The 115,343-nt window shown below is 61.5% G+C and carries 96 protein-coding genes and 1 riboswitch (2 of these 97 cut by a window edge); of the genes, 49 read left to right on the top strand and 47 right to left on the bottom strand.

Translation table 11 applies throughout. The annotated features are described in order from the left end of the window. Both CUR33_RS04650 and CUR33_RS04645 read left to right on the top strand, forming a co-directional pair. Nucleotides 1-810, top strand: the final stretch of a protein-coding gene (locus CUR33_RS04650) for a molecular chaperone (RefSeq protein WP_289238842.1). Its footprint begins 996 nt before the window's first position; only the last 810 of its 1,806 coding nucleotides appear in the window; its start codon lies off the left edge, out of view; it ends in the stop codon at nucleotides 808-810. Nucleotides 811-874: 64 nt separating this feature from the next. Next, on the top strand, nucleotides 875-2,944 hold the full coding sequence (locus CUR33_RS04645; protein WP_160085671.1) for an EAL domain-containing response regulator: 2,070 nt from the start codon (nucleotides 875-877) through the stop codon (nucleotides 2,942-2,944). A gap of 84 nt (nucleotides 2,945-3,028) precedes the next feature. On the opposite strand, the gene serB is transcribed toward CUR33_RS04645, so the two are convergent. After that, the gene (serB, locus tag CUR33_RS04640) at nucleotides 3,029-4,243 is read right to left on the bottom strand and encodes a phosphoserine phosphatase SerB (protein WP_160013015.1); all 1,215 of its coding nucleotides are present in this window, start codon (nucleotides 4,241-4,243) and stop codon (nucleotides 3,029-3,031) included. Nucleotides 4,244-4,417: 174 nt separating this feature from the next. Here serB and CUR33_RS04635 point away from each other — a divergent pair, with 174 nt between their 5' ends. Further along, nucleotides 4,418-5,953, top strand: a complete 1,536-nt coding sequence (locus tag CUR33_RS04635) for an AhpA/YtjB family protein (RefSeq protein ID WP_167143027.1) — start codon at nucleotides 4,418-4,420, stop codon at nucleotides 5,951-5,953. Between the two features lie 53 nt (nucleotides 5,954-6,006). Here CUR33_RS04635 and CUR33_RS04630 read toward each other — a convergent pair whose 3' ends face one another. The 11 genes from CUR33_RS04630 to thiC form a co-directional block, all read right to left on the bottom strand. Next, nucleotides 6,007-6,714 (bottom strand): PqiC family protein, encoded by a 708-nt coding sequence (locus tag CUR33_RS04630; RefSeq protein ID WP_167143030.1) that lies wholly within the window; start codon nucleotides 6,712-6,714, stop codon nucleotides 6,007-6,009. A 155-nt stretch (nucleotides 6,715-6,869) separates the two neighbouring features. Continuing rightward, nucleotides 6,870-9,128 carry a DNA topoisomerase IV subunit A gene (gene parC, locus CUR33_RS04625; RefSeq protein WP_167143034.1) on the bottom strand — a complete coding sequence of 753 codons (2,259 nt, stop codon included), beginning with the start codon at nucleotides 9,126-9,128 and terminating at the stop codon, nucleotides 6,870-6,872. Nucleotides 9,129-9,135: 7 nt separating this feature from the next. Beyond that, nucleotides 9,136-9,660, bottom strand: coding sequence for a retropepsin-like aspartic protease family protein (locus tag CUR33_RS04620; RefSeq protein ID WP_167143038.1), 525 nt, complete (start codon nucleotides 9,658-9,660; stop codon nucleotides 9,136-9,138). Then, a complete protein-coding gene (locus CUR33_RS04615) occupies nucleotides 9,657-10,640 on the bottom strand; it encodes an esterase-like activity of phytase family protein (protein WP_167143041.1) in 984 nt (327 codons plus the stop codon). The genes CUR33_RS04620 and CUR33_RS04615 overlap by 4 nt, the downstream gene beginning before the upstream one ends. Beyond that, entirely contained in the window at nucleotides 10,640-12,544 is a 1,905-nt protein-coding gene (gene parE / locus CUR33_RS04610) for a DNA topoisomerase IV subunit B (protein ID WP_160085676.1), read from the bottom strand. The genes CUR33_RS04615 and parE overlap by 1 nt, the downstream gene beginning before the upstream one ends. A gap of 15 nt (nucleotides 12,545-12,559) precedes the next feature. Then, complete coding sequence (locus CUR33_RS04605; RefSeq protein WP_167143044.1) at nucleotides 12,560-13,171, bottom strand: YqiA/YcfP family alpha/beta fold hydrolase; 612 nt, start codon at nucleotides 13,169-13,171, stop codon at nucleotides 12,560-12,562. Between the two features lie 55 nt (nucleotides 13,172-13,226). After that, complete coding sequence (gene cpdA / locus CUR33_RS04600; protein WP_289238841.1) at nucleotides 13,227-14,048, bottom strand: 3',5'-cyclic-AMP phosphodiesterase; 822 nt, start codon at nucleotides 14,046-14,048, stop codon at nucleotides 13,227-13,229. A gap of 173 nt (nucleotides 14,049-14,221) precedes the next feature. Then, nucleotides 14,222-14,686, bottom strand: a complete 465-nt coding sequence (locus tag CUR33_RS04595; RefSeq protein ID WP_090249747.1) for a DUF1249 domain-containing protein — start codon at nucleotides 14,684-14,686, stop codon at nucleotides 14,222-14,224. Next, nucleotides 14,677-15,279, bottom strand: a complete 603-nt coding sequence (locus CUR33_RS04590) for an NUDIX domain-containing protein (protein WP_289238840.1) — start codon at nucleotides 15,277-15,279, stop codon at nucleotides 14,677-14,679. The genes CUR33_RS04595 and CUR33_RS04590 overlap by 10 nt, the downstream gene beginning before the upstream one ends. Before the next feature lie 165 nt (nucleotides 15,280-15,444). Further along, nucleotides 15,445-16,734, bottom strand: a complete 1,290-nt coding sequence (gene cytX / locus CUR33_RS04585) for a putative hydroxymethylpyrimidine transporter CytX (protein ID WP_448703112.1) — start codon at nucleotides 16,732-16,734, stop codon at nucleotides 15,445-15,447. An 81-nt stretch (nucleotides 16,735-16,815) separates the two neighbouring features. Then, on the bottom strand, nucleotides 16,816-18,711 hold the full coding sequence (thiC, locus tag CUR33_RS04580) for a phosphomethylpyrimidine synthase ThiC (protein ID WP_090249753.1): 1,896 nt from the start codon (nucleotides 18,709-18,711) through the stop codon (nucleotides 16,816-16,818). Between the two features lie 94 nt (nucleotides 18,712-18,805). Next, nucleotides 18,806-18,912: riboswitch (TPP riboswitch) on the bottom strand. Between the two features lie 218 nt (nucleotides 18,913-19,130). Here thiC and CUR33_RS04575 point away from each other — a divergent pair. Then, nucleotides 19,131-20,570, top strand: a complete 1,440-nt coding sequence (locus CUR33_RS04575; RefSeq protein WP_160085681.1) for a TolC family outer membrane protein — start codon at nucleotides 19,131-19,133, stop codon at nucleotides 20,568-20,570. A gap of 84 nt (nucleotides 20,571-20,654) precedes the next feature. On the opposite strand, the gene waaA is transcribed toward CUR33_RS04575, so the two are convergent. Beyond that, entirely contained in the window at nucleotides 20,655-21,950 is a 1,296-nt protein-coding gene (gene waaA, locus CUR33_RS04570) for a lipid IV(A) 3-deoxy-D-manno-octulosonic acid transferase (protein WP_289238839.1), read from the bottom strand. A gap of 54 nt (nucleotides 21,951-22,004) precedes the next feature. Further along, a complete protein-coding gene (locus tag CUR33_RS04565; protein WP_167143060.1) occupies nucleotides 22,005-22,889 on the bottom strand; it encodes a LysR family transcriptional regulator in 885 nt (294 codons plus the stop codon). 87 nt (nucleotides 22,890-22,976) lie between these two features. Between CUR33_RS04565 and CUR33_RS04560 the strand changes: the two genes are divergently transcribed. From CUR33_RS04560 to CUR33_RS04545, 4 genes are all read left to right on the top strand, one after another. Continuing rightward, entirely contained in the window at nucleotides 22,977-23,309 is a 333-nt protein-coding gene (locus CUR33_RS04560) for a DMT family transporter (RefSeq protein WP_289238838.1), read from the top strand. Between the two features lie 72 nt (nucleotides 23,310-23,381). Further along, nucleotides 23,382-24,554, top strand: a complete 1,173-nt coding sequence (locus CUR33_RS04555) for an NAD(P)/FAD-dependent oxidoreductase (RefSeq protein ID WP_289238837.1) — start codon at nucleotides 23,382-23,384, stop codon at nucleotides 24,552-24,554. Next, a complete protein-coding gene (locus CUR33_RS04550) occupies nucleotides 24,554-25,372 on the top strand; it encodes an aldo/keto reductase (RefSeq protein ID WP_289238836.1) in 819 nt (272 codons plus the stop codon). Before CUR33_RS04555 ends, CUR33_RS04550 begins: the two co-directional genes overlap by 1 nt. A 69-nt stretch (nucleotides 25,373-25,441) precedes the next feature. Beyond that, on the top strand, nucleotides 25,442-26,326 hold the full coding sequence (locus CUR33_RS04545) for a metal ABC transporter ATPase (protein WP_289238835.1): 885 nt from the start codon (nucleotides 25,442-25,444) through the stop codon (nucleotides 26,324-26,326). A gap of 58 nt (nucleotides 26,327-26,384) precedes the next feature. Here CUR33_RS04545 and CUR33_RS04540 read toward each other — a convergent pair whose 3' ends face one another. The 7 genes from CUR33_RS04540 to CUR33_RS04510 all read right to left on the bottom strand — a co-directional run bounded on the left by CUR33_RS04540 (nucleotide 26,385) and on the right by CUR33_RS04510 (nucleotide 35,817). After that, on the bottom strand, nucleotides 26,385-27,593 hold the full coding sequence (locus CUR33_RS04540; RefSeq protein ID WP_170049468.1) for an acyl-CoA dehydrogenase family protein: 1,209 nt from the start codon (nucleotides 27,591-27,593) through the stop codon (nucleotides 26,385-26,387). A 12-nt stretch (nucleotides 27,594-27,605) separates the two neighbouring features. Beyond that, nucleotides 27,606-28,889: an acyl-CoA dehydrogenase family protein gene (locus tag CUR33_RS04535; RefSeq protein ID WP_289238834.1), complete on the bottom strand. Its 1,284-nt coding sequence runs from the start codon at nucleotides 28,887-28,889 to the stop codon at nucleotides 27,606-27,608. Nucleotides 28,890-28,999: 110 nt separating this feature from the next. After that, nucleotides 29,000-30,421, bottom strand: a complete 1,422-nt coding sequence (hldE, locus tag CUR33_RS04530) for a bifunctional D-glycero-beta-D-manno-heptose-7-phosphate kinase/D-glycero-beta-D-manno-heptose 1-phosphate adenylyltransferase HldE (protein ID WP_167143083.1) — start codon at nucleotides 30,419-30,421, stop codon at nucleotides 29,000-29,002. Between the two features lie 64 nt (nucleotides 30,422-30,485). Then, nucleotides 30,486-31,886 carry a PIG-L deacetylase family protein gene (locus tag CUR33_RS04525; RefSeq protein WP_289238833.1) on the bottom strand — a complete coding sequence of 467 codons (1,401 nt, stop codon included), beginning with the start codon at nucleotides 31,884-31,886 and terminating at the stop codon, nucleotides 30,486-30,488. A 2-nt stretch (nucleotides 31,887-31,888) separates the two neighbouring features. Further along, nucleotides 31,889-32,785, bottom strand: a complete 897-nt coding sequence (locus tag CUR33_RS04520) for a GNAT family N-acetyltransferase (RefSeq protein ID WP_289238832.1) — start codon at nucleotides 32,783-32,785, stop codon at nucleotides 31,889-31,891. Beyond that, nucleotides 32,785-34,629: a lipid A export permease/ATP-binding protein MsbA gene (gene msbA, locus CUR33_RS04515; RefSeq protein WP_289238831.1), complete on the bottom strand. Its 1,845-nt coding sequence runs from the start codon at nucleotides 34,627-34,629 to the stop codon at nucleotides 32,785-32,787. The genes CUR33_RS04520 and msbA overlap by 1 nt, the downstream gene beginning before the upstream one ends. Nucleotides 34,630-34,632: 3 nt before the next feature. After that, nucleotides 34,633-35,817, bottom strand: a complete 1,185-nt coding sequence (locus CUR33_RS04510) for an O-antigen ligase family protein (RefSeq protein WP_289238830.1) — start codon at nucleotides 35,815-35,817, stop codon at nucleotides 34,633-34,635. Nucleotides 35,818-35,905: 88 nt separating this feature from the next. On the opposite strand from CUR33_RS04510, the gene CUR33_RS04505 reads away from it, so the two are divergent. Further along, nucleotides 35,906-36,970 (top strand): hypothetical protein, encoded by a 1,065-nt coding sequence (locus CUR33_RS04505; protein ID WP_289238829.1) that lies wholly within the window; start codon nucleotides 35,906-35,908, stop codon nucleotides 36,968-36,970. An 18-nt stretch (nucleotides 36,971-36,988) separates the two neighbouring features. Beyond that, a complete protein-coding gene (locus tag CUR33_RS04500) occupies nucleotides 36,989-37,594 on the top strand; it encodes a toluene tolerance protein (RefSeq protein ID WP_448703153.1) in 606 nt (201 codons plus the stop codon). Here CUR33_RS04500 and CUR33_RS04495 read toward each other — a convergent pair. From CUR33_RS04495 to glnE, 15 genes are all read right to left on the bottom strand, one after another. After that, the gene (locus CUR33_RS04495; RefSeq protein ID WP_289238827.1) at nucleotides 37,591-38,688 is read right to left on the bottom strand and encodes a glycosyltransferase; all 1,098 of its coding nucleotides are present in this window, start codon (nucleotides 38,686-38,688) and stop codon (nucleotides 37,591-37,593) included. The genes CUR33_RS04500 and CUR33_RS04495 overlap by 4 nt on opposite strands. Before the next feature lie 29 nt (nucleotides 38,689-38,717). Next, nucleotides 38,718-39,680, bottom strand: coding sequence for a glycosyltransferase family protein (locus CUR33_RS04490; RefSeq protein WP_289238826.1), 963 nt, complete (start codon nucleotides 39,678-39,680; stop codon nucleotides 38,718-38,720). 120 nt (nucleotides 39,681-39,800) lie between these two features. Continuing rightward, nucleotides 39,801-40,841 carry a hypothetical protein gene (locus CUR33_RS04485; RefSeq protein ID WP_289238825.1) on the bottom strand — a complete coding sequence of 347 codons (1,041 nt, stop codon included), beginning with the start codon at nucleotides 40,839-40,841 and terminating at the stop codon, nucleotides 39,801-39,803. Next, a complete protein-coding gene (locus CUR33_RS04480; RefSeq protein ID WP_289238824.1) occupies nucleotides 40,828-41,970 on the bottom strand; it encodes a glycosyltransferase in 1,143 nt (380 codons plus the stop codon). The genes CUR33_RS04485 and CUR33_RS04480 overlap by 14 nt, the downstream gene beginning before the upstream one ends. After that, nucleotides 41,957-43,711 carry a carbamoyltransferase family protein gene (locus CUR33_RS04475; protein WP_167143119.1) on the bottom strand — a complete coding sequence of 585 codons (1,755 nt, stop codon included), beginning with the start codon at nucleotides 43,709-43,711 and terminating at the stop codon, nucleotides 41,957-41,959. Before CUR33_RS04475 ends, CUR33_RS04480 begins: the two co-directional genes overlap by 14 nt. A gap of 14 nt (nucleotides 43,712-43,725) precedes the next feature. Next, nucleotides 43,726-45,186: a lipopolysaccharide kinase InaA family protein gene (locus tag CUR33_RS04470; protein ID WP_282874861.1), complete on the bottom strand. Its 1,461-nt coding sequence runs from the start codon at nucleotides 45,184-45,186 to the stop codon at nucleotides 43,726-43,728. Beyond that, nucleotides 45,186-45,929 (bottom strand): lipopolysaccharide kinase InaA family protein, encoded by a 744-nt coding sequence (locus CUR33_RS04465; protein WP_282874860.1) that lies wholly within the window; start codon nucleotides 45,927-45,929, stop codon nucleotides 45,186-45,188. Before CUR33_RS04465 ends, CUR33_RS04470 begins: the two co-directional genes overlap by 1 nt. After that, a complete protein-coding gene (locus tag CUR33_RS04460; protein ID WP_282874859.1) occupies nucleotides 45,926-46,660 on the bottom strand; it encodes a lipopolysaccharide kinase InaA family protein in 735 nt (244 codons plus the stop codon). Before CUR33_RS04460 ends, CUR33_RS04465 begins: the two co-directional genes overlap by 4 nt. Then, nucleotides 46,657-47,622, bottom strand: a complete 966-nt coding sequence (locus CUR33_RS04455) for a glycosyltransferase family 9 protein (RefSeq protein WP_289238823.1) — start codon at nucleotides 47,620-47,622, stop codon at nucleotides 46,657-46,659. The genes CUR33_RS04460 and CUR33_RS04455 overlap by 4 nt, the downstream gene beginning before the upstream one ends. Further along, nucleotides 47,623-48,429, bottom strand: a complete 807-nt coding sequence (gene rfaP / locus CUR33_RS04450) for a lipopolysaccharide core heptose(I) kinase RfaP (protein WP_289238822.1) — start codon at nucleotides 48,427-48,429, stop codon at nucleotides 47,623-47,625. After that, nucleotides 48,426-49,547: a glycosyltransferase family 4 protein gene (locus tag CUR33_RS04445; protein ID WP_289238821.1), complete on the bottom strand. Its 1,122-nt coding sequence runs from the start codon at nucleotides 49,545-49,547 to the stop codon at nucleotides 48,426-48,428. Before CUR33_RS04445 ends, rfaP begins: the two co-directional genes overlap by 4 nt. Next, nucleotides 49,547-50,548: a lipopolysaccharide heptosyltransferase I gene (gene waaC / locus CUR33_RS04440; protein ID WP_289238820.1), complete on the bottom strand. Its 1,002-nt coding sequence runs from the start codon at nucleotides 50,546-50,548 to the stop codon at nucleotides 49,547-49,549. The genes CUR33_RS04445 and waaC overlap by 1 nt, the downstream gene beginning before the upstream one ends. Nucleotide 50,549: 1 nt before the next feature. Next, complete coding sequence (waaF, locus tag CUR33_RS04435; RefSeq protein ID WP_289238819.1) at nucleotides 50,550-51,584, bottom strand: lipopolysaccharide heptosyltransferase II; 1,035 nt, start codon at nucleotides 51,582-51,584, stop codon at nucleotides 50,550-50,552. A gap of 111 nt (nucleotides 51,585-51,695) precedes the next feature. Next, nucleotides 51,696-52,619: a branched-chain-amino-acid transaminase gene (gene ilvE, locus CUR33_RS04430; protein WP_233683502.1), complete on the bottom strand. Its 924-nt coding sequence runs from the start codon at nucleotides 52,617-52,619 to the stop codon at nucleotides 51,696-51,698. 71 nt (nucleotides 52,620-52,690) lie between these two features. Further along, a complete protein-coding gene (gene glnE, locus CUR33_RS04425; RefSeq protein ID WP_289238818.1) occupies nucleotides 52,691-55,639 on the bottom strand; it encodes a bifunctional [glutamate--ammonia ligase]-adenylyl-L-tyrosine phosphorylase/[glutamate--ammonia-ligase] adenylyltransferase in 2,949 nt (982 codons plus the stop codon). A 265-nt stretch (nucleotides 55,640-55,904) separates the two neighbouring features. Here glnE and aceE point away from each other — a divergent pair, with 265 nt between their 5' ends. Together aceE and aceF are read left to right on the top strand one after the other, a co-directional pair. Further along, nucleotides 55,905-58,550, top strand: coding sequence for a pyruvate dehydrogenase (acetyl-transferring), homodimeric type (aceE, locus tag CUR33_RS04420; RefSeq protein ID WP_289238817.1), 2,646 nt, complete (start codon nucleotides 55,905-55,907; stop codon nucleotides 58,548-58,550). A gap of 11 nt (nucleotides 58,551-58,561) precedes the next feature. Continuing rightward, the gene (aceF, locus tag CUR33_RS04415; protein ID WP_289238816.1) at nucleotides 58,562-60,217 is read left to right on the top strand and encodes a dihydrolipoyllysine-residue acetyltransferase; all 1,656 of its coding nucleotides are present in this window, start codon (nucleotides 58,562-58,564) and stop codon (nucleotides 60,215-60,217) included. Between the two features lie 100 nt (nucleotides 60,218-60,317). Here the strand turns inward: aceF and CUR33_RS04410 are convergent, their stop codons facing one another. Continuing rightward, entirely contained in the window at nucleotides 60,318-60,794 is a 477-nt protein-coding gene (locus CUR33_RS04410; protein WP_244152843.1) for a hypothetical protein, read from the bottom strand. A 131-nt stretch (nucleotides 60,795-60,925) separates the two neighbouring features. On the opposite strand from CUR33_RS04410, the gene CUR33_RS04405 reads away from it, so the two are divergent. From CUR33_RS04405 to CUR33_RS04395, 3 genes are all read left to right on the top strand, one after another. Further along, nucleotides 60,926-63,568, top strand: coding sequence for a putative bifunctional diguanylate cyclase/phosphodiesterase (locus tag CUR33_RS04405; RefSeq protein ID WP_289238815.1), 2,643 nt, complete (start codon nucleotides 60,926-60,928; stop codon nucleotides 63,566-63,568). Nucleotides 63,569-63,633: 65 nt separating this feature from the next. Next, nucleotides 63,634-64,281 carry a peptide-methionine (S)-S-oxide reductase MsrA gene (gene msrA / locus CUR33_RS04400; protein WP_289238814.1) on the top strand — a complete coding sequence of 216 codons (648 nt, stop codon included), beginning with the start codon at nucleotides 63,634-63,636 and terminating at the stop codon, nucleotides 64,279-64,281. Between the two features lie 26 nt (nucleotides 64,282-64,307). Continuing rightward, nucleotides 64,308-64,505 carry a putative motility protein gene (locus tag CUR33_RS04395; protein ID WP_289238813.1) on the top strand — a complete coding sequence of 66 codons (198 nt, stop codon included), beginning with the start codon at nucleotides 64,308-64,310 and terminating at the stop codon, nucleotides 64,503-64,505. On the opposite strand, the gene CUR33_RS04390 is transcribed toward CUR33_RS04395, so the two are convergent. Then, nucleotides 64,502-66,154 (bottom strand): phytoene desaturase family protein, encoded by a 1,653-nt coding sequence (locus CUR33_RS04390; RefSeq protein ID WP_289238812.1) that lies wholly within the window; start codon nucleotides 66,152-66,154, stop codon nucleotides 64,502-64,504. The two genes, CUR33_RS04395 and CUR33_RS04390, sit on opposite strands and share 4 nt — an antisense overlap. 128 nt (nucleotides 66,155-66,282) lie before the next feature. Here CUR33_RS04390 and CUR33_RS04385 point away from each other — a divergent pair, with 128 nt between their 5' ends. After that, the gene (locus CUR33_RS04385; RefSeq protein ID WP_167143171.1) at nucleotides 66,283-66,846 is read left to right on the top strand and encodes a PadR family transcriptional regulator; all 564 of its coding nucleotides are present in this window, start codon (nucleotides 66,283-66,285) and stop codon (nucleotides 66,844-66,846) included. A gap of 82 nt (nucleotides 66,847-66,928) precedes the next feature. Then, the gene (locus CUR33_RS04380; RefSeq protein ID WP_289238811.1) at nucleotides 66,929-68,185 is read left to right on the top strand and encodes an HD-GYP domain-containing protein; all 1,257 of its coding nucleotides are present in this window, start codon (nucleotides 66,929-66,931) and stop codon (nucleotides 68,183-68,185) included. On the opposite strand, the gene CUR33_RS04375 is transcribed toward CUR33_RS04380, so the two are convergent. Next, the gene (locus CUR33_RS04375) at nucleotides 68,182-69,030 is read right to left on the bottom strand and encodes a 23S rRNA (adenine(2030)-N(6))-methyltransferase RlmJ (protein ID WP_090249862.1); all 849 of its coding nucleotides are present in this window, start codon (nucleotides 69,028-69,030) and stop codon (nucleotides 68,182-68,184) included. The genes CUR33_RS04380 and CUR33_RS04375 overlap by 4 nt on opposite strands. Nucleotides 69,031-69,126: 96 nt before the next feature. Between CUR33_RS04375 and CUR33_RS04370 the strand changes: the two genes are divergently transcribed. The 5 genes from CUR33_RS04370 (at nucleotide 69,127) to selO (ending at nucleotide 79,096) form a co-directional block, all read left to right on the top strand. Then, entirely contained in the window at nucleotides 69,127-70,170 is a 1,044-nt protein-coding gene (locus tag CUR33_RS04370) for an NAD(P)H-dependent flavin oxidoreductase (RefSeq protein ID WP_289238810.1), read from the top strand. Between the two features lie 197 nt (nucleotides 70,171-70,367). Next, on the top strand, nucleotides 70,368-72,170 hold the full coding sequence (locus CUR33_RS04365; RefSeq protein ID WP_167143180.1) for an acyl-CoA dehydrogenase: 1,803 nt from the start codon (nucleotides 70,368-70,370) through the stop codon (nucleotides 72,168-72,170). Between the two features lie 140 nt (nucleotides 72,171-72,310). Beyond that, nucleotides 72,311-74,056 (top strand): potassium/proton antiporter, encoded by a 1,746-nt coding sequence (locus CUR33_RS04360; protein ID WP_282876838.1) that lies wholly within the window; start codon nucleotides 72,311-72,313, stop codon nucleotides 74,054-74,056. A gap of 144 nt (nucleotides 74,057-74,200) precedes the next feature. Then, nucleotides 74,201-77,560 carry a mechanosensitive channel MscK gene (mscK, locus tag CUR33_RS04355; RefSeq protein ID WP_090249872.1) on the top strand — a complete coding sequence of 1,120 codons (3,360 nt, stop codon included), beginning with the start codon at nucleotides 74,201-74,203 and terminating at the stop codon, nucleotides 77,558-77,560. Nucleotides 77,561-77,635: 75 nt separating this feature from the next. Then, nucleotides 77,636-79,096, top strand: a complete 1,461-nt coding sequence (selO, locus tag CUR33_RS04350) for a protein adenylyltransferase SelO (protein ID WP_289238809.1) — start codon at nucleotides 77,636-77,638, stop codon at nucleotides 79,094-79,096. 7 nt (nucleotides 79,097-79,103) lie between these two features. Here selO and CUR33_RS04345 read toward each other — a convergent pair whose 3' ends face one another. Further along, the gene (locus tag CUR33_RS04345; protein ID WP_289238808.1) at nucleotides 79,104-79,799 is read right to left on the bottom strand and encodes an aspartate/glutamate racemase family protein; all 696 of its coding nucleotides are present in this window, start codon (nucleotides 79,797-79,799) and stop codon (nucleotides 79,104-79,106) included. Nucleotides 79,800-80,036: 237 nt separating this feature from the next. Between CUR33_RS04345 and CUR33_RS04340 the strand changes: the two genes are divergently transcribed. The 5 genes from CUR33_RS04340 (at nucleotide 80,037) to CUR33_RS04320 (ending at nucleotide 85,155) form a co-directional block, all read left to right on the top strand. Further along, the gene (locus tag CUR33_RS04340; protein ID WP_090249880.1) at nucleotides 80,037-81,833 is read left to right on the top strand and encodes an SLC13 family permease; all 1,797 of its coding nucleotides are present in this window, start codon (nucleotides 80,037-80,039) and stop codon (nucleotides 81,831-81,833) included. Nucleotides 81,834-81,955: 122 nt separating this feature from the next. Next, entirely contained in the window at nucleotides 81,956-83,233 is a 1,278-nt protein-coding gene (locus CUR33_RS04335; protein ID WP_090249883.1) for a bifunctional O-acetylhomoserine aminocarboxypropyltransferase/cysteine synthase, read from the top strand. 60 nt (nucleotides 83,234-83,293) lie between these two features. Beyond that, nucleotides 83,294-83,728, top strand: coding sequence for a thioredoxin TrxC (gene trxC / locus CUR33_RS04330; RefSeq protein WP_090249885.1), 435 nt, complete (start codon nucleotides 83,294-83,296; stop codon nucleotides 83,726-83,728). 94 nt (nucleotides 83,729-83,822) lie between these two features. Beyond that, entirely contained in the window at nucleotides 83,823-84,266 is a 444-nt protein-coding gene (locus CUR33_RS04325; RefSeq protein WP_090249887.1) for a YiiD C-terminal domain-containing protein, read from the top strand. 88 nt (nucleotides 84,267-84,354) lie between these two features. After that, the gene (locus CUR33_RS04320) at nucleotides 84,355-85,155 is read left to right on the top strand and encodes a universal stress protein (protein WP_090249890.1); all 801 of its coding nucleotides are present in this window, start codon (nucleotides 84,355-84,357) and stop codon (nucleotides 85,153-85,155) included. Between the two features lie 58 nt (nucleotides 85,156-85,213). Here CUR33_RS04320 and CUR33_RS04315 read toward each other — a convergent pair whose 3' ends face one another. Beyond that, the gene (locus CUR33_RS04315) at nucleotides 85,214-85,987 is read right to left on the bottom strand and encodes a ParA family protein (RefSeq protein ID WP_090249893.1); all 774 of its coding nucleotides are present in this window, start codon (nucleotides 85,985-85,987) and stop codon (nucleotides 85,214-85,216) included. Between the two features lie 212 nt (nucleotides 85,988-86,199). Between CUR33_RS04315 and CUR33_RS04310 the strand changes: the two genes are divergently transcribed. The 22 genes from CUR33_RS04310 (at nucleotide 86,200) to CUR33_RS04205 (ending at nucleotide 105,105) form a co-directional block, all read left to right on the top strand. Next, complete coding sequence (locus CUR33_RS04310) at nucleotides 86,200-86,931, top strand: beta-ketoacyl synthase chain length factor (RefSeq protein ID WP_448703105.1); 732 nt, start codon at nucleotides 86,200-86,202, stop codon at nucleotides 86,929-86,931. Continuing rightward, nucleotides 86,904-87,719 (top strand): lysophospholipid acyltransferase family protein, encoded by an 816-nt coding sequence (locus CUR33_RS04305; RefSeq protein WP_289238806.1) that lies wholly within the window; start codon nucleotides 86,904-86,906, stop codon nucleotides 87,717-87,719. Before CUR33_RS04310 ends, CUR33_RS04305 begins: the two co-directional genes overlap by 28 nt. Next, nucleotides 87,694-87,954 (top strand): phosphopantetheine-binding protein, encoded by a 261-nt coding sequence (locus tag CUR33_RS04300; protein WP_090249897.1) that lies wholly within the window; start codon nucleotides 87,694-87,696, stop codon nucleotides 87,952-87,954. The genes CUR33_RS04305 and CUR33_RS04300 overlap by 26 nt, the downstream gene beginning before the upstream one ends. An 11-nt stretch (nucleotides 87,955-87,965) precedes the next feature. Then, the gene (locus tag CUR33_RS04295; protein WP_289238805.1) at nucleotides 87,966-88,226 is read left to right on the top strand and encodes an acyl carrier protein; all 261 of its coding nucleotides are present in this window, start codon (nucleotides 87,966-87,968) and stop codon (nucleotides 88,224-88,226) included. Continuing rightward, entirely contained in the window at nucleotides 88,226-88,771 is a 546-nt protein-coding gene (locus tag CUR33_RS04290) for a COG4648 family protein (protein ID WP_160085730.1), read from the top strand. Before CUR33_RS04295 ends, CUR33_RS04290 begins: the two co-directional genes overlap by 1 nt. After that, nucleotides 88,768-90,438, top strand: coding sequence for an acyl-CoA synthetase family protein (locus tag CUR33_RS04285; protein ID WP_289238804.1), 1,671 nt, complete (start codon nucleotides 88,768-88,770; stop codon nucleotides 90,436-90,438). Before CUR33_RS04290 ends, CUR33_RS04285 begins: the two co-directional genes overlap by 4 nt. After that, complete coding sequence (locus CUR33_RS04280) at nucleotides 90,431-91,165, top strand: glycosyltransferase family 2 protein (RefSeq protein WP_289238803.1); 735 nt, start codon at nucleotides 90,431-90,433, stop codon at nucleotides 91,163-91,165. Before CUR33_RS04285 ends, CUR33_RS04280 begins: the two co-directional genes overlap by 8 nt. Next, nucleotides 91,162-92,097, top strand: coding sequence for an LpxL/LpxP family acyltransferase (locus CUR33_RS04275; RefSeq protein WP_289238802.1), 936 nt, complete (start codon nucleotides 91,162-91,164; stop codon nucleotides 92,095-92,097). Before CUR33_RS04280 ends, CUR33_RS04275 begins: the two co-directional genes overlap by 4 nt. Next, the gene (locus CUR33_RS04270; protein WP_289238801.1) at nucleotides 92,078-93,619 is read left to right on the top strand and encodes an HAL/PAL/TAL family ammonia-lyase; all 1,542 of its coding nucleotides are present in this window, start codon (nucleotides 92,078-92,080) and stop codon (nucleotides 93,617-93,619) included. The genes CUR33_RS04275 and CUR33_RS04270 overlap by 20 nt, the downstream gene beginning before the upstream one ends. Then, entirely contained in the window at nucleotides 93,612-94,037 is a 426-nt protein-coding gene (locus CUR33_RS04265; RefSeq protein ID WP_289238800.1) for an acyl-CoA thioesterase, read from the top strand. The genes CUR33_RS04270 and CUR33_RS04265 overlap by 8 nt, the downstream gene beginning before the upstream one ends. Next, nucleotides 94,034-94,627, top strand: coding sequence for an outer membrane lipoprotein carrier protein LolA (locus CUR33_RS04260; protein ID WP_289238799.1), 594 nt, complete (start codon nucleotides 94,034-94,036; stop codon nucleotides 94,625-94,627). The genes CUR33_RS04265 and CUR33_RS04260 overlap by 4 nt, the downstream gene beginning before the upstream one ends. Beyond that, the gene (locus CUR33_RS04255; RefSeq protein ID WP_289238798.1) at nucleotides 94,617-96,959 is read left to right on the top strand and encodes an MMPL family transporter; all 2,343 of its coding nucleotides are present in this window, start codon (nucleotides 94,617-94,619) and stop codon (nucleotides 96,957-96,959) included. Before CUR33_RS04260 ends, CUR33_RS04255 begins: the two co-directional genes overlap by 11 nt. Further along, the gene (locus CUR33_RS04250) at nucleotides 96,956-98,107 is read left to right on the top strand and encodes a sodium:proton antiporter (RefSeq protein ID WP_289238797.1); all 1,152 of its coding nucleotides are present in this window, start codon (nucleotides 96,956-96,958) and stop codon (nucleotides 98,105-98,107) included. The genes CUR33_RS04255 and CUR33_RS04250 overlap by 4 nt, the downstream gene beginning before the upstream one ends. Next, nucleotides 98,094-99,338, top strand: coding sequence for an NAD(P)/FAD-dependent oxidoreductase (locus tag CUR33_RS04245; protein ID WP_289238796.1), 1,245 nt, complete (start codon nucleotides 98,094-98,096; stop codon nucleotides 99,336-99,338). Before CUR33_RS04250 ends, CUR33_RS04245 begins: the two co-directional genes overlap by 14 nt. A 12-nt stretch (nucleotides 99,339-99,350) precedes the next feature. Further along, nucleotides 99,351-100,079: a class I SAM-dependent methyltransferase gene (locus CUR33_RS04240; RefSeq protein ID WP_282874826.1), complete on the top strand. Its 729-nt coding sequence runs from the start codon at nucleotides 99,351-99,353 to the stop codon at nucleotides 100,077-100,079. Continuing rightward, nucleotides 100,076-100,576, top strand: coding sequence for a hypothetical protein (locus CUR33_RS04235; RefSeq protein WP_282874825.1), 501 nt, complete (start codon nucleotides 100,076-100,078; stop codon nucleotides 100,574-100,576). Before CUR33_RS04240 ends, CUR33_RS04235 begins: the two co-directional genes overlap by 4 nt. Next, nucleotides 100,576-101,811 carry a beta-ketoacyl-[acyl-carrier-protein] synthase family protein gene (locus tag CUR33_RS04230; protein ID WP_289238795.1) on the top strand — a complete coding sequence of 412 codons (1,236 nt, stop codon included), beginning with the start codon at nucleotides 100,576-100,578 and terminating at the stop codon, nucleotides 101,809-101,811. Before CUR33_RS04235 ends, CUR33_RS04230 begins: the two co-directional genes overlap by 1 nt. Next, nucleotides 101,808-102,272, top strand: coding sequence for a hotdog family protein (locus CUR33_RS04225; protein ID WP_289238794.1), 465 nt, complete (start codon nucleotides 101,808-101,810; stop codon nucleotides 102,270-102,272). The genes CUR33_RS04230 and CUR33_RS04225 overlap by 4 nt, the downstream gene beginning before the upstream one ends. Before the next feature lie 14 nt (nucleotides 102,273-102,286). Continuing rightward, nucleotides 102,287-103,015: a 3-oxoacyl-ACP reductase FabG gene (fabG, locus tag CUR33_RS04220; protein ID WP_289239501.1), complete on the top strand. Its 729-nt coding sequence runs from the start codon at nucleotides 102,287-102,289 to the stop codon at nucleotides 103,013-103,015. After that, complete coding sequence (locus CUR33_RS04215) at nucleotides 103,015-104,250, top strand: beta-ketoacyl-ACP synthase (protein WP_090249939.1); 1,236 nt, start codon at nucleotides 103,015-103,017, stop codon at nucleotides 104,248-104,250. Before fabG ends, CUR33_RS04215 begins: the two co-directional genes overlap by 1 nt. Before the next feature lie 92 nt (nucleotides 104,251-104,342). Next, nucleotides 104,343-104,786 (top strand): excinuclease, encoded by a 444-nt coding sequence (locus CUR33_RS04210; RefSeq protein WP_090249943.1) that lies wholly within the window; start codon nucleotides 104,343-104,345, stop codon nucleotides 104,784-104,786. Further along, nucleotides 104,776-105,105: a c-type cytochrome gene (locus CUR33_RS04205; RefSeq protein WP_289238793.1), complete on the top strand. Its 330-nt coding sequence runs from the start codon at nucleotides 104,776-104,778 to the stop codon at nucleotides 105,103-105,105. The genes CUR33_RS04210 and CUR33_RS04205 overlap by 11 nt, the downstream gene beginning before the upstream one ends. A 54-nt stretch (nucleotides 105,106-105,159) precedes the next feature. Here CUR33_RS04205 and hemE read toward each other — a convergent pair whose 3' ends face one another. From hemE to aroK, 6 genes are all read right to left on the bottom strand, one after another. Beyond that, nucleotides 105,160-106,227, bottom strand: a complete 1,068-nt coding sequence (gene hemE, locus CUR33_RS04200) for a uroporphyrinogen decarboxylase (RefSeq protein ID WP_090249948.1) — start codon at nucleotides 106,225-106,227, stop codon at nucleotides 105,160-105,162. 142 nt (nucleotides 106,228-106,369) lie between these two features. Beyond that, nucleotides 106,370-107,788 carry an FAD-dependent oxidoreductase gene (locus tag CUR33_RS04195; protein WP_160085748.1) on the bottom strand — a complete coding sequence of 473 codons (1,419 nt, stop codon included), beginning with the start codon at nucleotides 107,786-107,788 and terminating at the stop codon, nucleotides 106,370-106,372. 34 nt (nucleotides 107,789-107,822) lie between these two features. Next, complete coding sequence (gltB, locus tag CUR33_RS04190; RefSeq protein ID WP_289238792.1) at nucleotides 107,823-112,271, bottom strand: glutamate synthase large subunit; 4,449 nt, start codon at nucleotides 112,269-112,271, stop codon at nucleotides 107,823-107,825. Between the two features lie 240 nt (nucleotides 112,272-112,511). After that, entirely contained in the window at nucleotides 112,512-114,092 is a 1,581-nt protein-coding gene (locus CUR33_RS04185) for an AAA family ATPase (protein ID WP_289238791.1), read from the bottom strand. Between the two features lie 10 nt (nucleotides 114,093-114,102). Then, entirely contained in the window at nucleotides 114,103-115,206 is a 1,104-nt protein-coding gene (gene aroB / locus CUR33_RS04180) for a 3-dehydroquinate synthase (RefSeq protein ID WP_289238790.1), read from the bottom strand. A 51-nt stretch (nucleotides 115,207-115,257) separates the two neighbouring features. Further along, nucleotides 115,258-115,343, bottom strand: partial view of a shikimate kinase AroK gene (aroK, locus tag CUR33_RS04175; RefSeq protein ID WP_289238789.1) — the final stretch only. It continues 433 nt past the right edge of the window; 86 of the gene's 519 nt are visible here — the last part of the coding sequence; its start codon lies off the right edge, out of view — the gene reads right to left on this strand; the stop codon is at nucleotides 115,258-115,260.

Below are 115,343 nucleotides of genomic sequence, written 5' to 3'. Positions count from 1 at the left end.
GGCGCACTGACGCTGTGTATCGGAATGAGTGCGCTGCACTTCTACTTGGCGGGCAAGCGTCCGTTCAACGAGGTGCTGCAAGTTCCGGTGACAACCAATGCAGCGGTCTTCAAGGCTGACACCGGCGCACCGGATATCTGGTCAAACGCTTTCGACGCCCAGAAGAGCAACCAGTGGGAAAACGGCCTGCCCTTCGAAGAGATTCAGTACAACAAGCCACATCAGTCCAATCAGCCCGACGAAGCCAATAGCCAGGAAAGCTACCCTACCTACGAAGTGGCTATCGTCAATATCAGCCCTGGCGGCTATTGCCTGTCATGGCCGAAAGACGTGCCGAACCAGCTCCAAGCCGGCGAGCTGCTTGGCGTACAAGGTCTGCCGCGGCAGGGCTGGAGCATTGCTGTAGTGCGCTGGATTCGCCAGGTTCGCGGCGGTGGCACGCAGATGGGAATTGAACTGATTGCCCCTCATGCGCAAGCCTGCGGCCTGCAACTGGTGCGCAAAGCGGAGCAAAACAGCCAGTACCTGCGCGCCCTGCTACTGCCGGAAATCAGCGCCATCTCCCGCCCCGCCAGCCTGATTACCGCACGCCTGCCATTTCAGGAAGGCAATAAAGTCAGTATCAACCTGAATGGCAATGAACACCGCGCAGTATTGAGTCGCCGACAGACCAGCACTGGCAGTTTCAACCAGTTCGAATACCGGGGTGTCGAGCAGATCGGCAGTGAGCAAGGGAAGCCCGTCACAGCGCCGAAAAGCCGCACGCCAGGCGGGGAGGAAGACTTTGACTCACTCTGGAAGTCGCTGTAGATTGCCGACGCACTCCCTTTTGTCGCCTTTTCGCGCCCGTTCGGCGCAGATTTGATACCACACCATGGCCATTGATAAAAAAACCATTCGGCTACTGATCCTCGAAGATTCGCAGAACGAGGCTGAACGCCTGGTCAGCCTGTTCCGCAACGCCGGACGGGCAACCCGCGTGCATCGTTTGACCTCCAGCGACGACCTCGCCGAGGCCCTGCAACAGAGCTGGGACTTGTTGATCTGTGCCCCAAGCAGTGAACAACTCCCCCCAGGTGAGGCGATCGGCGCGATCCGCCGCCAGGCAAAAGACATTCCGGTCATTCAACTGCTTGCTGATAATGACTCCGACAGCGTCACCGAAGCCTTGATGCTCGGCGCCCAGGACGCATTGCCGCAGGGTGAAGACGAACGCCTGATACTGGTTGCCAAGCGCGAGCTGGCCAACTTGGAAGAACGCCGGGCTCGCCGCGCCTCGGAAGTCGCCCTGCGCGAGGCGGAAAAACGTTGCCAGCTGCTACTCGACAGCTCCGTGGATGCCATCACTTACGTGCACGATGGCATGCATATTTATGCCAACCGCGCCTACCTGGAACTGTTCGCCTACGAAGATGCCGATGAGCTGGAAGGCATGCCGATGATCGATTTGATCGGCAGCAGCGACCAATCCAGCTTTAAGGACTTCCTGAAGAATTATCAAAGCGTCGAAGGCAATGCGGAGCTCCACTGCGCTGGGATCAAAGCCAATGGCCAGAGTTTCCCGGCACAGATGAGCTTCTCCCCGGCAACCTACGATGGCGAACCGTGCATTCAGGTGGTGATTCGCGCCGAGACGGGTAACGCCGAACTGGAAGAGAAACTCCGCGAGATCAGCACGCAGGACCTGGTCACGGGTTTGTTCAACCGCACCCATTTCCTTGAGCTGATGGACAGTGCAGCAGAGCGTGCAGTAAATGCGGGCCAGCCATCCTGCCTGGCCTACATCAGGGTCGACCGCTACGCCAGCCTGCTGGCCGACATCGGCCTGGCGGGCATCGACATCCTGCTCACCGACCTGGCTAATCTGCTGCGCGCGCACTTTGGTGCCGACGCACAACTCGCTCGCTTTGGTGATGATGTATTTACGGTGCTGCAGCCCGGCATCAACCCGGAAAGCACCCGCGAGCTTCTCAACGGCCTGCTGAAAAAAGTTGAAGGCCACTTGTTCGATGTCAGTGGTCGTACGGTTCAAAGCACCCTGTCGATTGGTGTGGCCGGGCTCAACGAGAAGACCGCCAAGGCTCAGGAAGTGGTCGACCGCGCTCACCGTTGCGCCGACGACTTGAGCGATGGCAACGCGATCAAACTGTTCAACCCAGCTGATGAGCTGGCCGCAGCGGCAAGCCGCGGCAATATCGTCGCCATGATTCAACAAGCGCTGGAGAAGAACAGCTTCCGCCTGCTGTTCCAGCCGATCATCAGTTTGCGCGGCGACAGCTTTGAGCACTATGAAGCGCTGCTGCGCTTGGTCGGCCCGCAGGGCGAAGAGATTCCGCCGACAGAACTGTTCAATGCCGCGAAAGACGCGGGGCTTGCTGAAAAGATTGATCGCTGGGTCATCCTTAACTCGATCAAACTGCTGGCGGACCACCGCAGCAAAGGCCACAACACCCGCCTGTTTGTGCACCTTTCAAGCGCCAGCTTGCAGGACCCAACCCTGCTGCCTTGGCTAAGCGTAGCCCTGAAAGCGGCGCGTTTGCCCTCAGACTCGCTGGTATTCCAGTTCAGCGAGCCGGATGCAATTGCTTACCTCAAGCAGGCCAAAGCCATCACCCAAGGCCTCAACGAGCTGCACTGCAAATCGGCGATTACCCAGTTCGGCTGCTCACTGAACCCGTTCAACACCCTCAAGCACCTGCACATCGACTTCGTAAAGGTCGACAGTTCCTTCTCTCAGGACCTGAGCAGTGCAGAAAACCAGGAAGCCCTGAAAACCCTGCTGGCCAGCCTGCACTCTCAGGCCAAGCTGACCATCGTGCCCTTTGTCGAGAGCGCCAGCGTGCTGGCTACGCTCTGGCAGGCCGGGGTCAACTATATCCAGGGGCATTACCTGCAGGGCCCAAGCCAGTCGATGGATTACGACTTCTCGGCCGGCGATGAGTAAGGCTGCGCACTGACGCACCTGACTGATGGCCATAAATAATCAGCACTAAAAAGCCGCCCTAGGGCGGCTTTTGTTTGCCGGTGTTTACTCCAGGCCGTCGCGGTCGCGAAAACCCAGCAAGTAGAGAATGCCATCCAGCCCCAGAGTCGAAATCGCCTGCTTGGCCGATTGTTTGACCAGCGGCTTAGCGCGGAACGCCACGCCCAACCCGGCAATGGCCAGCATCGGCAGGTCATTGGCGCCGTCGCCCACGGCAATGGTCTGTTCCAGACGCAAGCCTTCTTTGGCAGCTAGCTCGCGCAGCAAATCGGCTTTGCGCTGAGCATCGACAATTGGCTCGACTGCGACACCCGTGACCAAACCATCAACGATCTGCAGTTCGTTGGCGAACACATAGTCGATGCCCAGTTTCGCCTGCAGCTGCTTGGCAAAGTATGTGAAGCCACCAGAAAGAATCGCCGTCTTGTAACCCAGGCGACGAAGCTCGCTGAACAAGGTTTCTGCGCCTTCGGTAAGGCGCAACGAAGCGCCGATATCGGCCAACACGGTTTCCGGCAGGCCCTTGAGCAGCGCCAGACGCTCGCGGAAGCTCGCGGCAAAATCTAGCTCGCCGCGCATCGCGCGCTCGGTAATCTCAGACACTTGCTCACCGACGCCAGCAGCCTTGGCCAGCTCGTCGATCACTTCGGCCTCGATCAGTGTCGAATCCATGTCGAACACCGCCAGGCGGCGATTACGGCGGAACAGCGAATCGCGCTGGAAGGCGATATCGACATTCAACTCCTGCGCCACGCTAAGGAACTCGGCACGCAGAGCAGCCGGATCGGCCGGCTCGCCCCGCACGGAGAACTCGATGCAGCCCTTGCCCTGCTCAGCCGGCATATCTAACGGCATACGCCCGGACAGACGGTCTATATGGTCGATATTCAGGTCATACCGCGCGGTAATTGCGCTGACGCGCTGCAGCTGCTCGGCGGTGACCTTGCGCGTCAGCAGGGTGACGATATGCCGAGCCTTGCCCTGGCCACTGACCCACTGCTGATAATCAGCCTCGGATACCGGAGTAAAGCGCACCTGCTGATCGAGCTTGTAGGCTGTAAAGAGGATGTCCTTGAGCACCGAAGAGGCGCGCTCGTTATCCGGGATCTCGACCAGAATGCCGAACGACAGGGTGTCATGGATCACCGCCTGGCCAATATCGAGGATATTCACCCCGCCCTGGGCCAGCACGCCGGTGATGGCGGCAGTCAAACCGGGACGATCTTCGCCGGTGATATTGATCAGGACGATTTCGCGCAAGGCTCGGTCTCCAGTACAGCGTCAGGGGCAGCAGCTTGCTGAACAGGTCACAAGCCGTGGAAAAGGCGCACATTCTACCCATTTTCAGCGGCAAACAGCCACGCACGGCGCTTTGCCCACCGCAGGGGCGCCGCTATACTGCGCGCCAACTACAGTCGACATGAGCCGAGCTCTGTGAACCGGCCCACCCCCGTAAAACCCGATAATTTCTTCCTGCTGCTGTTCCAGGCCCTGCGCCAACGGCGCATTCCCCTGGCGCTGCGCATTGTCAGCCATAGCCTGTTACTGGTGGCCCTGGCCCTGGTGATCTACGGCTGGGTGATCGGCATGCAGTTCAAGCATGCCATGCAGCAACAGGCTGAAGCCTTGGGCACCAGCCTGATTACCCAGACCGCGGCCTCGGCCACCGAGTTGCTGGTGTCGAACGACATCCTCAGCCTCAACGTGCTGCTCAATAATCTGGTGAAAAACCCGCTGGTGGCCCATGCCGCGATCTACAGCGTGGACAACCGCATCCTCGCCGAAGCGGGTTCGCGCCCCAGTCAGAGCATGCTGGGAGAGACCGAAGGGCTGTACTCGACCCCCATCACCTTTCAGGAGGTGATCGCCGGGCAGCTGCGCATCAGCCTGGACATGCAGCAGTTCCAGCAACCGATGACTATCAGCCTGCAGAGCATGGGCATCCTCAGCCTGATTCTGCTGGCCCTGACCCTGTCCCTGAGCATGCGCCTGGGCCGACATATCTCCACGCCACTGCTGCAGCTGCGCGTCTGGCTGCGCGACCCGGACGATCCTGCCCCTGGCGCTGGCCGCCAGGATGAAATCGGCGATCTGGCGCGCCAGCTGCAAGCGCGCCTGGTACCGGAAAAGCCTGCACAGCCAGAAGCTGAAGAAGAGCCGTTCTACGACGACGAGCCGGCCGCCCAGCACGATGATGACTACCTGCCCGAGTCGTTCGATGATGAGCCGGACTTCGAAGTCCGCGACCTGCGCGATGATCGCTTCGATGCGCAAGGCGAGTTAACCGAACCGCTGCATCGCGATGACCAGCCCTACGCCGAGAGCGCAGTGGACGATCCGTTTTCCGAGCTACGCGATCAAACCGAGCGTGAAGCCGCGCCAGCTCCCGCGATTCGGCAGCCACTACCCAGCGCCGTACTGGCGATCCAGCTGGGCGCACAGGAACAGCTGCGCCGCTTGCCGCGCACCCGTTTGATGGAGCTGCTGCAGCGTTACCGTGATTGCCTGGACCAGGCGGCCAGCCTGTATCAGGGCGAACTGCACACCTTGAGCGACGGCAGTAGCCTGATGTTGTTCCATCAACTGGATATTGGTGAGGACTACCTGACCCACGCCATCTGCTGCGGCGAACTGATGCGCGCCCTCGGCCATGCCTTGCAGATCGAGGTTGCTGACAGCGGCATTACCCTGCAATTGCAGCTGGGCCTGACCCTGGGTGAAAACCTCAGCGACCTCAGCCAAGGCGATCTGCTGCTCAGTGAAACAGCACAAAATGCCTTGGCGCTGTCCCAGCACAGCCGCAACTTGCTGCTGGTTGAACGCAGCATTGCCGATGACGCCCTGGTCAGCCAGCGTGCGCGTATTCGCGCCATTGCCAGCCCGCAAGGTGCATGCTGCGTAGAGCGCTTGCTGGAACCCTACCCGTCGCTGCTTGAGCGCCAACTCGCACGCATGCACGAGAGTCACTGATCACTCAGCATAAAAAAGCCCGCCAAATAGCGGGCTTTTTTGTGGCGAATGACCTAGAAGCGGAACACTTCCCCTTCACTGCGAATCGGCTCAGCTACGGGAATACGCGGCACATCAGGTACCGTGGGCTTGGCCGGCGCCGGACGGCGAACCGGTGCGGGGGCGACTTGCGGGGCGGGCTTGCCATGGGTTTCCACTGCAGCGGCTAATTGCGCCACCAGTTGCTGCACCACCAGGCTTTGCGCACGCACCTGATCGACGATGCTGCCACTGTGGGCCTCCTCCAGGCGCACTAAACGCCCGTCGAGCAGCTTGCCGTCGGCACCGGCCAAACGCCACTGCGCCTCCAGTACAGCCGGGCGCTGCGGACCGGAATCCAAGCGGGTGATCGACACGCCCAGACGCACCTGCGGTACAAAGCCTGCAGTCGCCGGTGCCAGTACCAGGCGCTGGCTGTTCAAACGCGAGGCCAGCTGGCGCAGCAACTGCTGATCGATATCCGCCGCTAAACTGCCGGCCCAACGCGCATCTTCGGCGGCGGTTAAGCTGCCATCGGCCTGGCGTTGCAACAGGGCCTCGCGTTGCAGGTAATCGGCAACCGCCACCGGCCCGAGCAGCACAGCAATGCCTTGCTCGGCAGCAGGTACACGAATTTCGCCGCTGTCGAGTTGATACAACGGCGCTTGCTGATAACGCATACAACCCGTCAGGCCAAGCGCACCGGCCAATAGCAAAATTCCGGGGAAACGCAGTGCAGTCATCTCACTCATCCAACCGGCCAGTCTGCCGGCGTGCATACACATTAGGTGCAGGCGGCTCACTTACGTGACCCGCCTTACGGCCGCGTATCATCCTTGAAAGCCGCTCACGACTCCAGCACAGCACTGTGCCGATATGCGTCTGGCGCCGCCGCAGCCTACCCCTGGACTTCGACCAGTAGGCTGTCGACCCGCTGGAAGCCGCGCGGAAGCTTGTTGCCGCGCCGTCCGCGTTCGCCTTTGTAGTGTTCCAGATCATCGGCTTTCAGTGACAGCGTACGCTTACCGGCCTGCAACACCAGCGTCGCACCAGCCGGCAGCACGGCCAGATCGGTGAGGTATTCCTCACGCGAGGCAACCCGCTCACCCGGAATGCCGATGATCTTGTTGCCTTTGCCTTTACCCAGTTGCGGCAGATCGCGCACGGGGAACAGCAGCAGGCGACCTTCGGTGGTCACCGCGGCCAGCCAGTCTTCTTCGCGATTGGCCAACGGCTTCGGCGGCACCACCAGCGCGCCGGCAGGCAGGCTGAGCAAGGCTTTGCCGGCCTTGTTCTTGGCTTGCAGGTCTTCACCCTTGACCACAAAGCCGTAGCCGGCGTCGGAAGCGATCACATACAGCGCATTGTCATCGGGCAGCAGCACGCATTCGAAGGTCGCACCCGGCGGTGGCGTCAAGCGGCCAGTCAGCGGCTCGCCCTGGCCACGGGCAGATGGCAGCGAATGCGCGGCCAGCGAGTAGCTGCGCCCGGTGGAGTCGATAAACACTGCGTACTGGTTGGAGCGTCCTGGCGCGGACGTCTTGAAGCCATCGCCGGCCTTGTACGACAGGCCAGTGGCGTCGATATCGTGGCCCTTGGCGCAGCGCACCCAGCCCTTCTCGGAAATTACTACTGTGACCGGCTCGGTCGGCATCAGCTCGGTTTCGCTCAGCGCCTTGGCTTCGGCGCGGGCAACGATAGGTGAGCGACGGTCATCGCCGTATTTCTCGGCGTCGGCCAAAATTTCCTGGCGCACCAGCTTCTTCAGCTTGGTTTCACTACCCAGCAGGGCCAGCAGTTTGTCGCGCTCCTTGGCCAGCTCGTCCTGCTCGCCACGGATCTGCATTTCCTCAAGCCGCGCGAGCTGACGCAGGCGGGTCTCAAGTATGTACTCGGCCTGAATCTCGGTCAGGCCGAAGCGTTCCATCAACACCGGCTTGGGCGAATCCTCGGTGCGGATGATGCGAATCACTTCGTCGAGGTTGAGGAAGGCAATCAAGCGGCCTTCCAACAGGTGCAGGCGATGCTCAACCTTGTCCAGACGGAACTGCAGACGGCGGCGTACGGTACCGACGCGGTACTGCAACCACTCGGTGAGCAGGGTACGCAGGTCCTTGACCGACGGTTTGCCGTCCAGGCCAATCACGTTGGTGTTGACCCGGTAGCTGGACTCCAGCTCGGTGGTGGCGAACAGGTGCTGCATCAGCTCGTCGGCATCCACGCGGTTGGAGCGCGGGATAATGACGATACGGCAAGGGTGCTCGTGGTCCGATTCGTCGCGCAGATCGGCGACCATCGGCAGCTTCTTCGCCTGCATCTGCGCGGCGATCTGCTCCAGCACCTTGGCCCCGGAGACCTGATGCGGCAGCGACGTGACCACCACATCGCCGTCCTCGACGCGGTACACGGCGCGCATACGCACCGAGCCTTTGCCGGTTTCGTAGATCTTCAGCAGGTCGCTGCGCGGGGTGATGATTTCCGCTTCGGTCGGATAATCCGGGCCAAGGATGTGTTCACAGAGCTGCTCGACCGTGGCATTCGGCTCGTCCAGCAAACGAATACAGGCCGTCGCGACCTCACGCAGGTTATGCGGCGGCACGTCGGTGGCCATGCCCACGGCGATACCGGTGGTGCCGTTGAGCAGAATATTCGGCAGGCGCGCCGGTAGGGTCGCTGGCTCGTTCATGGTGCCGTCGAAGTTCGGCACCCAGTCCACGGTGCCCTGGCCCAGCTCGGTCAGCAGCACTTCCGAGTAACGCGACAGGCGCGCCTCGGTGTAACGCATGGCGGCGAATGACTTGGGATCATCTGGCGCACCCCAGTTGCCCTGGCCGTCGACCAGGGTGTAGCGGTAGCTGAACGGCTGCGCCATCAGCACCATGGCTTCGTAACAGGCGCTGTCGCCGTGCGGGTGGAACTTGCCGAGCACGTCACCGACAGTACGCGCCGACTTCTTGTGCTTGGAGTCGGCATCCAGGCCCAGCTCGCTCATGGCGTAGACAATACGCCGCTGCACGGGCTTGAGGCCGTCACCGATATGCGGCAGTGCGCGATCCATGATCACGTACATGGAGTAATTGAGGTAAGCCTGCTCGGTAAAATCGGCAAGGGAACGGCGTTCAACGCCGTCCAGGCTCAAATCGAGGGATTCGCTCATGCGTGCCTCATTGCAAGGTGGATTGGCGCAGCATCAAGGTGCCGCCGCGCTGGGTAAATTCGAGTTGTTTCAGGGCACTCATGCCCAGCAATACGTCATCGCCGCCCATGCCGGGGGCGATCAAAGCCTCTACGTCGGTCAGCACGATATCGCCCAGCTGCAAGCGTTCCAGCCGCGTGCGATGGGCCGTAGCGCGGCCATTGGCGGTGCTGATGGTGATCGCCGCGCCCGCCTGCAAACCCAGGCGCTGCGCCACCTCGGTCGGCACCGCGACCTGCGTCGCACCGGTATCGAGCAGGAAGGTCACCTCCTCGCCATTGATCTTGCCACCGGCCATGTAGTGGCCCTGGCGGCTGCTGGCCAGGTGCACTTCGACATAGCCGCTGCCATGCAGCGACTCAGGCGCGCGATTGGGGTTGCGCTGAGCGTCCTCCCAGTCACCAAAAAACTTGGTCGCCAGCAACAGCGCTGCGCCCCAGGCCAGCACCAGCATCACGCGCCCGGCACGCTTGCCCGCAGGCTGCTCGCTCACAGCTTGCTGCCCCAGCCGCCTTTAGGTGCGGCAAAGCGCCAGATAATCGGCCGCGACTCACCGTCGGCACGGCTGAAGCTGCCGTTATCGACACCGATCCAGGCACCGTCCTGATCCACCCACAGCGCTTCCGCCAGGCCGTAGGACGGCGCATAGAGGCGTTCTGGAGTCAGCGCCTCGGCGGCAAACGACCAGCACTTCTCGACCTGACCAGTGCTCAGGTCGCGCCGACAGATACGGTGCGCCTGACGCTCAAGGGTGAAGAGCTTTTCGTTATGGAAGGCCAGACCCGAGAAATCCCGAGGCTGCGGCTTGCCGCCCAGCTGCTCGGGCCCCGTTTCCGTGCCCGCCTCGCTGAATAACACGCAGCCACCGGTGCAACGCCAGATCGCGCGCTGTTTGTGCGCCACCAATAAACCGCGACGCATACGCTCAGCCGCCAGGTACAGGCGCTCACCAGCAGGGTCAACGGCAATGCCTTCAAACAGCGAGTTGTAATGCAGCGCCATGCCACTGGCGCGCGCCTGGCGCAGCAGGCCCTGAGGCAGCTTCAACCAGTTGGGTTCGCCGACCACAGGCAACTGCAGCACAGCCGCCTTGGCCTCACTGACCAGGTAACGGTTACCGGCGGCGTCACAGCTCAGCCCTTCGAAATCCAGCTCACCACCGCGTACCAGGCCGGCGACCCAGCTGCGCATGCGCAGCCCCCAGGGCAAGCGCACATCCGGCGCAGGCGGCGCAACAAAGGTCTCGGCCGTGGCCTGCCACTGCGACTCATCCGATTCCAAACGATACAGCTGCTGATCATCCCGATCGGAAACCGCCCACAGCGCGTTGTCGCACCAGGCCAGCCCAGACAGGTTGCCGCCACTGACGCCACTGACCGCTTGCTCATTGAGCAGTTTCAGCTCCTCCAATGCCGCCGCACTCGCCAGCAAGGGTGAGCAGAGCAGCAGGCAGACAGCCAACAGCCGCTGCATCAGAGCAGCACCTCGGCCAGGTTGCCCTTGGACTCCAACCAGGATTTACGGTCGCCGGCGCGCTTCTTCGCCAGCAGCATGTCCATCATTTCCTGGGTGCCGGGGTAATCGTCCAGGGTCAGTTGCACCAGACGCCGGGTGTTGGGGTCCATGGTGGTTTCGCGCAGCTGCGGCGGGTTCATCTCACCCAGGCCTTTAAAGCGGGTGACCTGCGGCTTGCCACGACGCTTCTCGGCCACCAGGCGGTCGAGAATGCCGTCACGCTCGGCCTCATCCAGGGCGTAGAAAATCTCCTTGCCCAGGTCGATGCGGTACAGCGGCGGCATGGCGACATAGACGTGACCCGCATCCACCAGCGGGCGGAAGTGCTGGACGAACAGCGCGCAGAGCAAAGTCGCGATATGCAGACCGTCGGAGTCGGCGTCGGCGAGGATGCAGATCTTGCCGTAGCGCAGCTGGCTGAGGTCGCTTGAGCCCGGATCGAGCCCTACGGCCACGGCGATGTTGTGCACTTCCTGGCTGGCCAGCACTTCGCTGCCATCGACTTCCCAGGTATTCAGAATCTTCCCGCGCAGCGGCAGGATCGCCTGGAACTCTTTGTCGCGCGCCTGCTTGGCCGAACCACCGGCGGAATCACCTTCCACCAGAAAAAGCTCGGAGCGCATCGGGTCCTGGCCGGCGCAATCAGCCAGCTTGCCAGGCAGCGCCGGGCCTTGGGTGATGCGCTTGCGTTCAACCTTCTTGCCGGCCTTGAGGCGGCGATTGGCGTTGCTGATCGCCAGTTCGGCGAGCTGCTGGCCGAGTTCCGGATGGCCGTTAAGCCACAGGCTAAAGGCGTCTTTCACCACACCGGAAACGAAGGCAGCCGCCTCACGGGAAGACAGGCGTTCCTTGGTCTGCCCGGAGAACTGCGCGTCCTGCATCTTCATCGAGAGGACGAAGGCGATGCGCTCCCAGATATCTTCCGGGGCCAGCTTGACCCCGCGCGGCAGCAGGCTGCGGAACTCGCAGAACTCGCGCATGGCATCCAGCAGGCCTTGGCGCAGGCCGTTGACGTGTGTACCGCCCTGAGCAGTGGGAATCAGGTTGACGTAGCTTTCCTGCACCGCGTCGCCGCCTTCCGGCAACCACAGCAGCGCCCAATCTACGGCTTCTTTATTGCCCGCCAAGCTACCGCAAAACGGTTCATTGGGTAGCCGTTCAAATTCGCTAACCGCATCCACCAGATAGGAGCGCAGGCCATCTTCATACATCCACTCGACTTTCTCGCCGCTGGCTTTGTCCTCGAAGCTGACCGCGAGCCCCGGGCACAACACCGCCTTGGCTTTCAGTACGTGCTTGAGACGGCTGACCGAGAATTTAAAGGAATCGAAATACTTGGCATCCGGCCAGAAATGCACGCTGGTGCCAGTGTTGCGCTTGCCCACCGTGCCGACCACGGCCAGGTCGCTGGCCTTGTAGCCGTCGGCGAAACTCATCTGGTATTCGTTACCGTCGCGCTTGACCGTAACGATCACGCGGGTCGACAGCGCGTTGACCACCGAGATGCCCACGCCATGCAGGCCGCCTGAGAACTGGTAGTTCTTGTTGCTGAATTTGCCGCCAGCATGCAGTTTGGTGAGGATCAGCTCGACCCCTGGCACGCCCTCTTCCGGGTGAATGTCCACTGGCATGCCGCGACCGTCGTCGAGCACTTCCAGGGAGTTGTCCTCATGCAGGATCACCTGAATCGATTTGGCATGCCCGGCGAGTGCTTCGTCGACGCTGTTGTCGATGACTTCCTGGGCCAAGTGGTTGGGCCGGCTGGTATCGGTGTACATGCCCGGGCGTTTGCGCACCGGGTCGAGGCCGGAAAGGACTTCGATGGCATCGGCGTTGTAAGAGCTAGAACCTTGCTGGGCCATGGGGTCTCTTGTTCGTCAATTGAGAGCGGAAAAGTCGATATCCTGCCACAGATGGCGAGGAATACCGGCGAAAGCGAAAAGCATCGGCAGGCGCTCGGCAAAACCCTGAAAACCGTGATCGCCACCGGCCTGGATACGCAGCGCGCAGGCGCGGTAATAGTTCTGGGCATCGCGGTAATCGAGGGTTTCGTCGGCGGTCTGCAGCCACACCTGATAACGCGCCGGATCCTGCAGCGCCAGCACATCCAGTTCGGCCAGGGCTGTTACGTGATCGGTCGTCAGCTCCCAGGTCTCGTCGCTGTAATAATTTTTTTGCGGGCCCAGGTAGCCATCGAAACGCATATGCGGGCGTACGGCGGGATTGATCAACAGCGCCGGCAACCCATGGCGCTCGGCCAAGTGGGTCGCATAGTAGCCGCCCAGCGAGCTGCCAACCAGCACGGGCCGACCAAGCTCGGCAATCAGCGCTTCGAGCTGGGCAATTGCCTGACGTGGATGGTGATGCAGGGCTGGCACACGCAGTTGCGCGGCCAGGCCAAGCTGCGTCATAGAGCGCTGCAACTGGCTGGCCTTGAGCGATGCCGGCGAGCTGTTAAGCCCGTGAATATAGAGAATGGATGTGGTCATGGGGCGGGAGGCTAACCGGTTGCGGCGACCGGCTGCAACCGGTTAGCCGAGCGGCTCAATAGCCCTTGATGGTGTAATCGATTTCGAACTTGATCCCGGTAACCCGCGACACCCCGGTTTCCAGGCGGCCGTCATCGAACAGGCGCAGCCAGCGATAGCCCGGCGCGGTTTTATCCACCTGAAACTCCTCGCTACCTGGGGCGAACTGCACGCAGGTCGAGGGCGATGCCAGCAGTCGGATCGGGCCGCGCTGCTGATCGAGCTCCTGGTGGATATGCCCCCAGAGCACTGCACGCACCTGGCTGAAACGCTCCAGCACGGCAAACAGGGCATCCGGGTTGCGCAAACCGATGGGCTCCATCCATTTACAGCCGATGGACACCGGGTGGTGGTGCAGGCAGATCAGGTGATGACGATCCGGCGCTTCGCTGAGTGCGCGTTCCAGCAAAGCCAACTGCTGATCACTGAGGTAACCAGGTACGGCACCTGGGATCGAGGAGTCGAGCAGGGTCACGCGCCAGTTGCCCAGGTCGATCACCGGTTCCAGCAGATCACTGCCGACGCAGGCGGCCTGCATAGCGGGCACTTCATCATGGTTACCGGGGAACCAGCGCGCGGGCGCGGGGATGGCGGCGGTCATCTCGCGAAAACGCTGGTAGGACTCAGCGCTGCCGTCCTGCGAGAGGTCGCCACTGGCCAGGACCAGGTCAATCTGCGGCTGTTCCTGCAGCACACGCTCGATCACCCGCTGCAAGCTGTCCTGGGTATCCATGCCCAATAGCTTGCCTGCCCCGTCGGCAAACAGGTGGCTATCGGAGAGCTGCACCAGCAGTACCGAGCGATCAACAGCAGTGGTTTGAATCGGCGCGCCCGGCAAGACCTTCTCCTTGAGCGGAATGCATGAATTATGCTGGCTAGTCCTGCGGGCGGTAAACCCGCGAAAGGGGAATAGATCACAGAACGTCCGCTGTAAATCCAACACCCACCCTTAGGCTAGCGCGTATCGGAATAATGCGCCTGCGACTGATTATCGGCTGAGCGTGGAAAAACCTAACGCACGGGTGCCAGCTCGTGACCGCAGGCCAGGCAATGGCTCAGCCACTCACCGAGAAACAGGTTGAGCTGAGTCTTCTCATCCGGTTGGTGCATGGCTGCATTGGGATAGGGATAGATACCGTGGAAGCGTCGGGCACTTTGCGTACCTACCACCTCGGCCATGCGTGCATCGTGGTAGACCCGCACTTCCAGTCGCGGCACCGGCAGCCAGGACAGGCTGTGTTCCTGACGCACCTCGATGGTTGAGGTGTACGGGCAGGTTTCCAGTACCTCCAGGGCCAACACGCCGAGCAGGTGCTCGCCTTGGCTGAGGGCCACACGGCGAACGTGCTGACGCCCGCGCGCATCGTTGCGCATGTCCGGCAGCAACTGCAGCAGGCGCACATAGTTGAGTTCGCAAGCAGTCTGCAGCTCGACCAGGTCGACCCGATAGCGCTCGCGCAGCAGGTTCATGACCACAGCCCTCGCACTTCCGCGCGGTTCAGCGCCAGCCATTGCAGGGCGATGATGCTGGCGGCGTTGTCGATGCGACCGTCTTTCAGCGCATCCAAGGCATCCTCCAACGGCCAGACGTGCACGCGAATGTCTTCGCCCTCTTCCGCCAGACCATGTACGCCGCCCGCGCCTTCACTGTCGCAACGGCCGACGAACAAATGCACACGCTCATCCGAACCGCCGGGTGACGGGTAGTACTGGGTAATCGGCCACAGCGAACTAAGCGGCAGATTGGCTTCCTCCAGCGCTTCGCGGCGTGCCACTTCCTCGGGCTGTTCATCCTTGTCGATCAAGCCGGCGACCAGTTCCAGCAGCCAGGGATTGGCACTTTTATCCAGCGCCCCCACGCGAAATTGCTCAATCAACACCACACAATCACGCTGCGGGTCATAGGGCAGCACACACACGGCATCGTGGCGCACGAACAATTCACGACTCAGCTCCGGACCCATATCACCGGCAAACTGGCGATGGCGCAAACGCAGCCGATCGAGCTTGTAGAAGCCGCTAAAGCAGGCCTCACGCTCCAGCACTTGCACATCCTCTTGAGCATTCATTGCGGACTCCAACACTCCGTACAACGGTTCGCAGCGGCTGACCTGAACGGTCAGCGTGTTCGCCACAGCTTACACGTTGACCACTGAGCACTGACAAGCTGTCACCACGACCGTTCGGCTAACAGGCTTGGTTTTATACCCTGAGCATGACGACCGCCCACTGCATCAACGGATCGCCGCCCCGCGCTTACGGCTCAGCTGCCCCAGCAGTAACTGTAGCCCCGCGGCCAGCAAGAACGCTGGCAGGGTGGCACCTATTTGCGGCCAATAATGACTGAGCAGGTGATAGACCACCGCACCACAGCCCCACGCCAGCAAGGTATCAACGCGCAAGTTGCAAACGGGGGCCAGCTCGGCACGCCGACGGCGCAGGATAAAGTGGTCAACCAATACCACGCCAAACAGCGGCGCAAAAACTGAACCGATCAGCAGCAGGAAATTCTGATACTCGGCCAGCGGTGCCAGCCAGGCGATCAGGGTGCACAGCACGCCAATCGCCAGGGCCAACTGCCCAACCCGAAGCGGCAAGGCAATGCCGGCCGACACCGCCGCCGAGTGGATGTCCGCGAAAGCGTTTTCCGATTCATCCAGCAAAATCAGCAGCAGCGGAATACCCAGACCGGCACCCGCCAGCGCCAACAGCAGCGCATTGGCCTCAGCCCCAGTAGCAAAGGCCAAGGTGTAAGCCACGCCCAGGCTCATCAGCCAGACATTGCCGAGGAAGAACCCCAGCGCGGTACCGCCAAATACCCGCGCAGCGCTGCGGCCGAAGCGCGAGTAGTCGGCAATCAGCGGCAACCACGACAGCGGCATGGCGATGGCGATGTCAAAACCCAGGGCAAATGGCATCGAACCGTCCCCGGCACGTGCCCAGAGGCTTGCCAGATCCGCCTTGTCGAGCAGGTTCCAGGTGAGCCACACGCAGGCACCCAGCAGCAGCCAGATGCCCCATTTACGCAACACTTTGCGCACGAAGGTCAGCGGCCCGGCGACCGCCAACAGGGTCGCCAGCGCGCCAAAGAACAGTGTCCAGATCAGCGGGTTACTCCACGCGGAGCCAGCACCGAATGCACGCTCGGCCAGCACGCCCGCGGCGTCACGCATCACAATGATCTCGAAGGCGCCCCAGCCAATCAATTGCAGCACATTCAGCAAGGCCGGCAGCAAGGCGCCTTTGCTGCCCAGGCTAAGCTTCAGGGCGGCCATACTCGAACGACCGGTATCGCTACCGATCACCGCCACCGCCCCGAGCAACAGCACCCCCACGGCCGTGCCGCAGGCAATTGCCAACAGTGCGCCACTCATGCCCAGCCCGGGCGCCAGTAGAGCCCCCAGCTGCAAGACCATCAGGCCAATGCCGAGGGAAAACCACAGGGAGAACATGTCCCGCGCACCCAGCACGCGCTGGTCGCTGGCCACACTCTGGTGTGGGGAATAGGTGTGGGTTGTGCTCACGGTAATAGCCACCTCAGAAAATTAAAAACCACCCAGGGCACGCATGCCGTGGGTGGTGTTCGATCAAGCCGAATCGAGGCCTTAGACCTTGTGGTACAGCTCACTGCCTTGGGATTTGAACTCGGCCGCCTTGGCCTGCATGCCCAGCTCGGCCTCATCCAGTTCCAGCGCGGCGATACGCTGCTCTTCTGCGTAGACCCGCACCTCCTGGGTGATCTTCATTGAGCAGAACTTCGGCCCGCACATCGAACAGAAATGCGCGACCTTGGCCGAGTCCTTGGGCAGTGTTTCATCGTGGTACGAGCGCGCGGTGTCGGGGTCGAGACCGAGGTTGAACTGGTCTTCCCAGCGGAATTCGAAGCGCGCCTTGGACAGTGCGTTGTCGCGAATCTGCGCGCCCGGATGGCCTTTGGCCAAGTCCGCAGCATGGGCGGCAATCTTGTAGGTGATGATGCCGGTCTTCACGTCATCCTTGTTCGGCAGGCCCAGGTGTTCCTTGGGCGTGACGTAGCAAAGCATGGCGCAACCGAACCAGCCGATCATTGCCGCACCGATGCCGCTGGTGATGTGGTCGTAACCTGGCGCGATGTCGGTGGTCAGCGGGCCGAGGGTGTAGAACGGCGCTTCGTCACAGCATTCGAGCTGCTTGTCCATATTCTCTTTGATCAGCTGCATCGGCACGTGGCCAGGGCCTTCGATCATGGTCTGTACGTCGTGCTTCCAGGCGATCTTGGTCAACTCGCCGAGGGTTTCCAGCTCACCGAACTGCGCTTCATCGTTGGCGTCGGCAATCGAGCCAGGACGCAGGCCATCACCCAGCGAGAAGCTGACATCGTAGGCCTTCATGATTTCGCAGATGTCTTCGAAGTGGGTGTAGAGGAAGTTCTCTTTATGGTGCGCCAGGCACCACTTGGCCATGATCGAACCACCGCGCGAAACGATGCCAGTAACGCGCTTGGCGGTCATCGGCACATAACGCAGCAACACGCCGGCGTGGATGGTGAAGTAGTCCACGCCCTGCTCGGCCTGCTCGATCAGCGTGTCGCGGAACAATTCCCAGGTCAGCTCTTCGGCTGCGCCGCCGACTTTTTCTAGGGCCTGATAGATCGGCACGGTGCCGATCGGTACGGGCGAGTTGCGGATAATCCACTCGCGGGTTTCGTGAATGTGCTTGCCGGTGGACAGGTCCATGACCGTGTCCGAACCCCAGCGAATGCCCCAGGTCAGCTTGGCCACTTCTTCTTCAATACTTGAGCCCAGCGCCGAGTTGCCGATGTTGCCGTTGATCTTCACCAGGAAGTTGCGGCCGATGATCATCGGTTCCAATTCGGTGTGGTTGATGTTCGCCGGGATGATCGCGCGACCGCGAGCGATCTCGTCACGCACGAATTCAGGGGTGATGATTTTCGGCACGCTGGCGCCGAAGCTGTGGCCAGGGTGCTGCTGAGTAAGCAAGCCCGCTTCGCGCGCCACTTCCAGCTTCATATTCTCGCGGATGGCGACGTATTCCATCTCGGCGGTGATGATGCCTTTGCGCGCGTAATGCATCTGGCTGACGTTGGCGCCGGCCTTGGCGCGGCGCGGGTTGTTGACGTGAGCGAAACGCAGCTTGGTTAGCTCGGCATCAGCCAGGCGCTGCTGGCCGAAGTTGGAGCTCAGGCCAGGCAGGCGTTCGGTGTCGCCGCGCGCCTCAATCCACGGCGAACGCACATCGCCCAGGCCTTTGCGCACGTCGATGATGACCTTGGGGTCGGTGTACGGGCCGGAGGTGTCATACACCATCACCGGTGCATTGATCTCGCCGCCGAAGTCAGTGGGTGTCACGTCCAGGCTGATCTCGCGCATAGGCACCAATATGTCCGGGCGCGAGCCCTGCACATAGACCTTCTGCGAACGCGGAAACGGTTGGATCGACTGCTGGTCGACCTGGGCGGATTCACTCAGGATCGGATTGAGGTTTTTTTCTTGTGTGCTCATCGGCGGCTCTCCAGGGCTATATGTCGGAGCGAACCTGGACGGATGAGCGGCGTTGAGGCGCACCTGAGGCGGTGCCAGAGGCTCGACAGGGGAATGGCGAGCGCATCTTGTTCCCTACGCAGGCCTTAACCTGATCAGGTTCAACGGGATCCGGCAGCTGCCAATCTCAGCCCCTCAATTGGGGCACCCCGACAAGAACGCGGCCAGTCTAATCAACCCCAGCTAATAAAACCAACCCAGGAGTCAAATATTCATGACCCGCGCGTCGGGTCGTGACGAGGACCCATTCACCGACGGATTGTTGCACCCAGGCAACATAGCTTGTTGCAAACTACACTACAGCCGCCATAACTGCCCTTGACCCTACTAGGCACGGCCCCTTAGCCTTGTCGATTACCGCCAAATTCAGGATTTCCCTAATGTTGCGCAGACTCTCTCTGGCTATCGCCGTGGCCGCCGCGTCCAACGCAATGGCCTGGGCTGAACAAGCCCCGCTGTCCACCAAAACTGACCTGGTCACGGTCTACCAGGAAGCCGCCGCCAACAACGCCGATCTGGCTGCTGCACGCGCCGATTACGAGGCCCGCAGCGAAGTGGTGCCCCAGGCCCGCGCCGGCCTGCTGCCTAATTTGTCTGCTGGTGCCAACCTGAGCGACACCCGCACCCAGGTCGATTCGCCGAGCACCACCAGCTCGCGTAGCGGCACCGTGTACCAAGCCAACCTGAGCCAGCCGCTGTTCCGTGCGGATCGCTGGTTCCAGTTGCAAGCGGCCAAAGCCAGCAACGAACAAGCGGTGCTGGAGCTGTCGGCCACCGAACAGAACCTGATTCTGCAGAGTGCTGAAGCCTACTTCGCGGTACTGCGTGCGCAGGACAACCTGGCATCGACCAAAGCCGAAGAGGCTGCCTTCAAGCGCCAGCTGGACCAAGCCAACGAGCGCTTTGATGTCGGTCTGTCGGACAAGACCGACGTGCTGGAAGCCCAGGCCGGTTTCGACACCGCCCGCGCCAACCGCATCATCGCCCTGCGTCAGGTGGAAGATGCCTTCCAGGCCCTGACCACCCTGACCAATCGCGATTTCAGCGCGCTGGAAGGCATCGAGCACAGCCTGCCAATCCTCGCGCCGACGCCCAATGATGCAAAAGCCTGGGTCGACACCGCTGCCGCACAGAACCTCAACCTGCAAGCCAGTAACTACGCCGTTGACGCAGCAGAAGAGACCCTGCGCCAGCGCAAGTCGGGCCATGCGCCGACCCTGGATGCCGTGGCCAGCTACCAGAAGGGCGATAACGACAGCCTCGGTTTCAGCAACAACGCCGCCAGCGTTAACCGGTTCAGCGGCGATGTTGAGCAGCGCTCGATTGGCCTGCAACTGAACATCCCGCTCTACAGCGGCGGTCTGACCAGTTCCCAGGTGCGCGAGTCCTACCAGCGCCTGAACCAAACTGAACAGCTGCGTGAAAGCCTGCGTCGCCAGGTGGTGCAGAACACCCGCAACCTGCACCGCGCGGTGAACACCGACGTGGAAACCGTGCAGGCGCGCAAGCAGTCGATCATCTCTAACCAGAGCGCCCTGGAAGCCACTGAAATCGGCTACCAGGTCGGCACGCGCAACATCGTCGACGTGCTCGACGCTCAGCGCGAGCTGTACAGCTCGGTGCGTAACTACAACAACGCGCGCTATGACTACATCCTTAACAACCTGCGCCTGAAACAGGCGGCCGGCACCCTCAGCCCAGACGACCTGAACGCTCTGGAGCAGTACCTGAAATCCGATTACAACCCGGACGAAGACTTCCTGCCGCCGGACCTGGCCAAGGCCGCCGAAGCCCAGCTGCGTGGCAACTCGCAGTACTGAGTGCTCCGCAACCAAAAAGCCCGCTGAATTCAGCGGGCTTTTTTATGGCGTAAGCCTTTACGGGACCAAGTGAGTACTCAATCGCTATGGCGACTCGACCTTCAGCAGCCGCGCCAAACCCGTCAACAGCCGTGCTAGGGCACCTTGGTTACCCCGCATAACGGCCTGCCCAGCCGTCCGCATGGCCTCTGCGGTCGCTGGTTCGCGCCATAGCTGTGCAACCCGCTGCGCCAAACCGTCCGCATCCGCCACCTCGCTCAACGCACCGGCAGTGCGCAGCTGCGCGGCAATCTCCAGAAAGTTGAACAGGTGTGGGCCGCTCAGCACCGGCTTGCCCAGCGCAGCCGGCTCCAGCAGGTTATGCCCGCCATTGGCCACCAGGCTGCCGCCGACAAAGGCGATATCGGCCAAGGCATAGAGAAACAGCAGCTCGCCCATGGTGTCGCCGAGCAGCACCTGATCGCTCGCCAGCAGCGCTTCGCCAGTGGAGCGGCGCCGCGTGTTAAAGCCTTGCCGCTGGCACAACTCGAACACCGCATTGAAACGCTCGGGATGGCGCGGCACTAAAATCAGCAGGGCATCGGGATTCTGTGTGAGCTGCTCACGGTGGGCGGCGAGAACGATCTCGTCTTCACCGGCATGGGTGCTCGCGGCGATCCACACCGGGCGTTGCGTGGCCTGCCATTGCTCACGCAAGACCGCAGCGCAGGTAAGCAACTCTGGGTCAATCGTCAGATCAAACTTGATCGAGCCGGTGACCTCGACGCACTCAGCGCGCGCCCCCAGGCTGCGAAAGCGTTCGGCTTCCAGCGCTGTCTGCACTGCCAGCAGATTCAGCTCGGCAAGCATCGGTGCGGTGAGGTTGGCAAAACGCGCATAACCACGGGCCGAACGCTCGGACAGCCGTCCGTTGGCCAGCGCAACGGGAATACCGCGTTTGGCGCACTGGTGAATATGGTTGGGCCACAGCTCGGTTTCCATAATCACTGCCAACCGTGGCTGCACCTGATCGAGAAAACGCGCTGCCGCCCAGGGCAGGTCATACGGCAGGTAGCAATGCTGCACACGACCCGCGTATTCCGCACCGCCAAACATCGCCTGAATACGCTCCGAACCGGTCGGTGTCATGCAGGTGATGGTGATCGGTAGCTGTGGGTAGCGCGCCAGCAGCTCACGCACCAGCGGCGCGGCGGCGATGCTCTCGCCCACCGATACGGCATGCAGCCAGATACCGCCCGGCTTGAGCGGCGGCAAACCAAAAGCAAAGCGCTCGCCGATGCGTTTGGCATAGGCCGGCGCCTGCCAGGCACGCCACGCCAGACGCCCGGCCACCAGCGGCAGACCAAGATGAAACAACAGGGTGTAGAGGCTTCTATTCATGGCGCGCAGCTTATGCACTTTGGCCACTATCGTCGAGCCAGGCGCGGGCTCGGCTCACGCCGTGACCTGCAGATGCCGAGCAAAGCACTCGGCCAACCACAAGGCCGCTGGGCCCAATGCCTGATCGCGGCGACAGACGAGTTCGACCACCAACGGTGGCGGCGTCCAGTCGCTGCTCAGTTCCACCAGTTGGCTCTGATAAGTCGGGTACTGCACCACATGGCGCGGCAGCCAGGCCCAGCCCAGGTTACGCATCAGCAGTTCGGCCATGGTGTAGAAACTGTCGGTGCGCCACACCGACGGGCTGATTTGCTCACCGCCCGGATAGTGACTGTCTTGCGGGGTCATCAGCAGTTGCCGGTGGCGGGCCAGCTCACGCCGATCAACATGCCCCATGCCCGCCAGTGCGTGCCCGGCACCGCACACGGTGACCATTTCGATGGTACCCAGCCGCTGACGTTCCAGCGCATCGGGCATGTGTTCGTGGTGGAACAACAAGCCGAGGTCGGCGCGGTTCTCCAGCAGCTTGCGCGCCACATCCCCTTGCGCACCGCTGGCCAACTGCACCTCCAGCAGCGGAAAGTGCTGCGCCAGCGCCTCAAGACTGTCGAGCACCGGCTGATAAGGCATCGCCTCATCCTGCGCCAGACGCAAACACACCTCCTCACCGCGCACCAGGCCCAGCGCGCGCCCTTCCAAACGCTGGCACTGGCGCAATACCTCGCGCGCCTCTTCCAGCAGAGCCACGCCGGCATCGGTCAGGCGTGGTTGGCGGCCGCTGCTGCGCTCGAAAAGACGCACGCCGAGGTCGGCCTCCAGCAACGCAATGGCATTGCTCACCGCCGATTGTGCGCGCTGCATTTGCCGGCCCACAGCGGAGAACGACTGGCCATCCGCAACGCTGACAAACAGGCGAATCTGCTCCAGGTTCCACTGCATAACCCATCTCCATAGCGGATAGGTAATCACTTTATCCCATCCGCCAGGTCACTAGAATGGCCGCCAGATCACTATGGAGGCCACATCATGGGCGGCTATCTCTACCTCGCTATTGCCATCACCGCAGAAGTCATCGCCACCACCTCGATGAAGGCCCTGGATGGTTTCAACAAACCCCTGCCCCTGCTGCTGGTCGTGGTCGGCTACGCCATCTCGTTCTGGATGCTCAGCCTGGTGGTGAAAACCATCCCGGTCGGCGTCGCCTATGCGGTGTGGGCGGGCATGGGCATTGTGCTGGTGAGCATCGCCGCCGTGTTTCTTTACCAACAACGGCTGGACCTGCCGGCCATGCTCGGCATGGGCCTGATCCTCGCCGGCGTGGTGGTGATTCAGCTGTTCTCGCAAAGCGTCGGCCACTGAGCGCCTGAGTCGCACAGCGGGTTCGCGCGGCCGGGTTATACTGCGCGCCTGTTTTCCCGGTGAGACACCTGCATGTCCCAGGCATTGAGCACTGATGTTTTGATCGTGGGCGGCGGCATTGCCGGCCTTTGGCTGAATGCGCGCCTGCGCCGCCAGGGCTTCGCCACCCTGCTGGTGGAGAACGCCCGCCTCGGTGGCGGCCAGAGTGTGAAATCCCAGGGCATCATTCACGGTGGTGCCAAATACGCCCTGCATGGCGCGCTGACCGGCGCCTCCGAAGCCATCGCCGATATGCCGCGGCGCTGGCGCGAAGCCCTGGCAGGTAGTGGCGAGCTGGACCTGACCGGCGTGCGCCTGCTCTCCGATGCCCACTACCTGTGGTCCCCCGGCAGCCTGGCCGGCAATATCACCAGTTTCTTTGCCAGCAAAGCCGTGCGCGGCCGAGTCGATCAGGTCAAGGGCGAGCACCTGCCACCGGCGCTGCAACACCCCAAATTCAAGGGCAAGGTCTATCGCCTGGCCGAACTGGTGCTGGATGTGCCAAGCCTGATCAGTCGCCTGAGTGAACTGGCTGGCGATGGCTTGCTGGCCGCCGAGCGCATTGAACCGCTGCGGGAAAACGGCGAGCTAGTCGGCCTGATCATCGATGGTCGTGAGATTCGCGCACAGCGCATCATCCTAAGCGCCGGCCGCGGCAATGCCGAGCTGCTCAGTGCCCTCGACCTCAGCCAACCCACACAGCAACTGCGCCCGCTGCATATGGCTCTGGTCAAAGGCCCGACACTCAAACCGCTGTACGCCCACTGCCTGGGCGGCGGGCCGAAGCCGCGCGTGACCATCACCACCCACCCGGCGGACGATGGCCAGTGGGTCTGGTACTTGGGTGGCGACCTGGCCGAAGCCGATGGTGTGGCCCGCGACGAAGCGGCGCAAATCCAGGCGGCGAAAAAAGAGCTGAGCGAGCTACTGCCCTGGGTCGATCTGTCCGCCGCGCAATGGGCCACGCTGCGAGTGGATCGCGCCGAGCCGGCGCAGTCCGGCCTGGTACGCCCGGACAACGCCTTTCTCCACGAGCAAGGCAAACTGCTGGTGGGCTGGCCAACTAAGCTGGCGTTAGCCCCGGACTTTGCTGACCGCGTGCTGGCGGCGCTGAGCCGTGACGGCATTCAGCCGACCACACATGCGCCACTGCCCGCGCTGCCGCGCCCGAGCGTCGCCCCACCCGCCTGGGAGGAACTGTTCTGATGCATCCACTGCACAGCCTGCACAACCTGCATCGCCCATTGGGCGCGACCGAGCTGCTGGTTTCGCCGCTGGGCCTGGGCACAGTCAAGCTGGGCCGTGATCAGGGGGTGAAATACCCCAACGGTTTCACCATCCCCGATGACGCCGCAGCCCGCGAACTCCTGGCCCAGGCCCATGATCTGGGCATCAACCTGATCGACACCGCGCCGGCCTACGGCACCAGCGAAACCCGCCTCGGCCCGTTGTTGCGCGGCCAGCGCCAGCAGTGGGTGATTGTCAGCAAGGTCGGCGAAGAGTTCGACAACGGCCAATCGCACTTCGACTTCAGCCCGGCGCACACGCGCTTCTCGGTGGAGCGCAGCCTGAAGCGCCTGGAAACCGACTTTATCGACCTGGTGCTGGTGCATTCCGACGGCAACGATGTGGCCATTCTGCGCGACAGTGGCGTGTACGAAACCCTGGCTGAGCTTAAGCGCGAGGGCAAGATTCGCGGCTTCGGCCTCTCTGGCAAAACCGTTGCAGGCGGCCTGCTGGCCCTTGAGCAGGGTGACTGCGCGATGGTCACCTACAACCTTAATGAGCAAAGCGAGCAGGCCGTACTCGACTATGCCGAATTGCACGGCAAAGGCATTCTGATCAAAAAAGCCCTGGCCAGCGGGCACGCCTGCCTGGCGCCGGGCATCGATCCAGTGCGCGCCAGTTTCGAGCTGATCTTCGGTCACCCGGGCGCCTGCAGCGCGATTATCGGCACCATCAACCCGCAGCACCTGGCGCATAACGTCGCCACCGCTGCCGCTGTAATTCAGGATATTGCCTGACGGGTCTCACCCGGCGATCTGTGCCAAGCTCTCAGGCCATGCCTACGCCCATGCCCGCGAGGAGTTGCAATGCCGCGCACCCTGATCCGCAAAGACCCCAGCAGCTTCAAGACCCTGCAACTGTTTGTCGAAGCCACCCCGGAAGGCCTGAGTTACCAGGGCCTGGGCATGCCGCTGAACTTCAGCCAGATGCTGGAAAAGCGCAAACCGGTGGTAGTGGCCGACAGCCAACGCTTTGCCGTGGAGCTGGCCAACCTGGGCGTTTCGGTGCGCCTGACCCTCAGCTGGCAGGGCCGCGAATTCTGGGTATTGGTGCGCCAGCGCCGCGCGGATCGTGGCGATGTGGTGCTCAAGCTGATCTCCGGCTACGTGCCGGCCCATGAACTCAATCTGCCGCTGCTCACCGCGATTCAGGAAGTGGCCGAAGAATGCCTGCTGGAGACGCCGGAAGGCTGGCTAAGCGGGCGCTTTGGCGACACCTGGCTGCCCACGCCCTACCAGAGCAGCTTGCGTTACCGGGAAACCGCTCACTTCAGTCTTAGCCCGCTGTCCGGCGCCGCGCGCCCGGTGCAATGCGGCAACCTCAAGCTGCTCGAACGCCCGCGCGCCTATGTGCACCTGCCGACCGCCTCGCTGCAGCTGGTCTACGACCTGCGTCTGGATTTGCCCAAGGAAACACGTCAACTCAGTCTGCTGCATGTCGACGAACACCTGGAAGACGGTCAACTGATCGCCCGCCTCAACCGCGCACGCCCCGACTTGTTTCTGATTCCGCTGGACCAGGGCCGGCCGACCGCCGAGCTGCTGACCCTAAAACAGGGCCAGCTCTCACCTGCTAGCACCCGCGGTCTGTGGCTGGCAGAAAGCTTTGCGCCTCAGGACGGCTGGCTGGTACGCGATGAGCGCATTCGCTGGAAAGATTGGCTGGTGCAGACACAAAAAAGCCCCACCTAAGCAGGGCAAAAAGGGATTTCAGGTAAGTGGGCTGGATTCACCCAGCCCGCGTGAACAACTACTTCAATTCGCTGGAGCTCTTGCCCAGCAGCCGCCGCGCCACAATCAGCAACTGGATCTGCTGGGTGCCTTCGAAAATGTCGAGAATCTTCGAGTCGCGCGCCCATTTCTCCAACAGCTCATCCTCGCCGTAGCCCAGCGCACCGGCCAGCTCGACACACTTCAGCGTCACCTCGTTGGCCACTCGCCCGGCCTTGGCCTTGGCGATGGAGGCCTCCTTGGAGTTGGGCAGTTTGTTGTCGGCCATCCAGGCGGCTTTCATCGTCAGCAGGCGCGCGGCTTCCCATTCGGCCTCCAGGCGATAGAGCGTTGCTTCGGCATGGCTGACGCTGAGCAACGGTGTGCGGTAATCCAACTTACAGACTTTCTTCAGCAGTTCGCGAGTGCGGTCCAGCGAGGCCTTGGCCACGCCCACCGCCATCCCAGCGACCAGCGGGCGGGTGTTGTCGAAGGTTTCCATCACCCCGGCAAACCCTTTTTGCACATCGATCTCCGGGTTGCCGAGCAGGTTGGCCGCCGGCACGCGGCAATCGCTGAAGCTGATCGCGGCGGTGTCCGACGCCTTGATGCCGAGCTTCTTTTCCAGCCGCGTCACGGTCATGCCAGGCGTGCCGTGCTCCACCACGAAGGACTTGATCGCTGCACGGCCGAGGCTCTTGTCCAGGGTGGCCCACACCACCACGGCGTCGGCACGCTCGCCAGAGGTGACGTAGATTTTCTCGCCGTTGAGCACGTAGTGATCGCCATCCTTGATCGCCGTGGTGCGGATCGCAGCCGAGTCCGAACCACAACCCGGCTCGGTAATCGCCATGGCCGCCCAGGTGCCGCCGAAGCGCGCCAGCTGCTCATCATTGGCTACGGCCGCAATCGCGGCGTTGCCCAATCCCTGGCGCGGCATGGCCAGCAGCAGGCCGACATCGCCCCAGCACAACTCCATCACCCCGAGCAGGGCCGACAGATTGCCGCCATTCTTGATGCCTTCCTGCTGCTCGCGGGCCGCACCGCGCTTGCTCGCAGAGGTGGCACCGATGGCGTCCGGCGATCCGGCGTTCATGCCATCGAGCAGCGCCGCAAGCAGGTCCAGCTCCTTGGGATAGGCATGCTCGGCCTTGTCGTATTTGCGTGAAATCGGCCGAAAATAGTTTTCCGCCACCTGATGGGCCTGATTAACCAGTCCACGGAATTTCTTTGGAGTTTCTAAGTTCATGGTGATGCGCCCTTAGAGCTGGAGACCGCCGGCCATAATCGCCAGCGCACGCAAGTCGCGGTACCAGCGCTCGGCTGGATGTTCTTTGGTAAAGCCGTGCCCGCCTAGCAACTGCACGGCGTCGGTGCCGATCTTCATGGCCTTTTCGCTGCACAGCAGGCGCGCCAGGTAGGCTTCGCGCTGGAACGACAACCCCTGCTCGGCGCGCGAGCACGCGCGCCAGACCATCAGGCGCATAGCGTCGAGCTCCACGGCCATATCGGCGACCATAAAGGCCACTCCCTGGCGATGGCTGATTGGCTCGCCGAAGGCCACGCGCTCGTTGCAATACGGCACCACATAATCCAGCGCCGCCTGCGCTGTGCCCACGGCCAATGCACACCACGCCAGCCCGGCATAATCGAGAAAGCTCTGGTAATTGAACGACTCAGCGGCCAGTCGCGCCTCAACCGGCACCTTGACCCCATTGAGCCGCACACGCGCCGTACTGCCGGCCTTCAGGCCCATGGCCGGTTGCTGGCTGCGCTGCAGACCTTTGGCGCCCGCCTCGACGATAAACAGCGCCGGACCGTCCGCCGCCTGCGCCGCGATGATCAGCTGGCTGGCATCCAGACCGCGCAGCACCAAGCTCTTCTCACCGCTGAGGACGTAATGCTTACCGCGCTTACGCGCCCGAGTCGCCAACTTGTGCGGGTCAAACAACGGCGTCGGTTCATTGACCGCAATCGCCATCACCGGCGCAGGCTCCTCACCGACAAAGGCCGGCAGCCAGCGCGCCTGCTGCGCCGCACTACCCCAGCGGCGAATGCAGTTGGCCGCCGACAAGGGCACCAGCAATGCAGCCGCCAAGGATAAATCGCCCTTGCCCAACGCTTCGGCAATCAGCGCATTGCTCAGGGTGGTGCGCTCGCCGGCCATGCCGCCCTGCGCCTCACTCACCGCGTAATGCGTCAACCCCAGCTCATGCGCCTGGTTGAGCAACGCCGCCGGTAGTGCGGCCTGTTCATCGGCATCGTGGGCGAGCGGGCGCAGCACTTCACTGGCGAAGGCTTCGAGCATCTCCACCAGCATCTGCTGCTCATCAGACAAGGACAAATCGAACAAGGCATCCGGGTCAGCCGGGCGCGGCAACTTGGCGACTTTGCCCGCACGCTGCGCAGCGGCGCGAAAGCTCGCCCGGCTGCCGGTGTAGATCAGTTTTTCGAAGGGTTTGCGCAGCTTCAAACGGTCCGGCCAGTCAGCCTGGGCGACTCGATTCAGCACTGCCAGGGCACGGCCCTGTACGTCGGAACTCATGGCATCTCACTCCATACGGGGGATGCCACGGATCATGCGCGCGGTCGAGGCAAGCGCCTATGACCGCGCCGACGCGCTTGACTGGCAAAGCAGCCAGTCAATGTGGTGGGTTACTTGCTGCGGATTTTCTCGACGATAGCGGTGGTGGAACTGTTTTCCACCAACCCCAGCACGCGCACTTCACCGCCGTAGGCGCGGACGATATCGCCACCCACTACGCCCTCGATGCCGTAGTCACCGCCCTTGACCAGCACATCCGGCTTGACCGCGCGCAGTAGGTTTTCCGGGGTGTCTTCAGTGAAGCTCACCACCCAGTCCACGGCGCCGAGACCCGCCAACACGGCCATGCGGCGGTCCACGGCGTTGATCGGCCGACCCGGGCCTTTCAGGCGACTGACCGAGGCGTCGTCATTGACCGCCAGCACCAGACGATCCCCTTGCGCGCGCGCCTGTTCCAGATAGGTCACATGGCCAGCGTGCAGGATGTCGAAGCAGCCATTGGTGAAGACAATCTTCTCGCCATGGGCGCGAGCGTCTTCGATGGCCAGCAGCAGTTGATCCAGGCTCAGCACACCGCGCTCGGAGCCGGCATCACGCTGGATTGCGCGGCGCAGCTCCGGGGCACTGATCGCCGCAGTACCCAACTTACCGACCACAATACCGGCAGCCAGATTGGCCAGCGCCACCGCATTCGGCAGTTCCTCGCCCGCTGCCAGACTGGCGGCCAGGGTAGAAATCACCGTATCGCCCGCACCGGTCACATCGAACACTTCACGGGCACGCGCCGGCAGGTGCAACGCCGGGTGCTCTGGGCGCAACAAGGTCATGCCGTGTTCGCCACGGGTCACCAGCAATGCGCCCAGTTCCAGTTCTGCCATCAGTGCCGCGCCCTTGGCCACCAGCTCGGCCTCATCACGGCAATGGCCGACGATGGTTTCGAACTCGTGCAGGTTCGGCGTAATCAGGCTTGCGCCACGATAAATGGAGAAGTCTTTACCTTTGGGATCGGCCAGCACGGCAATGCCTTTGCTGCGAGCCAATTGCACCAATGCCTGATGGTTCTGCAGCGCGCCTTTGCCGTAGTCCGAGAGAATCAGCACTTTGATGCCGTCTAGTTGCGCTTCCACGCTCGCAGCCAAGGCGGCGCAGTCGGTGCGGAACGGCTCTTCGAAGTCCATGCGCAGCAACTGCTGATGACGGCTCATCACGCGCAATTTGACGATGGTCGGCTGGTCTTTGATCGTCTGGAAGAAGGTCTTTACGCCAACCGCCTGTAGGCTGTTGCGCAGGCTTGCGGCGGCTTCATCCTCACCGGTCACGCCGATCAAGGTGGCCGGTGCGCCGAGGGCGGCGATGTTCAGCGCGACGTTGGCCGCGCCGCCCGGACGGTCTTCGATCTGCTCGACCTTGACCACAGGCACCGGCGCTTCCGGCGAAATCCGCGAAGTGCCGCCATGCCAATAACGATCGAGCATGACATCGCCCACCACCAGAACGGCGGCCTGGTCGAAACGCGGCATGGACACTTTCATAAACACTCCAGAAACGGCAGAACAGATTGCCGGGGATCATAACATTGGCAGGCCACTGCGCTGGCTAACCGCCGAGCGTGCGCACCCAGAACAGTTCATGGCGGCGCACCGCCTTACGGAAGAATTCGTCTTCACCGGTAGCGGGCCAGCGCCGCCCAACCAGCGCACGCTGAATCCAGCGGCGGATACGCCGTTTAAGCGGCAACGGGCCTTGTAAATCGTGCTGCATGGCCAGTGCCATGGCTTTATCCAGTTGTTGCGCGGCATCCAGGCAAGGGCTCCACAGCCCATCAGACGGTAGCGCCTCAATGGCCGGCGGCAACGCGATGCCAAAACCCGCCGGCCCCATGGGCCAGCGGTCGTTATCGTGCAGGTGGTTGGCGTACAGCAGCAGCGTTTTCGGCTTCCAGCTACTAAGCTCAGTCGCTTCTAACAGCGCTTGGGTGCTGGCAACGTGGTCGCTGTGCGGGTCCAATTGCGGGTGCGGGGTGACGACAACCTCGGGTTGGTAGTGCTCAAGCGCAGCCACCAGATCAGCCAGCAGATTGCGCCAACTGGGCACACCATCGGCATCACCGGGCAACGGCAGGGCATTGTTTTCCCGCACGCTACGAATATCCGCTTCACCGGACTCACGCGAACCAAATACTTGCTCAGGCTGCGCCTGCATCGCCGGCAACTGCAGGCAGTAGTAGCCAAGCTGCAGGCACTGACTTTGCGGCACACCGCCCCACAGCGGTACCGCCAGGCTGTCCCAGGCGCGCAAACGGCCCTTGAGCTGCGCAGCAGCCGCTTGCTCCAGCCCCAGTTTTTGGTAGGAATCAGCTTCAATTTCGCCCTGCGTGAGGGTCAGGATGCTGACCTCACGCGCCCGGCTGTATAGGCCAAACGCGGCCAGTTCGGCGTCGTCGGCGTGCGGCGCGACAATCATCAAACGCTGCTCGGCGTAGTCCGGATTGAGCTGCGCATGGAGCGTGACATGCGGATCCAGGCGGCAAAACCGGCCACGCAGCGACAACTTGCCCTGCGTCAGTAGTTCGCCCTGCCCGGATAGGTTCAGGTAGCGCCGTCCGTTCACGCCCCGCTCAAAATCCTGACGGTCGTTGCCCATCAGCACATAAGGATCGAACCAACGCCCCAGCCAACTGGCTTTTATGTGCACCTGCAGAATCAGGGTATCTGCCGCCTCCACGTCCCCTTCCAGCCTCAAGTAACCGGCATCAATGCGACCATTAACGGTACGGGTCGGCTCAGCAAAGGCGTAGCTGTAGTCATCGCTGGGCGAATAGAACAGGTGGTCGGCAAACCAAGCCTCATGTGCAATCCAGCCGAGCAACAGGAGGACCGGCACCCACCACCAGGCGACCAGCACGCCGACGAGCGCCAAGACAATAAGGGCCAACAGCAAGGCAATACGCTTTTGTCGGCGATGGCGTTTGAGCAGGATCTGTTTACGAGCCGACATGATCAAACCTGATAAACCGCGACGCGGTTGCACCAGCGGTCTTTGTATTCGCGGTCAGCCCGGCCGAAGGAATAGCGCAACGGCTTGCCCAGCGCGCGAGCTTCACTCCAGGCGGTCTGCGTGTTGATAAAGCTCAGCACGCTGCCAGGGCTGAACTCGCGGTTTTGCGGATCAACTCCACCGTTGATGTATTCCAGACTGACCCACTGCGGTGCCTCGACGCGGTACAGCACCTGAATCGCCACGGCTTGGTCGTTAAGGTAGATGAGCGAGCCGGTCATAAAGTCGCGCATCAGGCTGAATACCTCGGTCAAATGCGCCTTGCCAGTGGCTTCAAAACCCCAGCGACGCTGAAACAGATCGGCATAAATTACCGCCTGCTCGGCAGCGGAAAGATCGAGCATCGGCCGAATCACCCCGCCGGCCTCTTCCAGTAACCGCTGCTCGCGGCGCTGGTTGTAGCGGAATTTCTTGCTGTACTCCTCAGGCTCACGCGCCAGGGCCAGCCCCTCGGGTTGCTCACGCAGGGTGCTGATCGCTCCAGCATTGAGGATGGAAATATAACGACCGAGATGGCGCAGCGAGACGCTGGCCGAGGGCGCCGCCGGCAGAATCAACTCGGCATTGCCAAGGTCGAACAGACCGCGTTTACCCTGCTGCTTGAGCACATCCTTGGACAGTGCCAAGTGCCGTCCCCAAGTCGGAATCGCCGCCTGCAACTCATCACCGGCAAACCAGCCGAGATAACGAACCGGCACGCCCGCCAAGCCTGCCAGCCGCTCAATCACTTGTGGATGGGTGGCCACACTGCCGCCGAACCGTTGCCAGGCAGCGGTGTACTCAGATGCCTCGATGACCGTCCAGCCACGCTCGCGCCAAGCGCGCAAATGACTGAGCATTAGGCGCTCGGGTCCAGGTCCAGGCCTAGGTCAGCATCCTCGGCAAAGTCCCGGGCATGCAGTCGCGCGTAATAGCCGTTCAACGCTAACAACTCGCTGTGAGTTCCACGCTCGACAATCTGGCCCTGGTCCATGACCAGAATCAGATCGGCCTTTTCGATTGTGCTTAACCGATGGGCAATCACGATGGTGGTGCGCCCCTCAACTACCTTGTCCAACGCAGCCTGAATATGCCGCTCGGACTCAGTGTCCAGCGCAGAGGTGGCTTCATCAAGAATCAGCAATGGTGCGTCTTTGAGCAGCGCCCGCGCGATTGCCAGACGCTGACGCTGACCGCCTGAGAGCAATACACCATTTTCGCCCACCAGCGTGTCGTATCCCTGCGGCATTTTTTCGATGAACTCAGCCGCGTAAGCGTCTTCAGCGGCACGCTTGACGGCATCCAAGGGTGCATCGATCAAGTCACCATAGGCGATGTTGTTGCGCACAGAGTCATTGAACAGCGTCACATGCTGGGTCACCAAGGCGATGTGACGTCGCAGGTTGCGCAGCGTGTAATCTTGAACATCCAGGTCATCAAGCAGAATCTGGCCATGCTCGTGGTGATAAAACCGCGGAATAAGGCTCGCTAGCGTAGATTTGCCACTGCCTGAACGCCCAACCAACGCCACCATCTGCCCAGGCTCGGCGACAAAAGATATGTTATCGAGGACGGGTTTTTCGCTGGTCGGATACTGAAAGCTGAGATTGCTGACTTGCAAACGACCTGTAACCCGTTCGCGCTCCTGGGTGCCCAAGTCAACTTCAGGTTGTTCATCTAACTGCTCAAAAATACTCTCAGCCCCCGCGACACCTTTTTGAATAGTCGAACTCACCTCTGAAAGCTGACGAATTGGCTTGGGTAGCAATCCCGCCAGCGTGATGTAAGCCACTAAATCACCTGGGCTGGCTTCTCCACGCAGCAACAGCACCAGAAACATCAAAACAGCCATGGCGCTATAAATTACCAGTTGAAGACTCGGGGTGTAGATAGCGCCTGTTTTAACCATCTTCAATTGTTTAAGACGATTATCTTCGCTGGCTGCTTGGAAGCGTTGCTGTTCATAGCCCTCGCCACCAAAGCTACGCACAACCCGATAACCCTGAATTGTTTCAGACGCAACATGGGTAACATCGCCCATTGCCACTTGAATCTTTTTACTTTGTTTACGAAATTTTTTACTCGTACTGGATACCATTAAACCAATAACAGGCAGTATCGCGACCATCACCAGAGTGAGTTTCCAATTCATCCACAGCAACGTTGCGAAAAGAAAGACGACCGTCATCCCCTCACGCACCACCACCTTGATCGCATCTGTAGCGGCGCCCGTGACCATGGTGACGTTATAAGTGAGCCTTGAAATCAGGTGACCTGAGTTGTGGCTATCAAAATATCGATTCGGCAGCGTTAGCAGGTTGTTGAATAACGCGATGCGCAGATCCTGAACCAAGCCCATGGAAACTTTGGCCAAGTAAAAGTTTCCGAGGAATGAACCGACACCCTGCCAAAGAGCGATTAGTACAATAAGCAGCGGGACTGCCTGAAGCAGTTTGAGCTGGGCGAGCCAGGGCGCATGCTCTTGCATCCAAGGTACGCCGGAAAAAAGCCCAACATTGGGGTCACCCAGGCCATCCACAAAGAACTTGAGGATGTAACCAAGCATTGGCTGAGTTGAAGCGAAGATCAGAAAACCAACAATACTGATCAAAAACATACCAATGTACGGTTTCACGTATCCCAGCAATCGAAAGTAGACTTTCAGGCTACTCGGCTGGGCCGCGTCATCTTTCACATCACTCATCAATCAACTCGCTTCAATACAGACGGGCCGCAGTTTATCACTGCGCGGTTGTGCAACGAGGGCAAGCGTGAGAGCAAGCGGAAGCCAGATTACAAACCACTCAGCCCTCGGGGTCCCCCATAGACTGGCCGCATCAAACTGAAGCGCCGCCAACGAGACAACCAGCGTTCCGAACACCAGCCGTCCCTCGGCAGAAAATCGATGTTGCCAAGCAATATGCAATGCGCATAACCACAGACTGATCCACAAGGCCACACCAGGTATTCCCAGCTCAACAGCGACATGAGTGAAACCATTGTGCGTGTGGTCGAATCCCTCGGGGTAGTTAAATGTCACAACGCGATAATCGGTGCCGATGCCTAATCCGAGAAAAGGGTTTTGCAAGAACATGTCGAGACTCGCCTGGAAAATTTCCGGGCGGTACGACAGCCCCCGCGCGAGGATAAGCGGCGCAAACAGCTCATAGCCAACCCAGCATACAAGCACTATTGCAGCACCACCGAGCCACACAACTCGCCCGCCACGAAGCAAAAGCAAAGCAAAAACACCTGCTATTAGCGCCAGTATTGCCCCTCGGCTCTGCCCCATCAGAACAAACGCCAAAGCGAATAGCATCAATGCCCCCCATATAAAGCATGGCAAGAAACCAGAAGGCTTGAATCGTGCCCCCCAAATCACTGCCAGCGCCATCACGTACGCGCCGAGAATCGGATGCCCCACTTGACCGATACCCTCAAGCCGAGCGCTGAGAGAATGCATGTCGCGAACATAGAAGAGGTAAATACTTACAAGACAAGCAAGGGCCAAGCCTACAAAGCCTAAAGATAGCCCCTGCCAGATCCGTCGAGGCTCCTCAGCGCCCAACAACGCCAGAGAAACAAGAAATAGCGCCACATAAAAAACGCGCTTCAGTTCTCTGGATGGTTCCTCGGCACCAGTCCACATAGCGCTCAACGCAGCCCACACCAAGAAGAGAACTAAACACGAGCAGAACAGCCGACTTTTTCGCCAAATGTCCAGCAGGTGCTTGCGAAAGATCACCATCGCCAGCAGGCCGGGCAACCAGAGCAACACAACCAGTGCTTGCTGATAAATTTTATTGCTGGGGGCCCACGCAATACCCATCAAAAACCACAAATAACCACACGTTATCAGCAGCAGTATTCCTGTCGTTTGAATCCTCAACATCAACTCCCAACGCCCTGGGCACTCAGTGGGCGGATGAACCTAAAAAAGGGGTATTCTATGCTGTATCTACCAATCGATGCCTCATGCAATGAATGCCACCCCACAACTCGTCTATCTCGCCTTCGGCGCAGAAATTTACCAACGCGAGGCGGTTTTCAGCATAGCCAGTGCGCTTGCCCACTCGGCCTCCTGCGTCAGCGACCGAAAGTTTGAGATTCAGGTCTTTACCGACAACCCAGAGTTTTACGCGAGACTCCCCGTATCGACTCACGCCATAGCCACCACCTGGGAAGGGCCTCACCGCTACCATTTCAGGATCAAGCACGCGGCCTTGCTTGAAGTCCTCAGCGAACATCAAAAGGCTGTACTGATTGACACTGACACGTTTTTCCGTGCCTCTCCTGACTCGCTGTTCGAGCGAGTTACCGGTGGTCATCTGCTCTGCAATGCTATAGGAGCCCCACTCGGCGAATCACCATCGCTTCCTAGGCAGTCAGTTAGCTACCTCGCGCAAACAGGGCTGTTGCAGACAAATTTACGCCAGACGAACTCTGGCGTAATCGGCCTGACCACGGCTGATAAAGGTGTTCTCGAGCACTCCATTAAGCTGATGGATGACCTGCGCCCCCTGGCTCCGGAACTCTACACGTTAGAAGAGCTCAGCTTGGCTCTGGCGGCGCATGGAAAGCTGCAGCTAAACGGCTGCACCGACCTCATACATCATTACTGGAGTCGCAAGGCACAGTTCAGGGCCAAAATCCAAGCGTGGCACTCAAAGCATCACGATGAGCCGCTGAGCAAAACAGCGATGGCAGATGTACTGCTCGTGAATGATCGCCTGCCAAGACCACCACAGCCTTACCGGGGGTGGCAAAAAGGAGTGTCTGCCCTAATCGATAAAGAGCGCAGACAATTTATACGAGAGCTGCTTTATGGGTGTCATGACTACTCAAATGAGTTCGATCAAGCCTGTGCAGTGGCTTGGTGGGATAAAGCATTAGTCAATCTTGAAGAACGACAGGGACATCCACTGAGCAGCGAGCATATGACGCTATGGCTGGCAGATCCGTTGTTAAAACTGTTGGCAGGCAGCCACTACGGCACCATGCAGGCCCACCTAATAAGCCGCCTCAAGGCCAAGCAGGTCGATTAAGGCTAAGGACACGCGATGCTGAGCACGAAACACCTAACCGATAGCGCGTTGGCGACATTGACCGCCGAGGCGAAAGTACTCGAAGAAGACAGTCTGGGCCCCAAGGTTTATCGCCTATCCAACGGCCACTTCCTCAAGCTTTTCCGGCGCAAACGCTTGATTTCTTCAGCCCTGCTCAGACCGTATTCGGTGCGTTTTTATCAAAATGCAGAGCGTCTGGCTGAATTAGGCATTCCAACGCTAACGCCTATCACGCTGTACACCTTTCCTGAAAAACAGCTCAGTGCCGTTCTCTATACACCGCTTCCAGGCCAGACCCTCAAGGAGCTGTACCTGCAGAATCCCGAAAGCTTTATCACACGCTTGCCGGCTCTCTGTGACTTCATCCGCGAGCTTCACAGAAAAGGGATTTACTTCCGCTCACTCCACTTGGGCAACATCGTGCTGACCCCACAAGACACCTTGGGACTAATTGATGTTGCCGATCTGGCCTTTCACCGTCGATCGCTGTCAAAAGCCAAAGCGGCACGCAACCTCAAGCACTTCGCACGCCTACTACGGCAAATGGAGATTGCCGGATGCTTTCCAATGGCCGAGTTATCGGCTGCGGTTTTAGCAGACTAACGCGCAAGCAAGTCCTGATAAAACGCCCCGAAGCGCGCCCAAACACCGTCGGCATCCAAGCCCGCACACTGCACGTCAGCCAGTGCAGCGAGGTCTTCTTTCAGCACTGTATTGAGCGCATCGTGCCACGCCTCAGTAGCGCATGGCAAAAGCCCTGCCGCACCATTGAGCTGTTCACGAAAGACCGCTAAATCGTTCGCCAAAACCGGTACGCCTGCAATCACCGCCTCAGGCAAGACCAACCCCAACCCCTCCTGCTCCGACGGAATGCAGATCAAATCAAAGGCCGAGTAAAGCCGGGGGGCTTCGGCATGATGACCGGTCAAATGAACCTGCCTGAGCACACCCAATTTTTCAGCAAGGGCTGTCAATTGCTGGCGCTCACCCCCCTCCCCGACGATCACAAGACGATCCTCGGGGTTGTTCAGGAGCCAACCCGCGGCAGCAGTCACCAGACGACTAAAGCCTTTCTCTGGCACCAGGCGGCCCACCGCGCCAATCGTCCGCCCGGCACCTGGCGGAATTCCAAGGGCACGCTGCGCGGCTTCTCGCGCCATAAGCGAGGATCGAACTGCCACGGGTTCGATCGCTACACGCCCGCTCAGCACCTTTAAGCCGACCTGCGCTTCAAGCTCAGCGGCCAACGTGGCAGAAACCGCTACCAGATCCAGACGATCCGCAGGAAAGCGCCTCAAGAGAGCAATGTGTGCTGCCTTTAGCCGTTTTGAGCCATGAAACATCACCACCGCTCGTGTAGCGGTCAACGCTGCCAACAAGGGGAGAATAAAAGCTGCCACACCGATGCCGTCGATAAGCACCACGCGTGGCGGTTGCTGCATCAGCCGCTTAGCCAGACGCCGCCGATCCCGCACACGTTGCAGCGCCCCCAACAGCCCTGCGCCCTTGATGCGCGCCGAGGAAAGACCGAGCGCAGTAACGCGCCCCAGATCAGCCAGCGGCGCGGCATCACCTGACTGCAATAACAGCGTTTCTACAGTTTCACCAGGCGTCCCCATCTGGAGAACCTGCCGATGCACCTTATGCACGGATACGAAGGCTGAACCACCGCTCCACATAACGTTCAGAACGCTCACATTCACCCCTTGCATGAACCGGCGGGTCCTTAGATCAACTTCAACCTAGCCAGCGGTCGTAAATACCACGGCAGATATTTTTGGGGGCGCAATGCAGGACGCATGGCATCGGCGATAGCAAGCCCCAGCGCTGCAAAACTGTAACGCTGCTGCGCCAGTACTCGACCGGTCTCTGCAATCATCTGGGCTCTTTGTGGGTCGGCGCGCAACATGCCAAGTTTTTCGCGCAGTTCGGGAATATCGCGGTACAGCACCAGGTTATGCATATCGACAAAACCCAGCGCCGCATTTTCTTCGGCACCCTGGTCATAGGCGAGTAATACACACCCCACGGCCATCGCCTCAAAGTTCTTGATCATGTATTCACCCATTCCGACATCTGCGCTTACGAAGAAACGGATACGGTTGAGTGTGTCGTTATATTCCTGGCCGGATTGCGTCTTGGTGACCAACAGGTTCTCGACGGACGCTAACTCATCCAGCAGCGCCTTGCGCCCGCTGTAGGCCACGCTCTTGGTGCTGCCAATAAAGGCCAACTCGATATCACGCGCTTGGCCTTGATAGGTCATCAGCCCCTGGTCGTAGCCTTTTGGCACGAAAACAGCATCGAACCCTTCGGCACGCAAACGCTGGCTGACCTGGGCACCGGAGCTGATGATGCGCACCCAGGGCATACGCCGGTAGTGGGCGCTGAACTTGCCCGTGTATTTGCACGGAATATAGTTTTGATAAGCGTCGTGCTCGAGAATCACCACATTGGGCAGCGTGCGAATGAAGCGCCATTGGCGCATCTCTTTCTTGAACCGCAGGAAGAAGAGAACCCTGTCGTAACGGGACAGATCAACGTGCTCGCGAAAATAGCGCTTCAGATTGGCCTGCTCATCGCTACTCAGCCAACGAATGTCGCAGCTGTCGCATGAGGCGGCGATGCCGTCATACAGCCTGTCTAAGATTGCACGCTGCTCGGCTTGAACCAGAAAAAGCACGTTCACTGACACACCTCAAAAACGCTACCCATAATCGCTTATGAGAACAGCGCAATAGCTGCCCCGAAGCATCTATACAGCGAGCAACCGCCACGAAGGCAGAAGCAGAGCCTGTCGTTGAATCCGCTAGAGCGTTCCATATGGTAGTTGCAACAGCTCGGCCAAACGCTGCTTATGCCGCCGGCTGAGGACTTTACTCCAGGGCTGATTGCTCAGCGCGTCGCCTTTGGCTGCGACTTTTCGCCTTAGCTCCTCGGCGTATCCACAACCGCAGGCTTCAGCATAAGGATCGGCGCGCATCACCGCGGCGTAATACGCCAGCTTGGCAAGCGAACGGGCTTTGCCAGGAACAAATAGACTTCTCACGCGATAGTCGAGTCGCTGCCACCAGACAGGCTTGGGTTTAGAGGTCGGTACCTCGCGCACCGCCTGTACGGCCTGCACTGAAAACGCCTCGCCATAGCGCTGAAAAAACGCAGCGATCATGTGGCGCCAGTAGTTCTTACCTGAGAAGTAATGCATGACGATACCTTGCGCCTGCGCAGGTCGGCCCAAGTGCCTGGCGGCTACACCCATGGCGAACTGCTCGATCACGTGGATCTTGGGAACCATCGGGTGCAGTACATCGATCAGGGCCAGGGTTTCATCCATCAGGTGTGACGCCTCAACCTGGAAGCCCAGAACACCCGAATTGATCAGCAGCATCTGCTGATCAACACCATGATGCTCTGCCAGGTAAGGTGCCAGGACGTCATGCATCACATCGCCCTTGTACTCTTTCCAGACGCCTTCAATTTCGTCGACCAGCCAGGATGAACCCGCGAGTCGCTCAAATAGCTTGAGCGGTGAAGCCAGAAAGAAGGTATCCGTATCGATGAATATGCTTTGCTCCGCGTACGCCAGCGCATCACGAATAGCCGCCGCCTTGCGTCGGTGCAGATATGCAGCAGGCCCCGTCCAGCGGGCCAAGGTTGCCGCATCAAGCGTAATCAGATCGACAGGCCAGCCGCTGAACTGTGCCGGCTCATCGGTGTAAAGCAAAATTCGCGGACACTCGCCACGAGCGTGATGCAACGCGGAAAGGATGCTGAACTTGGCCTCGCGGTGATACTCCGGCTTCCCCCCATACACGAGGTAAACAAGCTGCTTAGGCTCACGACTGACCATTACCGGCCTCCTGCACGATGCAACTCACACCAGGCCATGACCAGAAATGCGTGCGCGCAATCTCATCCGTAAAACCGGCTTTTACACGCTCAGTACCCAGCGGGCCAAACCTGCCCACGGCAGCGGACCGCAGTCGAGCGGCCAGCACAGTGTGATCACCCAGCGCGAACAAGGCGCTTGAGTCGCCGACCACCTCAGGCGCACCGCCACAATCCGTAGCGAGCACCTGCACATCGGCCGCCATCGCCTCCAGTAACACCATCCCAAATGGTTCATGATCCGAAGTCAGGGCAAACACATCAAACGCTTTGAAATAGTTACGGCCATCGGCAACTTGACCGAGAAAACGCACCGATGCGTCCACACCCAGCTCGTGGGCAAGCGTTTTTAATGGAGCCTCAAGCCGACCACTGCCCATAATCGCCAGCAGACTGCCTTCCGGTAGCTGCGGCAAGGCTTCGGCAAAACCGCGAATTAAGGTGGCCTGATCCTTGTCCGGGTGCAGGCGCCCGACATTGCCGACTACCCAGGCATCCTGAGGTAAGCCCAGGTGCTCACGCGCTGCTTCGCGCGAAACCTGCGCAGTCTGGACAGCGTGAAGATCAATGCGGTTGTACAACGTCTCGATACGCTCGGAAGCCCAGTTCGGCAGGCAGGCACGCATGTCATCGCGCACCGCATTGGAAACCCCGAGCAAGGCCAGGCGCTTGCGGAAGAAGTTGGCAAACAGCTGGCGCGTGCGCCGCTTGTAGTCGCCAAACGCATGGTGCACACCGATCACTGGTAGATCGCTGCCTAACAGGGCGACGTAGATCGGTTTAAAACGATGGGCGATGCAGAATTTGAAGTCGCGCGAAGCGGCAATATGCTTGAGGTCGCGGATCGCTTTGAGCTTGAGGCCGCGCACGTCGCGACTCGAGTAGTCGAGGAAAAGCACCTCGTCAGATGCCGAGCCTTGCTCGACCGCAGCACTCGGTTTACCCGTCAGGTACACCGTGCACACTTTATAAGGCGTACCAACAAAGAGCGCGGCGTACTGCCGCGCGCAATCGAGGAAGGGGCCGTCATAGCCGTGACAGAACTGCAGCACCCACGGCTGAGCAGCCTCCGCGACCTCAGACGTTGTCATACCAATCCTTGCCGTCCTTGACCACCAGGATGTCTTCCATGATCAGGTACTGCAGGTCGGAGCCGTAGAACATGTTCAGCGCATCGGTTGGCGAGCAGATCATTGGCTCGCCGCGACGGTTCAGCGAGGTGTTCAGCGACACGCCGTTGCCGGTGAGTTTTTCCAGCTCCAGCATCATGTCGTAATAGCGCGGGTTGTATTCGCGTTTGAGCACCTGAGCACGCGAGGTGCCATCTTCGTGCACCACTTCGCCGACGCGGGTCTTCCACTCGTCGTTGACTTCAAAGGTGAAGGTCATAAACGGGCTCGGGTGATCGACCTTGAGCATCTGCGGACCAACGGTGTCGAGCATCGACGGGCAGAACGGCCTCCAGCGCTCGCGGAACTTGATCTGTTCGTTGATACGGTCGGCCACGCCCGGCACGCTCGGGCAGCCGATGATCGAACGACCACCGAGGGCGCGCGGACCAAACTCCATACGCCCCTGGAACCAGGCCACTGGGTTGGCGTCGACCATGATCTTGGCGATGCGCTGCGGCATGTTGTCGATCTGTTTGAACACCGGCTTGCTCGGGTGACGAGCACAGGCGGCGATCACATCTTCGTTGCTGTAGGACGGGCCGAGGTAGACGTGCTCCATCTTTTCCACCGGCACGCCGCGCTGGTGCGAAATATAGGCAGCCGCGCCGACCGAAGTACCAGCATCACCAGAAGCCGGTTGGACGAACAGTTCTTTCACATCGTCGCGCGCGATGATCTTCTGGTTCAGTTTGACGTTCAGCGCGCAACCACCGGCGAAGGCAATCTTGCCGGTCTCGCGGATGATGTCACCGAGGTAGTACTCCATCATCTCCAGCGCCAGCTTCTCGAACAGCGCCTGCATGCTGGCGGCGTAGTGGATGTATGGATCGTCAGCAATGTCGCCCTGGCGCTTCGGCCCCAGCCACTCGATCAGCTTGGGCGAGAAGTAGTAGCCCTTGCCGTTTTCCTTGTAGCGGCGGAAACCGATGACGTTGGCGTAGTCGGTGTTGATGATCAGCTCACCGTTCTCGAACTTGGCCAGGCGCGAGAAATCATACTTGGCCGCATCGCCATAAGGCGCCATGCCCATGACCTTGAACTCGCCATCAAGCATCTCGAAGCCGAGAAATTCGGTGATCGCGCCGTACAGGCCGCCGAGTGAATCCGGGTCGTAGAATTCCTTGATCTTGTGGATCTTGCCGTTCTCGCCGTAACCGAAGAAGGTGGTGGCGTACTCGCCCTTACCGTCGATGCCGAGGATCGCGGTCTTCTCGGTAAAGCCCGAGCAGTGATAGGCGCTGGCGGCGTGAGCCAGGTGGTGCTCGACCGGCTCGATCTTGATTTTCTTCAGGTCGAAACCCAGCTGCTCCAGGCACCACTGAATCTTCTTGTGGTAACGCTTGTAGCGACGATTGCCCATGAGGATCGCATCGAGGGCGCGATCCGGTGCGTACCAGTAGCGCTTGGCATATTGCCAGCGGGCTTTCTCGAAGATGCTGATCGGCGCAAACGGAATAGCCACCACATCAACGTCGGACGGTTTGATCCCGGCCTGTTCCAGACAGAACTTGGCCGACTCGTAGGGCATGCGGTTCTTCGCGTGCTTGTCGCGCACAAAGCGCTCTTCTTCGGCGGCCGCGATCAACTTGCCGTCGATATACAGAGCGGCGGATGGATCATGGCTGAGGGCGCCGGAAAGGCCGAGAATCGTCAATGCCACTGGTTGTGCCTCTTTTAGTCTGCTGAGCCGACGGCGGGCGTCAGCGGTAAACGTTGGTTGAGCAACTGGTGCAGCGCCGAGTCGGCGGGCCAGTTACGCAGAAAACGGGCGCGGTCGCGGGCATAGGCCCTGGCGAAACTGCGCGCACTGCGGTGCTGTTGCATGGCGTCGAGGTCAATCAGCGACCAGCATGCCAAGCGCTCGTCCCAGAACAGGTTGTGCCCCTTGAAATCACCGTGACTGATGCGTTCGCGCAACAAGGCAGCGAACAGACGATCCAGAGCCAACAGGTCGCTTTCTGGGGGCGATCCATCGTGGAACGCCTGAAAACGAGCGATTATATCCTGCCCGCCGCAGTATTCGGTAATCAGGTAGGCACGCCCGCGCAGCCAGCACCAGCGCCGCTCTAAGACGGCCAGTGGCTGTGGTGTGGCGATGCCCAGCAACTGCAGGCGATTGCCTTCGACCCAACTGTGCCAGGCCCGACTGGGCCGCCAGAAGCGCTTGAGCCAATGCGCCAGGTTCTTCACGTTATAGCGCTTGACCACCAGCGGCCGACCTTGCAGCTGCACTTGCGCCACGGTGGCCGCACCACCGGTTTTGTAGATATGGCCCTGCTCGGTGAGCTGATCCAGATTGCTCAACAGCGGCTGCAGCTCAGCCTGCTTGTCACGGCGAACCACCTGAAGGCCGAACGCACCGACTTTCGCGGCGAACAGGCTGCAATCGCGGGCGATTTTCTTCAAATAATCGCGCAAACGCCATTGGCGCACTTTTTCCACTTCTTTTAGCAACGCTTCCAGCGGCAAGGCATGTTCGCCGTTCGCCAGCAGGTAATGCACCAGCAACTCCTCGATAAACGGCGTCAATTCGGCGGGCAGCTGGGCGAAGAACACCCCAAGGTTTTCCAGCACCTTGGCGCGCGACAGTGGTTTACCTGCCGTCTCAACCTGCACACCGCCGCCGTCGATAACGAACAGCTGGCCGTTATGCCGCAACAGGTTGTCCAGATGCAGGTCCGCCTGCCACAACCCCTTGAGGTGCATCTGCGCGATGCTGATCAGCGCCTCAGCCAGCACCGCCTGCTGATCGGCACTCAGCAGCGGCTGATGTTCCACCGCGCGCCAAGCCTCCCAAAGGCTTTCAGCACCTTGCAGATACTCGAACAGCAGCCAGCCGCCCTCACCATCACGCAGCCCACCCGACAACAGCTGCGGCGTATTCAGCCCTTGCTCCGCGAGCAGAAGGGCACCGTCACGCTCGCGCTGAAAATGTCGCGCAGCCTTGTTACCCACCAGCAGCTTGGCCAGCACTGGCTGGCCGCACCATTCGGCCACGCCGACATAGCGCTGGCCTGGAAGTACACGCAACCAACGCTGCACACTCAGACCAGTCAGGCCACCCGCCCCCGTCACGTCAACAGTCAGTGGCAAGGCCGGCGTACGACCGGCCTGTACGAGGCTCGCCAGACTCATCAGCGTGACTCCTTATTACGCCGACGCGCCCCGACTCGTGCGCCCCAGCGCTCGAGATCAGCATCAGGACCGAGGTAGGCAGCCAGCAGGATCTGAATATCCGCCGCCGCCCAGACATTCGCGCGGCGCAGCAATGGCTCCAAGTCCTTAATCCGATCGCGCTCGCCAAACAACAGCGGTCGGGTTTTCTCCAGGTCGATCAACTGCGCGTCGAAGCCAACCGGCGTTTCGCGCAGGAAAATATGCTTGGGGTAAAAACAGCCATGCATCTGCCCAGCCTGATGCAGACGCCGCGCCAGTTCACCACACGCCTTGAGAATGGCCACACGACGGGCCTCTGCTAGCGCTGGCCAACTGGGTAACCAGGCATCCAGATCCTGCCACCCATCCAACGCGCGGGTCAGCAGCACTGCGCGCTGCTCGCCAGGCAATTTACGCTCGGCAAAAAATGCTGCCTGCAATGCGGGAATCCCCAACGCCCTGTAGCGCTGAATATTGCGGAACTCGCGGGCAAAAGTTGGCTCACCAAACGGATGACGCAGGGTTCGGGTCAGGTGATTGCTCTGGCGCTTGAGGTAGAACGCCGCATCGCCCAGTTCGAGCCGGTAGACGCTGCTCCAGCCGCCACGCTCCGTATTGGGTTCATCAACGGCCTCAAGTTTCAGCGCCCACAGCGCCTCAAAACTGGCAAGCCCGTGATGTTCCAGCAGGGTACGGTCCTGGGCGGCAATAAAAGCACTCATTCCCGGCCCTCAAAAAACGCAATGACCTGACGGATGCGCTTCTTGTCGGAAGTATTCAAGCGCTTACGACCACGGTACTGAAGGTAAAAACGCAACCGCTGGGAACGTGAAAGCACCTTGTGGGCGACTTTATCCAGGCATGCCAGATCCTTGATGATGCGGTAACGCAGCAAAGGCCCCCACCAAAAGGTTCCAGTCGGGCAATCAATGAAGAACAGCTCACCGCGCTCATTGACCAGCAGGTTGCGCCACTTCAAGTCATTGTGGGTGAAATGGTGATCGTGCAGCGCACGGGTGCCCTTGGCTAACTGCTGACTGACCTGCAAAACCCAACGGGGGTCGCTCAACCGCGCATCCTGCCGATTGGCAATTTCGGCCAAATCAAGCGTGCCCTCAAGCTCACGGGTAATGAGCGCCCCGCGGACAAAAGCCCCCATCTGGCGCTCAAGCCCATAGGCCACAATCGGCGCAGTGGGGATGCCCCACTTAGCGAACAACTTGAGGTTTTGCCACTCCGCTTTAACCCGAGGACGACCAAGGTAACGTCGTAGACCTTTACCTGCGCCCCAGTAGCGCTTGACGTAATAACGCACCCCGCCAAACTCCACACGAATGACCTCAGACAAGGGGTCAGAGGTCAAACGCTCACCTTCAAGTGCAAATACGGCCTCAAGGGTTCCGAAAGCGCCGAGCAAAATCGGATCGTGCAGGTCATGTTTCCACGCTGTCATGCCTGCGTCCTGTTTAAGTCAGGCAGCGCACTGACGATGCGGCGCAACGGAATGAACGGGCGCCAGACTGTTTTGCCCAGCCATTTGAAGCTCAGAACCGGATTGATCACGCTATTGAGTTCATTGAAGCCGGGCCGCCAAGTGAAATCGGTACGCCGGCGCGTAATGGTGAATGTCCGCAACCCCAGCAGTGAACCAAGATGCCCGCCACCCGAATCGTTACTAATGACGATGGCGCATGTCAGCAGGAAGTCGACAAGCCCTTTCAAATCAGTGAACGCATGCACATGATGGCCTGGATACTGTGCCCTCAAGGCTTGCTGCTCAGCCGGGATGCCGACGAACTCGACCTGCCAGCCCCTGGCAACCAAATGGCGAGCAAGGCGGCGAAACCCAGACGTTGAGAAATTCTTACTGGCATGCGGCGTGGTCGGAAAAATGGCCACACGCCGCACCTCCGCGCCGGTTTCACGGGGCGGAACCTGTAACCCCGCAATAGGCTTGGATAGATCAAGCCCCAAGACCTCTTCGGCGTACAGATCGATCCACTGCACCATGGTCTTGCCGGCTTTCGGGTCGCGACAAATCACGTTGTGCGCCCCTTCAATGCGGCAATCATCAAGCCATACAGGCGGCGGCTCGGACCTGAGCTTGACGGGAAGCTTCTTACCGGCGAGGTACGCCACATTGCTGAGAGGAACATCAACGTACCAATCAATCGCACAGATAACCAAATCGTTACAGCCCGCCAGTGCAGGCACATCCGGCGTGCCCCCTAGGATGTCCAGCCCAGGCAGGTACTCGCTCACTGATGACAACGATACTGAAGCTAAGGTGACCTTCGCACCCGCAGCCTGGAGACGCCAGGCAAGGCGCAAGAACAGCGTGGTATCGCCCAACGCAGGACATGGAACCAGTGCAACCCTCACTCCCGGACCGATCAACGCCTTCTTCTCCGACATCTACAGTCGATCTCCATAACGCTGTTTGCGGCCGTACAATTTAGCCGCCTTGGATTCCAGCCAAGCGAGCAGACGACCTTCTTCCTGAAGGATTTGCCGCAAGGGTTGTTGAAAATAACCACGTAGAAAACGCAGCTTGTCGCGCCGGGTCAGGCCGATATCCAGCACCGAGAAATACAGCGCAGCCAGGTCCTTGTTGCGCCAGCGCAAGGGCAGCTGGCTGCGCACCTGGGCGCGGTGCAGGTCGATCACGGACAGACGGAAATCGTCGGCGGTTACCGGTTTATCGGTGTGCAGCAGAAAGTGGCAGATGTAGCAGTCACGATGATTGACCCCGGCGCGGTGCATGCTGCCGACCATGTTCGCCACTTCCTTGATCAGCGCCCGCTTGAGGCGTGGCTCTGGCGGTTGTAGCGCCCAGTTCAAGCTGAGTTGCTCGAGGTCGGTAGTCGGCGCCAGTTCTTCGGTTACGATAAAGGAATGCTGCGCCGCTGGATTGCTGCCGCGTTCGCCATAAGCCACGGCAGTCATGGTCGCCACACCAACCTCGGTCAGACGCTGAATGGCCTCCCATTCCTGGCGCGCACCAAGCACCGGCAGCTTGGCGGTGAGCAGGTTCTTGACGATTTCACCCCAGCCGATGCCGCGATGAATCTTTACGAAGTAACCGCGCCCATCGACTTCGGTGCGCAGCGTGCGGCGGCCTTCCAACTCGCGGTACACCTGCCCCTGCAGCGCTTCGGCAGCGGCAAAGGCATCGCGCCCGGCCCACAGGCTTTTAAAGGGTTCAGCCAGTACTAGCTTCATGGGCGTGTCGCCAGAATGATGTCGGCCGCATGCTGCGGCATGGAATAAAGATCGGCGCTATCGGCGTAAGCCAAGCCATTGCGCGACCAGAACGCGCGGCGCTGATCATCGGCCAGCATATCGGCGAGCAGATGATTGAGGCGTTCCTGCTCGAACGGACTGGCTAGCACCCGCCCGGCATCCGCTTCGGCAATGTAGTGGGCATAGCCGCAGACATCCGTTACCAGCACTGGCAGGCCGGAGACCAGCGCCTCCAGCAGCACGGTGCCGGTGTTCTCGTTGTAGGCCGGGTGGATCAGCAGATCGGCACCCAGCAGGAAACGCGGAATATCGCTGCGCCCCTTGAGAATCTGCACCTGATCGGACACACCCAGCGCCTTGGCCTGCAGCTGGAACGAGCGCGGATCGTCCTGACCGATGGCGATCAGTCGGGTGCGTTGCTTCAGCTCGCGCGGCAAGGCGGCCAGGGCTTTGAGGCTGCGATCCAGCCCCTTGGTCTTGAAGCCGGAGCCGATCTGCACCAGCAGCAGGTCGCTATCCGACAGCTTGAATTCAGCACGAAACTCGGCACGAATTTCGGCGGCATTGGCCGGCGCGCGGCGGTCTGCAGCGATGCCCGGCGGCAGCAGGTGAAAGCGCTGCAGCGGGGTGTGGTAATGCTTGATAAACAGCGGTTGCTGCACTTCGGAGATCATCAGAATCTCGGTCTTCGATTCGGGGGCGAATACCGCACGCTCGTAATCGGCAAAGTGCTTGTAACGCCCCCAGCGCTTGTAAAGCGGGTTGCGCAGAGTCTGCGCCTTGTCTTCATAGCAACCATCGGCGGCGTAGTAGACGTCCAGGCCAGGCATCTTGTTAAAGCCGATCACCCGATCCACCGGACGCTTGACCAGGTCCGCCTCGACCCAGGCGGTGAGCTTCTCATTGCGTTTGTGGTTGAACAGCGCCTTGACCGGCACCACCACCACCTCGAAGCCCGCAGGCACTTCACCTTCCCAGATCGGTGTGTATACGCGAATGGCATGGCCACGCGCCTGGCACTCCAGGGCGATGCGTAGAAAGTCGCGCTGCAGGCCGCCGAAGGGGAAGTATTTGTAGAGGATAAACGCGAGCTGCATCAGACAACGTCCTCGGCCAGCAACAGGGCCTGCAATTGTATGGCGACACGCTCGGCATCCAGGCCGTCGAAACAGGCTTTGTGGCGATCACCCGAGCCGGCATTCGGCCCCATGGCGCACAGGTGCACCTGACCACGCCCATAGGCACCGACTCGCCCCGGCAGGGTCGGCCCGTAGAGCGAAATACTCGGCACATCCAGCGCAGCGGCCAGATGGCCGAGACCGGTATCCACCGCCACGCAAGCGCTGGCCCCAGCGATGACCTTGGCCACGCCTGCAAGATTTAATTTGGGCAGCACCGCAGCGTTTTCAATGCCAGCGGCAATCCGTTCGGCACGAGCCTTCTCGGCTTCATTGCCCCAGGGCAGGCGCACCGCCCACCCCTGAGCGCTCATCTGCTCGGCCAGTTGGCGCCAGTCGGCTTCCGGCCAGTGCTTACTTGGCCAGGTGGTGCCGTGCAGAAACAGCAAGTAAGGCTGCGGCGCCTGATCGGCCAGCTGCGCACGGTTCAGGCCGTAATCGCCGACGCCTGTTGGCAGCGCATAGCCCAGCGCCTGAGCGAATAACTGGCGGGTGCGCTCAAGGGCATGCTGCTCGCGCGGCACGGCATAGGTTTGATCATAGAAGCGGCTGGCCAGTGGCTCGCGCGCAGAGTCGCGATCCAGACCGGCAATCGGTGCCTTGACGTAACGGGTCAGCCAGGCGCTTTTCAGCAGGCCTTGGGCATCGATGACAAGGTCGTACTTGGTTTCGCCAAGCCGCTGCTTGAAGCGCTTCCACTCACCGTTCTTGAACGTTTGCCACAGGTGCTTGCGCCAGCGGCGAATGGCCACCGGGATAACCTGCGCCACTGCTGGGTGCCAGGCGGGAATCTCGGCAAACCCCTCTTCCACCACCCAGTCGAACTGGATGCCGGGAATGGCGCGCGCCGCATCGGTCAGCGCTGGCAAGGTGTGCACCACATCGCCCAGCGAGGAGGTCTTGATCAACAGTACCCGCAAGCTATTCAACCTCGACCGGGTCGCTGACCAGGCGATCCAGCGCCTCGATCACCGGGCGCGGTTTGAGCTGGCCCAGGCAGTTGTAGTGGCCGAAACGGCAAGTGCGTTCGAAGCACGGGCTGCATTCCAGGCCCAGGCGGACGATTTCCACCTGCTCGGCCAGCGGCGGGGTAAAACCCGGCGAAGTCGAGCCGTAAACCGCCACCAGCGGGCGATTCAGCGCAGCTGCCACATGCATCAGCCCTGAGTCGTTGGACACCACAGCGCCGGCGCAGGACAGCAGATCGATAGCTTCAGCCAGGCTGGTTTCGCCGGCCAGGTTCACCGCCTCCTCGCGCAGGCCGGGAATCAGCCGGCTGCGAATATCCTCACCAACCGGGTGATCGTTCTTCGAGCCGAAAATCCACACCTGCCAGCCGGCGCGGATCTTCAGCTCGGCGACCTTGGCGTAATGCTCGCTCGGCCAGCGCTTGGCCTCACCGAACTCAGCCCCTGGGCACAGCGCCAGCACCGGGCGATCCAGGCTAAGGCCGAACTTGGTCAAGGCGGCGTCACGGCTCTGCGCATCGATCTGCAAGGCGGGGCGTGGATAAGGTTGCGGCAACGCGACCCCGGGCTCGAAGGCCAGCGCCATAAAGCGCTCGATCATCAGCGGGTAGCGTTCTTTATCAAGCGTGCGGATATCGTTGAGCAGGCCGTAGCGCAGCTCACCCTTCCAGCCGGTGCGCTTGGGAATCCCGGCAAAAAACGGCACCAACGCGGACTTCAGCGAGTTGGGCAGCAAAATCGCCTGATCGTACTGGCCGGCCAGGGACTTGCCGATCGTGCGCCGCGTCGCCAGTTCCAGCACGCCATGCCCGAGCGGAAAGCTCAGGGCCTGACGCACTTCGGGCATGCGCTCGAGAATCGGCCGGCTCCACTCGGGGGCCAGCACATCGATTGCGCAACCGGGATGACGCTGTTGCAGGCACTGGAACAGCGTCTGCGCCATCACCATGTCACCCACCCAGCTGGGGCCAACGATCAGTATTTTCATGCGGTTTCCAGAAACGACCAAGGAGGCTTTCGCCTCCCAGACAAACTCAACGCTCGGCTATCAGCCTAGCCCGCGGGCCGAATGCCGTAGCATCCAGCCCCTGCGAGACCGTTATTTGACCAGCGTGCGCCACTCAGCGTGGGCATCGGTTTTACCCGTCACCAGGTCAAAGTAAGCGGTTTGCAGCTTCTCGGTGATCGGCCCACGGCGGCCTGCGCCGATCTGCCGGCCATCGACTTCACGAATCGGCGTGACTTCGGCGGCGGTGCCAGTGAAGAAGGCTTCATCGGCGATATACACCTCATCGCGGGTGATGCGCTTCTCGACCACTTCCAGACCATGCTCAGCGGCCAGTGTCAGAATGGTGTTACGGGTGATGCCATTGAGGCAGGAGGTCACTTCCGGGGTGTAGATCACGCCATTCTTGACCAGGAAGATATTCTCGCCCGAGCCTTCGGCCACGTAGCCTTCCGGATCCAGCAGCAGCGCTTCGTCGGCGCCGCCGGAGATGGCTTCCTGCAGGGCCAGCATCGAGTTGATGTAGTTGCCGTTGGCCTTGGCGCGGGTCATCGAGATGTTCACGTGGTGACGGGTGAAGGAGCTGGTACGCACCTTGATGCCCACCTGCAGGGCTTCATCGCCCATGTAGGCGCCCCAGCTCCAGGCCGCGACGATCACCTGGGTTTTCAGGCCACTGGCGCGCAGGCCCATGGCTTCAGATCCGTAGAACACCATTGGGCGAATATAGGCGCTTTCCAGGTTGTTCTCGCGCACGGCGGCGCGGGTGGCTTCATTGATTTCGTCTTTGCTGAACGGAATCTTCATGCCCATGATATGGGCCGAGTCGAACAGGCGGTCGGTGTGCGCTTGCAGGCGGAAGATCGCCGTGCCTTGCGGGGTGTTGTAGGCACGCACGCCTTCGAACACACCCATGCCGTAGTGCAAGGTATGGGTCAGCACGTGGGTGGTCGCGTTGCGCCACGGCACCAGCTCGCCGTCATACCAGATCACGCCATCACGATCGGCCATCGACATAGTTGCCTGCTCCTCACATTCGATTGGTACAACATTTGGCCGGCCACCTTAAGCGCCCGACCTCTTCAAATTCAGTTCAAACCCAGTTCCTGCCAAATGCGCATCACCGTGCGCCGCTCTTCGGCGAACTGCTCACCGCTGACCACCCCAGGCTGCTTTTGCAGGGCCTGGCGGTGCGCCGCCGAGCGGTAGGCCTTGTAGATATCCTGCAGCAAGCGGGCATCTTCGCCCGGTAGCAAGCCGACCCGCTCCAGCCCTTCCAGAATGCGAATATTGTCAGTGAACTCAAGCAATTCCGGGTACTGGCGCGACCATGCCAGGGCCGCGTATTGCACCATAAATTCAATATCGACGATACCTCCGGCGTCCTGCTTGAGGTCGAACGGCGCGGTGGCTTCGAAGGCATTCGCTGCGGTGCCGGCCGCCGTGGCCTTGCTGCCGAGGTTGTCGCGCATCTTCGCGCGCATCTCGCTGACCTCGGTGCGCAGGGTGGCCAGGTCGCGCTCACGCCCCAACACACCGGCGCGTACTGCCTCGAAGGCCTTGCCAACCCGCGCACAACCCACCAGCACCCGCGCCCGCACCAGCGCCTGATGCTCCCAGGTCCAGGCTTCGCCCTGCTGGTAACGCTCGAAGGCGCCCAGCGAGCTGACCAGCAGGCCCGCCGCGCCCGACGGCCGCAGGCGCATGTCGACTTCGTAGAGCTGGCCGGAGTTGGTCTGCGTGGTCAGCAGGTGAATGATGCGCTGGCCCAGGCGATTGAAGAACTGCGCGCCGTCGATAGACTTTTCGCCATCGGTTTCCGCATGCGGGTCGCCGTCGTGGATAAACACCAGATCGAGGTCCGAACCGTGGCCCAGCTCAATGCCGCCGACCTTGCCGTAGCCGACGATGACAAAATCCGGGTCGCAGATACTGCCGTCGGCGCGGCGCGGCGCGCCGTATTTGCTCACCGTATGGCGCCAGGCCAGTGCCAGCACCTGGTCGAGAATCGCCTCGGCCAGCCAGGTCAGGTAGTCGCTGACCTTCATCAGCGGCAGAGTGCCGGCAATTTCCGAGGCGGCGACACGCAGCCGGTGCGCCAGTTTGAAGTGACGCAGCGCTTCCATCTGCTGCTCAAGGTCTTCCTCGGGAATACGCATCAGCCGCTCACGCAGCTCGGCGGCCAGCTCAGGCGCCAGCGGCGGCTTGAACAGCCGCCCTTCATTAAGCAGCTCATCAAGCAACAGCGGAAAGCGGGTGATCTGCTCGGCAATCCACGGGCTGGCCGCACACAGGGTCAGCAGGCGCTGCAAGGCGCTGGGATTTTCCGTGAGCAGCACCAGGTAGGCCGAACGCCGCGCCACGGCTTCGATCAGCGGCAGTACGCGTTCCAGCACCAGGTCCGGGTTTTCATGTTCCACCGCTTGTGCCAGCAGGCGCGGGATAAAGGCATCCAGACGCTCGCGACCAAGGCGCTGCATGGCGCGCACCTGATTGCCGTTGCGCAGGCCTGCCAGGCGCTGCCAAGCCGATTGCGGCTCGGCAAAGCCAGCCTCGGCCAGCTGCCGGCACGCGGCCTCTTCGTCCTGCACATCATCCCAGAGCGGCAACCACTCGCAGCCCACGGCCTCTTCGACCGGCTCGCCACCTTCCTCTTCATCGGGATCGGCGATCACCTGGCGGAAGTGCCAGTCAACCCGGCCGCGCCAGTGCATAAGCCGCTCGTGGAACGCCGGCCAGCTGTCGAAGCCCATAATAAAGGCCACGCGCGCACGGTCCTGATCGTTGTCCGGGAGCATCTGCGTCTGCCGGTCATCGATGGCCTGCAGCGCGTGCTCGGCATAACGCAGGAAGGCGTAACCGTCGCGCAGCTCGTCGGTCACTGCGGCCGGCAGGTAGCCCTGGTCGCGCAGGGTATTCAGCACAGCGAACAGCGAACGCTGCTGCAGGCTGAGGTCGCGACCGCCGTGAATCAGCTGGAAAGCCTGGGCGATAAACTCCACTTCGCGAATGCCACCAGAGCCCAACTTAATGTTCTCAGCCATGCCTTTGCGGCGCACTTCCTGCTGAATCAGCTGCTTCATCGCACGCAGCGCTTCAATCGCCGAGAAATCCAGATAACGCCGGTAAACGAAGGGCCGCAGCATCTCCAGCAGCTGCGCGCCAGCGGCTTGGTCACCACCGACCACCCGTGCCTTGATCATCGCGTAGCGTTCCCAGTCGCGGCCTTGGTCCTGGTAGTACTGCTCCAGCGCGTTAAAGCTGAACACCAGCGAGCCGGATGAGCCGTATGGACGCAGACGCATATCGGTGCGAAAGACGAAGCCCTCAACCGTGATCACGTCCAGCGCCTTGATCAGCTTCTGACCAAGACGGATAAAGAACTCCTGATTATCCAGCGGTCGCTTCACCCCTTCGGTTTCGCCGCCTTCGGGGTAGCCAAAGATCAGGTCGATGTCCGAGGACAGGTTCAGCTCATGGGCGCCCAGCTTGCCCATGCCGAGGATGACCATATGCTGCGCCTGGCCACTACGCCGGCCGATGGGCGTGCCGAACTGCGCGCAATGCCTTGGATACAGCCACTGATAGGCCAGATCGATACAGGCATCGGCCAGATCGGAAAGGTCGCGGCAGGTTTCGATCAAATCCGCCTGGCGACTGATATCGCGCCAGATGATGCGCAGCTGCTGACGATTGCGGTAACGCCGCAAGCGCCGCCCCAGTTCGTCGTCATCGGCGCACGTCTCCAACGCCCGCGCCAATTGCCCGCGCAATTCGCCCGCCCCGAGGCTGCGTTCCAGCTCACCACTGGCGGCCAGATCGAGCAGCATCTGCGGGTCGCGCAGGCCCTGCTGCACCACGAAATCACTGGCAGCGCCCACACGCTGCAACGCCTCCATTCGCGCGCGCGGCCAACCTGCGAAAGCCGCAGCAGCCTCACTGGAAAGCTCAGCAAATGCGTGCTGCAAGGACTGTTCGGCACGCAGTGCGAGGGGGGACAAGGCAGCAGGCAAAGAGGCCAGCGCGGGCAGGCTCATGGTCTATCCTTTTAGCGGTCTGCCAGTGCAGCGACCATGGATGGCACACCCAGCGCTAGAGCGGGTCGAATCACTGGCAGAAAAATAATTGTAGTTTTACTACCAAAGATTGTATCCAAAAGGCTGAAATCGGCGTCGGAATGTAGTAAAACTACACGAAGCCGGTCCTACCCCCGGTCAATCCAAGAATTCACGCGGCCACTCACGAAGTCGGCCACGAAACCTGGCCTCCGATTCTGGAAGCCTTTCCGCCCTGGAGCAAGCCATGCAAGACCTCGATCCCGTCGAAACCCAGGAATGGCTGGACGCCCTTGAGTCCGTCCTCGATAACGAGGGTGAAGACCGCGCACATTACCTGATGACCCGTATGGGCGAGCTGGCCACCCGCAGTGGTTCACAGCTGCCGTATGCGATCACCACGCCCTACCGCAACACCATCCCGCTGACCCACGAAGCACGCATGCCTGGCGACCTGTTTATGGAACGCCGCATTCGCTCGCTGGTGCGCTGGAACGCGCTGGCAATGGTCATGCGCACCAACCTGAAAGATTCGGACCTGGGCGGCCACATCTCCAGCTTCGCGTCCTCGGCGACCCTGTATGACATCGGTTTCAACTACTTCTTCCAGGCGCCTACCGAGGAGCACGGCGGCGACCTGATCTTCTTCCAGGGCCACGCATCGCCCGGCGTTTACGCCCGCGCCTTTATGGAAGGCCGCATCACTGAAGAGCAGATGAACAACTTCCGCCAGGAAGTCGATGGCCAAGGCCTGTCGTCCTATCCGCACCCCTGGTTGATGCCGGACTTCTGGCAGTTCCCGACCGTATCCATGGGGCTGGGCCCGATCCAGGCGATCTACCAGGCACGCTTTATGAAGTACTTGGAAGCCCGCGGCTTTATCCCGGCTGGCAAGCAGAAGGTCTGGTGCTTTATGGGCGACGGCGAGTGCGACGAGCCGGAATCCCTCGGCGCGATCTCCCTGGCTGGCCGCGAGAAGCTCGACAACCTGATCTTCGTCATCAACTGCAACCTGCAGCGCCTCGATGGCCCGGTACGCGGCAACGGCAAAATCATCCAGGAGCTCGAAGGCGTGTTCCGTGGCGGTGGCTGGAACGTCAACAAAGTGGTCTGGGGCCGCTTCTGGGACCCACTACTGGCCAAGGACGTCGACGGCATCCTGCAAAGGCGCATGGACGAGGTCATCGACGGCGAATACCAGAACTACAAGGCCAAGGACGGCGCGTTCGTCCGCGAGCACTTCTTCAACTCGCCGGAACTCAAGGCGATGGTGGCCGATCTGTCCGACGACGAGATCTGGAAGCTCAACCGTGGCGGTCACGACCCGTACAAGGTCTATGCGGCCTATCACCAGGCGGTCAACCACAAAGAGCAGCCGACCGTAATTCTGGCCAAGACCGTCAAGGGTTATGGCACCGGTGCCGGTGAAGCCAAGAACACCGCGCACAACACCAAGAAGGTCGATGTCGACAGCCTCAAGCAGTTCCGCGATCGCTTTGACATCCCGGTTAAAGACGACGAGCTGGAAAACCTGCCGTTCCTCAAGCCGGAAGAAGGCAGCGCCGAAGCCCGTTACCTGAGCGAGCGCCGCGCCGCCCTCGGTGGTTTCGTGCCACAGCGCCGCGCCAAGAGTTTCAGCATCCCGACGCCACCACTGGATACCCTCAAGGCCATCCTCGACGGCTCGGGCGACCGTGAAATCTCCACCACCATGGCTTTTGTGCGCATCCTTGCGCAGCTGGTCAAGGACAAGGACATCGGCTCGCGCATCGTCCCGATCATCCCGGACGAAGCGCGTACCTTCGGCATGGAAGGCATGTTCCGTCAGCTCGGCATCTACTCCTCGGTCGGCCAGCTCTATGAGCCGGTGGATAAAGACCAGGTGATGTTCTACCGCGAGGACAAGAAGGGCCAGATTCTCGAAGAAGGCATCAACGAAGCCGGCGCAATGAGCTCGTTTATTGCGGCCGGTACGTCGTACTCCAGCCATAACCAGCCGATGCTGCCGTTCTACATCTTCTACTCGATGTTCGGCTTCCAGCGTATTGGCGACCTGGCCTGGGCCGCTGGCGACAGCCGTACCCGTGGCTTTTTGATCGGTGGCACCGCTGGGCGTACCACGCTGAACGGCGAAGGCCTGCAGCACGAGGATGGTCACAGCCACATGCTGGCGGCGACCATCCCCAACTGCCGCACCTATGATCCGACCTACGGCTACGAGCTGGCGGTGATCATTCAGGACGGCATGAAGAAGATGACCGAACAGCAACAGGACGTTTTCTACTACATCACCGTGATGAACGAGTCCTACCAGCAGCCCGCCATGCCGGCCGGCATCGAGGAAGGCATCATCAAGGGCATGTACCTGCTCGAAGAGGACAAGAAGGAAGCCGCGCACCACGTGCAGCTCCTGGGTTCCGGCACCATCCTGCGTGAAGTGCGCGAAGCGGCGAAGATCCTGCGTGACGAGTTCAACGTCGCGGCAGACGTATGGAGCGTCACCAGCTTCAACGAGCTGCGCCGCGACGGCCTGGCCGTGGAGCGCAGCAACCGCCTGCACCCGGGCCAGAAACCCAAGCAGACCTACGTGGAAGAGTGCCTGAGCGGCCGTAAAGGCCCGGTCATCGCCTCTACCGACTATATGAAGCTGTTCGCCGAACAGATTCGTCAGTGGGTACCGAGCAAGGAATTCAAAGTCCTGGGCACCGACGGCTTCGGCCGCAGCGACAGCCGCAAGAAGCTGCGCCATTTCTTCGAAGTGGACCGTAACTGGGTTGTCCTGGCGGCCCTGGAAGCACTCGCCGACCGTGGTGATATCGAACCGAAGGTGGTGGCCGAGGCCATCGTCAAGTTCGGCATCAACCCGGAAAAACTCAACCCACTGGACTGCTAAGGAGCGAAACGATGAGTGAATTGATTCGCGTACCCGACATCGGTGGTGGTGAGGGTGAAGTAATCGAACTGATGGTCAAGGTCGGTGATCGCATCGAGGCCGATCAGAGCGTGCTGACCCTGGAGTCGGACAAGGCCAGCATGGAAATCCCCGCGCCGAAAGGCGGCGTGGTGAAAAGCCTGAAAGTAAAGCTGGGCGACCGCCTGAAAGAGGGCGACGAACTGTTTGAGCTGGAAGCCGAAGGCGCTGCCCAAGCACCCGCAGCGCCTGCCGCAGCAACGGCTGAAGCGCCCAAAGCAGCAGCTCCCGCACCAGCCGCTGCACCTGCGCCAGTCGCGCAGGCCAGCAGCAGCGTGCAGGACGTGCATGTGCCGGACATCGGCTCGGACGGCAAAGCCAAAGTCATCGAGATTCTGATCAAGGTCGGCGATAGCGTCGAAGCCGATCAGTCGCTGATCACCCTGGAGTCGGACAAGGCAAGCATGGAAATCCCCTCGCCGGCTGCCGGCGTGGTGGAAAGCATCAGCGTCAAACTGGAAGACGAAGTTGGCACCGGTGATTTTATCCTCAAGCTGAAAGTGGCCGGCGCCGCTGCGGCTCCAGCAGCAGCGCCAGCACCGGCCGCTGCACCCGCAAGTGACGTACACAAGGTTCCGGCCGGCGCGCATCCCGCGGTCGCTGCCGAAGTTGGTGCAATTGCCTCGCTGGCAGCCGCTGCTGCCAACGTTGCCGCCACCCCTAAGCGTGACGGCGCCAAGGTGCATGCGGGCCCGGCAGTGCGTCAGCTCGCTCGCGAGTTCGGCGTCGAGCTGTCCGCCGTACCGGGCACCGGACCGAAAGGCCGCGTGCTCAAAGAGGATGTGCAGGCTTACGTCAAAACCATGATGCAGAAGGCCAAGGAAGCCCCAGCTGCCGGTGCAACCGGTGGTGCCGGTATCCCGCCGATCCCAGTGGTGGACTTCAGCAAGTTTGGTGAAATCGAAGAAGTGGCGATGACCCGCCTGATGCAGGTCGGCGCCAACAACCTGCATCGCAGCTGGCTCAACGTGCCGCACGTGACCCAGTTCGATTCGGCCGACATCACCGAGCTGGAAGCCTTCCGCGTCGCGCAGAAAGCCGTGGCGGAAAAGGCTGGGGTCAAACTCACCGTGCTGCCACTGCTGCTCAAGGCCTGCGCCTTCCTGCTTAAGGAGCTGCCGGACTTCAACAGCTCACTGGCGCCGAGCGGCAAAGCCATCATCCGCAAGAAATACGTGCACATCGGCTTTGCCGTGGACACTCCGGATGGCCTGCTGGTACCGGTGATCAAGAACGTCGACCAGAAGAGCCTGCTGCAGCTCGCCGCTGAGGCCGCCGTGCTGGCGGAAAAGGCGCGCACCAAGAAACTGTCAGCCGACGATATGCAGGGCGCCTGTTTCACCATCTCCAGCCTCGGTCACATTGGCGGCACCGGCTTTACGCCGATCGTCAACGCGCCGGAAGTGGCGATTCTCGGTGTGAGCAAGGCCACCACCCAGCCAGTCTGGGATGGCAAAGCCTTCCAGCCCAAGCTGATGCTGCCACTGTCGCTGTCCTACGACCACCGCGTGATCAATGGCGCCGCTGCGGCGCGCTTCACCAAGCGCCTGGGTGACGTACTGGCGGACATCCGCACCATGCTGCTGTAACGCATCAACTTTCGAGCAGCCACGCTCGTACCCTCGACCCCGCCCTGTTAGGCGGGGTTTTTTTTTAGATTTAAGCCAGCGGTGGAACTATGGGAGGCGATCAGCCTTTCTGCAGATTACGGATCAGAAAGCTCAGGGCCTTGGCCAGTTCGGCAGCGCCCTTGTGATCGCGCACGATGGTCAGCATTGGGCTGCCGTCGTTGGGGTTGTGCAGTACGCAGCTGATGCCGCTGCTCGGGCATTCGTAACGCACGAAAGGGTCGACGCCAAACAGCGGCACGCGCTGGTTGCGTACGGCAATATCGGTGCCTTGCTGGCCACGGGTTTCTTCACGTAGCAGCAGCTCGCCGGACTCGCCCTGACGCAGCTGGTACAACAGGTCCTGACGCTGCGCCTGGCCAACCTGATAAGCGGCGCGCAGGGCGTAGGTTTTAAGCAGATCATTGCAATGCGCCAGCAGCGCTTGGCGGTCATTCTCGGTCAGATAAAGGCGTTTCAATTCGAGCAGATAATTGCCCTGTTCGGCACTGCTCAAACCCGTGTCAGGCTCAGCGGCGAACGCTGTCGAGGTGACCATACAGCTGCTCAGCAGCACTGCGGATATTAGTTTTCTTGTCAGTCGCAATTGCATGATGCACCCTTACCCGACGCTATAAATGAAGTGAGTCGATTACCGCTTCGATCAGCATACTGGAAGCCAGCCACCGAATGAAAAGCCATCCCGATGCCGCAAGTCGTTTAGCGGCCGAGGTTGTGACGCAGTTGCCAGTGCCTTCGCGCCTCGGCCTACTGCGTTTCGAGCGCTTGAATGAAGCCAGCTGGGCCCTGCTGTACCTCGATTCAGGCTGCGAACAACAGTTCGGTTTGCCGGCCCATGAACTCTGCTCACTGCTCGATGCGCCCTACGCCAGCCTGATGGAACCCGCAGCTCGCCACCAGCTGCATGACAACATTGCGCAGCAGCTGGCCGCCCGCCACCACTACAGCGTGCAGTACTGCCTGCACACCCCGCGCGGTAGCCTAACGCTGATGGAAGTGGGCGAAGCCTTCAAGCAACGCGGCCGACACCTGCTACGCGGCTACCTGCTGGTGATGAACGAGCAGAGCGCTCCGTCGCCACAAACCCTCGAGCTGTACCAGCGCAGCCAGGCCGAGTTGCAGGCGCAGCAGCAACGTACACAAGCCCAGCAACAGTTGATCGTCACCCTCGCGCGCCATCATTACGGCGACAGCAACCCCTTGCGTGAAGCCGCCGAACTGATCAGTAAAAGCGCCTGTGAGTTGTATGGGGTCAGCCGCGTCGGCATCTGGAACCTCAATCAGCACATGCTGCAAGCGGTGGCCCTGTATCAACAGGATCAGGGCCGGCATGTCGAGCAACCCGACATCGACGCCAGCCCCTTCCCCGCCTACCTGCAAGCGCTGCACAGCGGCCGGGCGCTGGACGCCCATGATGCTCACCAGGATCCACGCACCCGCGAGCTGAGCAACAGCTACCTGAAACCCATGGGCATCGCGGCGATGCTCGATGCCAGCATCCGCATCGCCGGTGAAGTGGTAGGCGTGTTGTGCCTGGAACATAGCGGCTCGCCGCGCACTTGGCAGGCTGACGAAATCGCCTTTGCTGGCGAACTGGCCGATCAATACGCTCAGGTGCTGACCAACCAGCAACGCCGTTCTGCAACCAACGCGTTGTACCTGTTTCAACGCGCGGTCGAGCAAAGTTCAAGCGCCTTTATCCTGCTCGACCGTGATGGCCTGGTGGAGTACGTAAACCCGAGCTTTACCGCCATTACCCTGTACAGCGCCAGCGAAGTCCAGGGGCGCCGCCTGTCCGAAATACCGGCATTGGAAAACCTCAGCGACCTGCTGTTTGACGCCCGCTCCAGCCTGGCCGAACAGAACAGCTGGCTGGGTGAATTCAAGAGCCGCCGGAAAAACCTCGACCCCTACTGGGGGCAACTGTCGTTATCCAAAGTCTATGCCGACGATGGCAGCCTGACCCACTACATCGGCATCTACGAAGACGTGACGGCGAGCAAGCAGGCGCAGCAGCATATTGAGCGCCTGGCCTTTCGCGACAACCTCACCGGGCTCGGCAACCGCTACGCCTTTATCCGCTCGCTGGAAGATCACTTCAGCGCGCACCCCGGCAAACCGATCAGCCTACTGCTGGTGGATATCGACAACTTCAAACGGATCAACGACAGCCTCGGCCACCAGACGGGCGACAAACTGCTGGTCAGCCTGGCGCGCCGCTTGCGTAACACCCTGCACCCCAGCAGCGTATTGGCCCGCTTTGCCAGCAACGAATTTGCCGTATTACTCGACCTCAACCAGGCCGACAGTCAACAGGTGGCGCAAAAGCTGCTGCAGACGTTGGACAAGCCACTGTTCGTCGACAACCAGCTGATCAACGTCACCGGCTCCATCGGCCTGGCCTGCGCGCCCGAACACGGTGATGACCCGCAAACCCTGATGAAGCACACCGGCTTGGCGCTGCATAAAGCCAAAGCCAACGGCAAAAATCAGCTGCAGGTGTTTACTGATGCGCTGAATGCCGAAGCGCACGACAAGCTGTTCGTTGAGAGCAACCTGCGCCGTGCGCTGATGCAGAACGAGCTGGAGGTGTTCTACCAACCCAAGCTGTGCCTGAAGCGGGGTCGACTGCTGGGCTTGGAAGCGCTGCTGCGCTGGAATCACCCAGACAAGGGCATGATCAGCCCGGACCGTTTTATCAGCGTGGCGGAAGAAACCGGCCTGATCATCCCCATCGGCAAATGGGTCACGCGCCAGGCGTGCCGCATGAGCAAACAGCTGATCGCCGTCGGCCATGCGCCGCTGCAGATGGCCATCAACCTGTCGCCCAAACAGTTCTCCGACCCGGACCTGGTCGGTGAGATCGCCGCCATCCTGCATGAAGAACAACTCGACCCGGCCCTGCTCGAACTAGAGTTGACCGAGAGCCTGCTGCTGGAAGCCACTGACGACACCCGCCATCAGCTCAGTCGCTTGAAAAGCCTGGGCCTGACCCTGGCCATGGACGACTTCGGTACCGGTTATTCTTCACTCAGCTACCTGAAGAAATTTCCCATTGATGTGATCAAGATTGATCGCAGCTTTATCAAGGACATCCCGGAGAATCAGGACGACATGGAAATCACCTCAGCGGTGATCGCCATGGCACATAACCTGAAACTCAAGGTGGTAGCCGAGGGCATTGAAACACCTGCACAGCTGAACTTTCTCCGTCGCCAGCAGTGCGACATCGGCCAAGGCTACCTGTTCGACAAACCCATTGCCGGTCGCGACCTGCTGGAAAGGCTCAAGCGCTATCCAAATAAAGGCTAGCCGGCTGTAACAAGCCCGCCTTATAACGGTCTATGACACACATGCTTCTGCTGAGGAAATGGCTCATGGTTCTGCGTTCGCAAATTCTCGCCCACAAACTCGAACTGCCCACCGCCGAACAGGCCCTGCCGGGCCGGGCAGACGCGATGAAGGTGCCGACTGCGCATTTCGTCAATGGCAACGCGATGCAGGGGCCATTTCCTGATGGCCTTGAGCAGGCGGTATTCGCCATGGGCTGTTTCTGGGGCGCGGAAAGGCGCTTCTGGCAGCAGCCGGGTGTGTGGAGCACGGCAGTCGGCTATGCCGGCGGCCATACGCCGAACCCAACCTATGATGAAACCTGCTCAGGCCTGACCGGCCATACCGAAGTCGTGCTGGTGGTATTCGATCCGCAGGTCACCAGCTACGCCGCATTGCTGAAAGTCTTCTGGGAGGCGCACAACCCGACCCAAGGCATGCGCCAGGGTAACGACACGGGCAGCCAGTACCGTTCGGCGATCTACTGCTACGGCGCCGAACAACTGGCCGCAGCACAGAGCAGCCAGGCCAAATTCCAGGCGGAATTAAGCAAAAACGGTTACGGCGCTATCACCACCGAAGTACGCGAGGCGCCACCGTTCTACTACGCTGAGGCCTATCATCAGCAGTACTTGGCGAAGAACCCCGGCGGCTATTGCGGCCTGGGTGGCACGGGCACTTGCCTGCCAGACTGAAGATACCTGACGCAGAAGGAACCCTCATGGAACTCAGCAGCCTGACCAACCAGGTGGCGTCCCAGGCCTCGGCTCAAGCCTCCGCCATGGCCTCGCTGCTGTTACTGCGCAAAACTCTGGAACTGCAGGCCGCCAGCATCGGCGGCCTGATTGAGGCCGCCACGCCAGCCTGCCTGCCGAGTAACCCGCCCAATCTGGGCAATAGCGTCGACGTCGTGGTTTAGCCCACTGCATCCACCGTCGCACTGGCGGCGGTAGGCGCTTGTGCCTTCCAGCTTTTCAACAACTTGCCCACCCTGTAACCGCGCCAGCCGAGCATCCGCGATGCGGTCATCACCCCGGCCATCAACGCGCCGCCCACGCCAGCCGTCACCGTATCCGCCCCGGTCAGGTACAGGCCCTTGATCGGTGTCTGGGTGTGAATCCAGTGCTGCTCGAAACGCGCGACCGTGTGATCAATCCCGTAGATTTCACCCTGTTCGTTCCACTGGTACCACTCCGTGGACAGCGGCGTGCCCAGCTCGCAGAAATCCAACGCACCGCGCAGTTGCGGCTGATGCTGGTAGAGGGTTTCCAGCAATTGCTCGGTGAGCTGCGCCTTGAACGCTTCGTACTCGGCACCGCGCTTGCCCCAGGTGGTGCCCTTCCACTGGGCGAACCACTGCGGCTGGGTCGGCGCGACGATTTCCACCGTGGCCTTGTTCGGGTAATGCGCATCCCAGGCTGGGTCTTTGGCCGAGGGGAAGCTGATGTAGATCAGCGGCATCGCCGGGTTCTGTCCGGCCATGAAGCTGCTGACGTTGTGGTCGTGATCATGACTCGGGTAGACCCAGTAGTTGGTCTTCGGCAGCTTCAACTCGGCGGCGCTGCCCTTAAACCCGGCGTACAAGCACAGGGTGGCGGCGGAGAGCTTGACCTTGGGTAGGTGCTCCAGCAGACCATGGTCGCTGGCCACCTGTGGCTCCAGCAGGCGTGTATAGGTCGGCACCAGGCCGGCGCAGCTGACGATCTGCGGCGCGCGAATCTCGACGCCGTCTTTATGCAAACGCACGCCGACCGCACGGCCCTTTTCGACCAGAATCTTGTCGACCCCGGCATAGGTGAAGACATGGCCGCCTGCCGCCTCGATCACCGGGATGATGGTCTCGGAAATCTTCGTCGCGCCGCCCACCGGGTAGTTGCCGCCGGTGATGTAGTGCTTGGCGACCATAGCGTGCATCACAAAGGCGGCTTCGGCCGGCGGCAGGCCGTAATCACCCCACTGCGCGGTGAGCACGCCGACCAATTCCTGATTGTCGGTCAGACCCTCAAGCACTTCACGGGTGGTTTTGAAGAAGTAATCCGGCAGCCACAGACGACGCAATTTGCCGTAGAGCATACCCAGTGAGCGTGGCAGCGCCTGACCCGCAAAAAAGCGCGGCACCCTGGAACTGACCTCGCTGAGCAGGTCGACATAGCGGTCGAGCACTGTGGCCTCGCCGGGGAAATAGCGCGCCATCTCCGCCTTGAATTCATCACGCCCGGCCACGTAGTCATAGGTCTGATCGCCCATCACGATGCGGTCGTAATGGGCGTCCATTGGCGCCCATTCGAGGTGGCCGTCGCTGATCACATCGAACACCCGACGGATCATCGACCAGGGTTTGTGCACCTCGCCGATGTAATGCACGCCCACGTCCCACTCATAGCCTTCGCGCTCATAGCTGTGGGTGTAGCCGCCGGCAGTGTAATGCTGCTCCAGCACGCACACGCGCTTACCGAGCTTGGCCAGCAGCGCGGCCGTGGTCAGGCCGCCGATGCCGGAGCCGATGATGATGGCGTCGTAATCGTTGCGCGCCAGACGCGAACGAAAGCGGGTTCCTGTGCGTTTCATAGGCAGCTCCGTGGTTATTTTTGTTATGCAAGTTTTTGCATAATAGGCAAGCATTCACCACCCATGCAACTTTTTGCATATCCCGTATACTGCGGAGCATCTCAGGCAGCAGCCGTTAAAGTCCGCCCATGTCACTCAAGCACGCCATTTTGATCCTGCTCGAAAGCGAACCCGGCAGCGGTTACGACCTGTTCAAGCGCTTCAAGGATGGCCTGGGTTACTTCTGGAACGCCAAACACCAGCAGGTGTACCTGGAGCTGAAAAAGCTCAGCGAAGCGGGCTGGCTGGCGTTTGAAGCACAAACCCAAGACACCCGTCCGGACAAAAAGAACTACCGCCTGACACCAGCCGGCCATGCTGAACTACTGCGCTGGCTGGGCGAGCCAGTGCAGCCGAATACCATCAACGATGCGCTGCTGGTGAAGCTGTATGCCGGCGCACACACCTCACCCGATAACCTGCGTGAAGAAATGCAGCGGCATATCGCCGTGCACCGCAAAACGCTGGACAGCCTGCTGAGCATTGAGCGCGACTACCACGGCTTACCCGCCGAGCAGCGCCACGCTCTGCGCATGCCTTACCTAACGCTGCGGCGCGGCATTCTGGGTGAACAGTCCTGGCTGCAATGGGCAGAGGAAGTCGAGCACGCGCTGCAGGACACAACGCCAGCCAGCACGCCACCCGGTAAATAGTGCAGAAGCCGCTGTCGCCTGCTGCCACGAGGTAGGCAAACCGCTAGACTGCAAGCCATTAGCCATCATCCCCGACACCCGCATGCCCGCACCCTCAACCTACATATCCCCCGACCAGCTGTGTGTCGGCCTGTATATCCAGCTTGAACTGGCCTGGTGGGAACACAACTTTGCCTTCAGCAACTTCAAGATCAAGGATGAAAACCAGATCAAGGCCCTGCGCGCCTTGGGGGTTGCACGCCTGCGCTATGACCCCGAGCGCAGTGATTGTGAGCCCCTGAGCGCGACCGAATCCACAGCAACGGTCGCCCCCCCCGCACCGGTCACACCGCCCTCGCCACAGCAGCAGGCCAGCTTGGCCCGTGCGGAAAAACTCAAGGCCCTGCGCAAACGCCTGGCCGAAGTGGACCGCAAATTCGTTCAGGCCAGCCAACAGGTCAAAACCCTCAACCAGACGCTGCGCAGCCGCCCTGAAGAAGCCTGCAAGCAGGCCGGCGAGGTGGTCGGCGCGATGGTCGATACGCTGCTGGGGGGCAGCGGCGCCGTGCTGCACACCATCAACAGCAAGGCCGCCGAAGACAATTACCTGCACTCCCTGAACGTCACGGTGCTGAGCCTGATGCTGGGTCGCCAACTCGGCCTGGACAGCGAGGACTGTCATGTCCTCGGCATGGGGGCGCTGCTGCACGATGTCGGCAAACTGGAGGTGCCCAGCAAGGTCCTGCTGAAAAGTGAGCCGCTGACACGTCCGGAACAGCAGCTGCTGCAGCTGCACTGTGAATTTGGCCTGCGCATGGGCCACAAGCTGATGCTGGATGATGAAGTGCTGCGCGTCATCAACGAGCACCATGAATACTGCGACGGCAGCGGTTACCCGCGTCAGCTGCGTGAAGCGGCCATCGGCCGACTAAGCCGTCTGGTGTGCATCACCAACCAGTTCGACAACCTGTGCAACCCGCTAAACCCGCGTGATGGCCTGAGCCCGCACGAAGCGCTGGCGTTGATGTTCAAGCAATACAATGCGCGCTTCGACGCGGTGGCGCTGAAAGCCTTTATCCGCTGCATGGGGGTGTATCCGCCGGGCTGCCTGGTGCAGCTGGATGACCAGCGTTACGGCCTGGTATTGGGCATGAACCCAAGCCTGCCGCTGAAACCGACGCTGGTGGTCTACGATGCCGAAGTGCCCAAAAACGAGGCGCTGATCATCGACCTGGAACAGGAAACACGCCTCGGCATCGCTAGCAGCCTGCGCCCGGCGCAGCTACCGCGCGAAGCGCTGGAGTACCTCAACCCGCGCCAGCAGCTGAGCTACTTTGTCGAACCGAGCAAAGGTCGCTAGCCCGCGCTGCCTTCCTCAATCAGCCAATCCAGGCGCCAGCCGCCCTGGCTTTGCCCGAGCAGCTGAGCGAGCCATGGCAGGATCTGCTTGAGTTCATCTTCCAAGCCCCATGGCGGATTGCTGATCACCAGGCCGGAGCCATTCAAGCGTGCCGCTTCGTCAGTGGGGTGCACATAGAGTTCGATGCGCAGCAGCTTGGGCGCCTTGCTCTTTTGCAGGTCACTGTAGAAACGCCGCAGCTGGCGCAGGTCCTTGATCGGGTACCAGATCGCCACCACAGCCTGGCGCATACGACTGATGGCTTCGCTCAACGACTGGGCGCAGCGCTCCATTTCATCGACCTGCTCGAACGGCGGATCGATCAACAGCAGGGCGCGCTTCTCGCGGGTTGGCAGCAGGGCGCGTGGCACATACCAGCCCTCGCCCAGGTGCACGGCCACGCGGCGGTCGCCGTGCATGTTTTCCTTAAGCAGACGACCGTCTTCCGGGTGCTTCTCGTTCAAGTGCAAGCGATCTTGCTCGCGAGTCAGCAGGCGCGCCAGCTCCGGCGAGCCGGGGTAATGACGCAGCTCGCCATCCGGGTTCATCGCCCGAATCACTTCCAGATAATCCAGCAGCGGGTCCGGCACATCGGTGGCCTGCCACAGCCGGGCGATGCCTTCCAGCCACTCACCCGTGCGGCTGGCTTGATCGCCGCGCAGATCATACAGACCGATGCCGGCATGGCTGTCGAGGTAGGCGAACGGCGCCTCCTTGCGTGACAGCAGGGCAATCAAGCGAGTGAGGACATAGTGTTTCAGCACATCGGCATGGTTGCCGGCATGAAAGGCGTGGCGGTAGTTCATTGGGCGGACTCCTGTGGCCGGGCAGTTTACCAGTTTGCCAGGCGCCGGATGGATCAGTACGGTGGCCACTGATCCATCCGGCAAAAGAGAACCCACATGTCATTGCAAGACCTATTGGGCATTGAGCTACCGCTGATCCAGGCCCCCATGGCTGGCGTGCAGCTGCATGGTTTAGCCGCTGCCGTATCCAACGCCGGCGCGCTGGGTTCGCTGCCCTGCGCCATGCTTGATGCCACCGGCCTGCGCAAGGAGCTGCAGGCGCTCAGCGAGAAGACGCGCAGGCCCTATAACCTGAATTTCTTTTGCCACACACCGCCAACAGCCGACGACACACGCGAAGCCGCCTGGCGTGAGGCGCTGAGTCCGTACTACCGCGAGTTAGGCATTGATCCCGCGACGATTGCCAGCGGTCCCGGCCGCCTGCCGTTCAGTGCCGAGATGGCCGATCTGCTCGATGAATTCCGGCCGGCCGTGGTGAGCTTTCACTTCGGCCTGCCCTCGGCTGAGCTGTTGGAGCGCGTAAAAGCGTGCGGAGCCAAAGTGCTTAGCTCGGCGACCACGGTGGCGGAAGCGCTGTGGCTCGAAGCCAACGGTGCGGACGCGATCATCGCTCAAGGGCTGGAAGCCGGTGGTCATCGCGGTATGTTCCTCACTGAGGACCTGAGCAGCCAGCTCGGCACCTTCGCCCTGCTGCCACAGATGGTGCAAGCCGTCAGGCTGCCGGTGATTGCCGCTGGCGGGATTGCCGATGCTGCCGGGGTGCGCGCGGCCATGGCGCTTGACGCGGCGGGGGTGCAAGTCGGCACCGCGTACCTGTGCTGCGATGAGGCCAGCACCAGCGCCATCCACCGCGCCGCCCTGCACAGCCCGGCAGCACAGCACACGGCCCTGACCAACCTGTTCAGCGGCCGCCCGGCGCGGGGCATCGTCAACCGGGTGATGCGCGAGTTGGGCCCAATCAGCCCGCTGGCACCCGCCTTCCCACTGGCGACGGCCGCCATTGCGCCTTTGCGCAGCAAAGCTGAAAGCCTGGGCAGCGGTGATTTCTCTCCGCTCTGGGCGGGGCAGAATGTCAGCGGCTGCAAGAATATCGGCGCCGCTGAGCTAACCCGCGAGCTGGCGCAGGGCTTTGTCCAATAAGCACGCCCTTTGCTGCACAGCCCCGTCGGGGTGGATGACGTCTTTTCATCCACCTTGGCGATCTGCTGGATGGACAAAGCGTCACCCACCCTACCCGACCGCTCCGGCCCAACGCCCCGTTATCACGCTTATTAATAGTGCTGGGAGCGGCACGTGCAGCTGCTTAGACTCGGCTCATCGCAACCGGAGGTACACCCATGTCCGAGTCTCTGCTCAGTTCCCGCAACCTGGCCTTTGAGCTGTATGAAGTGCTGGACGCCGAAGGCCTGACCCAGCGTGAGCGTTTCGCTGAACACAGCCGCGAAACCTTTGACGCGGCCATCGACACCGCCCGCAGCATCGCGGAAAACTTGTTCGCCCCGCACAACCGCAAGAATGACGAACACGAGCCGGAGTACGTCGACGGCGCAGCGGTGCTGATCCCGGAAGTGAAACCGGCGGTGGATGCCTTCCTTGAAGCGGGCTTCCTCAACGCCACCCGCGAGTTCGACGTCGGCGGCATGCAGCTGCCCAACCTGTTGTCGCAGGCCTGCTTCGCCCACTTCCAGTCAGCCAACGCGGCGACCACCTCGTACCCGTTCCTGACCATGGGCGCGGCCAACCTGATCGAGAACTTCGGCACGGCCGAGCAGAAGCAGCGTTTTCTGCAGCCGATGATCGACGGCCGCTTCTTCGGCACCATGGCCCTGACCGAGCCACATGCAGGCTCCTCGCTGTCGGACATTCGCACCCGCGCCGAACCGGCCGAAGACGGCACGTACAGGCTCAAGGGCAACAAGATCTTTATCTCCGGCGGCGACCATCCGCTGTCGGAAAACATCGTGCACATGGTGCTGGCCAAGCTGCCGGATGCCCCGGCGGGCGTAAAAGGTATCAGCCTGTTTATCGTGCCGAAGTTTCTGGTCAATGATGACGGCAGCCTGGGCAAGCGCAACGACGTGGTCCTGGCCGGACTGTTCCACAAGATGGGCTGGCGCGGCACCACCTCTACCGCGCTGAACTTTGGTGATAACGGCGATTGCGTCGGCTACCTGGTGGGCAAACCGCACCATGGCCTGAGCTACATGTTCCAGATGATGAACGAAGCGCGTATCGGCGTCGGCATGGGCGCAGTCATGCTCGGCTATGCGGGCTACCTGTACTCGCTGGACTACGCCCGCCAGCGCCCGCAAGGCCGCTTGCCCGATGGCAAGGACCCGACCTCCAGCCAGGTGGCGATCATCGAGCACGCTGACGTGCGCCGCATGCTGCTGACGCAGAAAGCCTACGTGGAAGGTTCCTTCGACCTCGGTCTGTACGCCGCGCGGCTGTTTGACGACACCCTGACCCTGGAAACCGAGGAAGAACGGCGCATCGCCCTGGAGCTGCTCGACTTGCTCACCCCGATCGTCAAATCCTGGCCGTCGGAGTTCTGCCTCAAAGCCAACGAGCTGGCCATCCAGATTCTCGGCGGTCACGGCTACACCCGCGATTACCCGGTGGAGCAGTACTACCGCGATAACCGCCTCAATCCGATCCACGAAGGCACCCACGGCATCCAGTCCCTCGACCTGCTCGGCCGCAAGGTCTCGATGAACGGCGGCGCGGCCCTTAAGCAGTTACTCAAGCTGATCCACGGTACCTGCCAGCGCGCCGAAGCCCACGCCTCGCTGACCGCCCTGCGCCAGCCGCTGGAGCAACTGCTGGCACGCCTGCAAACCGTGACCCTGGCGCTGCTGGGCGACCTGATGAGCGGCAAGGTCAACGAAGGCCTGGCCAACTCAGCGCTGTACCTGAAGGTGTTCGGCCATACCGTGATCGGCTGGCGCTGGCTGGAACAGGCAATCCGTGCAGAGGAAGGCTTGGCGAAAGGCAATGCCAGCGATGTCGACTTTTACCAGGGCAAGCTGCAGGCCGCGCGTTACTTCCTGACCTGGGAAGTGCCGAGCTGCCACCACGACCTGGCGATTCTCGAAGCCCGCGACGACACCTGCCTGGGCATGCAGGACGCCTGGTTCTGAATCAAGCGAAACGCTGTTGAAGCTGACGCCCCGCTGAACACGGGGCGTTTTTTTTGAGCGCAGCTTAAAGGCAGCGGTTAGAATCTCTGGCACGCGCCATGCATAGTGGCACGCTCACCAACCCGCACGGAGTACGCGCCTTGGATGCCAGCACCATCAACAACCTGTTTTTGATCGGTGGCTTACTGGTAGCAATGAGCATTCTGGTGAGCGCATTCGGTTCACGCTTCGGCATCCCCATTCTGGTGATCTTTCTCGGCGTCGGCATGCTCGCCGGCACCGATGGCCCTGGCGGTATTGTCTTCAACAATTACTCCACCGCTTACCTGGTCGGCAACCTGGCGCTGGCGATCATCCTGCTCGATGGCGGCATGCGCACGCGGGTCTCCAGCTTTCGCGTGGCCTTGTGGCCGTCTCTCTCGCTGGCCACCGCCGGCGTACTGATCACTGCCGGGCTGACCGGAGTAGCCGCAGCCTGGCTGTTCAACCTGAGCCTGCTAGAGGGTCTGCTGATAGGCGCCATCGTCGGCTCCACGGATGCTGCAGCGGTATTCAGCCTGCTCGGCGGGCGCGGCCTCAATGAGCGGGTCAGCGCCACTTTGGAGATCGAATCCGGCAGCAACGATCCAATGGCGGTGTTTCTCACCGTCACCCTGATCGAGATGCTTGCCAGCGGCGAATCCGGCTTTAGCTGGATCTTCGTCGTGCACCTGCTCGAGCAATTCGGCATCGGCGGCCTGCTCGGCCTCGGTGGCGGCTGGCTGCTGCTGCAGGTGGTCAACCGCATCAGCCTGGCCAACGGTCTTTATCCGTTGCTGGTGGTCAGCGGGGGGATCATGATCTTCGCCATCACCACAGCAGTCGGTGGCAGCGGTATCCTCGCCATCTACCTGTGCGGCCTGCTGCTTGGCAACCGGCCAATCCGCTCGCGCCACGGCATTTTGCATATGCTCGATGGCCTGACCTGGTTGGCACAGATCGCGATGTTTCTGGTCCTCGGCCTGTTGGTCACGCCACACGAACTGCTACCGATCATCTTGCCGGCCCTCGGCTTGGCGTTGTGGATGATTCTGTTCGCCAGGCCGCTTTCGGTGTTTATCGGCCTGTTGCCGTTTCGCGCCTTCCACGACCGCGAGAAAGCCTTTATCGCCTGGGTCGGCCTGCGCGGTGCGGTACCGATCATTCTCGCGGTATTCCCACTGATGGCCGGCTTGCCGAATGCCCAACTGTTCTTCAACGTGGCGTTCTTTATCGTACTGGTGTCGCTGGTACTGCAGGGCACCAGCCTGCCATTTGCCGCCAAGTTGTTGCGCGTCACTGTCCCACCAGAGCCCGCACCGGTATCGCGCGCCGGCCTGGAAGTGCATCCGACCAGCCAGTGGGAGCTGTTTATCTACCGCCTCGGTGCGGAAAAATGGTGCATCGGCGCGCCTTTGCGTGAACTGAAGATGCCCGAGGGCACGCGTATCGCCGCGCTGTTCCGGGGTAAGGAACTGCTGCACCCCTCCGGCAGCACGACTCTGGATGCCGGCGACCTACTTTGTGTGGTTGGCCACGAACACGACTTACCCGGCCTAGGCAAGCTGTTCAGCCAGGCGCCCACTCGTGGCCAGGATCTGCGTTTCTTCGGTGATTTCGTACTGGAAGGCGATGCCGAGCTGGCCGCCATCGCCGCACTCTACGGCCTGCAACTGGAAGGCGCAGAAGGCCAGCTGCACCTGGGCCGCTTTATCGCCCACAAGATTGGCGGCTCGCCGGTAATCGGCGACCAGGTGGAATGGCAAGGCCTGACCTGGACAGTGGCCGCCATGGAGGGGAACAAGATCCGCAAGGTCGGCGTCAGATTCCCCGAAGGCAGTCGCCCAGGCCCTGGGCTCTTCCTTTAAGCGCCGGGTTACGCGCCAGCGCTGTTGCGTTAAAAAGCGCAGCACAAGAGCGTAACCTAGCGCCCAAGAGCCGTTACATGCGGCACAGGCGCTTAGCCAGGCGCCTGTTAAACTCAGCCTCTTTTCGAGCCAACGATCGTCACTATGCCCTCTCTTCGCACTTATCTTGCCGTCGCACTGCTCGGGCTGTGCCTGAGCGCCCCGCTGCTCCAGGCCGCCGAGCCACCCAGCCGGGCTGACGTACAAAGCAGCCTGGACAACCTGGCCGACCGCAAGCTGCCGGAAGCCGAGCAGCTGGCCGTCAAGCAGACCCTGGAGAAAACCCTGGCGCTGCTGGATGAAAAAGCCGACAGCGAACAGCGCCGCGCCGACCTTGAGAAACAGCTGCAGCAAGCCCCACGCCTGATTGGCGAGGCGCAGCGCGATTACGAGCGACTGAAAAACAGCACACCCACCCAGGTCAATCTGCGCTACGGCAAAAGCACACTGCCGCAGCTCGAACAATTGCTCGCCGATCGCAACGCACAACTCAACGAGTGGCAGAAGCAGATCATCGAGGCCAATAGCCTGGTGATCACCGCGCAGACTCGCCCGGAACGCGCCCAGGCAGAAATCAGCGGCAACCAGACCCGCAGCCAGGAAATCAACAGCATCCTGAAAAGCGGCCGCGATGCCAGCAAACCACTGAGCAACGAGCGGCGTAACCAGCTGAATGCCGAACTGGCCAAGCTTGATGCGCAAACGCAGCTGCGCCGCCAGGAACTGGCCGGCAACAGCCTGCTGCAGGACCTCGGTAACAGCCGCCGCAGCCTGCTGGAAGAGCGCATCAAACGCCTCGAACAGGAACTGCTCGACCTGCAGAACCTGATCAATGAAAAGCGCCGCGACGTCTCCGAACAAACCCTGGCCGAACAGTCACGTGAGGTCGAAAAGGCCGGCACCGACAGCCTGCTGGCACAGGAAAGCGCAATCAACCTGAAGCTCTCCGATTACCTGCTGCGCGCCACCGATCGGCTCAATGAACTGACCCGCCTGAATCTGCAGACCAAGCAGCAACTCGACAGCCTGAGCCAGAGCGACCAGGCCCTGGAAGAACAGATCAGCGTGCTGCAAGGCAGCCTTCTGCTCTCGCGCATCCTCTATAAGCAGCAGCAAGCCCTGCCGACGCTGAAGATCGACAGCAACCTGCCAGACCAGATCGCCGACCTGCGCCTGTACCAGTTCGAGCTCAACCAACAGCGCGAAGCCATCAACAACCCCAGCGTGTATGTCGACAACTTGCTCAGCGCCCAGCCTAACGAGGCCGATAACCAGGCCCTGCGCACCGATCTGCTGGCCATCGCCGACACCCGCCGCGAGCTGATCGACCGTCTTAACCGTGAGCTGAACGCCCTGCTCAACGAGTCGATCACCCTGCAGCTGAATCAGAAGCAACTGAAAACCACCGCCGAAACCCTGCGCGCCACCCTCGACGAGCAGATGTTCTGGATTCCCAGCAACAAGCCGCTGGATCTGGAGTGGATCAAGTCCGTGCCGCGCCTGCTCGAACGGCAGATTGCTGAACTGCCCTGGGGCTCCAACCTGCGCCAGCTGGGTGCAGGCCTGACCGAACGGCCGCTGCTGTTTCTGCCGTTGCTGCTGCTGATTGGCGTGCTGCTGTGGCGCCGCGGCTACCTGTACCGCAAGCTCGCCGAGCTGCATCAGGACATAGGCCACTTCAAACGCGACAGCCAATTGCACACGCCGATGGCGATCATGCTCAACGTATTGCTGGCCCTGCCCGGCACGCTGTTTCTGGCGCTGTGCGGCTTCGCCCTGCAAATGGATGCCCGCGGACAGAACGCCAACCTGGGTGAGGCGCTGTTCCAGATGGCCCAGGCCTGGCTGGTGTTCTACACCCTGTACCGCATCCTCGCCGATGGCGGCGTGGCCGAGCTGCACTTCCGCTGGGGCCGCTCACAGGTGGCGTTCCTGCATCGCCAGGTACGCCGTCTGGGCCTAGTGGTCATGGCCATGGTCGCCGTGGTCACGGTGGCCAAACACCAACCGGCCGGACTGGGCGATGACGTGATCGGCCTGACCGTGGTGCTGACCTGCTACGCACTGATGGTCTGGCTGCTGCACAAACTGCTACTCACCGGCCCGGCCCGCGAGCATGCCTCAGCCTTCCGCATGCTGATCGGCATCGGCCTGAGCCTGCTGCCATTGGCGCTTATCATCGCGGTCGGCCTCGGCTACTACTACACCGCACTGAAACTCAGTGACCGTCTGATCAACACCCTGTATCTACTGGTGATCTGGCTGGTCATCGAGGCCACCTTCGTGCGCGGCCTGGGCGTGGCAGCACGTCGCCTGGCGTACCAGCGCGCCACGGCCAAACGCCAGGCACAGAGCAAGGACAGCGGCGAAGGCACGGAAACCGTGGTCGAGGAGCCGACCCTGGATATCGAACAGGTCAACCAGCAGTCGCTGCGCCTGATTCGCCTGGCCCTGCTCGGCACCTTTATCGCGGGCCTGTACTGGGTCTGGGCGGACCTGATCTCGGTGTTTGCCTACCTCGACAACATCGCCCTCTACCAATACAGCAGCGGCAGCGGTGATGCCGCCACCCTGGTGCCGATCAGCCTCAGTGATGTGCTCGGCGCCTTGGTAATCGTCGGTATCACCATCGCCCTGGGCCGCAACCTACCCGGCCTGCTCGAAGTGCTGGTGCTCTCCAGGCTGAACCTGGCCCAGGGCAGCGCCTACGCCACCACCACCCTGCTGTCCTACCTGATCGTAGCCATCGGCTTTGTCACCACCCTGTCGACCCTCGGCGTCAGCTGGGACAAGTTGCAGTGGCTGGTCGCCGCCCTGTCGGTAGGCCTGGGCTTTGGCTTGCAGGAAATCTTCGCCAACTTTATTTCCGGCCTGATCATTCTGTTCGAACGCCCGGTGCGCATCGGCGACGTGGTGACCATCGGCAACCTGTCCGGCACCGTGAGCAAGATCCGCATTCGCGCCACTACCATCACCGATTTCGACCGCAAAGAAATCATCGTGCCGAACAAGACCTTCGTCACCGACCAGCTGATCAACTGGTCGCTCAACGACACGGTTACCCGGGTGATCATCAAGGTCGGCGTAGCCTACGAAACCGACCTGCCACTGGCGCGTAAGCTGATGATGCAGGCCGCCGAGGAAAACCCGCGGGTACTGCGCGATCCGGCACCGCTGCTGTTCTTCCTGACCATCAGCGCCAGCACCTTCGACTACGAGCTGCGTTTCCATGTGCGCGAGCTGGGCGACCGCAACGCCGCCACCGATGAAATCCTCACGCGCATCGCCCTGAGCTTCCGTGAGCACAACGTGGAAATGGCCTTCAACCAGGTCGAGGTGATGATCAAGAACCTGCACGGCCAGGAACTCAACCTGACCACCGGACAAATGGTGGCCGCCACGGCGGCAGCCGATGCGCAGCAGGGACAATTACCACCACCGACACCTGCAATCGACCCGCAGTAGCTTGCCGCCAGGCCCGCCAGCGCGGGCTGCCACCTCATCACTGCCGGGCCGTATGTGCCCGGCTGGAGCCTGACCGTGAAGCCGCTTATCGAGCTGCAGTTCGACAACCGTTTTGCCCGCCTCGGCGACGTATTTTCCACCCACGTGCTGCCCGAGCCGATTGCCGAGCCGCGCCTGGTCGTTGCCAGCCAGGCCGCCATGGCCTTGCTGGATCTGGACCCGAGTGAAGCCGAGAGCGAGGTATTTGCGCAGATCTTCGCCGGGCACAAGCTGTGGAGCACCGCCGAGCCGCGCGCCATGGTCTATTCCGGGCATCAGTTCGGCGGCTACAACCCGCGCCTGGGCGATGGCCGTGGCCTGCTGCTGGGTGAGGTCATCAACGACGCCGGCGAGTACTGGGATCTGCACCTCAAAGGTGCCGGACAAACGCCCTACTCGCGCATGGGCGACGGCCGCGCCGTGCTGCGTTCATCGATCCGCGAGTTTCTCGCCAGTGAACACCTGCACGCCCTCGGCATCCCCAGCTCGCGGGCACTGTGCGTGACCGGCTCCAGCACGCCGGTCTGGCGGGAGAAACAAGAACGCGCGGCGATGGTACTGCGCCTGGCGCCCAGCCATATCCGCTTCGGTCACTTCGAGTACTTCTATTACACCCAGCAACATGAGCAACTCAAACAGCTGGCCGAGCATGTGCTGCACTGTCACTACGCCGACTGTTTGCAGCAGGAACATCCGTACCTGGCGATGTTCCGCGAAGTCATCGAACGCAACGCCACGATGATCGCCTACTGGCAGGCCTACGGTTTCTGTCACGGGGTGATGAACACCGACAACATGTCGATCCTCGGCATCACCTTTGATTACGGTCCCTACGCCTTTCTCGATGATTTCGATGCCCAGCACATCTGCAACCATTCCGATGACACCGGCCGTTACTCGTTCAGCAATCAGGTGCCGATCGCCCAGTGGAATCTCGCCGCCCTCGGCCAGGCCCTGGTACCGCTGGTCGATGTCGACGCGCTACGGGAAACCCTCGGTCTGTTCCTGCCGTTGTACCAGGCGCATTACCTCGACCTGATGCGCAAGCGCCTGGGCCTGCTCAGTGCCGATGAGGGCGATGAAGCCCTGGTGCAGCGCCTGCTGCAATTGATGCAGAGCAGCGCGGTGGATTACACCCTGTTCTTCCGCGAACTCGGCGACAGCCCGGCCGCGCAAGCCGTAGCGCGTCTGCGCGACGATTTCACCGACCTGGCTGGTTTCGATGCCTGGGCCGCTGACTACCAGGCGCGCAGCGCTCAGGATGGCGACGACCAGCCGAAACGCCGCATGCGCATGCACGCGGTCAACCCCAAGTTCATCTTGCGCAACTACCTGGCGCAGCAAGTGATTGAGGCCGCCGAGCAAGGCGACTACGCCCCGGTGCGCGAACTGCATCAAGTGCTATCGCGGCCCTTCGACGAGCAGCCAGGCTTCGAACGCTACGCCCAGCGTCCGCCGGAATGGGGCAAGCACCTGGAAATCAGCTGCTCGTCTTGAGCCGCGCTCAAGCCCCCAGCATCCATTCCAACCCCATGGCTACATGCAGCTCGGTGCTGTCGAGCAGCGGCAGTGGGGCGTCCAGGCCATCGAGCAGCAAACCGATCTCGGTGCAGCCGAGGATGGCCACCTCGGCGCCCTGGGTTTGTAGCGTGCGCAAACAGTCCAGATAGAACGCCCGCGCCTGCGGCAGAAACTGGCCCTGGCACAGCTCGGCAAAGATCACCCGGTCGATTTCCGTCATCTGCGCCGCGTCCGGAGTGATCACCTCAATCGCAAAGCGCTCGGCCAGGCGCTGGCGGTAGAAGTCCTCCTGCATGGTAAAGCGCGTACCGAGCAAGGCCGCGCGGCGCACACCCTGGCGTTGCAGGGCCTGACCAACCGCATCGCCGATATGCAGCAGCGGTATCTGCACCGCCGCCTCGATGGCCGGCGCCACCTTGTGCATGGTGTTGGTGGCCAGCAGCAGGGCCGTTGCTCCCGCCCGTTCAAGCCCTTGAGCCGCCTGCGCCAGCATCTGCCCAGCCGCCTGCCAGTTGCCACACCGCTGCAGCTCGGCGATCTCGGCAAAATCCACGGAATGCAGCAGCAGCGGTGCCGAGTGCAAACCACCGAGGCGCTCGCGCACACCCTGGTTGAGCAAACGGTAATAGCTGGCCGTCGACTCCCAACTCATGCCGCCCAGAATGCCTAGCTGACGCATATCACCTCCTGCTCGGTTAAGCCTTGAGCCTAATCCGTCACCGATCCAACGCACAGGCACAGTGCGCGGCAGAGCGGTCGGTACAGCCTTATCTATTAAACCGAAAAGGCATATAAACCTTTCCAAACATTCTTAGACTCTCTAAGCAGCAACCCTTATCTTCTCCGCCTTGCGTGGCCGCCCAGTCTGGATTGGCGTGCCCGATACCTCACACGAGATTCAACGCTAAGGATGTTCATGTTCTGGGACTCTCTTCCCCTGCCCCTGCTGTTTGTCGGTGCCCTGCTGATCTGGGTGCTGTACGCCTTTGTGCGCGAGAAGTGGAGCCCGGACATCGTCGCGGCCATAGCAGTAGCGGCGCTGCTGATTACCCAACTGCTTACGCCTGGGGAAGTACTCAGCGTACTGAGCAACTCGGCGCCAGTGACCATCGCCTGCATGTTCGTGCTCTCAGCGGCACTGGAGCGCACTGGCTGCATCGACGCCCTCGGCAACTGGCTGGGCGATCTGGTCGGCACCAGCCCGATCCGCGTGCTTACCGGCCTGACCGTAACCGCCCTGGTGATCTCAGCCTTCCTGAATAACACCCCGGTGGTGGCCATTCTCACTCCGGTGGCGATTTCCCTGGCACGCAGAGCCGGCACCTTCCCCTCGAAGCTGCTGATTCCTCTGTCCTACGCCACCATCCTCGGCGGCACCCTGACCATGATCGGCACCTCGACCAACATTCTGGTCGATGGCGTGGCGCGCAAAGCCGGCCTTGAGCCTTTTGGCATGTTTGAAATTACCGGTGCCGGGCTGATCATGGCCGCCTTCGGCATGGCCTACCTGCTGACCATCGGCCATCGCCTGTTGCCTGAGCGCGAAACCCTGTCCAAGCAGCTGCGTCCGAACCTCGACCGCACCTTTATGACCGAGCTGCTGGTGCCACACAACTCACCGGTAATCGGCAAAACCCTGCACGAAGCCAACCTCAACGGTGGCAGTGGCCTGCAGGTGCTGAAAATCTTCCGTGACGAGCAAGAGCTCACCGAACCGGCCCACGACACCCTGCTGGTGGCGGGCGACCAGTTGGTGCTGCACGGCCAGGTCAAGGATGTGGTGGAGCTGCGCGAAAGCGGCCACCTGACGTTCAACCGTAGCGATGCCTTCGAAACCATCAGCAGCCACGACGTGATCCTCGCCGAGGCCATCGTCGGGCGTAACTCGCGCTACAGCCACCGCCCAATGCGCGACCTCGACCTGACCGCGCGCTACGGCATCGCCGTGCTCGCTGTGCACCGTCAGGATGAGAACATCCAGGGCAACCTGGATGACTTCGAACTGCAGTTCGGCGACGTGATGCTGGTGGAGGGTACGCCGACGCAGATCAAGCGCTTCGCCGACAACGGCGAGCTGATCAGCCTAAATGCCGTGCAGGAGCGCGCCTTCCGCCGCGACAAGGCGCCGATTGCGATCATTGCCACCCTGGCGGTGATGATCCTCGCCGCGTTTGGCGTGATGCCCATCGAGGGCCTGGCGATCATCGGCGCAGTCACCGTGCTGGCCACCCGCTGCCTGGACGTGGAAGACGCCTACAAGGCAGTAGACTGGAAAATTCTCAGCCTGATTTTCGGCATGCTGGCCATCAGCATCGCCATGGACAAGGTCGGTCTGGTCAGCCTGATGGTCAGCAATGTCATGGGCCTGATGCCCTGGGCCGGCCCGCTGCTGATGCTGTCGTTTATCTACCTGTTCACCTCGATCCTCACCGAAGTGCTGTCGAACAACGCGGTGGCAGTATTGGTCACGCCGATTGCCATCGGCATGGCCCAGCACCTGGGTGTCGACCCACGCGCCTTCGTGGTCGCGGTGATGTTCGCCGCCAGCGCCAGCTTCGCCACGCCCATCGGCTATCAGACCAACACATTTGTGTATAACGCCGGCGGCTACCGCTTTACCGACTTTATGAAGATCGGCATTCCACTCAACCTGCTGCTGTGGGTGGTGGCCAGTTTTGTAATCCCCTGGTTCTTCCCGCTGACACCGGTTTGACGGCATAAGCGGCGAATATATCGATCTAACCCAAGGCCCGATTCATTGCTCCAGCGCATTGACCGGGCCTTCTTGCTTTGGCCATGCTGCGGGTTTTCAAACTGCCCTGAAGGAACGCGCGCATGAAATTGGAAACCCTGGCCATCCACGCCGGTTACAGCCCTGATCCGACCACCAAGGCGGTGGCGGTGCCGATCTACCAGACCAGCTCCTTTGCCTTCGACGACACCCAGCACGGTGCCGATCTGTTCGACCTGAAGGTCGCCGGCAACATCTACTCGCGGATCATGAACCCGACCAACGCCGTGCTCGAAGAGCGCGTGGCTGCGCTGGAAGGTGGCGTCGGCGCGCTGGCCGTGGCGTCGGGCATGGCCGCGATCACCTATGCGATCCAGACCGTCGCCGAAGCCGGTGACAATATCGTCTCGGTGGCCAAGCTCTACGGCGGTACCTACAACCTGCTGGCCCACACCCTGCCGCGCTTCGGCATCCAGACCCGCTTTGCCGCCCATGACGACATCGCCGCCCTCGAAGCGCTGATCGACGACAAAACCAAAGCCGTGTTCTGCGAATCCATCGGCAACCCGGCCGGCAATATCGTCGACCTGGCCGCACTGGCCGCCGCTGCGCACCGCCATGGCGTGCCGCTGATCGTCGACAACACCGTGGCCACGCCGATTCTCTGCCGCCCGTTCGAGCATGGCGCTGACATCGTCGTGCACTCGCTGACCAAGTACATCGGCGGCCACGGCACCAGCATCGGCGGCATCGTCGTCGACTCCGGCAAGTTCCCCTGGGCGGACAACAAGGCGCGCTTCCCGCTGCTCAACACCCCGGATCCTTCCTATCACGGCGTGACCTACACCGAAGCCTTCGGCCCGGCGGCCTTTATCGGCCGCTGCCGCGTGGTGCCGTTGCGCAACACCGGCGCGGCGCTGTCGCCGTTCAATGCCTTCCTGATTCTGCAAGGCTTGGAAACCCTGGCCTTGCGCATGGAGCGCCACTGCGAGAATGCGCTGAAGGTTGCCCATTACCTGCAAAATCATCCACAGGTGGCGTGGGTCAAATATGCCGGTCTGCCCGATCACCCCGAGCACGCCCTGGCGCAGCGTTTCTGCGGCGGCAAGCCGGCCTCGATCCTGTCCTTTGGCATTGTTGGCGGCCAGGCTGCAGGCGCACGCTTTATCGATGCGCTGCAGTTAGTGGTGCGTTTGGTGAATATCGGCGATGCCAAATCGTTGGCCTGCCACCCGGCCTCGACCACTCACCGCCAGCTGAATGATGAAGAGCTGGAGCGCGCCGGCGTGCCGCGCGACATGGTGCGCCTGTCGATCGGTATCGAGCACAGCGACGACATCCTCGCCGACTTGGCCCAGGCACTGGACGCTGCGGCGGGCTGATCGCCCTTGATATCCGCGCAAGCGACTCCAGATTAGGGATAACCGCCTCTGGAGTCGCCCATGTCCAATCCCCTGCTGATCCCTTGTCCACACTGCAACGGCCTCAACCGCATTCCCGCCGAGCGCCTGGGCGATGCGCCGCGCTGCGGCCGTTGCAAATCGGAGGTGCTGCCCAGCACACCGTTCGAACTAACCCAAGCCAACTTCGACGCGCAGAACAAAGGCGACCTGCCGTTGCTGATTGATGTCTGGGCCAGCTGGTGCGGCCCCTGCCGCAGCTTTGCGCCAATCTACGAACAGGCCGCCGCGCAGCTGCAGGGCCACTGCCGCCTGAGCAAGCTGGACAGCGAAGCAAACCCACAGCTGTCGGCTGAAATGGGCATTCGCTCGATCCCTACGCTGATCCTGCTCAAGGGCGGCATCGAAGTGGCTCGCCAGAGTGGCGCGCTGCCCTTGCCGCAATTGCTCGGCTGGTTGCGTCAGCAGGGCATCTGAGCGGATTGGTCAATCGACCGGCAGCCTTGCGGTCATTACCCTGCCATCGACCAACCCTTAGGCTGGCTGCACAACAATAATTGTGGAGCCAAGCATGACGATGCCTATCGAACTGGTGCGCCAGCTCACCGAAGAACAGATTGCCTTTGTCCAGCGCAGCGGGCTCAAGGCCGAAGTGCTGGAAGTCGGCCACGTGCGCCTGCTGATGCCGCTGGCGGGCAACCAGAACCATATCGGCAGCATGTACGCCGGCGCGCTGTTCACCCTGGCAGAAATTCCCGGCGGTGCGCTGTTCCTCACCAGCTTCGATGCCCAGCGCTTTTACCCCATCATCAAGGAAATGAACCTGCGCTTTCGCCGCCCGGCAACCGGCGATATTCGAGTCGAGGCACACCTTGCAGCAGAGGAAATCCAGCAGCTGCAAAAACAGGCAACAGAACTGGGCAAAGCCGAGTATGTTTTACAGTTGCAGCTAACCGATGAGAGTGGTGAAGTAGTGGCCGAGAGTCGCGGCCTTTACCAATTGCGCGCACGCTGACACCTGACCTTGCCCTAGGTCAAAAGTCCAGCTATGACTCGAGGTCACAATAAATGTGCCGACATGCATCGGCAGGAGAACGCCGACCATGCCCAGCCACATCCTTATTGCCCACGACCTGCGCGACACTGCCGACATGGCGCTGTGCCGCGCCACCCAGCTGGCCAAGCAATTCAACGCCAAACTGACCATCCTGCATGTGCTCGACCCGAGCAAAAGTAGCCAAGAACATGAGCAGGCCAAGCAGGCGCTTGACCGCAGCCTGACCCAATACGCACCACCCGGCAGCCAACTGCTGATCCGCACAGGCATCAAACCGTCGGAAGTGGTGCTGCAACAGCTTAATGAGCTGGGTTGCGACTTGCTTGTACTCGGCGGCCATCACCAGCGCCACGACTTCTTCTCCGGCACCAGCCTCGACCGCATTGCCCGCAACTGTCCGGTGCCACTGCTGCTGGTAGCGCGTAACGATTTCAAGCCATACCAGCGTGCACTGGCGGCCATCGATTTCTCACTCTGCGCCTGCAGCGCCCTCGGCCAGGCCTACCGCCTGCTGCCGGAAACGGCCGAACTGCACGCCCTGCACGTCTTCGAGCCAGACAAGGGAACGCCCAAGCAGGTTGAAGCGCAACTGACCACGCAAAAAGCCCTGATCAACCAGCTGCTGGAAGATGAAGCGCAGAACCTGCCAGAGAAAGGCCCGACCTTGACTCACTCGGTGGAGCAAGGCGGCATCCTGCGCTGCCTGCAAGCACGCTTGAAGAGCACCAACACCGAACTGCTGGTACTCGGCAGCCACGGCCGCAGCGCATTGTCGCAAGCATTGCTCGGCAGCCTGGCGCAGCACTTCCTGCACAAGGCGCCCTGCGACATCTACGTCGTCAGGTAGGTTTTCTTCGCCCAACAAAAAAGCTGCCTAGGCAGCTTTTTTGTTATCCAGACTCAACTCAATCAGCACTGTTGAGCAGGTCATGCAGCTCGACAAACTGCTGAGTCAACTTGTGATTGCGGTCCAGGTAGATCAGCGGCGTGCAGGCCTGGTGCGATTCGCGCATCTTCACCGAACTCATCAGGTTGACCGGCAGCACCGGCAGACCCTCGGCAATCAGCTCATCGAGCAGCTGCTGCGGCAGGCTGGCGCGCGGCTGGAACTGGTTGACCACAATGCCTTCGACTTCCAGGCCCTCGTTGTGGTCTTCCTTAAGCTCTTCGATTTCGCGCAGCAGGCCATACAGCGCCTGGCGCGAGAAGCTGTCGCAGTCAAACGGAATCAACACACGGTCAGCGGCGATCAACGCGGAGACGGTGTAGAAATTCAGCGCAGGTGGGGTATCGAGGTAGATGCGCTCGTAGTCTTCACTGAGGTCTTCGAGCAGTTTGCGCAGCTTGTTGATCTTGTGTTTTTGCTCAAGCTTCGGCTGCAGGTCGGCCAACTCGGCGGTGGCGGTGACCACATGCAGGTTGTCGAACGGCGTCTCGTAGATATCCACGCTGCCCTTCTTGCCGAAAGGCGCCGATGACAGCGTGCCTTTAAAGAACTCGGCAATGCCCATGGGGATGTCCTCACCGGTCAGGCCGGTGAGGTAATGGGTCGAATTGGCCTGGGCATCCAGGTCGATCAGCAGCGTGCGATAGCCCTGGGAAGCACTGACCGCGGCCAGGTTGCAGGCAATACTGGACTTCCCCACACCGCCCTTCTGATTGAAGATCACGCGCCGCATGAAATACCCCCTGAATCCCGCATAAACCCCGAAATGGTCCCGGATTCTATGCAAACTACGTGACAAGGGCGAGATTTTCGGCAAAACCCCGCCGCCTCCGGTCAGAACAGTAGGCCATAGATTTGCGCACGGCCCGTACGGTCTGGATAATGCCAGCACTTCGCCATGCCTGCTGCCAAGCCCTCCGCTGGTTGCGGCTGGCGGCAGCCGACATGGATGCCCACCGCGTGACACATTTCAGGATCGAACAATGGCGTGCCTGGGCTCCTGGCCTGGACAGCACGGCTGACTGGTGCGCCTGGCATCAGGCACCGTCGCGCCTGGTGGATGCGGGCCAGCAACCGGATGTCAGCGCGCTGCCGGCCATGCAGCGCCGCCGCCTGAGCCGCCTGGCGCGGATGGCCTTCCACGTCGCCTGGCCGCTGGCCGAAACGCACCCGCAATTACCGATGGTGTTCGCCAGCCGGCATGGCGAAACCCCGCGTACCCTGACCATTCTCAGTGATCTGGCGCACAACGAGCCGCTGTCGCCGACCCAGTTCAGCCTCTCGGTGCACAACGCGATCATCGGTCTATGGTCGATACAGCGCGGCGATCACAGCGAAATGACGGCCATTGCCGGCGCCGGCGACGGCCTGGAAAACGCCATATTGGAAGCCTGCGGCATGCTCCACGACGGCGCACCAGCAGTGCTCGTGGTGATTGCCGAAGAAACTCCGCCCGAGCTTTACGCGCCATTTATCGACGACGTCCCGTTCCCCTATGCCGTTGGCCTACTGCTGACGCCGGGCGATGACTGGCAGCTGCACCTGAGCCGGGCCGATGGCGCCGGCAGCGAATGGCCCCACGCTCTCAACCTGGTCCGCGCCCTGTGCAGCGACCAGCCGACCCTGCAGCACCACTGGAAGAGCCGACAATGGACCTGGTCACGCAACAAGGCCTGAGCCGTTACAGCCCGCCTTATGTCTGGCGGCTGGTGGCCACGGCCCTGAGTTTCAGCCTGTTCGGCATCGGCGGTGTGCTGCTGCGCGTGCTGATCTTCCCCCTGCTGGCCCTGCTGCCAGGCGATGCCCTGAGCCGGCGCACCCGCGCCCGCGCGGTGGTGAGCAAAACCTTCTACCTGTTCGTGCGCTTTATGTACCGCAGCGGCGTACTGACCTACGAAGTCGAAGGCATCGAACGCCTCGGTCAACCGGGACAAATGGTCATCGCCAACCACCCCTCGCTGATCGATGTGGTGGTACTGATCGCCTTTATTCGTAATGCCAACTGCGTGGTCAAACAAACCCTGTGGGACAACCCGAGCATGCGCGGCCCCTTGCGCGCGGCCCACTTCATCAGCAACAGCGGCAGCATGGACATGCTCGACGAAGCCGCCGGCGCGCTGCAAAGCGGCCAGACCCTGGTGATATTCCCCGAAGGCACGCGCACCACGCCGGGGCAGGCCCCGGAGTTTCACCGTGGTGCAGCGGCCATCGCGATTCGTGGCGCACGCATCGTCACCCCAGTGGTGATTAGCGTCAGCCCCACCACCCTGACCAAAGCCGAGCCCTGGTACAGCATTCCGTCGCGCCGTTTTCACATTCGCCTACGCGTAGGCGAGGATATTGACCCACAGCAGTTCAATGCCATGGGGGCGCCGCCGATAGCCTCGCGCAAACTCAACGATTTTCTGCACCAACACTTTATGAAGGAGCTCGCCAAAGATGAGCGATTTACAGCTGGAAATTAAAAACCTGATTATCGATGCCCTGGGCCTTGAAGACATGGCGGCCGAAGACATTGCCGCCGACCTGACGCTGTTCGGCGAAGGCCTCGGCCTGGACTCGGTCGACGCCCTGGAGCTCGGCCTGGCGATCCAGAAGCGCTTTGGCATCAAGATCGACGCTGAAGCCAAAGACACCCGCAAGCACTTTGCCAACGTAGCCAGCCTGGCGGCATTCGTGTCATCGCAACAGACCGCCTGAGGGAGCCGCCGATGCAAACCCGTGAAGAGATTTTCGACACCCTGCGTGACGCGCTGGTCGAGCTGTTCGAGTTGGACGCCGAACGTATTACGCCGGGAGCCAACCTCTATCAGGACCTTGAGATCGATAGCATCGATGCCGTGGACCTGATCGACCACATCAAGCGCCAGACCGGCAAGAAGCTTGCGGCCGAAGAGTTCAAGGCAGTGCGCACGGTGGGTGACGTGGTCGAGGCGGTGCTGCAGCTGGTTAACGCTCCAGCCAGCGAATAATGAGTCGTCTATTTGGCCTGCTCCTACTGCTGGCCGGACTGCTCTACCCCTTTGCCGTGTACTACGGCATGGAGCACCTGTCGCCACGCCTGTTCGCCCTGCTGCTTGGTGGCCTGTGGCTGGCCCGCGCGCTCAGCCAATGGGGCAAGCCGGGCAACCGCTGGATGACCGCTGTGGCCCTGGGCTTCTGCCTGCTTCTGGGCCTGGCTGGTGAGCCAGAGCTGCTGCGCTGGTACCCGGTGCTGCTTAACGGCCTGCTGCTGGCGCTGTTCGGCCTTAGCCTGAAGTTCGGCCCACCGCTGATCGAGCGCCTGGCGCGCCTGACCGAGCCGCAGTTGCCGGAGGTTGCCGTGCGCTACACGCGGACTGTTACCCAGGTCTGGGCCGGGTTCTTCCTGGCCAACGGTCTGGTGGTGGTGGCGCTGAATATCTGGGCACCGCTGAGCTGGTGGACGCTGTATACCGGGCTGATTGCCTACGGCCTGATGGGCCTGCTGTTTGCGGGTGAGTGGCTGGTGCGCCAGCGTGTTAGGAGACATGAATGAACTGGCTGTCCCTCGAGCACCTGCTGCTCGACGCCCACCCCGGTCGCGCAGTAAGCGCGGACCTGGATCACCCCCAGCTGCGCCAGCATGCCCTGCAATTGGCGGCTGAGCTGCAAGGCCGTGGCGTAAAACGCCTGGCGCTGTACCTCGACGATGCCGGTGAACTGGCCATCGCCCTGCTGGCCGCCTGGCGCGCCGGGATTGCTGTGCTGTTGCCAGCCGATGCGCAGCCGCAGACCCGCCAGCGTATGAGCACGCAGTGCGACCTGTGGCTGGACAATCTTGATGGCCTTCTTAACGCCGACAGCGCTGCGCTGCCGCCGGCCCCGCTTGATCTCGACCAATGCCGACTGACCCTGTGCACCTCCGGCTCCAGCGGCGAAGCCAAGCTGATCGACAAATCCCTGCGCCAGCTGGCCAATGAAGTGACCGCCCTGGAGCAACTGTGGGGCGCGCAACTAGGCAACGCGACCATTCTTGGCAGCGTCGCCACCCAGCATATCTACGGCCTGCTGTTTCGCGTGCTCTGGCCGCTGTGCGCCGGCCGCGTGTTTCTGCGCCGTGCCCAGCCGTTCCCCGAGGATTTGCAACGCGAAAGCCTGGCCAGCGGTACTGATTTTGCCTGGGTCGCCAGCCCGGCTCTGTTGAAGAGAATGGGCGACAACCTCGACTGGAATGCCCTGAGCGCAGTGCGCCAGGTGTTCTCCTCCGGTGGCGCGCTACCAGCGGAAACCGCTGCCGAACTGCAGCACCTGCTTGGCCAATGGCCCACGGAAATCTACGGCAGTTCGGAAACCGGCGGCATCGCCTGGCGTAAGGGTGGCGAGCTGTGGACGCCATTCGCCGGCATCGAACTGGGACAGAATGCCGAAGGTGCACTGCACCTGACCTCACCCTACCTGCCCGTCGGCCATCGCGAACAGACCGCCGATGCGGTGGAACTGCAGGCCGACGGCCGCTTTGCCCTGCGCGGCCGCCTGGATCGGATTATCAAACTGGAAGAAAAGCGTATCTCCCTGCCCATGCTCGAACAGGCACTGAGCAGCCACGCATGGCTCAGCGATGCGCGCCTCGGCGTATTGCAGGAAGGCCGTGCCTACCTCGGCGCCCTAGTAGCCTTGAGCCCAGCCGGCATGCATGCGCTGCGCAATGAAGGGCGCAAGACCGTCACCGAAACCCTGCGTCACCACCTGGCCGGTCATTGCGAAGCCATCGCCCTGCCCCGCCGTTGGCGCCTGCTCGCGCAGCTGCCCTATAACAGTCAGGGCAAGCTGGCCCAGGCCACCGTCGAAGCAATGCTGGCCGAGCCACGGCCAACCCAGGTGGAACCACTGTCGGCCGTGGAGCAGGACGGTGAATGGCAATTGGAGCTGTTGGTGCCGCTGGACCTGGCGCACTTCAGCGGTCACTTCCCGAAAACGCCAGTACTGCCAGGCGTGGTGCAAGTCGATTGGGCGCAGCAACTGGCGCGTCAGTTGATCAAGGACCTGCCACCACGCTTCAGCGGCATGGAAGTGCTGAAATTCCAGCAACTGGTACGCCCGGGAGATCGCTTACAACTGAGCCTGCGTTTCGACGCGGCGCGCGGCAAGTTGTACTTCGCCTTCCGCAACGGCGAGGTCGCCTGTTCCTCCGGACGGATTCTGCTGGGAGCTGCCCGTGCATAACCCCTGTGCGGTGATCCCGGTCTATAACCACGAACACGCGCTGCCCGTGGTGGTCGCCGCGCTGCACGCGGCCGGCCTGCCCTGCGTGCTGGTGGACGATGCCTCCAGCCCAGCCTGCGCGGCGGTGATGGATCAGCTGGCCGTTCAGCCTGACACCCACCTGGTGCGGCTGGCGGTGAATCAGGGCAAGGGCGGCGCGGTAATGGCCGGCCTGCGTGAAGCGGCGCGACTGGGTTTCAGTCATGCGCTGCAGGTGGATGCTGACGGCCAGCATGACCTCAGTGATCTGCCGCGCTTTATCAACGCCTCGCAGGCCGCCCCTGCGGCGCTGATCTGCGGTTACCCGCAGTACGACGAGAGCGTGCCAAAAGGCCGCCTCTACGCACGCTACCTGACCCACGTCTGGGTGTGGATCAACACCCTGTCGCTAAGCATCCGCGACTCCATGTGCGGCTTTCGCGTGTACCCGCTGCCGGCCACCTTGGCACTGATTGATTCGGTAACCCTGGGCAAGCGCATGGACTTTGACACCGAAGTACTGGTACGCCTGGCCTGGCGCAATCAGCCGATGCAGTGGTTGCCGACCCAGGTGCACTACCCGCTGGACGGCCTCTCGCACTTTCGCCTTTGGCTCGACAACGCGCTGATCTCGAAGATGCACGCCAAGCTGTTCTTCGGCATGTTGCTGCGCGCCCCGCAGATCCTCTGGCACAGGTGGCGCGGATGAGCCAGCCACACTGGGCCGGGCAACGTGAGCGCGGCAGCTTTATCCTGATGAAATTCACCGCTTGGCTGGCGCGCCTGCTCGGCCGCCGGCTGATCAGCCCGCTGCTGTACCTGATCGTGCTGTATTTCTACCTGTTCGGCGCCGAAGCGCGACGCAGCATTTATCAATACCAGCGCAACCTGGCCACCTGGAGCGGACGCCGCGAACTGCAACCCAGCCGCCTGTCGGTGCTGCGCCACTTTATGAGTTTCACCGACACTCTGCTGGACAAGCTCGACGTGTGGAACGGCAAGCTCGGCCTGGAGCAGGTGACCCTGATCGACCCAAGCAACGCCTGCACCCAGCTGCGCCAGGAAGGCCGTGGACAAATGCTGGTGGCCGCGCACCTGGGCAACCTCGAAGTCTGCCGCGCCCTGGCCGAACTCGGCGAGCAGGTGACGATGAACGTGTTGGTGCACACCAAACATGCCGAACAGTTCAACCGCCTGCTCGGTGAGGCCGGGGCCACGCACTTGCGGCTGATTCAAGTCAGCGAGCTGGATGCGGCGATCATGCTGCAATTGTCCGAGCGTCTGGAGCGCGGCGAATGGCTGGCAATTGCCGGTGACCGCGTACCGCTCACCGGGAGCCGCACGGTTAACGTGAACTTCCTCGGCAAGCCCGCCGCGTTCCCACAAGGCCCGTGGCTGCTGGCCGGGCTGCTGCAATGCCCAGTCAATCTGATTCACTGCCTGAAAATCGATAACCGTTACCAGGTGATCATTGAGCCCTTCGCCGAGCGCCTGCACTGGAAGCGCAGCGAACGGGACGCCGTGATCCGCCACTGGACCCAGCGCTACGCCGACCAGCTCGCGCAACGCTGTCTGGATGCGCCCCTGCAATGGTTCAATTTCTACCCGTTCTGGAATGAAGATGACGACACATCAGCCTGATCCCATCGTGTTTGGCGAGCGCCCCCTGAGCATCGAACAGGTTGTCGCCCTGGCCAGCCGCAGCGCACCGGCGCAGCTGCAAAGCGATACTGCCTACCGCGAAAAAATCGCCAAAGGCGCGCGTTTCCTCGACAGCCTGCTGGACAAGGAAGGCGTGATTTACGGCGTCACCACCGGCTACGGCGACTCCTGCGTAGTGGCCGTGCCGCTGCACCAAGTCGAAGCTTTGCCGCGTCACCTCTACACCTTCCACGGCTGTGGCCTCGGCAAGCTGCTCGATGAGCCTGCCACCCGTGCCGTACTGGCCGCGCGTTTGCAGTCGCTGTGTCAGGGCGTTTCCGGCGTGCGCGTGGAGCTGCTCGAACGCCTGCAGGCGTTTCTCGAATTTGATGTGCTGCCGCTGATCCCGGAAGAAGGCTCCGTGGGCGCCAGCGGCGACCTCACGCCGCTGTCCTATGTCGCCGCCACCCTCAGCGGTGAGCGCGAAGTGATGTTTAAAGGTGAGCGCCGTAGCGCCGCCGATGTGCATAACGAACTCGGCTGGACGCCGCTGACCCTGCGCCCAAAAGAAGCGCTGGCGCTGATGAACGGCACCGCCGTGATGACCGCCCTGGCCTGCCAGGCTTATTCGCGCGCCGATTACCTGCTCAAGCTGGCCACCCGCATCACCGCGCTTAACGTGGTGGCGCTGGAGGGCAATCCGGAACACTTCGACGAGCGCCTGTTCGCCGCCAAACCGCATCCGGGGCAGATGCAGGTCGCCGCCTGGCTGCGCCAGGACCTGGCCATCGACGCGCCGACCGCGCCACTGCACCGCCTGCAGGATCGCTACTCGCTGCGCTGTGCGCCGCACGTACTGGGTGTGCTGGCCGACAGCCTGGGTCTGCTGCGCCAGTTCATTGAAACCGAACTGAACAGCGCCAACGACAACCCACTGATCGACGCCGAAGCCGAGCGTGTGCTGCACGGCGGGCACTTCTACGGCGGGCATATCGCCTTCGCTATGGACAGCCTGAAAAACCTGGTGGGCAACGTCGCCGACCTGCTTGATCGGCAGCTCGCGCTGCTGGTCGACACCCGCTACAACCATGGCCTGCCGAGCAACCTGTCCGGCGCACCAAGCGTCAGCGCAATGATCAACCACGGCTTCAAGGCCGTGCAGATCGGCACCAGCGCCTGGACCGCCGAAGCCCTGAAAAACACCATGCCGGCCAGCGTGTTCTCCCGCTCCACCGAATGCCACAACCAGGACAAGGTGAGCATGGGCACCATCGCCGCCCGCGACGCCCTGCGCAGCCTGGAGCTGACCGAGCAGGTCGCCGCCGCCACCTTGCTGGCCGCCAACCAAGGCGTGTGGCTGCGCCAGCGCGACGGCAAGAACGACATCCCCGCGCCGATCGCCGCCATGCGTGAACAGCTGGCCGTGGACTTCCACCCGGTGATCGAGGACCGCGCCCTGGAAGCCGAGCTGCGCCTGTGCCTGGTGCGCATCCGCGCGCAGCATTGGAGGCTCTATGCGTAGCAAAGGCGTATTGCAGGCGGAAATCGAACTGCAGGTGCCGTTCTTCGACGTCGACATGATGGAAGTGGTCTGGCATGGCCACTACGTCAAATACTTCGAACAAGCGCGTTGCGCCCTGCTCGACAAGCTCGGCCACAACTACATACAGATGCGCGCCGCCGGCTACGCCTGGCCGGTGATCGACCTGCAGCTGCGCTATATCCGTGGCGCGCAGTTCGGCCAGAAGATCATCGTGCGCGCCGACCTGGTGGAGTGGGAGAACCGCCTGAAGATCAACTACCTGATCACCGATGCCGCCAGCGGCGAGCGCATGACCCGCGGCAGCAGCGTGCAGGTGGCGGTGGAAATCGCCACCCGCGAGATGCAGTTTGCTTCGCCCAAGGTGCTGATCGACGCCGTTGCAAAGGTGCTGGCGTGAAAGGCCTGCTGGCAGGCCTCGGCTTCTGGCTGCTGAGCCAGAGTGCGCTGGCCTTCGACCTCGACCAGCTCAGCGCCCAGCTGGCTAAGCCTGCTGTGGTGCGCGGCCCGCTGATTCAGGAGAAGCACCTGCGCGCCCTGCCGCAGCCACTGACCAGTCGCGGCCAATTTGTGTTGAGCCGCGACCTGGGCCTGCTCTGGCAACTGCAAAGCCCGCTTAAGCAGGATTACCGCATCGACAGCCAGGGCATCGCCAAACGCACGCCCAGCGGCTGGCAACAGCAGCCCGGCCAGGATGTCGCCGCGCAACAGAGCCGGTTGTTTCTCGCCGTACTCAAAGGTGACCACAGCGGCCTGGCGCGGGATTTCGAGCTGCAGTTGAGCGGCACGGCCGAGGCCTGGCAACTGCGCCTGGTGCCGAACTCGGTGTTGCTCAAGCAGATTTTTAGCCGCATCCAGATCGACGGCGGCGCGCTGGTGCAGCGCATCGAGCTGCATGAAACCCAGAGCGACCACAGCGTGCTGCGCTTACCGGACAGCCAGGCTGGCGATGCCTTGACGGAACAGGAGCGGCGCGACTTTGCGCAGTGAACGCTGGCTGCCGCGCGGCTTTCTGCTGCTGCTCGCCGCCCTACTGGCGCTCGCCGCGTGGCAATGGCGCAACGGCCCGCCCGTGGCTGCGGATATGCTCGCGCTGTTACCGGCCGGCAGTGGCGACGCCCTGGTGCAGCAGGCCGAGCAACGTATGCAGGAGCCGCTCAATCGCGACCTGTTGCTATTGATTGGCCACCCGCAACGCGACCAGGCGATTGCCCTGGTGCAGCAGGTGGGCGAGCAGTGGCGCGGCAGCGGCCGTTTCGCTCAGGTGCAGTGGAGCGTCGACAGCGACCTCGCGGCGCTGCGCGATTACCTGCGCAGCAACCGCCTGGCCCTGCTACCGACGGCGGATCGCCAGCTGCTGCTGGAGCAACCGCAACAACTGATCGAACAACGCGCCGCCCAGCTGTTCGACACCTTCGCCGGTTTTAGCCTGCTGCCCATCGAGCAGGATTGGCTGGGCCTGGGTGTACGCGCACAGCAGGCACTGAACCCCGGCAGCCGTATCCAGGCCGACCTGAGCAGCGGCGCACTGCTGCTGGAAGAACCGGGCATGACCTGGGCCCTGCTGCGTGCCAGCGCCAAAGGCAGCGCCTTCGATATGCAGGAGCCGCCGCTGATAGCCGTCCAGGTCGCCGCTACCCGTGCACAGATCGAAACAGCCGGAGGTCAACTGTTGGCGGCCGGTGGCGTGTTGTATGCGGCAGCCGGGCAAGCCAAGGCCACCCGCGAGATCAGCCTGATTGGCGGCGGCGCCACCCTCGGCACCTTGCTGTTGTTGCTGCTGGCCTTCCGCCGCGTGCGCGTGCTGGTCAGCCTGCTGCCCATCGGCATGGCACTGCTCGCCGGCTGCACCGCCTGCGTGCTGGTATTCGGCCAGATCAATGCTCTGACCCTGGTACTGGGTGCCAGCCTGGTCGGGGTTGCTGCGGACTATCCACAACACTATTTAAGTAAAAGCTGGAGCCACGCCGAGGGCACAGACGGCTGGACCAGCTGGGACGCCCTGCGCGCCACCTTGCCGGGACTGAGCCTGAGCCTGGGCACCAACCTGATCGGCTATCTGGCGCTGGCCTTTACCCCGTTTCCGGCGCTAACCCAGGTCGCGCTGTTCTCCGCTGCCGGGCTGATTGCCGCTTATCTGTGCTCGGTATGCCTGCTGCCGGCCTGGCTGCGTGGCCTGCGGCTAAGCCCATCGCCGCAGCTGCTGAGTTTTAGCCAACGCCTGCTGGCCGGCCGGGCACGTCTGTTAGCCAAGATCGGCAGCGCGCCGCTGCTGGTGCTGTTGCTGCTGTTTTGCGCCGGCGGGCTGTGGCAGCTGCATACACAAAATGATCTGCGCCAATGGCTGGGCCAGGAGCCGCAACTGCTGGCCGAGGCCCAGCGCATCGCCGAGCTGACCGGCCAGCAGCCCACCAGCCAGTTCTTTCTGGTGCGCGCCGCTAACCCGCAGCAGCTGCTGGAACGCCAAGCGGCGCTGAGCCAGCGTCTGGATCAGGCGGTGCAGAACGGTCAGTTGCGTGACTACCGCGCCCTCAGCCAACTGGTCGCTCCCGAGAGTCAGCTGCAGGAACTGCGCGCTGCACTGAGCGAACTGCCGCAGCACTGGCAACCGCTGCTCGACCTGGGCATTGCGCCTAGCGCACTGCATAACGAATTGCTGGAACTGCAACAGAACAACCAAGCGAGCCTGGAACAAGCCCTGGCCAGCACCCTGGGCGAGGCCTGGCGACCGCTATGGCTGGGCGCTCATGCAGACGGCGTAGCCGGGCTGGTCAGCCTGCAGGGGCTTAGCAACAGCGCCGAACTCAAGCCGCTGGTCGAGGGCCTGCCGGGGGTGCAGCTGGTGGATCGAATCAGCGAACTCAACGCGCTGTTTAGCGCCACCCAACTTAGCGCCGCCGAACTAAAACTCATCTCCAGCGTGGCGATCCTCTTGCTGCTGTGCCTGCCATTCGGCCTCGGCGGCGCACTGCGGGTGGTCTGCCTGCCGCTGCTGGCGGCCCTGGCGGCGCTGGCCTGCCTGGGTTGGCTGGGCCAGCCGCTGACGCTGTTCAGCCTGTTCGGCCTGCTGCTGATCACCGCCATCGGCGTCGATTACGCCATTCTGATGCGCGAGAACATCGGCGGGCCGGCGGTCAGCCTGCTCGGCACCCTGCTCTCGGCGCTGACCAGCTGGCTGTCGTTCGGCCTGCTGCTGATCAGCGAGACCCCGGCGATTGCCAACTTCGGCCTGGCAATCAGCCTTGGCCTGCTGTTCTGCTTTCTGCTGGCACCCTGGGCCGGCACCCGGCAAAGCACAGCTAACCAGGCGCAGACGCTATGAGCATCGCCCTGGCCTGGCTGGCATTGCTCGCGCTATTTGCCCTGGTGACCTGGCTGGGCAAACGCCTGCGCCTGATTCCGATTGTCAGCCAGTTGCTGCTGGCCACCCTGGGCCTGCCGCTGCTGATGCTATGGACCACGCCGCTGGGCTTCGGCGCCCGCGAGCTGCTCGCCCCGGAGTGGCTGGAGCCTTTGTATGGCGTGGCCTTCTGCCTGTTGCTGGGGCATATCCTCAGTGATGTAGTCGACCTGCAACTGGAGCCGGGTAGCCTGCAGATCGCCTTGCCGAGTTTCTTTGTGCCGTTCTTCTGCGGCCTGGCCTGCGCCTTCTGGCTGCTGCCGGAGCAAAGCGGCCTGGCCACTATTGCTGTGGGCCTGTTGTTTGCCCTGACCGCCATTCCGGTGCTGTTTCTCTACCTGCAGCATCTCGGCTACCCGGTGGCCAAGATCCGCCAGCTGCTGCAGGCGGCAATCATCATGGATTTGCTGTGCTGGCTGATCTTCGGCCTGGCCCAGGGCAGCAGCGATCCGGCCACCCTGCTCTGGCCGCTGCTGGCCGCCAGCGTGCCACTGCTGTTGAAGCTGCTGCCGCTGCGCTCGGCGCTGCTCAATGGCAGCTGCTTTCTCGCCCTGCTGCTGTTGATGCAGCAGCTGCACCTGAATGCCCTGGTGTTCGGCATCGCCTACCTGTTGCTGCTCACCGCCCTGCGCTTGCCTTTGCGCCTGCCGCTACCCGCCGGGCTGCTGCGCTGGCTGCAAACCTGGCTGGCGGTGCCGCTGATTTTGGCCTTTGGCCTGTTGCAGATCGACTGGCACGACGCCTGGCTGGGGTATTCTGCCTGGCAATTTGCGGCGCTGTTGCTGCTGCCGATCATCAGCAAACTGGCTGGTAACTGGCTGGGCCTAAGCTGGGCCGCCGGACAACTGCGCGCCTATGCGGGGCAGTGGCGCGAAAGCCTGCTGTTGAATACCCGTGGCCTGACTGAAATCATCTTTCTCAATTTGCTGCTGCAACAGCAGATAATCAGCCCGGCACTGTATTTCGCCCTGATGCTGATGGGCCTGATCTCGACCCTGTTACCGGCCCTGGCCGGTGCTTACCCACACGCCGCCACGCATGAGGCCAGAAGCCGCTATGAAGTCTCTTGAAGTCGAACAACGCCAAGTCGTAGTGATAGGTGCCGGCCCGTCCGGGGCGATTGCCAGTGCGCTGCTCAAGCGCAATGGCCATAACGTGCTGGTGCTGGAGCGCCAGCGCTTCCCGCGTTTCTCGATTGGCGAAAGTCTGCTGTCGCACTGCCTGGACTTTGTTGAAGAAGCCGGGATGCTCGACGCGGTGCGCGCGGCCGGCTTTCAGACCAAGCATGGCGCGGCCTTTGGCTGGGGCGAGCGCTATACCGAATTCGATTTCCGCGACACCTTTACCCCAGGGCAGGGTTCGACCTATCAGGTGCTGCGTGCCGATTTCGACAAGCTACTGGCGGATCAGGCCGAGCTGCAGGGTGTGGAAATTCGTTATGAAGAAGAAATCTTCGCCGTTGATTTCAGCGCCGACCGCCCACGCTTGAGCGTGCGCCGATTGGCCGATGGCCATGAATACCAAGTCGAGTGCGCCTTCGTCCTCGATGGCAGCGGCTACGGCCGCGTGCTGCCGCGCCTGCTCGACCTCGACACGCCGTCGAGCTTCCCTGTACGCCAGGCAGTGTTTACCCACGTCGAAGACCGCAGCGAGGGCACCGGTTTCGACCGCGAGAAGATCCTCATCACCACCCACCCGACCCTGCGCGACGTGTGGTTCTGGACCATCCCGTTCAGCAACGGCCGCTGCTCGGTCGGTGTAGTGGCCGATGCCACCCGCTATCAAGGTCGCCCGGAAGATCTCGACGCCTGCTTGAAGCAATTTATCGAAGAGACCCCCAGCCTGCACAAGGTGCTGAAAAACGCCGTGTGGGACACCCCGGCGCGCACCATTGGCGGCTACTCGGCCAACGTAAAAGCCCTGCACGGCCCAGGCTTTGCCCTGCTCGGCAATGCGGCGGAGTTCCTCGACCCGGTGTTCAGCTCCGGAGTGACCATCGCCATGCGTTCTGCGAGCATGGCCGCTGGCCTGCTGCACCGCCAACTCAGTGGCGAGACGGTAGACTGGGAGCAGGACTTTGCCATCCCACTCAAGCGCGGCGTCGACACCTTCCGCGTGTATGTCGAGGGCTGGTATGACGGCAGCTTCCAAGACGTGATCTATTACGAGAAGGCCCAGCCGGAAATCCGCCGGATGATCAGCTCGATCCTCGCGGGCTATGCCTGGGACGCGAAGAACCCCTATGTGGCAGAGCCCAAGCGCCGCCTGCGCGTACTCGCCGAAGTCTGCGCCAGCCAATAAATAAGGATGTTTATGAACAACCCGGCCGCCACCTACGTCGAGGAAACCCGCTTTGGCTTCTGGTTCTTGCAGAGCCACGTCTGGCAGCACCATGTGCTGCGCGTGGCGATCAACGACCTGCGCGGACTGTTCGCCGGCCCGCTGCCAGAAGCACCAGTGCTGCTGGATGCCGGCTGCGGCCAGGGCAAGTCCTTCGGCCTGCTCGCCGAGGCGTTTGCGCCTGCACGGATAATCGGTCTGGACGCCGACCCGCACAGCCTCGACTGCTCGCGTGCCGAGGCGGAGCGCCTGGGCCTGGATGTGCAATTGATCGCCAGCGACTGCGCCGCCATCGACCTACCGGATGCCAGCGTCGACCTGCTGTTCTGTCACCAGACCTTCCATCACCTGGTCGAGCAGGAACAGGCCCTGGCCGAGTTCTGGCGCGTGCTCAAGCCGGGCGGGCGCTTGCTGTTCGCCGAATCGACTCAGTACTACATCGACACCTGGGTGATCCGCTGGCTATTCCGCCACCCCATGCATGTGCAGAAAAGCGCCGAAGGCTATCTGGCTATGTTGCGCGACCAGGGCTTCGAATTTGTCGCCGACAACATCTCCTACCCCTATCTATGGTGGAGTCGCTCCAAGGACTTCGGCCTGCTGGAGCGCTGGGGGCTGATGAAACCCAAGCCGGCGGGCCAACGCAATGAAACCCTGGTCAATGTGGTGGCGCGCAAGCCGCTGGAGGCAACTCCGGCATGAGACGCCTCGTCCTGCTCGGCCTCGGCCTGCTACTCAGCGCCTGCGCCGCTCACACGCCGCTGCCGCTAAGCGCACCGACCTTTGGTGCGCCACTGCCCGCCGCGTTGCGTGTCGAACGCCAGCAAGGCGCGGATCAGCAGACCTGGTGGCTGGTGGTGCAGGCCGAACAATCGGCATTGCGCTGGTCGCTGTTCGATCCACTCGGCGTGCCCCTGGCGCGGCAGTTGCTGGAGAATGGCCAGTGGCGCGCCGATGGCCTGCTGCCGCCCAATAGCGAGGCCCAGGAACTGTTCGCCGCGCTGCTGTTCGCCCTCACCCCGATCGATAAGCTGCCCGCCAGCTATGCGCCGGATACCTGGCAGCAACTGGCCGACGGCCAGCGCCGGCTTAATCCGCACTGGCTGATCGACTACCACGCGCCGCTGGATTTCACCCTGAGTCAGGGCCAGGTGCTGAGTTACCGGGTCTATGCCCTCGCCGACGAAGAGATTCCCTGATGCCGGTTTACCTCAACGCACTGGGCCTTAACTGCGCCCTCGGCCAAGGCAAGCAGGCGGTGGCGACAGCGCTGTTTGCCGGCGATAGCAGCGGCATGCAGGCGCAAACCGGTTGGGTGGCCGAGCGCGTGCTGACCGTCGGCGCCGTGCCTGGCAGCCTGCCTGATTTACCCGATTTGCCGGACCATCCGCCGAGCCGCAATAACCAGCTGCTGCTGGCTGCCGCGCTGGAAATCGAGCCAGAACTGCGCGCCGCCATCAGCCGTTTCGGTGCCGAGCGTGTCGCCGTGGTACTCGGCACCAGCACCTCGGGCATTGAGGAAGCCAGCCAGAGCATCGCCACCTATCTCAACGAGGGCGAGTTGCCGGCGCATTATCACTATGCCCAGCAGGAGCTGGCTGAACCGGCGAATTTTCTCAGTGACTGGCTGGGCCTGAGCGGGCCGTGCTTTAGCATTTCCACCGCCTGTACCTCGGGCGCGCGGGCGCTGCTGAGCGCGCAGCGTCTGCTGAACCTCGGGGTGTGCGATGCGGTGATCTGCGGTGGCGTGGACAGCCTGTGTCGCCTGACGCTGAATGGTTTTACCGCCCTGGAAGCCGTCTCGGCGGAGCGCTGCAACCCGTTTTCCGTCAATCGCCATGGCATTAATATCGGCGAAGCGGCGGCGCTGTTCTTAATGACCAGAGAGCCGCTAAGCGGCGCAGCCCAGAGTGCTGTACCAATCACACTGCTCGGCGGCGGCGCCTGCTCAGATGCTCACCATATTTCCGCACCGCAGCCCGATGGCCTTGGTGCCCAGGCGGCCATGCGCAAAGCACTGGCGGCAGCCGGGATCCGCGCTGATCAGGTCGATTACCTGAACCTGCATGGCACCGCCACCACACACAATGACGCCATGGAAAGCCAGGCGGTGCAGGCCATCTTCCCCGATGGTGTGCCCTGTTCATCGAGCAAGTCCATGGTCGGTCATACCCTTGGCGCGGCCGGGGCACTGGAAGCGGCTTTCTGCTGGCTGACCCTGAGCGAATACAACCCGGATCAGCTACTCCCCCCGCACCTGTGGGACGGCCATGCTGACCCGGCCTTGCCAGCACTGAATCTGGTCCAGCCCGGCACGCAACTGCGCAGCAGTCGCCCACGCCGACTGATGAGCAACTCCTTCGCCTTTGGCGGCAACAATATCAGCCTGCTCTTGGGTGAAGAGCACGGCGAAATGCCAGGAGAACATCCATGAGCCAATGGCCAATCGCCGAGCTGATTCCCCACGCCGCGGACATGATCCTGATCGATCAGGTGCTGCGCTTTGGCGATGAGGACATCGAAACCCAGCTGACCATCCGCAACGGCGGCCTGTTCAGCCTGGAGGACGGCAGCCTGCCGGCCTGGGTTGGCATCGAGCTGATGGCGCAAAGCGTCGCCGCCTACGCAGGCTGCCAGGCGCGCCTGCGCGGCGAGCCGGTGGAGCTGGGCTTTCTGCTTGGCACGCGCAAGTACGAATGCAATGTCGAACGCTTCCCGGCCGGAGCCGAGCTGCATATCCATGCGAGCCGCTCGCTGCAGGATGACAACGGCATGGGCGTGTTCGAATGCCAGCTGCGCGGTCCCGGCATCGAGGCCTTGGCACGGCTTAACGTATTCCGGCCACCCCAGGTGGCCAGCTATCTTCAGGAAGAATTTCAGGAAACTCAGCCATGAGCGAAACAGCAGCCCTGCGCGAAACCATTCTGGTCACCGGTTCCAGCCGTGGCATCGGCCGGGCGATTGCACTGCGCCTGGCCAAAAGCGGCTATGACATCGTGCTGCATTGCCGCGCCCGCCGCGAGGAAGCCGAAGCGGTGCAGGCGCAGATTGAGGCGCTGGGTCAGCAGGCGCGCATCCTGCAATTCGATGTTTCCGACCGCGCCGCCTGCCGCGCGGCGCTGGAAGCCGATGTCGAGCAGCACGGCGCGTATTATGGGGTCGTGTGTAATGCAGGGTTGACCCGCGACGGCGCTTTCCCGGCGCTGAGCGAGGACGACTGGGACATCGTCATGCGCACCAACCTGGACGGTTTCTATAACGTGCTGCACCCGCTGACCATGCCCATGGTGCGGCGGCGCAAGGCCGGGCGCATCGTCTGCATCACCTCGGTGTCCGGGCTGATTGGCAACCGCGGCCAGGTCAACTACAGCGCCTCCAAGGCCGGCATCATCGGCGCGGCCAAGGCCTTGGCCATCGAGCTGGGCAAGCGCAAGATCACGGTCAACTGCGTCGCACCCGGACTGATCGATACCGAAATCCTCGATGCCGATGTGCCGGTTGAGGAAATCCTTAAGATGGTCCCCGCACAGCGTATGGGCACCCCGGAAGAAGTGGCCGGCGCGGTGAATTTTCTGATGTCCGAGGAGGCGGCCTACATTACCCGCCAGGTCCTCGCAGTGAATGGTGGGTTGTGCTGATGAGCGGATGCAAACGGGTGGTAGTCACCGGCATGGCCGGCGTGACCTCGCTGGGCAGCGACTGGCCGACGATTGAGGCGAACTTCAAGGCCGGCAAGAGCGGCATCCGCTACATGCACGAGTGGGACCGTTTCAGCGAGCTGAACACCCGCCTCGGCGGCCCGGTGGATGACTTCGTGCAACCCAAGCACTGGAACCGCAAGCAGACCCGCAGCATGGGCCGCGTCTCGAAACTGGTGGTATACGCCGCCGAACGTGCGCTGGAGCACGCCGGCCTGCTCGGCGACGAACGCATTCAAGACGGTCGGATGGGCGTGGCCTGCGGCTCCTCCACCGGCAGCACCGACGAGATCAAGGCGTTCGGCAATATGCTGCTCAACTCGGTGGCCGACGGCCTGAATGCCAACTCCTACATCCGTATGATGCCGCACACCACGGCGGCCAATATCAGCATTTTCTTCGGCCTCAAGGGTCGCCTGATCCCCACCTCCAGCGCGTGCACCAGCGGCAGCCAGGGCATCGGCTACGCCTATGAAGCGATCAAGTTTGGCCGCCTGCCGATGATGCTCGCCGGCGGCGCCGAGGAACTCTGCCCCACCGAAGCCATGGTCTTCGATGCGCTTTATGCCACCAGCCTGAAAAACGACGCCCCGCACACTTCGCCGCGTCCCTACGACAGCGGCCGCGATGGTCTGGTGATCGGTGAAGGCGCCGGCATTCTGGTACTCGAAGAACTGGAGCACGCCTTGGCCCGTGGTGCGACCATCCATGCAGAAATCGTCGGCTTTGGCTGCAACTCAGACGGCCAGCACGCTACCAAACCGGTGCAGGCGACTATGCGCGGAGCAATGGAGCTGGCGCTGCAGGATGCCGGTTTACAACCCTCCGCCATCGGTTACGTCAACGGCCACGGCACTGCCACCGACCAGGGTGATGTCGCGGAAACCCTGGCGACCCAGGAACTGTTCGGCAGCCAGATGCCGATCAGCTCGCAGAAGAGCTACTTCGGCCACACCCTGGGCGCCTGTGGCGCGCTGGAGTCCTGGTTCAGTATCGAAATGATGAACTCAGACAGCTATGTGCCGACCCTGAATCTGGATGCGGTCGATCCGGCCTGCGGCGAACTGGACTACCTGCGCGGTGAATTCCGCCAGATGAGCCACCAGTACGTGATGAACAACAACTTCGCTTTTGGCGGAGTGAATACGTCGCTGATCTTCAAACGCTGGAGCTAAAAAGCAGCTGGATTACACTGGCTAAGGCAGCAACCTCTTTTTGCGCAACCCAAAGCAGTTCCCAGAAAAACCTCATATAAAAGGAGCGACCCATGAACGCCAAAACCTGGATTCTCGCAGCAGCCTGCATCAGCCTGTTCCCTGCCGTCAGCCAAGCTCGTGACACCACCCACTTTTTGCCATTCGAGACTGTCGTGCAGGAAGCCCTCAACGCTGGCCGCCTAGACGGCAGCGTGAAGTTCTACCTGGCTGGCAACAAACCAGCTGGCGCGGTCAGCGTGGTTAAATCCGGCGTCACCACCAGCCAGAAGACCAACGCCTTCAACAAGAGCGATGAAGCCGCCTGCAGCTGGGCCCTGCAGTCCGCGTTGATCCGCTTCCAGAACGCGGCCAAAGCGGCCGGTGCCAATGCCGTGGTCGACCTGGCCAGCAACTACAAGAACGTCGAGTACAAGGACAGCCAGAAGTATGAATGCCACGCTGGCGCGATCATGGCGGGCGTCGCCCTCAAAGGAAACCTGGCCAATGTCAAATAAGCCCTTACGGCTCGGCCTGTTCATCGTATTGGCGTTGAGCGCCAGCCTGCCCGCACTCGCCGACGTGGACGGCCAGCAGCTGTACCGTCAGCACTGCGCCAAATGCCACGCCGAAGACGGCCGCGCCAACACCATGCGCGGCTGGTTGTACTTTGCGCAGAACCTGAGCAAGGCCAAATGGCAGGACAACAACAGCGACAGCGACATCCTCGAAGCCATTCAGGACGGTCCCGGCGCCATGCCCGGCTACGCCGATACGCTCAGCGAAGCCGAACAGCTGGCGCTGGTAAAGGCCGTACGCGATTTGCGTAAGCCCTGAGCAACACGCAGATAAAACAAAGGCCGCATGAGCGGCCTTTGTTTTGTGCAGGGCTTACTGATGGTACTGCCCAGACAACTCATGCACCGCTTCGAAGAAGGCACGCGCATGCTCAGGATCGACTTCCGGGGTGATGCCGTGGCCAAGGTTGAACACCTGACCACTGCCATGACCATAAGCCGCGAGAATACGCCCGACTTCAGCGCGGATTGCCGCCGGGTTGGCGTACAGCACGCTCGGGTCCATGTTGCCCTGCAGCGCCACCTTGTTGCCGACACGGGCACGGGCGCTGCCGATATCGCAGGTCCAGTCCAGGCCCAGCGCTTCGGCACCGCTATCCGCCATCGACTCCAGCCATAGGCCGCCGCCCTTGGTGAACAGAATCACCGGCACGCGGCGACCATCGTGCTCGCGGATCAGCCCGTCGATGATCTTCTGCATATAGGCCAGGGAGAACTCCTGATACGCCGCCGCTGACAGCGAACCGCCCCAGGAATCGAAAATCTGCACGGCCTGTGCGCCGGCCTTGATCTGCCCATTGAGGTAGGCGGTCACCGACTGCGCCAACTTGTCGAGCAGCGCGTGCATGGCCTGCGGGTTGTCGTAGAGCATGGCCTTGGACTTGCGGAAGTCCTTGCTTGAGCCGCCTTCAACCATATAGGTGGCCAGGGTCCAGGGGCTGCCGGTAAAACCGATCAATGGCACGCGGCCATTCAACTCACGGCGAATGGTGCGCACGGCGTCCATCACATAACCCAGATCCTGCTCTGGATCGGGGATCGGCAGCGCTTCGATATCAGCCATGCTGCTGATGACTTTCTTGAAACGCGGGCCTTCGCCGGTTTCAAAATACAGGCCCTGGCCCATGGCGTCGGGGATGGTCAGGATGTCAGAGAACAGAATCGCCGCATCGAGCTGCGGGTAGCGGTCCAGCGGCTGGATGGTGACCTCGCAGGCCAGCTCCGGGTTCTTCATCAGTTTGACGAAGTCACCGGCCTTGGCGCGGGTAGCGCGGTACTCCGGCAGGTAACGACCGGCCTGGCGCATCATCCACACTGGGGTGACGTCGACAGGCTGCTTGAGCAGAGCACGAAGGAAGCGGTCGTTCTTCAGGGCGGTCATGGCAGTTCCCGAGAAAAGTAATCGGTAAAAAAGTGCGGGCATTTTCGCAGAGCGCAAAACAAAAGGCACGGCGAGTGCCGTGCCTTTTATCTATTGCGACGATTTGCCTCGGCCCGTGAGGCCAAGCCAATCACGCAGACGCTTAGACGCCGAGGTAGTCGAGGATGCCTTCGGCGGCGTTCCTGCCTTCGAAGATCGCCGTCACCACCAGGTCAGAACCGCGAACCATATCTCCACCGGCGAAGATCTTCGGGTTGCTGGTCTGGTGCTTGAACTGGCTCTGCTCCGGCGCTACCACACGGCCTTGGCTGTCGGTTTCGATCGTGAAATCGCTGAACCAGGCAGCCGGGCTTGGACGGAAACCGAAGGCGATCAGCACGGCTTCCGCCGGGATGATTTCCTCGGAGCCCGGAATCGGCTCAGGGCTGCGACGGCCACGGGCATCCGGCTCGCCGAGACGGGTCTCGACCACTTTCACGCCCTCAACCTTGCCTTCACCAACGATGGCGATGGGCTGACGGTTGAAGAGGAATTTCACCCCTTCTTCCTTGGCGTTCTTCACTTCTTTGCGCGAGCCCGGCATGTTCTCTTCGTCGCGGCGATAGGCGCAAGTAACCGACTTGGCGCCCTGGCGAATCGAGGTACGGTTGCAGTCCATCGCGGTGTCGCCACCGCCGAGCACGACGATGCGCTTGCCCTTCATGTCGATAAAATCTTCCGCGTTCTTCTCGAAACCGAGGTTGCGGTTGACGTTGGCGATCAGGAAATCCAGCGCATCGGTGACGCCCGGCAGGTCTTCGCCAGGGAAGCCACCTTTCATGTAGGTGTAGGTGCCCATGCCCATAAACACGGCATCGTACTCATCCAGCAGCTGCTGCATGGTGATGTCTGTGCCAATCTCGGTGTTCAGGCGGAACTCGACGCCCATGCCGGTGAAGACTTCGCGGCGATTGCTCAGCACGCTCTTCTCCAGCTTGAACTCGGGGATACCGAAAGTCAGCAGGCCGCCGATTTCCGGGTTCTTGTCGAACACCACCGGGGTCACACCGTTGCGCACCAGTACGTCGGCGCAGCCCAGGCCAGCCGGGCCAGCACCGATGACCGCAACGCGCTTGCCGGTTGGCACCACGCGCGACATGTCCGGACGCCAGCCCATGGCGAACGCCGTATCGGTGATGTACTTCTCCACCGAGCCGATGGTCACCGCGCCGAAGCCGTCATTCAGGGTACACGCACCCTCGCACAGACGGTCCTGCGGACACACGCGGCCGCAGACTTCCGGCAGGGTGTTGGTCTGGTGCGACAGTTCGGCGGCGGCGAGGATGTTGCCCTCGGACACCAGTTTGAGCCAGTTGGGAATGAAGTTGTGCACCGGGCACTTCCATTCGCAATAGGGGTTACCACAGCCCAGGCAACGGTGTGCCTGATCGGCCGCTTGCGCAGGCTTGAAGTTGTCGTAGATCTCGACGAACTCTTTCTTACGCTGACGCAACAGTTTCTTCTTCGGGTCTTTGCGCCCGACTTCGATGAACTGGAAGTCGTTATTCAGACGTTCAGTCATTGCAATACCTCATCAAACCACTTCAGGCGCATTCTTATTGCGGGTTGGCACGGGTGCTGGAGAGCAACGATTTCAGGCTTGCCGCCTTCGGTTTGACCAGCCAGAACTTGCGCAGGTAGTCGTCCAGGTTTTCCAGCAGGGTCGCGCCCCACTCACTCGATGTTTCCTGGACGTACTCGGCGAGCACGCGCTCCAGGTGGCTACGGTAAGCCTCCATCGACTCATTATTGATCCGCTGAATTTCCACCAGCTCGTGGTTAACGCGGTCGTAGAAGCTGTTATCCAGATCCAGCACATAGGCGAAACCGCCGGTCATGCCGGAACCGAAGTTGTAGCCGGTCTTGCCCAGTACGCAGACAAAGCCACCGGTCATGTATTCGCAGCAATGGTCGCCTGTGCCTTCAACCACGGTGTGTGCACCGGAGTTACGCACGGCGAAACGCTCGCCCGCAGTACCCGCGGCGAACAGCTTGCCGCCAGTGGCGCCGTACAGACAGGTGTTGCCGATGATGGCGCTGTCCTGGGTCTTGAACGGGCTGCCTTTCGGCGGGGTGATCACCAGCTTGCCGCCGGTCATGCCCTTGCCGACGTAGTCGTTGGCGTCGCCTTCAAGGTATAGGTTCAGACCACCGGCGTTCCACACACCGAAGCTCTGGCCCGCAGTGCCCTTGAAGCGGAAGGTGATCGGCGCCTTGGCCATGCCCTGGTTGCCGTGTTTGCGGGCGATTTCGCCGGAGACACGGGCACCGATGGAACGGTCACAGTTGCAGATTTCCAGATCAATCTCAGCACCGCTGGCTGCCTCAATCGCCGGCTTGACCAGCTCGACCATCTTCTCGGCCAGCAGGCCTTCGTCGAACGGCGGATTGCGATCAACCAGGCAGAACTGCGGCTTGTCGGCCGGAATGTGGTCGCTGCCGAGCAGCGGCGTCAGGTCCAGATACCCCTGCTTGGCGGTTTCGCCCGGCAGAATTTCCAGCAGATCGGTACGCCCGATCAGCTCTTCCAGGCTGCGGACACCCAGCTTGGCCAGCCACTCGCGGGTTTCTTCGGCGACATAGGTGAAGAAGTTCATCACCATTTCGACGGTGCCGATGAAGTGATCCTTGCGCAGCTTGTCGTTCTGCGTGGCCACGCCGGTGGCGCAGTTGTTCAGGTGACAGATGCGCAGGTATTTACAGCCCAGAGCGATCATCGGCGCAGTACCGAAGCCGAAGCTTTCGGCGCCTAGTATGGCCGCCTTGATCACGTCCAGGCCGGTTTTCAGGCCGCCGTCGGTCTGTACCCGCACCTTGCCGCGCAGATCGTTGCCGCGCAGGGTTTGGTGGGTTTCGGCAAGGCCGAGTTCCCACGGCGCACCGGCGTACTTGATCGAGGTCAGCGGCGATGCGCCGGTGCCACCGTCGTAACCGGAGATGGTGATCAGGTCGGCGTAAGCCTTGGCCACACCGGCGGCGATGGTGCCGACACCGGCTTCCGCCACCAGCTTGACCGACACCAGAGCGGCCGGGTTGACCTGTTTGAGGTCATAGATCAGCTGCGCCAGGTCTTCGATGGAATAAATGTCGTGGTGCGGTGGTGGCGAAATCAGGGTCACGCCCGGCACTGCGTAACGCAGTTTGGCGATCAGACCGTTGACCTTGCCGCCCGGCAGCTGGCCGCCCTCACCGGGCTTGGCGCCCTGAGCAACCTTGATCTGCAGCACTTCGGCGTTGACCAGATATTCCGGGGTTACACCGAAACGGCCGGTGGCCACCTGCTTGATCTTCGAGCTGCGCACGGTGCCGTAACGGGCCGGGTCTTCGCCGCCCTCACCGGAGTTGGAGCGGGCACCCAGACGGTTCATCGCCTCGGCAATGGCTTCGTGCGCCTCAGGCGACAACGCGCCAAGGGAAATCCCGGCAGAGTCGAAGCGCTTGAGGATATCGCCCAGTGGCTCAACCTGATCCAGCGCCAGCGGCTGATCGGCCAGCTTCAGTTTCAGCAGGTCGCGCAGCATCGACACCGGACGGGTGTCGACCAGCGTGGTGTATTCCTTGAATTTTTCGTAGCTACCTTGCTGCACCGCCGCCTGCAGGGTGTTGACCACATCCGGGTTGTAGGCGTGGTACTCGCCGCCGTAAACGAACTTGAGCAAGCCGCCTTGCTGGATCGACTTGCGCGCGTTCCAGGCTTCGGCCGCGAGCAGCTTCTGCTCGTTTTCGATATCGACGAAGCGAGCGCCCTTGATGCGGCTGGCCACACCACGGAAGCACAGCTCGGTAACGTCATCGGCCAGGCCGACCGCTTCAAACAGCTGCGCACCTCGGTAGGAGGCAACAGTGGAGATACCCATCTTCGACAGGATCTTCAGCAGGCCTTTGGAGATGCCTTTGCGGTAGTGCTTGAACACTTCGTACAGATCGCCCAGCACTTCGCCGGTGCGGATCAGGTCGCCCAGCACTTCGTAAGCCAGGAACGGATAAACCGCCGACGCGCCGAAGCCGAGCAGCACTGCATAGTGGTGCGGATCGCGGGCAGTCGCAGTCTCGACCAGGATATTGCAGTCGCAACGCAGGCCTTTCTCGGTCAGACGGTGGTGAATCGCACCGGTAACCAGCGAGGCGTGAGCCGGCAGCTTGCCTGGAGCAATGTGGCGGTCAGACAGAACCAGCAGCACCTTACCGGCGCGCACCGCTTCTTCAGCCTGATCGGCCATGTTGCGCACGGCCGCTTCCAGGCCGAGCGACTCGTCGTAGTTCATGTCGATCAGCTGACGCTCGAAGCCTGGGCGATCCAGGTTCATCAAGGCGCGCCACTTGGCCGGCGAAATCACCGGGCTGCTGAGAATCACGCGAGCGGCGTGTTCTGGCGACTCTTCGAAGATATTGCGCTCGGCACCGAGGCAGATCTCCAGCGACATGACGATGGCTTCACGCAGCGGGTCGATCGGCGGGTTGGTTACCTGCGCGAACTGCTGGCGGAAGTAGTCGTACGGCGAGCGCACGCGCTGGCTGAGCACGGCCATCGGCGTGTCATCGCCCATGGAGCCGACTGCTTCCTGGCCTTGTTCACCCAGCGGACGCAGCACCTGATCACGCTCCTCGAAGGTGACCTGGTACATCTTCATGTACTGCTTGAGCTGGTCGACGTCGTAGAACGCCGAACCGTGATCGCGGTCTTCCAGGGTCGCCTGAATGCGCTGGGCACTCTTGCGCATCCACTGCTTGTAGGGGTGACGCGACTTCAGACGGTTGTCGATGTCGTCGCTGCCGAGGATCTGCCCGGTTTCGGTGTCCACCGCGAGGATCTGACCCGGGCCTACGCGGCCCTTGGCCAATACGTCCTCGGGAGCGTAGTTCCACACGCCGATTTCCGACGCCAGGGTGATGTAGCCGTTCTTGGTGGTGACCCAGCGCGCCGGACGCAGACCGTTACGGTCGAGCAGGCACACCGCATGGCGGCCATCGGTGAGTACCACACCGGCCGGACCATCCCAGGGTTCCATGTGCATGGAGTTGTATTCGTAGAACGCGCGCAGATCGGCGTCCATGGTTTCGACGTTCTGCCACGCGGGCGGAATGATCATGCGCACGCCACGGAACAGGTCGATGCCACCGGTGACCATCAGCTCGAGCATGTTGTCCATGCTCGAGGAGTCGGAACCCACGCGGTTGACCAGCGGGCCAAGCTCATCCAAATCAAAGATCTGGTCGTTGGCGAACTTCATACGGCGCGCCTGCGCCCAGTTACGGTTGCCGGTGATGGTATTGATTTCACCGTTGTGCGCCAGGAAGCGGAAGGGCTGAGCCAGCGGCCACTTCGGCAGGGTGTTAGTAGAGAAGCGCTGGTGGAATACGCAAATGGCGGTTTGCAGGCGCTCGTCACCCAGATCCGGGTAGAACTGCTGCAGGTCAGCCGGCATCATCAGGCCTTTGTAGATGATGGTCTTGTGCGAAAAGCTGCAGATGTAGTGATCGCTGTCAGCCGCGTTAGCCACCGAAGAGCGACGACGTGCGCTGAACAGCTTGATCGCGAATTCCTGATCGGACAGGCCTTCGCCGCCGATAAACACCTGCTCGATTTGCGGCAGACGCTCAAGCGCTAAGCGGCCGAGTACGCTGGTGTCGATTGGCACTTTGCGCCAGCCGACCAGGCTCAGGCCGGCAGCAAGAATCTCGCGATTCATGTTTTCGCGGGCCGCTTCAGCCTTCACTGGATCTTGGTTGAAGAACACCATGCCGACGGCGTACTGCTTAGGCAGCTCGACGGCAAAGTGCTGCTGGGCCATGGCCCGCAGGAAAGCATCAGGCTTCTGGATCAGCAGACCGCAACCGTCACCGGTCTTACCGTCGGCGTTGATCCCGCCACGGTGGGTCATGCATGTCAGGGCTTCAATCGCGGTCTGCAGCAGGTGATGGCTAGCCTCACCCTGCATATGGGCGATAAGGCCGAAGCCGCAGTTATCCTTGAACTCATCAGGACGGTACAAACCTGCTTTCATAGGGACTCTCACCAGACGGCCTATCACAAGGCAATTACTTTCTAATTCAACCACTTACCATACGCGCAGGGCTAGGCCCCAGCTTTGCGCAGGCGAAAGGGCAGTTATTGTACATACCCGCCTATGCCGTCACAAACCTTAGTGACGAACCCTTGAAAAAATATGTCGCGAAAACGAAGGATAAGACCGGAAGGTCGTGATAGCGACCGACCGGTCAGCGCAAGCGCTGAAGTGTATCAGCTAGCGCGCCTGAGCAATCTCTTGCTGAATGCCGGCGAAGTTACGCGGCCAGGGCTTACCAGCCTGCACCTTCGCAGGCAGGGTACGCAAGGCCGCTTGCGCCGCATCACGCGTGACAAAGCTGCCATAGGTCACTACGTACAGCGGCTTGCCCTGATGCTGCTTCTTGAAATAGTGGTAATCCGCACCATTGGCTTTTACAAACGCCTGAGCACCACTCTCCAAACGCGCGCCGAGAATCTGCAGGGTATAACGCGAGCCCGCCTGCGCAGCATACCAATCACCGCCAGCCGCCGGCTTGGCCGCAGGGGGCGGAGCTTTCGGCTTTGCTGGAGACGGTGCCGCTGTGACCACTGGCGCAACCGGTTTGACCACAGGCGCAGCAGGCGGCGCAACCACAGGTGCCACCTTAACCGGCTCAGGCACAACTGGCGCCACCGGAACACTTGCTGACACAGCCGGCTCAGGCGCGATATCCGCAGCGCCTGACACACCCGCAGCGTCAGTTTCTTCAGCGCCACTCAAACCGGCGGCCTGCGCCAAAGGCTCACGAATCACCGGCTGCGCTTCGCCCACCAAAGGCAGCGGCAGTGGCTGATTGGCACCCTCAAATTGAATCGCCGGCGCAACCGCCGGAGCAGCTGTCGCACCTGGCTCCGCCACCACGACAGACGGGGGAGTTTCACCGAGTGGCAACTGTGCAATCACCGGCGTATCAACATCCTCAGCCACCCGACCTTGCATAAACCAGGCAGCCAGCACGCCGATAGCCACCACACAAAGGGCCAGCAAATGCTTGCGCGGCAAACTGAAGGAAAAACCACCACGACTCGCCGCACCACGCTGCGCCAACATCGCCTCAACCAGCGACTCGCGCGCAACCTGATTGATTACGCCCGGCCAGCCGGAAGATTGCTCATGAATATCGGCAACCTGGTCATCACTCAACACCTCAATGCCCTGCCCCGCACCCTCAAGACGCTGAGCCAGATACTCGCGCGTCTCATCCTCGCTGTAGGGCTGCAACTCGATGACATGAAAGCACTCATCACCCGCAGCCACACGCTCAAGCCGCATCAGCAGCTGTGAATCAGCAAACAGAAAAACATGCGGACGCCCTTCCGCATTGCCAACCGCCAGACTCAGCAAGCTGGTCAAGGCCGCATCACTGAGATCTTCAGCATCATCCACCAGCACATAGACTTCCTGCCCGGTCAGCGCTAATTGCCCAACCTGCGCAAGAATGGCCGACAGCTCTGGCCGCTGCACCTGCAACCCCTGCGCGACCTGACGCAAAATGCTCGCAGGATCCGAAGCGCCCTTGGCGGACACCACAACACTCTGCACTGCCTGCTTATTGGTACTCGCTACCAGCGCCTGGCGGAGCAGGGTCTTGCCACTGCCTTCCGGCCCACTGACCACCAGCAACAACTGACTGTAACGCGCCAGATGGTGCAACTGACCCAGCACAGGCTTGCGCTGGGCAGGGAAAAACTTAAACCCCGGCACCCTCGAAGCAAAAGGGTCGTGGGTGAAGTGGTAATGATCGAGAAACGCCTCGTCAGCATGCAGACTTGTCATGGGACACTCGTTAATTTTTAATCTGAGCCCGCTGAGCCGCATAGTCTGCGCTCAGCGTGGCATTCAAAATTTCCCGGGGAAAATCACCGGTTACAACCGCCTCACCCAAGCCACGTAACAACACCAGACGCAGCTTGCCATCAAGGACTTTCTTGTCGACCGCCATATGCTCCATAAAATCCTCAGGCGTCATATCCTCAGGTGGAACAACCGGCAACCCTGCAGCCATAAACAACCGAACAGCACGCTCGCGCTCGGGCTTGCTAATCCAGCCCAACCGCTCAGACATATCCAACGCCATGACAGTACCCGCCGCCACCGCTTCACCATGCAGCCACGAACCATAGCCTTGGTGCGTCTCGATGGCATGGCCGAAGGTGTGCCCAAGATTCAACGTAGCGCGCACACCTGACTCACGCTCATCCGCCGCAACCACACGGGCTTTGGCCGCGCAGGAATGAGCAATTGCAGCAGTCAGGGCCTCCTGATCTAGCGCGCGCAATGCTGGCATATGTGCCTCAAGCCAGGACAGGAAGGGCTCATCACAGATCAAACCGTACTTAATCACCTCGGCCAAACCGGCTGACAATTCTCGAGCGGGCAAGGTAGCGAGCGTAGCAGTATCGATCATTACAGCTTGCGGCTGGTAAAAGGCACCCACCATATTCTTACCCAACGGGTGGTTGATCCCGGTTTTACCGCCAACCGACGAATCGACCTGAGACAGCAATGTTGTTGGCACCTGGATAAAATTGACACCGCGCTGGTAACACGACGCTGCAAACCCCGCCATATCACCAATTACGCCGCCCCCAAGAGCAATAACGGTCGTGCGCCGGTCATGCCGCGCACCTAGCAACCCGTCAAAAATCAGCTGCAGGGTTTCCCAGGTTTTGTAACTTTCGCCATCAGGCAAAACCACAGAAGTTACGGCAAAACCAGTAAGCGAGCGCTCAAGCGCTGCGAGATATAGGGGAGCAACTGTCTCATTGGTTACGATCGCGACTTGACGACCAACAATGTGGGCCGCCAACACATCATCACGAGCCAACAGCTCGCCACCGATATAGATCGGGTAGCTGCGCTCACCAAGATCGACATGAAGAGTTTGCATAGAGCCCCCAGGTTTCAAAGGGGCCTAGGATAGCGCAGTTCAGCCTGCGCTTTAACGGGGAGAAAGCGCCTCAAGACGCTCAAGGATCTCTTGTACCACCAGACGAGGAGGACGCTCGTCAGTTTCGACTACTACGT

This window comes from Pseudomonas sp. FEMGT703P (genome assembly GCF_002786345.1).
Taxonomy (GTDB): Bacteria; Pseudomonadota; Gammaproteobacteria; order Pseudomonadales; family Pseudomonadaceae; genus Aquipseudomonas; species Aquipseudomonas peli.
The sequence above is the reverse complement of the archived record's forward strand: the minus strand, read 5'-3'. Positions and strand labels throughout refer to the sequence as shown.

Bases quoted from the DNA above. Each gene is read 5' to 3' on its own strand.
- CUR33_RS04645 (WP_160085671.1), top strand. From the start codon at position 875: ATGGCCATTGATAAAAAAACCATTCGGCTACTGATCCTCGAAGATTCG.
- CUR33_RS04630 (WP_167143030.1), bottom strand. From the start codon at position 6,714: ATGACTGCACTGCGTTTCCCCGGAATTTTGCTATTGGCCGGTGCGCTT.
- parC (WP_167143034.1), bottom strand. From the start codon at position 9,128: ATGAGCGAATCCCTCGATTTGAGCCTGGACGGCGTTGAACGCCGTTCC.
- CUR33_RS04615 (WP_167143041.1), bottom strand. From the start codon at position 10,640: ATGCAGCGGCTGTTGGCTGTCTGCCTGCTGCTCTGCTCACCCTTGCTG.
- parE (WP_160085676.1), bottom strand. From the start codon at position 12,544: ATGGCCCAGCAAGGTTCTAGCTCTTACAACGCCGATGCCATCGAAGTC.
- CUR33_RS04605 (WP_167143044.1), bottom strand. From the start codon at position 13,171: ATGACCACATCCATTCTCTATATTCACGGGCTTAACAGCTCGCCGGCA.
- CUR33_RS04590 (WP_289238840.1), bottom strand. From the start codon at position 15,279: ATGAATGCTCAAGAGGATGTGCAAGTGCTGGAGCGTGAGGCCTGCTTT.
- thiC (WP_090249753.1), bottom strand. From the start codon at position 18,711: ATGAGCACACAAGAAAAAAACCTCAATCCGATCCTGAGTGAATCCGCC.
- CUR33_RS04575 (WP_160085681.1), top strand. From the start codon at position 19,131: ATGTTGCGCAGACTCTCTCTGGCTATCGCCGTGGCCGCCGCGTCCAAC.
- waaA (WP_289238839.1), bottom strand. From the start codon at position 21,950: ATGAATAGAAGCCTCTACACCCTGTTGTTTCATCTTGGTCTGCCGCTG.
- CUR33_RS04565 (WP_167143060.1), bottom strand. From the start codon at position 22,889: ATGCAGTGGAACCTGGAGCAGATTCGCCTGTTTGTCAGCGTTGCGGAT.
- CUR33_RS04560 (WP_289238838.1), top strand. From the start codon at position 22,977: ATGGGCGGCTATCTCTACCTCGCTATTGCCATCACCGCAGAAGTCATC.
- CUR33_RS04555 (WP_289238837.1), top strand. From the start codon at position 23,382: ATGTCCCAGGCATTGAGCACTGATGTTTTGATCGTGGGCGGCGGCATT.
- CUR33_RS04550 (WP_289238836.1), top strand. From the start codon at position 24,554: ATGCATCCACTGCACAGCCTGCACAACCTGCATCGCCCATTGGGCGCG.
- CUR33_RS04545 (WP_289238835.1), top strand. From the start codon at position 25,442: ATGCCGCGCACCCTGATCCGCAAAGACCCCAGCAGCTTCAAGACCCTG.
- CUR33_RS04540 (WP_170049468.1), bottom strand. From the start codon at position 27,593: ATGAACTTAGAAACTCCAAAGAAATTCCGTGGACTGGTTAATCAGGCC.
- CUR33_RS04535 (WP_289238834.1), bottom strand. From the start codon at position 28,889: ATGAGTTCCGACGTACAGGGCCGTGCCCTGGCAGTGCTGAATCGAGTC.
- hldE (WP_167143083.1), bottom strand. From the start codon at position 30,421: ATGAAAGTGTCCATGCCGCGTTTCGACCAGGCCGCCGTTCTGGTGGTG.
- CUR33_RS04525 (WP_289238833.1), bottom strand. From the start codon at position 31,886: ATGTCGGCTCGTAAACAGATCCTGCTCAAACGCCATCGCCGACAAAAG.
- CUR33_RS04520 (WP_289238832.1), bottom strand. From the start codon at position 32,785: ATGCTCAGTCATTTGCGCGCTTGGCGCGAGCGTGGCTGGACGGTCATC.
- msbA (WP_289238831.1), bottom strand. From the start codon at position 34,629: ATGAGTGATGTGAAAGATGACGCGGCCCAGCCGAGTAGCCTGAAAGTC.
- CUR33_RS04510 (WP_289238830.1), bottom strand. From the start codon at position 35,817: ATGTTGAGGATTCAAACGACAGGAATACTGCTGCTGATAACGTGTGGT.
- CUR33_RS04505 (WP_289238829.1), top strand. From the start codon at position 35,906: ATGAATGCCACCCCACAACTCGTCTATCTCGCCTTCGGCGCAGAAATT.
- CUR33_RS04485 (WP_289238825.1), bottom strand. From the start codon at position 40,841: ATGGTCAGTCGTGAGCCTAAGCAGCTTGTTTACCTCGTGTATGGGGGG.
- CUR33_RS04480 (WP_289238824.1), bottom strand. From the start codon at position 41,970: ATGACAACGTCTGAGGTCGCGGAGGCTGCTCAGCCGTGGGTGCTGCAG.
- CUR33_RS04470 (WP_282874861.1), bottom strand. From the start codon at position 45,186: ATGAGTCTGGCGAGCCTCGTACAGGCCGGTCGTACGCCGGCCTTGCCA.
- CUR33_RS04465 (WP_282874860.1), bottom strand. From the start codon at position 45,929: ATGAGTGCTTTTATTGCCGCCCAGGACCGTACCCTGCTGGAACATCAC.
- CUR33_RS04460 (WP_282874859.1), bottom strand. From the start codon at position 46,660: ATGACAGCGTGGAAACATGACCTGCACGATCCGATTTTGCTCGGCGCT.
- CUR33_RS04455 (WP_289238823.1), bottom strand. From the start codon at position 47,622: ATGTCGGAGAAGAAGGCGTTGATCGGTCCGGGAGTGAGGGTTGCACTG.
- rfaP (WP_289238822.1), bottom strand. From the start codon at position 48,429: ATGAAGCTAGTACTGGCTGAACCCTTTAAAAGCCTGTGGGCCGGGCGC.
- CUR33_RS04445 (WP_289238821.1), bottom strand. From the start codon at position 49,547: ATGCAGCTCGCGTTTATCCTCTACAAATACTTCCCCTTCGGCGGCCTG.
- waaF (WP_289238819.1), bottom strand. From the start codon at position 51,584: ATGAAAATACTGATCGTTGGCCCCAGCTGGGTGGGTGACATGGTGATG.
- ilvE (WP_233683502.1), bottom strand. From the start codon at position 52,619: ATGTCGATGGCCGATCGTGATGGCGTGATCTGGTATGACGGCGAGCTG.
- glnE (WP_289238818.1), bottom strand. From the start codon at position 55,639: ATGAGCCTGCCCGCGCTGGCCTCTTTGCCTGCTGCCTTGTCCCCCCTC.
- aceE (WP_289238817.1), top strand. From the start codon at position 55,905: ATGCAAGACCTCGATCCCGTCGAAACCCAGGAATGGCTGGACGCCCTT.
- aceF (WP_289238816.1), top strand. From the start codon at position 58,562: ATGAGTGAATTGATTCGCGTACCCGACATCGGTGGTGGTGAGGGTGAA.
- CUR33_RS04410 (WP_244152843.1), bottom strand. From the start codon at position 60,794: ATGGTCACCTCGACAGCGTTCGCCGCTGAGCCTGACACGGGTTTGAGC.
- CUR33_RS04405 (WP_289238815.1), top strand. From the start codon at position 60,926: ATGAAAAGCCATCCCGATGCCGCAAGTCGTTTAGCGGCCGAGGTTGTG.
- msrA (WP_289238814.1), top strand. From the start codon at position 63,634: ATGGTTCTGCGTTCGCAAATTCTCGCCCACAAACTCGAACTGCCCACC.
- CUR33_RS04395 (WP_289238813.1), top strand. From the start codon at position 64,308: ATGGAACTCAGCAGCCTGACCAACCAGGTGGCGTCCCAGGCCTCGGCT.
- CUR33_RS04390 (WP_289238812.1), bottom strand. From the start codon at position 66,154: ATGAAACGCACAGGAACCCGCTTTCGTTCGCGTCTGGCGCGCAACGAT.
- CUR33_RS04385 (WP_167143171.1), top strand. From the start codon at position 66,283: ATGTCACTCAAGCACGCCATTTTGATCCTGCTCGAAAGCGAACCCGGC.
- CUR33_RS04380 (WP_289238811.1), top strand. From the start codon at position 66,929: ATGCCCGCACCCTCAACCTACATATCCCCCGACCAGCTGTGTGTCGGC.
- CUR33_RS04375 (WP_090249862.1), bottom strand. From the start codon at position 69,030: ATGAACTACCGCCACGCCTTTCATGCCGGCAACCATGCCGATGTGCTG.
- CUR33_RS04370 (WP_289238810.1), top strand. From the start codon at position 69,127: ATGTCATTGCAAGACCTATTGGGCATTGAGCTACCGCTGATCCAGGCC.
- CUR33_RS04365 (WP_167143180.1), top strand. From the start codon at position 70,368: ATGTCCGAGTCTCTGCTCAGTTCCCGCAACCTGGCCTTTGAGCTGTAT.
- mscK (WP_090249872.1), top strand. From the start codon at position 74,201: ATGCCCTCTCTTCGCACTTATCTTGCCGTCGCACTGCTCGGGCTGTGC.
- CUR33_RS04345 (WP_289238808.1), bottom strand. From the start codon at position 79,799: ATGCGTCAGCTAGGCATTCTGGGCGGCATGAGTTGGGAGTCGACGGCC.
- CUR33_RS04340 (WP_090249880.1), top strand. From the start codon at position 80,037: ATGTTCTGGGACTCTCTTCCCCTGCCCCTGCTGTTTGTCGGTGCCCTG.
- CUR33_RS04335 (WP_090249883.1), top strand. From the start codon at position 81,956: ATGAAATTGGAAACCCTGGCCATCCACGCCGGTTACAGCCCTGATCCG.
- trxC (WP_090249885.1), top strand. From the start codon at position 83,294: ATGTCCAATCCCCTGCTGATCCCTTGTCCACACTGCAACGGCCTCAAC.
- CUR33_RS04325 (WP_090249887.1), top strand. From the start codon at position 83,823: ATGACGATGCCTATCGAACTGGTGCGCCAGCTCACCGAAGAACAGATT.
- CUR33_RS04320 (WP_090249890.1), top strand. From the start codon at position 84,355: ATGCCCAGCCACATCCTTATTGCCCACGACCTGCGCGACACTGCCGAC.
- CUR33_RS04315 (WP_090249893.1), bottom strand. From the start codon at position 85,987: ATGCGGCGCGTGATCTTCAATCAGAAGGGCGGTGTGGGGAAGTCCAGT.
- CUR33_RS04310 (WP_448703105.1), top strand. From the start codon at position 86,200: ATGGATGCCCACCGCGTGACACATTTCAGGATCGAACAATGGCGTGCC.
- CUR33_RS04305 (WP_289238806.1), top strand. From the start codon at position 86,904: ATGGACCTGGTCACGCAACAAGGCCTGAGCCGTTACAGCCCGCCTTAT.
- CUR33_RS04300 (WP_090249897.1), top strand. From the start codon at position 87,694: ATGAGCGATTTACAGCTGGAAATTAAAAACCTGATTATCGATGCCCTG.
- CUR33_RS04295 (WP_289238805.1), top strand. From the start codon at position 87,966: ATGCAAACCCGTGAAGAGATTTTCGACACCCTGCGTGACGCGCTGGTC.
- CUR33_RS04290 (WP_160085730.1), top strand. From the start codon at position 88,226: ATGAGTCGTCTATTTGGCCTGCTCCTACTGCTGGCCGGACTGCTCTAC.
- CUR33_RS04285 (WP_289238804.1), top strand. From the start codon at position 88,768: ATGAACTGGCTGTCCCTCGAGCACCTGCTGCTCGACGCCCACCCCGGT.
- CUR33_RS04275 (WP_289238802.1), top strand. From the start codon at position 91,162: ATGAGCCAGCCACACTGGGCCGGGCAACGTGAGCGCGGCAGCTTTATC.
- CUR33_RS04270 (WP_289238801.1), top strand. From the start codon at position 92,078: ATGACGACACATCAGCCTGATCCCATCGTGTTTGGCGAGCGCCCCCTG.
- CUR33_RS04265 (WP_289238800.1), top strand. From the start codon at position 93,612: ATGCGTAGCAAAGGCGTATTGCAGGCGGAAATCGAACTGCAGGTGCCG.
- CUR33_RS04250 (WP_289238797.1), top strand. From the start codon at position 96,956: ATGAGCATCGCCCTGGCCTGGCTGGCATTGCTCGCGCTATTTGCCCTG.
- CUR33_RS04245 (WP_289238796.1), top strand. From the start codon at position 98,094: ATGAAGTCTCTTGAAGTCGAACAACGCCAAGTCGTAGTGATAGGTGCC.
- CUR33_RS04240 (WP_282874826.1), top strand. From the start codon at position 99,351: ATGAACAACCCGGCCGCCACCTACGTCGAGGAAACCCGCTTTGGCTTC.
- CUR33_RS04235 (WP_282874825.1), top strand. From the start codon at position 100,076: ATGAGACGCCTCGTCCTGCTCGGCCTCGGCCTGCTACTCAGCGCCTGC.
- CUR33_RS04230 (WP_289238795.1), top strand. From the start codon at position 100,576: ATGCCGGTTTACCTCAACGCACTGGGCCTTAACTGCGCCCTCGGCCAA.
- CUR33_RS04225 (WP_289238794.1), top strand. From the start codon at position 101,808: ATGAGCCAATGGCCAATCGCCGAGCTGATTCCCCACGCCGCGGACATG.
- CUR33_RS04215 (WP_090249939.1), top strand. From the start codon at position 103,015: ATGAGCGGATGCAAACGGGTGGTAGTCACCGGCATGGCCGGCGTGACC.
- CUR33_RS04210 (WP_090249943.1), top strand. From the start codon at position 104,343: ATGAACGCCAAAACCTGGATTCTCGCAGCAGCCTGCATCAGCCTGTTC.
- CUR33_RS04205 (WP_289238793.1), top strand. From the start codon at position 104,776: ATGTCAAATAAGCCCTTACGGCTCGGCCTGTTCATCGTATTGGCGTTG.
- hemE (WP_090249948.1), bottom strand. From the start codon at position 106,227: ATGACCGCCCTGAAGAACGACCGCTTCCTTCGTGCTCTGCTCAAGCAG.
- CUR33_RS04195 (WP_160085748.1), bottom strand. From the start codon at position 107,788: ATGACTGAACGTCTGAATAACGACTTCCAGTTCATCGAAGTCGGGCGC.
- gltB (WP_289238792.1), bottom strand. From the start codon at position 112,271: ATGAAAGCAGGTTTGTACCGTCCTGATGAGTTCAAGGATAACTGCGGC.
- CUR33_RS04185 (WP_289238791.1), bottom strand. From the start codon at position 114,092: ATGACAAGTCTGCATGCTGACGAGGCGTTTCTCGATCATTACCACTTC.
- aroB (WP_289238790.1), bottom strand. From the start codon at position 115,206: ATGCAAACTCTTCATGTCGATCTTGGTGAGCGCAGCTACCCGATCTAT.